The sequence below is a fragment of the Myxococcus sp. NMCA1 genome (assembly GCF_026810205.1).
Taxonomy (GTDB): Bacteria; Myxococcota; Myxococcia; order Myxococcales; family Myxococcaceae; genus Myxococcus; species Myxococcus xanthus_A.
Window position 1 is genome coordinate 2672985 of record NZ_CP113950.1, and the last position, 115343, is coordinate 2788327.

General features: G+C 69.8%; 95 protein-coding genes and 1 pseudogene (2 of these 96 cut by a window edge). 41 read left to right on the plus strand and 55 right to left on the minus strand.

What is annotated here, in order from left to right:
• The 6 genes from meaB to OZ403_RS11615 all read right to left on the minus strand — a co-directional run.
• Positions 1-827 carry the 5' portion of a methylmalonyl Co-A mutase-associated GTPase MeaB gene (gene meaB / locus OZ403_RS11590; RefSeq protein WP_268784226.1) on the minus strand. Its footprint begins 157 nt before the window's first position, so 827 of the gene's 984 nt are visible here — the first part of the coding sequence; the start codon lies at positions 825-827; its stop codon lies beyond the left edge, outside the window.
• The gene (gene scpA / locus OZ403_RS11595) at positions 824-3016 is read right to left on the minus strand and encodes a methylmalonyl-CoA mutase (protein WP_140789492.1); all 2193 of its coding nucleotides are present in this window, start codon (positions 3014-3016) and stop codon (positions 824-826) included. Before scpA ends, meaB begins: the two co-directional genes overlap by 4 nt.
• Positions 3016-4905: a methylmalonyl-CoA mutase subunit beta gene (locus OZ403_RS11600; RefSeq protein WP_268784227.1), complete on the minus strand. Its 1890-nt coding sequence runs from the start codon at positions 4903-4905 to the stop codon at positions 3016-3018. The genes scpA and OZ403_RS11600 overlap by 1 nt, the downstream gene beginning before the upstream one ends.
• Positions 4906-4985: 80 nt before the next feature.
• The gene (locus tag OZ403_RS11605; protein ID WP_268784228.1) at positions 4986-5753 is read right to left on the minus strand and encodes an RNase H family protein; all 768 of its coding nucleotides are present in this window, start codon (positions 5751-5753) and stop codon (positions 4986-4988) included.
• 55 nt (positions 5754-5808) lie between these two features.
• Positions 5809-6450, minus strand: coding sequence for a DsbA family oxidoreductase (locus OZ403_RS11610; RefSeq protein ID WP_268784229.1), 642 nt, complete (start codon positions 6448-6450; stop codon positions 5809-5811).
• Between the two features lie 251 nt (positions 6451-6701).
• Positions 6702-7775, minus strand: coding sequence for an NAD(P)H-dependent flavin oxidoreductase (locus OZ403_RS11615; RefSeq protein ID WP_268784230.1), 1074 nt, complete (start codon positions 7773-7775; stop codon positions 6702-6704).
• 194 nt (positions 7776-7969) lie between these two features.
• On the opposite strand from OZ403_RS11615, the gene OZ403_RS11620 reads away from it, so the two are divergent.
• The 3 genes from OZ403_RS11620 (at position 7970) to OZ403_RS11630 (ending at position 11826) form a co-directional block, all read left to right on the plus strand.
• Positions 7970-10405: an ABC transporter permease gene (locus OZ403_RS11620; RefSeq protein WP_268784231.1), complete on the plus strand. Its 2436-nt coding sequence runs from the start codon at positions 7970-7972 to the stop codon at positions 10403-10405.
• Between the two features lie 188 nt (positions 10406-10593).
• The gene (locus OZ403_RS11625) at positions 10594-11046 is read left to right on the plus strand and encodes a hypothetical protein (protein ID WP_140797837.1); all 453 of its coding nucleotides are present in this window, start codon (positions 10594-10596) and stop codon (positions 11044-11046) included.
• A gap of 114 nt (positions 11047-11160) precedes the next feature.
• Entirely contained in the window at positions 11161-11826 is a 666-nt protein-coding gene (locus OZ403_RS11630) for a Gfo/Idh/MocA family protein (protein WP_140797838.1), read from the plus strand.
• Here the strand turns inward: OZ403_RS11630 and OZ403_RS11635 are convergent.
• The 3 genes from OZ403_RS11635 to OZ403_RS11645 all read right to left on the minus strand — a co-directional run bounded on the left by OZ403_RS11635 (position 11823) and on the right by OZ403_RS11645 (position 15892).
• On the minus strand, positions 11823-12176 hold the full coding sequence (locus OZ403_RS11635) for a DUF488 domain-containing protein (RefSeq protein ID WP_268784232.1): 354 nt from the start codon (positions 12174-12176) through the stop codon (positions 11823-11825). The genes OZ403_RS11630 and OZ403_RS11635 overlap by 4 nt on opposite strands.
• An 882-nt stretch (positions 12177-13058) precedes the next feature.
• Positions 13059-15365, minus strand: coding sequence for a hypothetical protein (locus tag OZ403_RS11640; RefSeq protein ID WP_140789508.1), 2307 nt, complete (start codon positions 15363-15365; stop codon positions 13059-13061).
• A 56-nt stretch (positions 15366-15421) separates the two neighbouring features.
• Positions 15422-15892 carry an FBP domain-containing protein gene (locus tag OZ403_RS11645; protein ID WP_140789510.1) on the minus strand — a complete coding sequence of 157 codons (471 nt, stop codon included), beginning with the start codon at positions 15890-15892 and terminating at the stop codon, positions 15422-15424.
• A gap of 85 nt (positions 15893-15977) precedes the next feature.
• Here OZ403_RS11645 and OZ403_RS11650 point away from each other — a divergent pair, with 85 nt between their 5' ends.
• The 3 genes from OZ403_RS11650 (at position 15978) to OZ403_RS11660 (ending at position 18865) form a co-directional block, all read left to right on the plus strand.
• Positions 15978-16196, plus strand: a complete 219-nt coding sequence (locus OZ403_RS11650) for a hypothetical protein (protein ID WP_020477591.1) — start codon at positions 15978-15980, stop codon at positions 16194-16196.
• A gap of 101 nt (positions 16197-16297) precedes the next feature.
• On the plus strand, positions 16298-17383 hold the full coding sequence (gene rsgA / locus OZ403_RS11655) for a ribosome small subunit-dependent GTPase A (protein WP_140789514.1): 1086 nt from the start codon (positions 16298-16300) through the stop codon (positions 17381-17383).
• Between the two features lie 114 nt (positions 17384-17497).
• The gene (locus OZ403_RS11660; protein WP_268784233.1) at positions 17498-18865 is read left to right on the plus strand and encodes a TAXI family TRAP transporter solute-binding subunit; all 1368 of its coding nucleotides are present in this window, start codon (positions 17498-17500) and stop codon (positions 18863-18865) included.
• A 57-nt stretch (positions 18866-18922) separates the two neighbouring features.
• On the opposite strand, the gene OZ403_RS11665 is transcribed toward OZ403_RS11660, so the two are convergent.
• From OZ403_RS11665 to OZ403_RS11700, 8 genes are all read right to left on the minus strand, one after another.
• Positions 18923-21022: a spermidine synthase gene (locus tag OZ403_RS11665; RefSeq protein ID WP_140789518.1), complete on the minus strand. Its 2100-nt coding sequence runs from the start codon at positions 21020-21022 to the stop codon at positions 18923-18925.
• Positions 21023-21403: 381 nt separating this feature from the next.
• Positions 21404-21904: a hypothetical protein gene (locus tag OZ403_RS11670; protein WP_140797842.1), complete on the minus strand. Its 501-nt coding sequence runs from the start codon at positions 21902-21904 to the stop codon at positions 21404-21406.
• 13 nt (positions 21905-21917) lie between these two features.
• Positions 21918-23528: a hypothetical protein gene (locus OZ403_RS11675; protein ID WP_268784234.1), complete on the minus strand. Its 1611-nt coding sequence runs from the start codon at positions 23526-23528 to the stop codon at positions 21918-21920.
• 115 nt (positions 23529-23643) lie between these two features.
• Positions 23644-26103, minus strand: a complete 2460-nt coding sequence (thrA, locus tag OZ403_RS11680; protein ID WP_268784235.1) for a bifunctional aspartate kinase/homoserine dehydrogenase I — start codon at positions 26101-26103, stop codon at positions 23644-23646.
• Between the two features lie 159 nt (positions 26104-26262).
• Positions 26263-26397: a hypothetical protein gene (locus OZ403_RS11685; protein ID WP_268784236.1), complete on the minus strand. Its 135-nt coding sequence runs from the start codon at positions 26395-26397 to the stop codon at positions 26263-26265.
• A 108-nt stretch (positions 26398-26505) separates the two neighbouring features.
• The gene (locus OZ403_RS11690) at positions 26506-27531 is read right to left on the minus strand and encodes an inorganic phosphate transporter (protein ID WP_140789526.1); all 1026 of its coding nucleotides are present in this window, start codon (positions 27529-27531) and stop codon (positions 26506-26508) included.
• A complete protein-coding gene (locus tag OZ403_RS11695) occupies positions 27532-28158 on the minus strand; it encodes a DUF47 domain-containing protein (protein ID WP_140789528.1) in 627 nt (208 codons plus the stop codon). It lies immediately after the preceding gene.
• A gap of 214 nt (positions 28159-28372) precedes the next feature.
• Positions 28373-29383: a zinc-dependent alcohol dehydrogenase family protein gene (locus tag OZ403_RS11700; protein ID WP_268784237.1), complete on the minus strand. Its 1011-nt coding sequence runs from the start codon at positions 29381-29383 to the stop codon at positions 28373-28375.
• 230 nt (positions 29384-29613) lie between these two features.
• Between OZ403_RS11700 and dusA the strand changes: the two genes are divergently transcribed.
• Positions 29614-30612 (plus strand): tRNA dihydrouridine(20/20a) synthase DusA, encoded by a 999-nt coding sequence (dusA, locus tag OZ403_RS11705; protein ID WP_140797846.1) that lies wholly within the window; start codon positions 29614-29616, stop codon positions 30610-30612.
• A 316-nt stretch (positions 30613-30928) separates the two neighbouring features.
• Here dusA and OZ403_RS11710 read toward each other — a convergent pair whose 3' ends face one another.
• Together OZ403_RS11710 and OZ403_RS11715 are read right to left on the minus strand one after the other, a co-directional pair.
• The gene (locus tag OZ403_RS11710) at positions 30929-31645 is read right to left on the minus strand and encodes a tetratricopeptide repeat protein (protein ID WP_140800653.1); all 717 of its coding nucleotides are present in this window, start codon (positions 31643-31645) and stop codon (positions 30929-30931) included.
• Positions 31646-31655: 10 nt separating this feature from the next.
• Positions 31656-33185: an acetyl-CoA hydrolase/transferase C-terminal domain-containing protein gene (locus tag OZ403_RS11715; RefSeq protein WP_140789532.1), complete on the minus strand. Its 1530-nt coding sequence runs from the start codon at positions 33183-33185 to the stop codon at positions 31656-31658.
• A 211-nt stretch (positions 33186-33396) separates the two neighbouring features.
• Between OZ403_RS11715 and OZ403_RS11720 the strand changes: the two genes are divergently transcribed.
• Entirely contained in the window at positions 33397-35610 is a 2214-nt protein-coding gene (locus OZ403_RS11720) for a M3 family metallopeptidase (RefSeq protein ID WP_268784238.1), read from the plus strand.
• Between the two features lie 21 nt (positions 35611-35631).
• Here OZ403_RS11720 and thiD read toward each other — a convergent pair whose 3' ends face one another.
• Both thiD and OZ403_RS11730 read right to left on the minus strand, forming a co-directional pair.
• Positions 35632-36450, minus strand: coding sequence for a bifunctional hydroxymethylpyrimidine kinase/phosphomethylpyrimidine kinase (thiD, locus tag OZ403_RS11725; RefSeq protein WP_140853746.1), 819 nt, complete (start codon positions 36448-36450; stop codon positions 35632-35634).
• A 40-nt stretch (positions 36451-36490) separates the two neighbouring features.
• Complete coding sequence (locus OZ403_RS11730) at positions 36491-38281, minus strand: glycosyl hydrolase family 18 protein (RefSeq protein WP_268784239.1); 1791 nt, start codon at positions 38279-38281, stop codon at positions 36491-36493.
• Between the two features lie 190 nt (positions 38282-38471).
• Between OZ403_RS11730 and OZ403_RS11735 the strand changes: the two genes are divergently transcribed.
• The 3 genes from OZ403_RS11735 to OZ403_RS11745 all read left to right on the plus strand — a co-directional run bounded on the left by OZ403_RS11735 (position 38472) and on the right by OZ403_RS11745 (position 43532).
• A complete protein-coding gene (locus OZ403_RS11735) occupies positions 38472-39932 on the plus strand; it encodes a M20 family peptidase (RefSeq protein WP_174258720.1) in 1461 nt (486 codons plus the stop codon).
• A 244-nt stretch (positions 39933-40176) separates the two neighbouring features.
• A complete protein-coding gene (locus tag OZ403_RS11740; protein ID WP_140789541.1) occupies positions 40177-41931 on the plus strand; it encodes a DUF4215 domain-containing protein in 1755 nt (584 codons plus the stop codon).
• 254 nt (positions 41932-42185) lie between these two features.
• Entirely contained in the window at positions 42186-43532 is a 1347-nt protein-coding gene (locus OZ403_RS11745; RefSeq protein ID WP_268784240.1) for a hypothetical protein, read from the plus strand.
• Between the two features lie 55 nt (positions 43533-43587).
• Here OZ403_RS11745 and OZ403_RS11750 read toward each other — a convergent pair whose 3' ends face one another.
• From OZ403_RS11750 to OZ403_RS11760, 3 genes are all read right to left on the minus strand, one after another.
• Complete coding sequence (locus OZ403_RS11750) at positions 43588-44238, minus strand: hypothetical protein (RefSeq protein ID WP_237078226.1); 651 nt, start codon at positions 44236-44238, stop codon at positions 43588-43590.
• Positions 44239-44452: 214 nt separating this feature from the next.
• Positions 44453-45262 carry an SAM-dependent methyltransferase gene (locus tag OZ403_RS11755; RefSeq protein WP_268784241.1) on the minus strand — a complete coding sequence of 270 codons (810 nt, stop codon included), beginning with the start codon at positions 45260-45262 and terminating at the stop codon, positions 44453-44455.
• A 4-nt stretch (positions 45263-45266) separates the two neighbouring features.
• Positions 45267-46364, minus strand: coding sequence for a Kelch repeat-containing protein (locus OZ403_RS11760; protein ID WP_268784242.1), 1098 nt, complete (start codon positions 46362-46364; stop codon positions 45267-45269).
• Between the two features lie 101 nt (positions 46365-46465).
• Here OZ403_RS11760 and OZ403_RS11765 point away from each other — a divergent pair, with 101 nt between their 5' ends.
• A complete protein-coding gene (locus OZ403_RS11765) occupies positions 46466-48691 on the plus strand; it encodes a fused MFS/spermidine synthase (protein WP_268784243.1) in 2226 nt (741 codons plus the stop codon).
• A gap of 1 nt (position 48692) precedes the next feature.
• Here the strand turns inward: OZ403_RS11765 and OZ403_RS11770 are convergent, their stop codons facing one another.
• Both OZ403_RS11770 and OZ403_RS11775 read right to left on the minus strand, forming a co-directional pair.
• Positions 48693-49718 carry a methyltransferase gene (locus OZ403_RS11770; RefSeq protein WP_140797851.1) on the minus strand — a complete coding sequence of 342 codons (1026 nt, stop codon included), beginning with the start codon at positions 49716-49718 and terminating at the stop codon, positions 48693-48695.
• Positions 49719-49839: 121 nt separating this feature from the next.
• Positions 49840-50868 (minus strand): kinetoplast-associated protein, encoded by a 1029-nt coding sequence (locus tag OZ403_RS11775; protein WP_268784244.1) that lies wholly within the window; start codon positions 50866-50868, stop codon positions 49840-49842.
• A 283-nt stretch (positions 50869-51151) separates the two neighbouring features.
• Here OZ403_RS11775 and asnS point away from each other — a divergent pair, with 283 nt between their 5' ends.
• On the plus strand, positions 51152-52552 hold the full coding sequence (gene asnS, locus OZ403_RS11780) for an asparagine--tRNA ligase (RefSeq protein ID WP_140853750.1): 1401 nt from the start codon (positions 51152-51154) through the stop codon (positions 52550-52552).
• Between the two features lie 47 nt (positions 52553-52599).
• Here the strand turns inward: asnS and OZ403_RS11785 are convergent, their stop codons facing one another.
• The 5 genes and pseudogenes from OZ403_RS11785 to OZ403_RS11805 all read right to left on the minus strand — a co-directional run.
• Complete coding sequence (locus OZ403_RS11785) at positions 52600-54315, minus strand: CotH kinase family protein (protein ID WP_237081839.1); 1716 nt, start codon at positions 54313-54315, stop codon at positions 52600-52602.
• Between the two features lie 68 nt (positions 54316-54383).
• Positions 54384-54884 carry a heavy metal-responsive transcriptional regulator gene (locus tag OZ403_RS11790; RefSeq protein ID WP_237078228.1) on the minus strand — a complete coding sequence of 167 codons (501 nt, stop codon included), beginning with the start codon at positions 54882-54884 and terminating at the stop codon, positions 54384-54386.
• Positions 54853-55293 carry a hypothetical protein gene (locus OZ403_RS11795; RefSeq protein ID WP_140789557.1) on the minus strand — a complete coding sequence of 147 codons (441 nt, stop codon included), beginning with the start codon at positions 55291-55293 and terminating at the stop codon, positions 54853-54855. The genes OZ403_RS11790 and OZ403_RS11795 overlap by 32 nt, the downstream gene beginning before the upstream one ends.
• A 60-nt stretch (positions 55294-55353) precedes the next feature.
• Positions 55354-56064 (minus strand): abortive infection system antitoxin AbiGi family protein, encoded by a 711-nt coding sequence (locus tag OZ403_RS11800; protein WP_268784245.1) that lies wholly within the window; start codon positions 56062-56064, stop codon positions 55354-55356.
• A gap of 351 nt (positions 56065-56415) precedes the next feature.
• Positions 56416-56568, minus strand: a pseudogene (locus tag OZ403_RS11805) (tyrosine-type recombinase/integrase); the annotation flags it as partial.
• A 56-nt stretch (positions 56569-56624) separates the two neighbouring features.
• Here OZ403_RS11805 and OZ403_RS11810 point away from each other — a divergent pair.
• From OZ403_RS11810 to OZ403_RS11820, 3 genes are all read left to right on the plus strand, one after another.
• Complete coding sequence (locus tag OZ403_RS11810; RefSeq protein ID WP_268784246.1) at positions 56625-56885, plus strand: hypothetical protein; 261 nt, start codon at positions 56625-56627, stop codon at positions 56883-56885.
• Positions 56886-57066: 181 nt separating this feature from the next.
• Positions 57067-57690, plus strand: coding sequence for a hypothetical protein (locus OZ403_RS11815; protein ID WP_268784247.1), 624 nt, complete (start codon positions 57067-57069; stop codon positions 57688-57690).
• 307 nt (positions 57691-57997) lie between these two features.
• On the plus strand, positions 57998-58294 hold the full coding sequence (locus OZ403_RS11820; RefSeq protein WP_140789566.1) for a hypothetical protein: 297 nt from the start codon (positions 57998-58000) through the stop codon (positions 58292-58294).
• A gap of 3 nt (positions 58295-58297) precedes the next feature.
• Here the strand turns inward: OZ403_RS11820 and OZ403_RS11825 are convergent, their stop codons facing one another.
• Positions 58298-59674 carry a cytochrome P450 gene (locus tag OZ403_RS11825; protein ID WP_140789568.1) on the minus strand — a complete coding sequence of 459 codons (1377 nt, stop codon included), beginning with the start codon at positions 59672-59674 and terminating at the stop codon, positions 58298-58300.
• A gap of 149 nt (positions 59675-59823) precedes the next feature.
• Between OZ403_RS11825 and OZ403_RS11830 the strand changes: the two genes are divergently transcribed.
• The 4 genes from OZ403_RS11830 to OZ403_RS11845 all read left to right on the plus strand — a co-directional run bounded on the left by OZ403_RS11830 (position 59824) and on the right by OZ403_RS11845 (position 63860).
• Positions 59824-60237, plus strand: a complete 414-nt coding sequence (locus OZ403_RS11830; RefSeq protein WP_237080316.1) for an energy transducer TonB — start codon at positions 59824-59826, stop codon at positions 60235-60237.
• Positions 60238-60306: 69 nt separating this feature from the next.
• Positions 60307-61026: a purine-nucleoside phosphorylase gene (gene deoD, locus OZ403_RS11835; RefSeq protein ID WP_140789570.1), complete on the plus strand. Its 720-nt coding sequence runs from the start codon at positions 60307-60309 to the stop codon at positions 61024-61026.
• 260 nt (positions 61027-61286) lie between these two features.
• Complete coding sequence (locus OZ403_RS11840; RefSeq protein WP_268784248.1) at positions 61287-62882, plus strand: penicillin-insensitive murein endopeptidase; 1596 nt, start codon at positions 61287-61289, stop codon at positions 62880-62882.
• A gap of 96 nt (positions 62883-62978) precedes the next feature.
• A complete protein-coding gene (locus tag OZ403_RS11845; protein WP_268784249.1) occupies positions 62979-63860 on the plus strand; it encodes an alpha-ketoglutarate-dependent dioxygenase AlkB in 882 nt (293 codons plus the stop codon).
• Positions 63861-63878: 18 nt separating this feature from the next.
• Here OZ403_RS11845 and OZ403_RS11850 read toward each other — a convergent pair whose 3' ends face one another.
• A complete protein-coding gene (locus tag OZ403_RS11850) occupies positions 63879-65135 on the minus strand; it encodes a DEAD/DEAH box helicase (RefSeq protein WP_140797858.1) in 1257 nt (418 codons plus the stop codon).
• A gap of 82 nt (positions 65136-65217) precedes the next feature.
• Between OZ403_RS11850 and OZ403_RS11855 the strand changes: the two genes are divergently transcribed.
• Both OZ403_RS11855 and OZ403_RS11860 read left to right on the plus strand, forming a co-directional pair.
• Entirely contained in the window at positions 65218-65694 is a 477-nt protein-coding gene (locus OZ403_RS11855; protein ID WP_237080318.1) for a putative toxin-antitoxin system toxin component, PIN family, read from the plus strand.
• A 71-nt stretch (positions 65695-65765) separates the two neighbouring features.
• Positions 65766-66392, plus strand: a complete 627-nt coding sequence (locus OZ403_RS11860; protein ID WP_268784250.1) for a hypothetical protein — start codon at positions 65766-65768, stop codon at positions 66390-66392.
• 78 nt (positions 66393-66470) lie between these two features.
• Here OZ403_RS11860 and OZ403_RS11865 read toward each other — a convergent pair whose 3' ends face one another.
• Positions 66471-67997 carry an NADase-type glycan-binding domain-containing protein gene (locus OZ403_RS11865; protein WP_268784251.1) on the minus strand — a complete coding sequence of 509 codons (1527 nt, stop codon included), beginning with the start codon at positions 67995-67997 and terminating at the stop codon, positions 66471-66473.
• Entirely contained in the window at positions 67994-68998 is a 1005-nt protein-coding gene (locus OZ403_RS11870) for a multiheme c-type cytochrome (RefSeq protein ID WP_268784252.1), read from the minus strand. The genes OZ403_RS11865 and OZ403_RS11870 overlap by 4 nt, the downstream gene beginning before the upstream one ends.
• A gap of 54 nt (positions 68999-69052) precedes the next feature.
• On the opposite strand from OZ403_RS11870, the gene OZ403_RS11875 reads away from it, so the two are divergent.
• A complete protein-coding gene (locus tag OZ403_RS11875; protein WP_268784253.1) occupies positions 69053-70066 on the plus strand; it encodes a zinc-dependent alcohol dehydrogenase family protein in 1014 nt (337 codons plus the stop codon).
• Between the two features lie 133 nt (positions 70067-70199).
• Here OZ403_RS11875 and OZ403_RS11880 read toward each other — a convergent pair whose 3' ends face one another.
• A complete protein-coding gene (locus OZ403_RS11880; protein ID WP_268784254.1) occupies positions 70200-72290 on the minus strand; it encodes an RIO1 family regulatory kinase/ATPase domain-containing protein in 2091 nt (696 codons plus the stop codon).
• A 384-nt stretch (positions 72291-72674) separates the two neighbouring features.
• Between OZ403_RS11880 and OZ403_RS11885 the strand changes: the two genes are divergently transcribed.
• From OZ403_RS11885 to OZ403_RS11905, 5 genes are all read left to right on the plus strand, one after another.
• Complete coding sequence (locus tag OZ403_RS11885) at positions 72675-73238, plus strand: EF-hand domain-containing protein (protein WP_268784255.1); 564 nt, start codon at positions 72675-72677, stop codon at positions 73236-73238.
• 42 nt (positions 73239-73280) lie between these two features.
• Complete coding sequence (locus OZ403_RS11890; RefSeq protein WP_328285523.1) at positions 73281-76115, plus strand: response regulator; 2835 nt, start codon at positions 73281-73283, stop codon at positions 76113-76115.
• 123 nt (positions 76116-76238) lie between these two features.
• On the plus strand, positions 76239-77657 hold the full coding sequence (gor, locus tag OZ403_RS11895) for a glutathione-disulfide reductase (protein ID WP_268784257.1): 1419 nt from the start codon (positions 76239-76241) through the stop codon (positions 77655-77657).
• A gap of 78 nt (positions 77658-77735) precedes the next feature.
• On the plus strand, positions 77736-79031 hold the full coding sequence (locus tag OZ403_RS11900) for a DNA polymerase beta superfamily protein (RefSeq protein ID WP_268784258.1): 1296 nt from the start codon (positions 77736-77738) through the stop codon (positions 79029-79031).
• Entirely contained in the window at positions 79028-79816 is a 789-nt protein-coding gene (locus OZ403_RS11905) for a nucleotidyltransferase domain-containing protein (protein ID WP_174258723.1), read from the plus strand. Before OZ403_RS11900 ends, OZ403_RS11905 begins: the two co-directional genes overlap by 4 nt.
• An 8-nt stretch (positions 79817-79824) precedes the next feature.
• On the opposite strand, the gene OZ403_RS11910 is transcribed toward OZ403_RS11905, so the two are convergent.
• The 3 genes from OZ403_RS11910 to OZ403_RS11920 form a co-directional block, all read right to left on the minus strand.
• A complete protein-coding gene (locus tag OZ403_RS11910) occupies positions 79825-80331 on the minus strand; it encodes a hypothetical protein (RefSeq protein ID WP_268784259.1) in 507 nt (168 codons plus the stop codon).
• 35 nt (positions 80332-80366) lie between these two features.
• Positions 80367-80624: a DUF504 domain-containing protein gene (locus OZ403_RS11915; protein WP_171440814.1), complete on the minus strand. Its 258-nt coding sequence runs from the start codon at positions 80622-80624 to the stop codon at positions 80367-80369.
• 107 nt (positions 80625-80731) lie between these two features.
• Entirely contained in the window at positions 80732-82102 is a 1371-nt protein-coding gene (locus OZ403_RS11920) for a BamA/TamA family outer membrane protein (protein WP_140789597.1), read from the minus strand.
• Between the two features lie 117 nt (positions 82103-82219).
• On the opposite strand from OZ403_RS11920, the gene OZ403_RS11925 reads away from it, so the two are divergent.
• Both OZ403_RS11925 and coaA read left to right on the plus strand, forming a co-directional pair.
• Positions 82220-82951, plus strand: a complete 732-nt coding sequence (locus OZ403_RS11925; RefSeq protein ID WP_174258724.1) for a M90 family metallopeptidase — start codon at positions 82220-82222, stop codon at positions 82949-82951.
• A gap of 69 nt (positions 82952-83020) precedes the next feature.
• The gene (gene coaA, locus OZ403_RS11930; RefSeq protein ID WP_140789600.1) at positions 83021-83974 is read left to right on the plus strand and encodes a type I pantothenate kinase; all 954 of its coding nucleotides are present in this window, start codon (positions 83021-83023) and stop codon (positions 83972-83974) included.
• A gap of 7 nt (positions 83975-83981) precedes the next feature.
• Here the strand turns inward: coaA and OZ403_RS11935 are convergent, their stop codons facing one another.
• Both OZ403_RS11935 and OZ403_RS11940 read right to left on the minus strand, forming a co-directional pair.
• Positions 83982-85373, minus strand: a complete 1392-nt coding sequence (locus OZ403_RS11935) for an aldehyde dehydrogenase family protein (protein WP_140789602.1) — start codon at positions 85371-85373, stop codon at positions 83982-83984.
• A gap of 230 nt (positions 85374-85603) precedes the next feature.
• A complete protein-coding gene (locus tag OZ403_RS11940; protein WP_174258725.1) occupies positions 85604-86077 on the minus strand; it encodes a GNAT family N-acetyltransferase in 474 nt (157 codons plus the stop codon).
• Between the two features lie 89 nt (positions 86078-86166).
• Between OZ403_RS11940 and OZ403_RS11945 the strand changes: the two genes are divergently transcribed.
• Entirely contained in the window at positions 86167-87240 is a 1074-nt protein-coding gene (locus tag OZ403_RS11945) for an AbrB family transcriptional regulator (RefSeq protein WP_140797873.1), read from the plus strand.
• Between the two features lie 128 nt (positions 87241-87368).
• A complete protein-coding gene (locus OZ403_RS11950; RefSeq protein WP_140789608.1) occupies positions 87369-88232 on the plus strand; it encodes an NAD-dependent protein deacetylase in 864 nt (287 codons plus the stop codon).
• A 15-nt stretch (positions 88233-88247) separates the two neighbouring features.
• Here the strand turns inward: OZ403_RS11950 and gspC are convergent, their stop codons facing one another.
• Complete coding sequence (gene gspC / locus OZ403_RS39460; protein WP_328285524.1) at positions 88248-89231, minus strand: type II secretion system protein GspC; 984 nt, start codon at positions 89229-89231, stop codon at positions 88248-88250.
• A 263-nt stretch (positions 89232-89494) separates the two neighbouring features.
• Here gspC and OZ403_RS11960 point away from each other — a divergent pair, with 263 nt between their 5' ends.
• Positions 89495-91141 (plus strand): transglycosylase SLT domain-containing protein, encoded by a 1647-nt coding sequence (locus tag OZ403_RS11960; protein WP_268784261.1) that lies wholly within the window; start codon positions 89495-89497, stop codon positions 91139-91141.
• A gap of 69 nt (positions 91142-91210) precedes the next feature.
• On the opposite strand, the gene OZ403_RS11965 is transcribed toward OZ403_RS11960, so the two are convergent.
• Positions 91211-92314: a hypothetical protein gene (locus tag OZ403_RS11965; RefSeq protein ID WP_268784262.1), complete on the minus strand. Its 1104-nt coding sequence runs from the start codon at positions 92312-92314 to the stop codon at positions 91211-91213.
• 97 nt (positions 92315-92411) lie between these two features.
• Between OZ403_RS11965 and OZ403_RS11970 the strand changes: the two genes are divergently transcribed.
• Positions 92412-93374 (plus strand): class I SAM-dependent methyltransferase, encoded by a 963-nt coding sequence (locus OZ403_RS11970; protein ID WP_268784263.1) that lies wholly within the window; start codon positions 92412-92414, stop codon positions 93372-93374.
• A 42-nt stretch (positions 93375-93416) separates the two neighbouring features.
• Here the strand turns inward: OZ403_RS11970 and cysI are convergent, their stop codons facing one another.
• From cysI to OZ403_RS12005, 7 genes are read right to left on the minus strand one after another with little or no spacing between them, the layout of a single operon-like run.
• Entirely contained in the window at positions 93417-95105 is a 1689-nt protein-coding gene (gene cysI, locus OZ403_RS11975) for an assimilatory sulfite reductase (NADPH) hemoprotein subunit (protein ID WP_268784264.1), read from the minus strand.
• A gap of 24 nt (positions 95106-95129) precedes the next feature.
• Complete coding sequence (locus OZ403_RS11980; RefSeq protein WP_268784265.1) at positions 95130-96956, minus strand: assimilatory sulfite reductase (NADPH) flavoprotein subunit; 1827 nt, start codon at positions 96954-96956, stop codon at positions 95130-95132.
• A complete protein-coding gene (locus OZ403_RS11985) occupies positions 96953-98662 on the minus strand; it encodes a sulfate adenylyltransferase subunit 1 (protein WP_268784266.1) in 1710 nt (569 codons plus the stop codon). The genes OZ403_RS11980 and OZ403_RS11985 overlap by 4 nt, the downstream gene beginning before the upstream one ends.
• On the minus strand, positions 98662-99579 hold the full coding sequence (cysD, locus tag OZ403_RS11990; RefSeq protein ID WP_268784267.1) for a sulfate adenylyltransferase subunit CysD: 918 nt from the start codon (positions 99577-99579) through the stop codon (positions 98662-98664). Before cysD ends, OZ403_RS11985 begins: the two co-directional genes overlap by 1 nt.
• The gene (cobA, locus tag OZ403_RS11995; RefSeq protein WP_140853784.1) at positions 99572-100372 is read right to left on the minus strand and encodes a uroporphyrinogen-III C-methyltransferase; all 801 of its coding nucleotides are present in this window, start codon (positions 100370-100372) and stop codon (positions 99572-99574) included. The genes cysD and cobA overlap by 8 nt, the downstream gene beginning before the upstream one ends.
• Complete coding sequence (locus OZ403_RS12000; RefSeq protein ID WP_268784866.1) at positions 100369-101034, minus strand: precorrin-2 dehydrogenase/sirohydrochlorin ferrochelatase family protein; 666 nt, start codon at positions 101032-101034, stop codon at positions 100369-100371. The genes cobA and OZ403_RS12000 overlap by 4 nt, the downstream gene beginning before the upstream one ends.
• Positions 101031-101753: a phosphoadenylyl-sulfate reductase gene (locus OZ403_RS12005; protein WP_268784268.1), complete on the minus strand. Its 723-nt coding sequence runs from the start codon at positions 101751-101753 to the stop codon at positions 101031-101033. Before OZ403_RS12005 ends, OZ403_RS12000 begins: the two co-directional genes overlap by 4 nt.
• A gap of 687 nt (positions 101754-102440) precedes the next feature.
• Between OZ403_RS12005 and OZ403_RS12010 the strand changes: the two genes are divergently transcribed.
• Positions 102441-102878, plus strand: coding sequence for a DUF2383 domain-containing protein (locus tag OZ403_RS12010; protein ID WP_268784269.1), 438 nt, complete (start codon positions 102441-102443; stop codon positions 102876-102878).
• 290 nt (positions 102879-103168) lie between these two features.
• Entirely contained in the window at positions 103169-103870 is a 702-nt protein-coding gene (locus tag OZ403_RS12015) for a hypothetical protein (RefSeq protein WP_237078237.1), read from the plus strand.
• A gap of 13 nt (positions 103871-103883) precedes the next feature.
• Here OZ403_RS12015 and OZ403_RS12020 read toward each other — a convergent pair whose 3' ends face one another.
• On the minus strand, positions 103884-104978 hold the full coding sequence (locus tag OZ403_RS12020; RefSeq protein WP_140874229.1) for a hypothetical protein: 1095 nt from the start codon (positions 104976-104978) through the stop codon (positions 103884-103886).
• Positions 104979-105071: 93 nt separating this feature from the next.
• Positions 105072-105440: a hypothetical protein gene (locus tag OZ403_RS12025; RefSeq protein WP_237078238.1), complete on the minus strand. Its 369-nt coding sequence runs from the start codon at positions 105438-105440 to the stop codon at positions 105072-105074.
• A gap of 378 nt (positions 105441-105818) precedes the next feature.
• Here OZ403_RS12025 and OZ403_RS12030 point away from each other — a divergent pair, with 378 nt between their 5' ends.
• The 4 genes from OZ403_RS12030 (at position 105819) to purL (ending at position 112528) form a co-directional block, all read left to right on the plus strand.
• Positions 105819-107336 (plus strand): hypothetical protein, encoded by a 1518-nt coding sequence (locus tag OZ403_RS12030; protein ID WP_268784270.1) that lies wholly within the window; start codon positions 105819-105821, stop codon positions 107334-107336.
• A gap of 32 nt (positions 107337-107368) precedes the next feature.
• The gene (locus tag OZ403_RS12035) at positions 107369-108223 is read left to right on the plus strand and encodes a metal-dependent hydrolase (RefSeq protein WP_268784271.1); all 855 of its coding nucleotides are present in this window, start codon (positions 107369-107371) and stop codon (positions 108221-108223) included.
• A gap of 82 nt (positions 108224-108305) precedes the next feature.
• Entirely contained in the window at positions 108306-108437 is a 132-nt protein-coding gene (locus tag OZ403_RS12040) for a hypothetical protein (protein ID WP_257792140.1), read from the plus strand.
• Positions 108438-108619: 182 nt separating this feature from the next.
• Complete coding sequence (gene purL / locus OZ403_RS12045) at positions 108620-112528, plus strand: phosphoribosylformylglycinamidine synthase (protein WP_140853797.1); 3909 nt, start codon at positions 108620-108622, stop codon at positions 112526-112528.
• 72 nt (positions 112529-112600) lie between these two features.
• Here purL and msrB read toward each other — a convergent pair whose 3' ends face one another.
• The gene (gene msrB / locus OZ403_RS12050; protein WP_268784272.1) at positions 112601-113023 is read right to left on the minus strand and encodes a peptide-methionine (R)-S-oxide reductase MsrB; all 423 of its coding nucleotides are present in this window, start codon (positions 113021-113023) and stop codon (positions 112601-112603) included.
• Positions 113024-113211: 188 nt separating this feature from the next.
• Here msrB and OZ403_RS12055 point away from each other — a divergent pair, with 188 nt between their 5' ends.
• Positions 113212-113649: a CBS domain-containing protein gene (locus OZ403_RS12055; protein WP_237078240.1), complete on the plus strand. Its 438-nt coding sequence runs from the start codon at positions 113212-113214 to the stop codon at positions 113647-113649.
• 56 nt (positions 113650-113705) lie between these two features.
• On the opposite strand, the gene thrS is transcribed toward OZ403_RS12055, so the two are convergent.
• Both thrS and OZ403_RS12065 read right to left on the minus strand, forming a co-directional pair.
• Positions 113706-114908, minus strand: coding sequence for a threonine--tRNA ligase (gene thrS / locus OZ403_RS12060; RefSeq protein ID WP_268784273.1), 1203 nt, complete (start codon positions 114906-114908; stop codon positions 113706-113708).
• A gap of 249 nt (positions 114909-115157) precedes the next feature.
• Positions 115158-115343, minus strand: partial view of a hypothetical protein gene (locus tag OZ403_RS12065; protein ID WP_268784274.1) — the 3' portion only. The gene runs 216 nt beyond the window's last position; the window shows 186 of its 402 coding nt (coding positions 217-402); its start codon lies off the right edge, out of view — the gene reads right to left on this strand; its stop codon occupies positions 115158-115160.

Sequence of the window (115343 nt, forward strand, 5' to 3'; positions counted from 1 at the left end):
GTCCACATCCACTGCACCTGCTGCGCCTTGCGGCGGCGCTCCATCGCGCCGGAGGCCGCGCTCCGCCCGAGCTGCGTGTCGACGGACGTCCACAGCTTCTCGATGCCGCTGCCCTCCAGGGCACTGCAGGTGGTGATTTCCGGCTCGGCGCCTGGCCGCATCAGGTGCAACGCGGCGCGTAGCTCGGAGCGGGCCCTTTCGGCGCGCGGCTTGTTGTCGCCGTCCGCCTTGTTGATGGCGAGCATGTCCGCCACCTCGAGGATGCCGCGCTTGATGCCCTGCAGTTCGTCCCCGGCGCCCGCCAGCATGAGCACCAGGTAGAAGTCCACCAGGTCGGCCACCACCGTCTCCGACTGGCCCACGCCCACCGTCTCCACCAGCACCACGTCGAAGCCCGCCGCTTCGCACAGGAGCAGCGTCTCGCGCGTCTTGCGCGCCACGCCGCCCAGGGTGCCGCTGGACGGGCTGGGGCGGATGTATGCGGCTTCCTCGCGCGACAGCCGCGCCATGCGCGTCTTGTCACCCAGGATGCTGCCGCCGGACACGGTGCTGGACGGGTCGATGGCCAGCACCGCCACGCGCTTGCCGGCGTTCACCAGGTGCATGCCCAGCGCGTCGATGAAGGTGCTCTTGCCCACGCCCGGCACGCCGCTGATGCCCACGCGCCGGCTGCCACCCGTGGCGGGGAGCAGCCGCGTGAGGACTTCCTGGGCGAGCACCGCGTGGCGCGGCAGCTCGCTCTCCACCAGGGTGATGGTGCGCGCGAGTATGGCGCGGTCGCCCGCGCGCACGCCGTCCACATACGCGTCCGCGGACAGCAGCTTCACGCCTCTTCCTCCAATGAAGCAGCCAGCTTGTCGAGCAGCTCGATGGCCGCCTTGGAGATGACCGTGCCGGGGCCGAAGATGGCCGCGGCGCCCGCGGCGCGAAGCGCGTCGTAGTCCTGCGCGGGGATGACGCCGCCCACGACGACCATGATGTCCTCGCGGCCCAGCGCCTTGAGGGCCTGCTTGAGCTGCGGCACCAGCGTCAGGTGGCCGGCGGCGAGCGAGCTGGCACCCACGACGTGCACGTCGTTCTCCACGGCCTGCCGCGCGGACTCCTCGGGCGTCTGGAACAGGGGGCCGATGTCCACGTCGAAGCCCAGGTCGGCGAACGCGGTGGCGATGACCTTCTGGCCGCGGTCATGCCCGTCCTGCCCCATCTTCGCGATGAGGATGCGCGGCCGGCGGCCGAAGCGCGCGAGGAACGCGTCCGCCTTCGCGCGCGCGTCGATGATGCCCGTGGCGTCCTTGCCCGCTTCGCTGGAATACACACCCGTCACGCTGCGCACCGTGGCCTCGTAGCGCCCGAACACCTTCTCGAGCGCGTCGCTGATTTCGCCCACCGTCGCCTTGGCGCGAGCCGCGTCGATGGCCAGCGCCAGCAGGTTGCCCTCGCCGCGCCGGCCCGCCTCGGTGAGTGCGTCCAGCTTGCGGCGGACGTCCTCCGCGTTGCGCTCCGCGCGCAGCTCGCGCAGGCGTGCAATCTGCGCCTCGCGCACCGCCGAGTTGTCCACCTTGAGAATCTCGATGGAGTCCTCGCGCTCGGGCGGGTACTTGTTCACGCCGATGATGGCCTGGCGGCCGGAGTCGATGCGCGCCTGGGTGCGCGCCGCCGCCTCCTCGATGCGCAGCTTGGGCAGGCCGGCCTCGATGGCCTTCGTCATGCCGCCCAGCGCTTCGACCTCCTGGATGTGGGCCCACGCCTTGCGCGCCAGCTCGTGCGTGAGGCGCTCCACGTAGTAGCTGCCACCCCACGGGTCGATGACGCGCGTGGTGCCGCTCTCCAACTGGAGGTAGAGCTGGGTGTTGCGGGCGATGCGCGCGCTGAAGTCCGTGGGCAGCGCGATGGCTTCGTCCAGCGAGTTGGTGTGCAGGCTCTGCGTGTGACCCTGGGTGGCGGCCATGGCCTCCACGCAGGTGCGCACGACGTTGTTGAAGACGTCCTGTGCGGTGAGGCTCCAGCCGGACGTCTGGCTGTGGGTGCGCAGCGCCAGGCTCTTGTCCGTCTTCGGGGAGAAGCCCTTGATGAGCTTCGCCCAGAGCAGGCGGGCGGCGCGCATCTTGGCCACTTCCATGAAGAAGTTCATGCCAATGGCCCAGAAGAAGGACAGGCGCGGCGCGAAGGCGTCCACACCCAGTCCCGCCGCGAGCCCGGCGCGCACGTACTCCACGCCATCCGCCAGCGTGTAGCCCAGCTCCAGGTCCTGCGTCGCCCCGGCTTCCTGCATGTGGTAGCCGCTGATGCTGATGCTGTTGAAGCGCGGCATCTTCTCCGCCGTGAAGCGGAAGATGTCGCCGATGATGCGCATCGAGGGACCGGGCGGGTAGATGTACGTGTTGCGGACCATGAACTCCTTGAGGATGTCGTTCTGGATGGTCCCGCTGAGCTGCTCGGGGCGCACGCCCTGCTCCTCGGCGGCGACCACGTAGAGCGCCAGCACCGGGAGCACGGCCCCGTTCATCGTCATGGACACGCTCATCTGGTCGAGCGGAATCCGGTCGAACAGGATGCGCATGTCCTTGATGGAGTCGATGGCCACGCCCGCCATGCCAACGTCACCCGCCACGCGGGGATGGTCGCTGTCGTAGCCCCGGTGCGTCGCGAGGTCGAAGGCGATGGACAGGCCCTTCTGCCCCGCCGCGAGGTTGCGGCGGTAGAAGGCGTTGGAGGCCTCGGCCGTGGAGAAGCCGGCGTACTGCCGCACCGTCCACGGCTGCTGCACGTACATGGTGGAGTAGGGGCCGCGCACGAAGGGCGGCAGGCCCGGCAGCGAGCCCAAATGCTCCACGCCCTCCATGTCCTCGCGCGTGTACACCGGCTTGACGGGGATGCCCTCGGGCGTGTCCCAGCGCTCGGCGTTGCGCGTGGCCTCGCCGGCCTGACGCAGTTGCTGGTCGCGCGCGGGCGCGGCGGAGTGCGTTTCGGGGGCGTCGAAGTCGATGCCCGAGAAGTCCGGTACGTGGGGGCGCATCAGGCCACTCCGAGCTGCTGGTGCAGTGAGGACAGGAGCGAGAACAAATCCGCTCCCGCGTAGAAGAAGACGTCCACGCCGGCCGCGCGGAAGGCGGCCTCGTGGTCACCGGGACGGCCCGCCACCGCCACCGCGCGCGCGCCCTTCGCCTTCAGCGCCGCCGTCAGCGCGGGCACCCATTCCGGATACAGCGCGTCCGGCCCGGAGATGACGGCCAGCGTCGCGCCCGACGCCGCGAAGCGGGCCGCCGCGTCGGCGACGTCCGCGAAGCCGTGCGCGTCCGCCGGCTCGAGACCGCCCGCGGCCAGGACGTTGGCCGTCCACGTGGAGCGGGTGGTGTGCTCGGCGACCGTGCCCAGGCTGGCCAGGAAGGCCTTCGGGCGCGCACCGTGCGCGGCGAGGTAGCGGTCGCTCGCGTCGCGCAGCGTCTCGAAGGACTCGGCCACGCGCACCGGGCGCAGTGGAAGGGGCCCCGACGTATCGGGCGCCGCGGACGCCGTGGCGCGGGACTGCCGCTGGACGGGCGTTTCACCCAGGTGGGGGAACTCACTCACGCCGACAATGGGCAGGCGGCGGGTGCGCACGGCCTTGTCGCGCGCCGTGCGCGTCTCCGCGAGCACGCGGGCCACGTCGCCGCTCGTGAGCGCCTGCTCCATGCCGCCCAGCGCCTCGATGCGCCGCAGCTCGGTCCATGCCGCGCGAGCGATGTCCTGCGTGAGCTGCTCCAGGTAGTAGCTGCCGCCCGCGGGGTCGGCGACGCGGTTGAGGCTCGACTCGTCGCGCAGGATGAGCTGCGTGTTGCGCGCCAGCCGGCGAGCGGACGCGTCGGGCGTGCCCAGGGCTTCGTCGAAGGGCGAGGTGCTGACGCTGTCCGCGCCGCCGACGACGGCCGCGAAGGACTCCGCGGTGGCGCGGAGGATGTTCACCCACGGGTCCCGCTGCGTCTTCGTGGTGCTCGCGGTGCGCGCGTGCAGCACCATGGCCTGGGCCTCCGGCGAGCCGCCACACGCCGCCACGGCCTTGGACCACAAGAGCCTCGCCGCGCGCAGCCGGGCAATCTCCGGGAAGAACTGTCCACCCACGGACACCGCGAACTGGATGGAGCGCGCCGCGACGTCGGGGGAGACGCCCGCGCGCTCCAAGCCACGCAGGTACGCCACGCCCGTGGCGATGGCCCAGGCCAGCTCGTGCACCGACGTGGCGCCCGCGTCCGCGTAGGCGCGCGTGGACACGAGCAACACCCGGAGGCCGGGCGCGGCTTCACGCAGCGAGGTGACCAGGGGCGCGGCCTGGGCCAGCGTCGCGTCCAGTCCCGCGGGCAGCGAGCCGGTGCGAGCCAGGATGCCGAGCGGATCCACGCCGAGGCTGCCCTTCAGCGCGGCGCGGGACACCCCCGTCTGCTCCGCGACGTGGAGCAGGTGGTGGGCGGAGGCGAGCGGGTCGGACTCGGGCTCCAGGTGGACGGGCGTCGTGTCCAGCGGCGCATGGGCGAGCAGCCGCCGCAGCGCCTCGGCATCCGGTACGCGAACGCCGTGCGTGTCGCCCAGGTGGAGCCACACGCCCCAGCCGCCCCGGTCCAGGTCCGTGCGGATGGCCTCGGCGGCCTGCGTCACGTCCGGCTCGCTGTACTCCTGGCACACCACCCATCCACCCTCGGTGAGGCCCAGGGCCTGGGTGCCGCGCACGTAGGGGGCCACGCCGGGCGGCTCGGGCGGCGCGACGGCGGCGTCCTGCTGCGTGTACAGCGGCTGGAGCGACAGGCCGCCTTCCAGCTGCGATTGGAGCGCGGTGAAGGGCTTGCCCTTCAAATCTCTGTCCACGAGCCGGCGCCAGTCTTCCACCGACGGGGCCGGGAACTCCGAGGCGATATGGAGAGGCTCTTGAGCCATGCTGCGTCCTCGCGGGATGGGAGTGGCACCGACCCATAGGCGCAATGGACCGGCGGGGCAATGGGCTTGGAGGGGCTGCCTCAGTCTTCCGACGGGACGTCCTGCCCCTTGAAGCCCCAGTCCTCCAGCACTTGGGCTTCATCCACTGCGTTCTTTGTCTTCTTGAAGCGGGCGCCGGACACTCCTTTCACCCGGCGCTCGCACGCGGCCCAGGTGGCGTGGCGCTTCACGGAGCCGCCCACCTGGCTCAGGTAGGAGTACGCCTTGGCGGAGGCCTCGCGCTGCTCCTTGGGCTTCTCTGGTGGCAGGGACATGTCCTCCGGCAGGTCATGCACCGCCACGCCGTAGTCCTGGAGCGGACCGGTGTAGAGCCGCGCGTCGCGCCCCTTCGAATAGGCGACGGCGATGGCGTCCACGCGCTCGTTGCCGGGAACGCCCACGTGGCCCCGGATGTAGAACCACGCCACGGCGGCGGCCTCGGCGGCGTGGTTCTCCTTGCGCTGCGCCAGCAACGCCATCAGCCGCTTCCAATAGAGGGTGTTGGCGACCTCGCCGCCCTCGGCCGTCTTCCACCCGCGCCGGCTCCAGCCGAACGCCCACTTGGTGGCGCCCTGAATCACATACGTGGAGTCCGTGTGGATGTGGATGGGGCCCGGCGCGCGCTCCAGGTGGCGCAGGGCCTTGCCCACGGCCGTCAGCTCCATCCGGTTGTTGGTGGTCTCCGGCTCATGGCCGCCCAGCTCCGTCACCAGCCCGTCGGGCGTGATGATGATGCTCCCCCAGCCACCCGGGCCAGGGTTTCCTGAACAGGCGCCATCTGCGAAGACAAGGGTCGGGCGGTGCTCCATGCCGGCACCCTATTCGGCGCGAAGTGCTCCCGCCAGGACGGCGGTGGCCGCGCGCTCAATGCACGGCACTCAGGGAGGGGCCCGGCCGGACGCGCGCGAAGGCGGCGCGAACGGCTTCTTCTGGCTGGGCGCCGTTCAGCAGCAGCACGGGCCCCTTGCCCGCGAGCCGCATGGCCGGGACGCCGCGGATGCCCAGGCGTTGGGCCTCTTCTTCGTCGGCGAGCACGCGCGCGGTGTACCGGTTCGCCTCCAGCGCGCGTGTCATGGACTCGCGATCCAGGCCCACGTCCTCCGCCAGGTCCGCCAGCACGCGCAGGTCTCCAATGTCCCGGCCGTCCTCGAAGAAGGCGCGGAAGAGGGCCTCATGGAACGGAGAGAAAGCCCCGGCGTCCTTCGCGAACTCGGCGGCTTCGAGCGCCAGCCGGCTCCTCGGCTGCACCGGCGGGGGCTTCATCGTCAAGCCCCGCTGCTCGGCCATCGGGTAGACGGCGCGGGCCCAGGCCGACCGCGGTAGCTCGCTCACCGGGGCAAGCGGCCGCGCGGGCGTCGGACGCAGCTCGAACGCGCGCCAGTGGATGTCGAGCTCCGTGCCCAGCCTGGCATGCAACTGCTTGAGGATGGGGAGCTCGAGGTAGCAGAAGGGGCAGACGTAATCGCTCCAGACGTCGAGGCGGACCGGCATGTCCGTTTGGGCCATGGGCGAGGCTCCTTGAAGTCCCCGGCAAGGGACATCCCCTCACGTTGGCCATCCCCGTGCGGGCATGGGCCGCGGTGGCGCCGGTCAACCTGGGGGCCGGCCGGCCGGGCGTGCCCGCCGTGCGGGGCCCTCGACGCGATGCGGCAGGGCCGGCCCTTGATGCTCACGAAGCGACGGGGGCTCAGGGTGTGACGGAGATGGGCGCGCTTATGCAACTGGATGGTCTCTGTCCGGCTGGCGGGCACTCCGCTTCACGAGGCCACCAGTTCCTTGACAAGGGATTCCATCAGCGTCGGCACGGTCCGGTGCCGCAGGTTGGGCGTGGCCTGGCCTGCCCAGAGCGACACGAGGTCCGTGCGGCCCGCCTTGACCGCCGCGGGCTTGAGCTTCGACAGAAACCAGCTCTGGATGGGAAAGGGCGCAAGCGCTGCCTGCTGAGAGGTCATCTCCTCTGTCCACCGATTGCGCATGCCTCGCGCCAGCCGGCCCGTGAAGGCCCGCGTCAAGGTGGTGTGCTTCGCGCGGTCGCTGAAGAGCAGGTCGCGGTGGGCATCCGTCGCCCCTGATTCCTCGCAGGCGAGGAACGCCGTTCCCAGTTGCGCGGCCTGGGCCCCCAGCGTGAGCGCGGCGCGGATGCCCCGGCCATCCGCGATGCCACCTGCCGCGATGACGGGCGCCTTCACCCGGTCGGCGACGAGCGGCGTGAGGGCCAGCGTTCCCATCAGCGAGTCCTCGGCGCGCGCGAGGAAGGAAGGACGGTGTCCGCCCGCCTCGAAGCCCGCGGCCACGATGAGGTCGACACCGGCCGCGTCCAGGGCCTCGGCTTCGGCCAGCGTGGTGGCCGCGCCGGAGGTGAGGATGCCCCTGCGCCGGCACTCCGCCAGGATTGAAGCGGAGGGCACGCCGAATACGAAGCTGAAGACCGGCGGCCGAGCTTCGAGCAGCGCCTCCACCTGGTCCTCGAAGCGATAGTGGAAGCGCTCGGGCATGGCCGGCTTCTCCACGCCGAGTTCGCGGTAGTACGGCTCGAAGAGGCGGTACACTCGGTCGAACGCCTCCAGGCTGAGCGCGTCCCCGCCCGCGTCATGGTCGGAGACCCAGAGGTTGAGCGCGAAGGGCTTGTCCGTCAGCGCCCGAATCCGGTCCGCAACGCGGCCAAGCTCCTCCGGGGGGAGCTGATAGGCCCCATAGGAGCCCAGTCCTCCCAGGTTGGATACCGCCGCCGCGAGGCGTTCGGTGGAGAGCCCGCCTCCGAAGGGGCCCTGGATGATGGGGTGGTGGATGCCCAGCTTCTGGAGGGCTTCGTTCGGTCGCTGCGGGCTCATCGCGGCTCCTTCGGTCGGGAATGGCGGAGGGATAACCGCGGGCACTGGACGGGGTGGGAGAAATGACACGCGGAAGCGGCCGGGATGTCCGGATGCGGGACTCTGATTCCCACTCCCGCGCAACCGGGCTTCTCGCTTCGTCCAGATGGCCTGTACGCCGGGGATGGCACGCGGCATGCTCGGGCGTCCTGGACATGACGATGACCCTTGGCCAGGACCTTCGCTTCGCGCTGCGCCGGCTTCGTGGCAGTCCCACCTTCACGCTGGTCGCGGTGGCCACGCTCGCGCTTGGGATTGGCGCCAACGTCTCCATCTTCAGCGTGGTGAATGCCGTGCTGCTGCGGCCGCTGCCCATGCACGACGACGCGAGTCTGGTGCGCGTGTACAGCCAGCGGATGCAGGGGCCGGGGCCCACCTCCGTGCTGGACTTCATGGACCTGCGGGAGCAGAGCCGCACGCTGAAGGGCCTGTCCGCGGTGGCGCCCGTGGCGATGACGCTGGCGGCGGACAGCGCGGACACCTCGCCGGAGAAGGTGCAGGCGGGGATGGTGACGGGCGACTTCTTCTCGATGCTGGGCGCTCGCGTGCAGTTGGGGCGCGCGCTTCATCCCGATGACGTCCGGCCCGGCGCTCCGAAGGTGGCGGTGATTTCCCATGCGCTGTGGCAGCGGCGCTTTGGCGGGAGCGCCGCCGTGCTGGGGCGCTCGGTGGACCTGGGCGCTCCGGAGCCGTGGATGGTGGTGGGGGTGATGGCGCCGGGCTTCGACTTCCCCGCACGCTCTGAGCTGTGGAGCCCGCTGCTCTGGGAAGAGGGCATGACGAAACCCGAGGGGCGCGGGGCGCACTGGCTGGAGGTGTACGGCCGGCTGGGCCCGGACGTGGCGCTGGCGTCCGCGCGCACCGAGTTCTCCGCCATCGCCCACCGTCTGGCGGAGCAGTACCCCCAGACGAACGAAGGCAAGGACGCGCGCGTGGAGCCGCTGCGCGACGTGCTGGTGGGCAACGTCCGTCCGTCGCTCCTGTTGATGCTGGGCGCGGTGGGGGTGGTGCTGCTCATCGCGTGCGCGAACCTCACGCACCTGCTCCTGGCGCGCGCGGCCTCGCGTGAGGGGGAAGTCTCCGTGCGCATCGCCCTGGGCGCGAGCCGTGGCCGCATCGCCCGCGAGCTGTTGGTGGAATGCGGCGTGCTCGCGGGTCTGGGCGCGGCCGTGGGGCTGCTGGTGGCGATGTGGGCGCTGGATGCGCTGGCCACGTGGGGGCCTCGGGACATTCCCCGCATCGAAGAGGTGTCGCTGGATGGTCCGGTGCTGACCTTCACCGCGGGACTGGCCGTGCTGACCACACTGCTGTTCGGGCTGGTGCCCGCGCTCCAGGCAGGGCGGCTGGATTTGGTGCGTGGATTGAAGCGAGTGGTCGGCGGCGGAGGTGGGAGCGCCCAGGGACACCGCACGCGCTCCGTGCTTGTCGTGGCGGAGACGGCGCTGGCGGTGTTGCTGCTGGTGTGCGCGGGGTTGTTGCTGCGCAGCTTCGTGCACCTGCAACGGGCCGAACCCGGCTTCGACCCCGGGGGTGTGCTGACGGTGAAGGTGGACCTGCCGCCGCTGCACTATGGCTTTGGCACCGCCGCGCCCGCCGCCTTCTACGACACGTTGCTTGAGCGGCTGCGGGCGCTGCCCGGCGTGGAGCAGGTCGGCGCCGTGAATGGGCTTCCATTGGATGGGGCCCGGTGGACTGTTCCCGTGAAGGACCCGCTGCGGCCTGTTCCGGAGGGGACGGAACCCTGGCAGGCCAGCGTGCGCATCGTGACGCCCGGGGCGCTGGAGGCCTTGCGCGTGAAGGTGTTGCAGGGCCGCGGAATCTCGGCGGCGGACCAGGGCGCGGGTGGGCGCGCCGTGCTGGTCAACGCAGCGGCGGCGCGCCGCTTCTGGCCTGGCGAAGAGCCGATGGGGCGCACGCTGGACACCGACATGGACTGGGGCAGCGGTGCCATGGGCGGACGCGTGGTGGGCGTGGTGGACGACATGGCGCTGGAAGGGCTTGGCGCGCCGTCCCTGCCGGAGGTGTACGTGCCTTACGTGCAGGCGCGGACCACGAGCATGGTGCTGCTGCTGCGGACAAAGGGGGCGCCGCTCGACCAAGCCCCCGCGGCTCGCGCTGAGATTCGTGCGTTGGATGCGAACCTGGCGCCAGGCAGTGTCCGCACGCTGGCCTCGGTGGTTGACCGCACGGTAGCGCCGCTGCGCTTCTACTTGCTGCTGGCGGGGGCCTTCGCGGCGGTGGCGATGGTGCTGTCGGCGGTGGGGCTCTATGGCGTCGTGGCCTATGCGGTGCTGCAGCGCACCCGCGAGCTGGGCATCCGCATGGCGCTGGGCGCGCGTCAGGCGCAGGTACTGGGCCTGGTGCTCGGTCGCTACCTGGGGTTGACGGCCTGTGGGCTCGTCATCGGACTGGGGCTGGCGGTGGCCACCAGCCGCGGCATCACGCACCTGCTGAGCAGCGTTCAGCCCACGGACTCACTGACGTACGTGGCCGTGGCGGCGGTGCTGTTGGCGGTGGCCGTCCTGGCGGTGCTGCTGCCCGCGCGCCGGGCCGCGCGAGTCTCCCCCGCGGTGGCGCTCCGGGCGGACTGAGCAGGCGTCCGGGGCCGCTGCGTTTCAACGGGGCACGGCGGTCATCGTCCCGCGAGGAGGGACGGACGACCTTGGGGGCGCGTTCCAGGGGGTGGGTCGCACCGTGGCACCGGCTGGCAACGCCGCGGGGCGTGGTCACGGTTGGCTTCGGAGGCGAGGCGCGCCTTCCTGGACGAAAGGGGTCGGTCATGAAGCTCAAGGTGATTGGGATGATCGCGGGTCTGGCGTGGGGGGGCGCGGCTCTGGCGCAGGGCTCGCAGGATCCGGCGATGCCGCCGGAACCCTCGACGCCACGGGAGCCATCAATGCCGCAGGACCCATCGATGCAGCATCCACCCAGCAGCGGCTCGGAGATGTCCGGCGGCATGGGCGGCAGCCAGATGCAGGGCCAGCAGGAGCTGAGCGGCTCCGTGGTGGCCATGCGGAAGGACAAGCTCTACATCAAGGACGAGAACGGAGCGGTTGTGCCAGTCGGCGTGAACCACTCCACGCAAATCGATGGGAAGACCATCGAGAAGCACCGGGACATCCACAGCCACCTCCGGCGTGAAATCAAGGAGGGGGACCAGGTCCGGACCAAGTTCAACGTGGAGAAGACGACCGAGAACATGGCGTCCTCCATCGAGAAAATGAGCAAGTAGTCCACGCCGCACGCGGGCGGCCGCGGTCTGGAGCGTGACGGTGCAGGTTCACCGCCGCCCCGGCCGCGGCTTCCGCCGTTCCCGGATGCCTGTTGGAGGCGAGGTCCCGCGCCTATGCTGCCGCCGGTCGCGGAGCACGGGCTGGGAGCGCGCAAGCAGAAGATACGGGTGGGCATCATCGGGGCGAGCTCGACTGGCGGTTGGGCGCTGTTCGGACACCTGCCCGCGCTCAAGATGTTGCCGCAGTACGTGGTGACGGCGGTCTGCGCGACGAATCAGGAGCACGCGGACGAGGTGGCCCGCCGCCACGGTGTTCCCCATGCGTTCAACCGGCCCAAGGCCCTGGTGACCCATCCGGAGGTGGACCTGGTGGTCGTCTCCGTGAAGGCGCCCGAGCACGACGCGCTGGTGCGCGCGGCCATCGCCGCGCAGAAGGACGTGTTCTGCGAGTGGCCGCTGGGGACGTCGACGGCCCAGGCCGCCGCGCTCACGAAGCTGGCGGAAGCGGCGAAGGTCCGCACCGTCATTGGACTCCAGCGCCGGCTCTCGCCGGGCGTGCGCTACCTCAGGGATCTGTTGGATGAAGGCTATGTGGAAACCCTGCGCTCGGTGCCGCTGCATGCAGCCAGTCCGATGTATGCGGCGTTCGCGCGTGACGTGGTGGAAGGGACTCGGCTGGCGCCCGACTTCAGCGAGGCGCTGAAGCTGCATCGCCTGCTCGACGCGATTGAGAAGGCGACGGCGACGGGTCGGCGCCAGACGTGGACAGAGCCGCTCTAGTGCGTCCGGGCTGCTTCCACTTCGATGAGCCCGGCCAGAATCGTTCGGTGGCAGACCTGTTCGAGGATGCAGTCCTTTGAACAGAGGAGGGTCACCGTTTCGCCCTGCCGCACTCGATTGGCGAGCGCGGTGATGGCTTCTTGCTGCGACGCCATCTCCTGGAGGTACCGCTCGCGGTAGGCATCCAGGGTGATGGGCGTGCGGCCCTTTCCATAGAAGGCGTCGAAGAGCTCCGGGCTGGGCGCCAGGTTGCTTAGCCACGCGTCCCACGTCTCCTTGGCCTTGGGCAGACCTCGCGGCCGGTAACGGCAGACGAGGACGCGGAAGCCGTCATCTGGCTCGGAAGGCACACACCAACGTTTGGTTTTGAGCGGCATCGCTGGGCAACCCTGAACCGGAGGGACGGTATTCCATCCGCGGTGGACCGGATTTCTTACCGGGACGGAGAGGGCTCTGGCCCCGTTGGCCCGGGGTGATGTCTCCAAGTGCTTGGAAATGCTGGCCTTGGGCCTTGGAACGGCGGCGGCACGCGCCCTGCTATGGGGTGATGCAGCAGCGTGACGGGGCAGTCAGGGCGGCGGGTAGGACGGGCGGCGGGTAGGACGGGGCGGTACGGGCGGCGGGCAGGACGGGGCGGTACGGGCGGCGGGTAGGACGGGGCGGTACGGGCAGCGGGTAGGACGGGGCAGTACGGGCGGCGGGTAGGACGGGGCGGTACGGGCGGCGGGCAGGACGGGGCAGCACGGGCGGCGGGTAGGACGGGGCAGCACGGCAGGACGGGGCGGTACGGGCAACACGCAGCACGGGCGGCGGGTAGGACGGGGCGGTACGGGCAGTACGCAGCACAGGCAGCAGGTAGGACGCGTCGGTAAGGGCAGCACACAGGACGAAGCAGCACGCAACACCAGTCAACGCACGAACGGGCTGACCCAGGCATCACCTCTCAGCAGCCGGTCGCGCTGACACAGGCAGCAGAGCATCACCGGTCAGCAGTCAGTCACGCTGGCACAGGCAGCACAACATCACCGGTCACCGGTCAGTCGCACTGACACCGTCAGCACGCGATGACGCTGAAGAAGCATCGCAGGTCGGCGGGATGGTCGGGCGTGGCGTAGGAGAACGGGGCATTGCAGCCCGTTCAGTCGGACGGCTCGGGTGTGTGGGATGGGCGAGTGGGAGCCGGTCCTCAGCGGAAGAGTTCATTCGCGAGGACCGGTTCGACTCAACAGCGCTCAGAGATTGAAGCCGACGTTACCGACAGAGATGCTCGGCCCGAAGATGAAGGACCATTTACTCGACGGAACGACCGGGTCCAGCGAGGGGTCTCCTCCCGTACGGCGCCGGATGTCTCCGCGGAACTCGTAGGCCAGCCACGCCTGCGCACCCACGGCAGCGCCCGGTCCAATCGGAACGCGCAGACCCAGGCCCAAGACGACCGCGAGCGTCGGCGGGAATTGGATGTCACCCGACTGCGGCACGAGCCCCAGTCCCATCAAACCCGCTTCGATTCCCAGCAGCCGTTCCTGGCCTTCGTTGTTCAGCAAAGCCAGTCGCGACACGACACCGAAGTTGATGGCGAGCTGCCCGGTGGGCTCGGTGGCGCGGTAGAGGCCCGCGGGAATGGCGGCCGTCGTGTAGAGCCGGAAGAGGCCACCGGTGACGATGGCCGTCCACTGCGCGGAAGGCAGGCCCGTGCGGTCCGTCGTGCTCAATGCATAGCGGGACTCGTCCGCCACGTGGGAGACCTGGACGGTGATGCGGTCGTACTGCCCCAGGTTGCCCGGGACGGGGATGTCGCGCTGCTCTCCCTGCGGACGCAGGAACATCCGCTGCTCGACGCCGCTCTCCCCGCGCACCGAGCCATCCGGCTTCGTGACGCTGATGCGGAGCAGGACCTCCTGGTTCCCATCCTCCGGCTTCAATCGCTGACGGTGCACGATGACGCGACAGGTGTTGCGCATCTCGTAGGGAATCCGGTGGGGGCGGCTGGGCTCCAGTTGCTGGTCCTTGCCGTCCTTGTCCGCGCAGACGAACTCCACCAGGTTCTCGATGCGAGCGGGCACGCTGGCTTCGCGCACCACGCGTTGGAAGCGCTCATCCACCATCACCAGGTCGGTGGTGGCCAGCTCCGCGGGCAGCGTGGGAAGCCGGTAGCCGAAGCGCAGCGCCACGAAGGCGCCCGGCGCCGCCTCGCCCTGGATAAGGGTGACGGACTCCCGCGTCGTGACGCTGTAGGCGCCAGGCAAGGGCTCCAGCACGAAGCGCCCCAGGCCCGCGTTGGACGCCATGCTCACCACGGCGGGCCGGTTGGTCGGGATGAAATCGATGGAGCCATGCCCGGGCAGCGCCAGGCTGGCCCGGGGCACGGGCAGGGGCAGCGTCTTCGCCGTCTCCGAGGCCACCACCGTTCCATCCTGCCGCGACGTCAGCGCGGTGATGGTCACCTGCTGGTCGGACGTGCCGCCCGTGCGCAGCAGGACATAGGTGCCCTCCGCCAGCTTCACCACGCGCTCCACGCGGACTCGCAGGCCGTTGACGGTCCACACCAGGGTGCGCGGGTCATGGGCGCAGACTGGATCCAACCGGACCACGAGCGCGGAGTTCTCCGCGCCGCGCAGCACCGAGCCCTCCACTGCCGTGAGGGGACACGCCAGCACGGACAGCGTGGTGGTGATGACCTGGTCGAGCACATCGCCGCGCGAGAAGTAGACACGCGGCACCAGCCGCGCGCGCAGCGTCACCGTGGCATCCACGCCCGGGACGTTGCGCACGGAGATGAAGCCTTCGTCTGGCTCGCAGCGGGCGATGCCGCAGTCGGCGGTGGCAATCGCCTCGGAGTGGCTGACGGGGACGCTGCCCGGCCCCTTCGACACGTCGATGCCGTTGGAGAGCACCAGGGGCTCGGTGAGGATGGTGCGGCCGGGGCGGATGCGGAGCGATTCGGGGTCCACCAGGTTCCCGAGGGCGTCGTAGGTCTTCACGTCTGGCCCGATGCGGCCGTACGGCGGAATCCAGTACAGCGATGTGTCCGTGGGCAGGCCCTGCGGCACGGGCACCGCGCAGTCCGCGAGTCCCCGGGGCTTGGAGGGGGACAGACAGATGTCCTGCCCCTCCATGGCGGGGCGCTCCGGCTCGCCGCGCGGCTTGCCCGACCACGCGACGCCCACGTTCAACAGCCCCACGCCGCGCAGCTCCAGGCGGCCTTCGTCCGGATAGAAGGAGGTCCCTGAGAAGTCGATGCGCGGCAACGGCCCGGTGGCAATCACCGTGACAATTCGCTCACTGGTCGCGCACTGCGCCGGGGTGTCGGCGACCTTGAGGTCCTGCGTGCGCGTGTTGTCGTCCGGCCTGGCGGGCGGATGCACGGAGCGACCATCCGGGCCCAGGCTCCAGCCGTTGCGGACCGGCCCGCAGACGACACCCTGGGCCAGCACTTCCACGGGGCGGCCACCCTCCGGCACTTGCACGACGGGAGCGGCGGCGGCGAGCCCCGCGGCCAGCAGCGAGGCGAGAACGAGGAGGCGGACAGGGGGGGGCATCACTTCGCTAAAGAGCGAAGGATGCCGCCACGGTCAAGCTCGATTGCCCGGCGATATCAGGCGGCGGGCTGCGCCTCGATGCCCAACGCCTCATGCGCGAAACGAAACATTCGTTCATTGAGCTTTCCGAGAAATTCAAGCGGGTGCCGACCGGAGCGGTCCGCCGCGTCCTCCATTTTCTCCCTGCACCGCAGGTCGGCGCAGAGGTTCACCCCCACGCGACGCTTGTTGTCCACCGCTGTGGTGAGCAGGCACACCTCGTGAGCCGAGCCGTAGCTGTGGCACCACTCGCACATGCGGGTGACGGGCTCGCCGCCCAGGGAGTCCCGGCGGAAGATGATGCCAATGGGCTTGCGGCTGCCCGGCGCGGAGAAGATGAGGTACACGCGCGCGCCGGACGTCTCCGTCCAGGCGAGGTAGTCACGCACGAAGAGCGGGAAGGTGATGCCCGGGGGCATCTCGATGACGCGGCGGTCTCTGGGGCGGAAGGATTCGATGAGCGCCCGGTCGTTTTCGAATCGGAACACGGCTGCTCCTTGGAGAACATCTGCCCCTAACAGTGGGGTATGTCCGTTTCCACCGGAACCCACCAGCAAGGCGGGCGCTCGCCCGGTGCGGCATGTGCTCGGCGCGCTGCGCTACCTGGACGGCCGGGCGCTGGCGGCGGTTCTGCACACGTGGCCATTCCCCGCCGCCACGCGCCGGGATAGACATGCCGTGCCGGGCGGTGGTGGGCACCGCCCCTTGAAATCCTTTGGAGGCATCGTGAACTCGCCCCTTGTGCTCGACGCGGTGGAAGTCCTGTTCGCCTCGAGGGCGCAGGCCGCCTAGCCGGCCGCGAAGCTCTGTCACAGCGCGGCCGTGCGCTCCTCGGGGAGCCCTGAAGAACCAGGTGCGCCATTGGCACCGCTCTGTCCGGAGTCCTTCCAACCATGTCGCTTGAAACCCTCGGCTGGGGTCCAGCCTTCGAACACGCATTCTCCACGCTCGTCTCGCAGTCTCCGCTGTCCCTCGTCCCTGGCCGCGTCGTGCGCCAGCATCGAGGGTTGCTCACGGTCCAGACGGACACGCGCACCCTGTTGGCGCGCACCGCGGGCCGGCTTCTCCATCAAGCCCCCGGCGTCGAGTCCCTGCCCACCATCGGCGATTGGGTGGCGCTCCAGCTCCCCGATGGGGACGGCGAGGCGCTGCTCCACGCGGTGCTGCCTCGCGCCAGTGTGCTCGCCCGGCGCGAGGCGGGCAGTGAGCGCGACGGGCAGCTCATCGCCGCCAACCTGGATGTCGTGTTCCTCGTCGCGGGACTGGACGGCAACTTCAATCCCCGCCGCATCGAACGGGCATTGGCGCTGGCGTGGACCAGCGGCGCCGCGCCCGTGGTGGTGCTCACCAAGGCGGACCTGCGCCCGGACGCGGACTCACTCGTGGCCGAGGTGGAGGAGCTGGCTCCAGGCGTACCCGTGTTCGCGCTGAGCTCCTGGACGGGGGAGGGCATCGAGGCCCTTCGCGCGCAGCTTCAGGCCGGGAAGACGGGGGCGTTGCTCGGCTCCTCCGGTGTCGGCAAGTCCACGCTGGTCAACCGGCTCCTGGGCGAGGCGCGGCTGGTCACCCAGGCGGTCCGCGCCGAGGACGACAAGGGCCGTCACACCACCACGCACCGCGAGCTGTTCGTGCTCCCGGGCGGCGGACTGCTCATCGACGGACCCGGCATGCGCGAGCTGGGGCTGTGGGGCGAGGATGACGGCATCGGCCAGACGTTCACCGACATCCTCGAGCTGGCCGCCGGCTGCCGCTTCACGGACTGCCAGCACCAGCGAGAACCCGGGTGCGCGGTGCGCGCGGCCGTGTCGTCGGGGGCCCTGCCCGAGGCGCGGCTCGCCAGCTACGAGCGGCTGCGGCGCGAGCAGGCCTTCCAGGCCCGTCAGCGCACCGCGACCGCGGAGCACGACAACCGGCGCCACGAGCGCGGACGGGCCTTGATCGTCAGGGATGCCTTGCGCTCCAAGCGCCGGCGGGACTGAGGCGCCCGTCCCTGGGGGGGGCGGGTGGAGTGACCGCCTTCTGACTGCCCGGCCGCTTCACCGGCGGCCGGGCCCCGTGGCACGCGCGCGCCGTGTCTATACTCCGCGCCCATCATGAAGAAGGACTCGCTCAAGGCTCGCCTGCGTCGCACGTTGCGGTGGGACCTCTGGATGACGCTGGGCCCCGCGCTCGTCATCGTCAGCATCGCGTTCGCCGTCACGTTCTACTTCGTCAAACCCGCGCCGCCGAAGAAGCTCGTCATCGCCGCGGCCGGGGACGAGGGCGGCTTCCGGTACTTCGCGCGCAAGTATCAGGAGATTCTCGCGAAGCACGGCGTCACGGTGGAGATTCGTCCCACGGACGGCTCGCTCACCAGCATCAAACTGCTGGAGGACGAGCACTCGGGCGTGGACGTGGCTTTCGTCCAGAGCGGGACGTCCGACGCCACCAAGGCGCCGCGCGTCGTGTCCCTGGGAAGCCTGTCCTACGTGCCGTTGTGGGTCTTCTACCGGGGGCCCACCATCGACGACCTGAACGCCCTGCAGGGCAAGCGCATCGTCGTGGGCCCCGAGGAGAGTGGCACGCGCGCCCTGTCCATGAAGTTGCTGGAGGCCAACGGCGTGGGCGCCGCGCCCACGGAGCTCTTGAGCCTGGGGCGCGACGAGGCCATCGAGCAGCTCAAGCAGGGCAAGGTCGATGCTGTCTTCATCGTGTCCCCAGCGGAGTCACCGCCCGTCCAACGGCTCGCGCGGGTGCCGGACATCAATCTCCTCAGCTTCTCGCGGGGCGAGGCCTACGTGCGCCGCTACCCCTATCTGTCCCGGCACGTGCTGCCGCGAGGCGTGCTCGACCTGGCCGCGGACGTGCCGGACCATGACGTGGTGATGTTGGCGCCCACCGCGAACCTGGTCGCCACCGATGCGCTCCACCCGGCGCTGGCCTACCTCTTGATGCGCGCGGCCAGCGAGGTCCACGGCAAGGCCGGCATCCTGGACCGCACAGGCGAATTCCCGGCGGCGCTCGAGGCGGGCTTTCCGTTCAGCAGCGAGGCGCGCCGCTACTACGAGTCCGGCGTTCCGCTCCTGCACCGCTATCTGCCGTTCTGGGCCGCCAGCCTGGTGGACCGGCTCTGGGTGATGTTGGTGCCCTTCATCGCCGTCCTGGTGCCCCTGGGCCGGGTGGCGCCGGCGCTGTACCAGTGGCGCGTGCGCTCGCGCATCTTCCGCTGGTACGCGCGGCTGAAGGAAATCGAGCTCCAGCTCGAGGAGGGTCCTGGCCGGGAGATGCTGGAGGAGATGCTGCGGCGGCTCGACGAGGCCGAGCGCGAGGTGAACCGCATCCCCATGCCCCTGGCCTACGCGGAGAACCTCTACTTCTTCCGGGAGCACGTCGACGTCGTCCGCCGCCGCCTCACCCGGCGCATCGCCGAGTCCGGCGAGCCCTCGTCCGAGGTGCTCACGGCCCAGGAGAAGACCGCGTAGCCGCCGCGGCCACAGGGCGCTTCCGGGGCCCGCTCGGAAGCGCCACGAGGCCGTGTGTCAGTGCGCGAGCGCGTGCAGCAGGTTGACGTAGCTGTCGGACCAGACGCGCCGGTCCTTCAGCTCGGGTGGCGTGTCCACCGGCTGGAAGGGCAGCTCCTGGGTGAGGCGGGCCACGACGTCGCTGTTGGCGCTCATGGCGAACCAGACGCTGGGTGAGCGGCCCGACGCCAGCTCCTCGGCGGTGAGGCGCTCCGTCTGATTCACGAGCCCTTGGACCCGCAGCTCCGTGCTCAAGCGGGTCAGCACGGGGACCAGGTCGAAGAGCCGGCTGGAGACGTGGAACAGCAGGAGCCCCTCCGGCGCGAGCTTCCGGAGATAGAGGCTCAGCGCCTCCCGGGTCAGCAGGTGCGTGGGGACGAAGTCGCTGGAGAACGCATCGAGGACGATGACGTCGTACCCGTCGTCCTCGGCTTCCTCCATGCGAAGGCGCGCGTCCCCCGCGAGGACACGGAGCTCCGCCTGGCTGGAGCCGAGCATGCTGAAGTGCTGGCGCGCGAGCCGCTCCACCTCCGGGTCCAGTTCGTAGAAGTCCCAACGCTCGCCGGGGCGGCCATACGCGGCGAGGCTGCCGATGCCGAGCCCCACGACGGCCACGCGCTCACGCACAATCCGTTCCGAGGCCAGCACCCGGCCCACCGCGGAGCCGCGGTGGTAGTAGGAGAGGGGCTCTCCTCGCTCGTCCGGGTGGAGGTTCTCCACGCCGTGGACGGTGCTTCCGTGCTGGAACAGCCTCAGGCCCTCCGCGTCCTTGACCGTGTAGAGGCCGTAGAAGGTGCGCGAGCCTTCGATGCGCCCGCGCGCGAGCATCCACCCGGAGAGCACCAGGACCGCGACGACGAACAGGGCGGCTCCGCTCGATACGTAAGGCGCCAGCTTCGGGACGGGCAGCCCCTGGCCCCGGCGCATCATGTCCCGCGCCGCCAGTCCTCCCAGCAGGAGCAGGCCGGTGATGCCGTGGTCCAGGTACGGGAGCGCCAGCGAGCCCAGCGTCAGGGGAACGACCAGGGCCAGCAGCAACGTGCCCACCAGACCGCCCAGCGAGACGTGCAGATAGAACGAACCCAGCAGGCGCGGGTCCGACGGGCGGCACCACACGAGGTTGCCATGCATCAGCAGGCAGCCCACCCAAAGCACCGCGCTGTGCAGCACCAGGGACGGGAGCGACGTCTGCGCGCGTGCCAGCGCGAAGAGCGCCGCGCCCGCCGCGACGGCGAGGCTTCCCAGCGCGAGCCGGTTCAATCCGGTGGGCGTGGGGGGCCGCTTCGAGAAGCAGACGATGAGCGTGAGCAGGTACAGCGAGAGGGGGAGGATCCACAGCAGCGGGATGGAGGCATCCAGCGTGAGGACGTTGGTGACCGCGAGCAGCAGCGCATTGGCGCTCGCGGACAGCAGCAGCCAGGTGATGCGTGAGGCGCGCGGCGCGCGGGGCACCGGCTCGGTCCGGGCCGCTGGCTCGGACGTCGTGCTCCCACCGGCAAGCGCCGGCCGCACGCGTTGGATGCAGAGCAGCGCGAAGACGACGAACGCGCCGTAGCCCGCGTACCAGACAGCCAACTGCTCCTGGAGGTCGAGCGACGGCTCCACCAGGAAGGGGAAGGTGAGCAGCGCCGTGAGTGCGCCCGCGTTGGACGTCCCGTAGAGGAAGAACGGGTCACCCCGGGAGGGATGCTCCGTGCGGGTGAACCAGCCCTGGGCGACGACGCTCGTCGTCGAAAGGGCGAGGAACGGCAGCCCCAGCGACAGCGTCAGCGTGAGCAGGATGGCCGCCACGGGATGCAATTCGAAGAGGTGCAGCCGGAACGGGAAGACGACGACCGCCAGCAGCACGAAGCCCAGGTGGGCCCAGCGGTAGCGGCCCTGGTGCGCGGCCACCGCGACGCGGCTCGAGTAGAAGTAACCGAGCATCAGCACCGCCTGGTAGAACACCAGGCACGTCGTCCAGATGGCCGCGCTGCTTCCGTACGAGGGCAGCAGCAGCCGCGCGAGGATGAGCTCCACCTGGAAGAGCAGGAAGGAGCCGAGGAAGACCCAGAGGTGGAACAGCGTCCCTGTGAAGGCGTGGGTCGAGGGCTTCGGGGCGGGAAGGTCGGTCGTCATCCTGGGAGCAACTCGCGAAGGCCCATACGCAGCGTGTGTGTGTGGCCGTGTGGGCGGAGCATCGCTCCAGGCGGCCCGAAAAAAAACGCAGGGGTGGCCTCAAGGTTTTCGGCGCCGTGCGTTTTGAATTTCGAAGTGGGGATGGGGAGGAAGCAAGCCCGGGGGGGCTGTTGCTTCCAGAGGGGGAGGGCGCGCCGGAGTCGGGCCGCGCAGTCATTGGGAGCACGTCGAGGGGGCGTGCTCCCAATGTTTTTTCTGGAGCTCTCGTCTGAGTGGCTCACGCGGCGGGGAGTGCGTCGGGGGGCGCGCTCCCCGCTGTGTTTTTTCAGGGGACTGCTTCGGCCGGGCCCGGTTTCCCGGGCCTCGGCTGTGCCCACCGGACTACTCGGCGTTGGACGAGGGCATGACCTTGATGGGCTGCCCGTCGTCGCCCGTCACCGTCGTACCTTCGGTCTTCTGCTGCGCCGCCGTGGGCGTACCCACCGCGAAGCTGAACACCCTGGACAGGTGCGTGCCCCGGAAATCACCCGTGACGGTGACGACGAGGTGAGACTGCCCTTCACCTGGAGTGAAGCTCACGTCGAACTCGGACACGGCATCCTGGGTGAAGTTGCCACCCGACACGGGGGTGGTGGCGCTCTTCACTTCCAGGCCGTCCACGCCGGAGAGGCTGACCTTGACGTCGGTCGCCGGCGCATCGAAGCGCAGGGAGACGCGGGCCTGGTTCTCACCCAGCTTCGCGTCCACCTTCACCGGCGCGCCGACCTTCGTGGTGTCCGAGCTGTCGCTGGGCGTGGGGTTCGACTTCGACGGGGAGGTGCAGGCCATCTGCGCCGTGAGCGCGAGGAGGCTGGACAGGGCTGCGATTGCCTTGAGGTTCATGTGCGCTCCGGACTCACTGGCTGGTGATGGAGAGGGTGGGGAAGGGACGGTAGTTGCCGGCCGTCTCATTGAAGCCGTACACGACGACGACGTACCGCGCGTCCGCCTGGGTCGGGATGCTGACCGTCTCCGTACCGGTGTAGCCGATGTCGGACTCCGCCAGGCTCCGGCCCTGCCCGTAGACTTCGATGCCGACGTCCTCCGTCGCGTGGTTCGCGCTGATGGTCATGTTCCGGCCCGTGCCGGTGAAGACGTAGTACTGGTTCTGCTCGCGCTTGTTGTAGTCGCGCCCGCCCACCAGCGGCACTTCGGTGGTGTACGGGATGCCCGGCACGTTGGTGTAGATGGCGCGCAACTGCGTGTCCCCATCACCGAAGTCCGAGCTGATGGACCCGATGTTGTAGTGGGCCAGCAGCAGGTACACGTCCGCGGTGCTGACGCCGGGCTGGGCGATGAATCCGTTGATGAACGAGCCGACGGTGGTCAGCGCGGGCGTCGACTTCTGCGGGCCCACGAGCACGTCGTAGAAGATGCCCAGGTTGTACGACACCATGTCGTACGATTCGTTGGTGCCGGAGTCGAACAAGTCATAGAGCAGCCGGAAGACGCTCATCTCGGAGAAGGCGCCCTTCTTCGGGTCGTCGGGGCGGGCCGTGGGCTCGCTCTCCGCGTCGAAGCCGAAGGCGACCAGCGTCGAGGCGTCCCAGTATGTGTCGGCGTAGATGGGCTCCGGCAGCAAGATGCTGGCGAGCGCGTTGCCGTAGCCCTCGCCGAAGGCGAGGCGCGGGTCCAGGATGTCACCGCTGGAGTGCGGACCGCCCGGGCTATCCGCTCGCGACAGGTTGGCCTCGAAGTAGTGCCCCCACTCGTGGACGATGACGTGGGCGTCGAACTCGTCGGTGTCCACGCCGTCCCGGCCGAGCACGTAGATTTCGTTCTCCGTGAAGGAGAAGTGCGACGTGCCGATGCGGCCCTGCGGCTTGCTGCCCGGCTGGGGCATGTTGTTCGGGCTCCAGTTCACCTTCAGCAGCGGGAAGTTGACCGGTCGCACGTCCATGAAAGCCCGCGACGCGGTGTACATGCTGTCGAGGATGGCGAAGGGTGCCGCGGTGCGCCGGCTGGCCGTGTAGTTGGTGCCCGCCCAGCCGTGGCTCGCGTGCAAGTCCTTGGTCGTCACCGTCGCGGTGATGTTGTCACCCACCGCCCAGATGGCGTTGTTGTCGGTGTTGTCCTCAATCTGGATTTCCGGCTCGGTCGTCTTGGCGAGCGCGACCACCGACAGCGCCCCGCTGCCGGAAGGGGTGTACGTGAGCGTGTAGCGCCCCTGCTGGTCCGTCGTTCCATCGACGAGCACCCGCGTGCCCTGCCGCACCTGGACCACGGCGTTGCGCACGGGCCGCTTGGAGGACTGGGCGAAGTCCAGGGTCCCCCGCCGCGTGGAGGGCGAGTAGACGGCCGGGACGAAGTCGTACGTCACCGTGCCGCTCAGGGTGACGGGCTCTCCGGTGCCGCCGCCTCCATCACCGTCGTCATCACCGGGACACGCAGTTGTCAGCACCAGGGTGAATGCGAGCGCCAGCACCTTGTGGGTGAGGTCTCGGGTCGGCTTGCGAGTCACGTCCATTCCGTTCTCTCCCCCTTGCCTCTCGCGCATTCGAGGGCAGGCGGGGCATTGTCGACAAGTCCGCAGCCAACTTCAAACGTACATCGGCCGCGGACCTGTCGTACCGGGCGTCAACTCAGGGGAGCGGCCCGTCGACCAGGCGGAGCACGTCCGCCAGCACGCCAGCCGCTGTCACCGCCGCGCCCGCGCCGTAGCCGCGAATCACCAGCGGAGTGGGGCTGTAGCGCTCCGAAGTGAAGCTGAGCGCGTTCTCTCCGCCCTTCACCGCCGCCAGCGGGTGCGTCAGGGGCACCGGCACCAGCCCGACGAAGCAACCGTCCTCCGTGACGCTGCCCACGTAGCGTAGCACCTTGCCCTCCGTGCGGAGTGCCTCCACGCGGCGCTGGAAGGCGGCGTCCACCTGGGGGAGCCGGGCGAGGAAATCATCCAGCGGCCCGGTGGCGTCGAAGTCCGACGGCAGCAGGGAGTCCAGCGTCACCTGCTCCAACTCCACGTGGCGGCCCAGCTCGCGGGCGAGGATGAGCACCTTGCGCGCCACGTCGGTGCCGTGGAGGTCGTCGCGCGGGTCGGGTTCGGTGAAGCGCTTCTCCATGGCGGTGCCCACCGCCTGCGACAAGGGGACGCCTTCCTCCGTCAGGCCCAGGATGAATGACAGCGAGCCGGAGAGGATGCCTTCCACGCGCAGCACCCGGTCTCCCGTGCGCAGCATGTTCTTCAGCGTGTCGATGACGGGCAGCGCCGCGCCCACGTTCGTCTCGTAGAGGAAGCGGCGTTGGTGACGGGAGGCTGTCTCGCGCAGCTTGCGGTAGTGGCTCCACTGGCCTGCGTTGGCCTTCTTGTTGGCGGTGACGACGTGGAGCCCCGCCTCCATCAGCGACGGGTAGGCGAGCGCGATGTCCTCGCTGCTGGTGCAGTCCACGAAGACGGGCCGGCCCGGCCGCTTCGCGCGGGCCCAGTCGCGGAAGGCGTCCAGGGGCGCGCCGTCGCTGCTGGCCGACAGCCGCTGCTTCCAGTCCTCCAGGGGAAGTCCCTCGCTCGCCGTCACGACGCGCTGGCTGTTGGCGATGACGCAGACGCGCAGGTCCACGCCGTGGGCGCGCAGCTTGGGCGCCTGCTGGTGGATCTGCTTGAGCAGCTCGCCGCCCACGCTGCCCACGCCGGCCAGCAGCAGCTCCACGACTTCCGTGGTGCCGAAGCACCGACCGTGGACATGGGCCAGGGCGCGGGGGCCGTCCGTCTCCGCGATGACCGCGGAGATGCTGCGCTCGCTGGAACCCTGCGCGATGGCGGCGATGCTGCAACCCACGTCCGCCAGCGCGCTGAAGAAGGTGCCTGCCACGCCCACGCGGTGGCGCATGCCATCACCGACGATGCTGAGCACGGCGAGCCCGCGCTGCTGCTCGATGGTGTCCACCTTGCCCGCCGCGCGCTCCATCTCGAACGCGACTTCCAGGGACTGCACGGCGCGCTCCGCGTCCGCCTGCTGGACGCAGAAGCTGATGGAGCATTCGCTGGAGCCTTGGGTGATGAGCACCACGGAGATGTTGGCGTGGGCCATGGACTCGAAGACGCGGGCGGCGGTGCCCGGAACGCCCTTGAGTCCCGCGCCCGCCAGGTTCACCAGGGCGATGCCGGGAAGGAAGGAGAGGCCGCGCACCGGGTGCTCGGGCGGCGCGGCGTCGTCGGTGACGCGGGTGCCCGGGTGGTCGGGGCGAAAGCTGTTGCAGACGCGCACGGGGATGCCGCGCTCGCGCGCGGGCGCAATCGTCTTGGGGTGGAGCACCTTGGCGCCGAAGTAGGCCAGCTCCATGGCCTCCTCGAAGCTCACCTCGGGCAGCGGGAAGGCTTCTGGCACCAGCCGCGGGTCGGCGCTGAAGATGCCGTCCACGTCCGTCCAGATCTCCAGCAGCTCCGCGTCCAGCGCCGCCGCCGCCAGCGCCGCCGAATAATCCGAGCCACCCCGGCCCAGGCACATCGTCTTGCCCCGGGCGTCACCGCCGAAGAAGCCCGGCATCAGCATCAACCCGGGACCGCTGGCCTCGCGCAGCGGCGTGAAGCGCGCCCGGCTCTCCTCCTGGAGCGGTGTGGCCTGGAGTGGGTCCCCCGCGCAGAGGATGACGTCCCGTGGCTCCACGGCGTGCGGCGCCAGTCCGCGTGCGTGCATCAGCGCGCCCAGGATCAGGCACGAGGCGCGCTCGCCCAGGCCGGACAGGTGCGCGAGCACGGAGGGCGAACATTCCCGCAGCAGCCCCACGCCCTGCAGCAGCCCGCGCAGCTCCGAGGTCAGCGTGGAAAGTCCCTCATCCAGCGAGCGCAGCCGCGTCTCCCCCAGCTCCGCCGCCAGCTCGCGGATGATGCCGCGGTGGACGTCCTCGAAGCGGCCGTGGAGCGACTCCACCGGCTGGCCTTCCTGGGCCGCGCGGGCCGCGTCCACCAGGAGGTTGGTGATGCCGGAGACGGCCGAGGCGACCATCATCACCCGCGTCTCCTTGCGCGCCGCCGCGGCCAGGTCCGCCACGCCGCGCATCCGCTCGGCGTTGCCCACGCTCGTCCCCCCGAATTTCATCACCCTCATGAGCGCACCTCCGCGTGGAAGGCAGCGAGGCGGGACGGCGGGTTCGGCGGCGTCGACTGCGGGGAGGGCTGCATGTCGGGGCTCCTGCGGCATGTGAAAACAAAAAAGCCCCGCGCCGGAGAGCGCGGGGCCGAGCTGGAAACCAAGGTGGTTCCGTCGCTAGACCACCCGCGCCCGGCGGGGAGTCGTCGCGGTCGTCGTCGTGGTGGTGGTCAGCACGGTCGTCAGGACACACGCGCGGGCGAGGAACGTCGTTCCCTCGCGCTGCACGTGCTGGCCGTTGACGCCGTTCATGAAGGGAAGGCTGGCCGAACTTGCCGCGGTAAGTCAAGCAAGGGACCCGGCAGGTCCATGCATGACGGGGACGGGCTCGCGGAGGTCAACGCGAGCCCTCCCCGGCGTTCAGCTTGCCAGGCGCATGACCACCTGGGTGAGGCCGTAGACCACCACCGCGGTCAGCGCCGCGGCGGGGATGGTGAACACCCAGGCCCAGATGATGCGGCCGGCGACGCCCCACTTCACCGCGCGCCAGCCCCGGGTGGCGCCCACGCCGACGATGGCGCCGGTGATGGTGTGCGTGGTGGACACGGGGATGCCCAGGTGGGCCAGCGCGATGATGGTGACGCCGCCGCCCGTCTCCGCGGCGAAGCCGCCGATGGGCGCCAGCTTGGTGAGGCTGTGGCCCATGGTGCGGACGATGCGCCAGCCGCCGAAGAAGGTCCCCAGGGCGATGGCCGCGTGGCAGGAGATGATCATCCACCAGTCGATGTGGAACGGCCGGTCCTTCCAGATGGTGCCGAAGAGCACCACGGCGATGATGCCCATCACCTTCTGCGCGTCATTGGTGCCGTGGCTGTAGGAGAAGATGGCGGACGACACGAGCTGCAGCCGGCGGAACCACGAGTCCACCTTCAGCGGCGTCTGGCGGTGCACCGTCCACGTGCTCAACACCATCAGCCCGATGCCCAGCGTCATGCCGATGAGCGGCGACAGCACGATGAAGGCGGCGATCTTCGCGATGCCCGAGCCCACCAGGCCCGCGAAGCCGAGCACCGGCAGCGTGGCGCCAATCATGCCTCCGGCCAGCGCGTGCGACGACGAGGAGGGCAGGCCCCACCACCACGTCAGCAGGTTCCAGACGATGGCGCCCATGAGGGCGGAGAAGATGACGGCGAGCACCGCGCTGGGGCCCTGAGCCCGGAGCATCTCGAAGTTGATGATGCCCTTGCCCATGGTGTTGGCCACGTGGACGCCCCCGCCAAAGGCCGCCACGAAGTTGAAGAAGGCGGCCCAGGCCACGGCCAGGTTGGGGGAGAGCACTCGGGTGGAGACCACGGTGGCGATGGAGTTCGCCGCGTCGTGGAATCCATTGATGAAATCGAAGATGAGTGCGACCGCGACAATGAGGATGACGGCGGCGAGTAGCATTTAGCTGTGCTCCAGCACCACGCCTTCGATGACGTTCGCCACCGACTGGCACTTGTCGGTGGCGGTCTCAATGAAGTCGTAAATCTCCTTCCACTTGATGATGAGCAGCGTGTCCGCGCCGCTCTTGAAGAGCCGGCCGACACCCGCGCGCAGGGCCTCATCCGCCTGCGACTCCAGGCGCTTGATTTCCTTGCACCCGGCCAGGATCTGCTCCGGCTTCTTGATGAGCCGCAGCGCGGCCACCACCTCCTGCACCTTCTGCGTGGACAGCACCAGCAGGCGCGCCAGCTCCGTGGCGTCCGGAAGGCTGGCCGGGATCTCGTAGTAGTGCAGGCGGGCGGCGGCGGCGTTGGTCAAATCCAACACGTCGTCGATGCGGGAGAGCAGGGTGTGAATCTGCCCCCGGTCGAACGGGGTGATGAACTGCTGGTGCAGACGGTTGAAGGCGGTGTGGGTGACTTCGTCCCCACGGTGCTCCGCGTCCTTGAGCGCCTGGACCCGCGGTGCGACGTCGCGGTAGTCACTGAGCAACTCGTAGAGCATCTTCGCGCCTTCGACGGTGACGGCACATTGCGCATCGAAGTCGTCGAAGAACTCGTCCGACTTCGGCATCAGCTTCTCGAGCATCCGTCCCTCCAAGTCGCCTGGGGGCAGGCGACGCCGTTCTTGAGGGCGGTTGACATGTCTGTCACGCACCCTTGGCGCGCCCGTGACTACCCTATGTGGAGAGAATCTCCAGCCTTCCTTTCTGCTTGCCTGTGGCTCCCACCCTCGCTAGGGCGCGCCCGCTTGGGGCAGAGGGGGGAGCCAGGGCTTGCCAGCTTGCTCGTGACCCGGCCGCTCAGACGGCGATGACAATCTTCCCGAAATGGGCGCCGGACTTCATGTAGCGCAGGGCCTCGCGCGCCTGCTCAAAGGGGAAGCTCCGGTCGATGACGGGCTTGAGGCGGTGCTCGGTGAGGAGCCGGTTCATGTCCTCGAACATGGCGCGGCTGCCCACGTAAGTCCGCTGGACGTCGAGCTTCTTTGGCTCCACCAGGGCGGGGTCCGGCCTGGCGAAGCCGCCGCTGAGCATGCCGATGAGGGAGATGTGGCCCCCGGGCTTCGTGGCCCGGACGGAGCGGGGGAAGGTCTCCTCGCCGGCCACCTCCAGGACGTGGTCCACGCCCTGGCCGTCCGTGAGCGCCAGCGCCTGCTCCTCCCAGTCCGGGTGCTTCTTGTAGTTGATGGTGCCATCCGCACCCAGCCTCCGGGCGTGCTCCAGCTTCGCGTCCTGGCTGGAGGTGATGAGGACGCGCGCCCCCAGCGCCTTGGCCAACTGGAGCGCGAAGACGGACACGCCGCCGGTGCCCTGCGCCAGCACCGTCTGGCCCGGCTGGAGCCGCCCTTCGGCGACCAGCGCGTTCCAGGCGGTGACGGCGGCGCACGGGAGGGTGGCGCCTTCCTCGAAGGACAGGTGGTCAGGGAGGAGGACGAGCCCCTCCGCGTCCACGACGACGTACTCCGCGAGCACGCCATCCACGCTGCCACCCAGGGCGTTCCGTGTCTTCTCCGGGGAGGGCGGGCCGTCCGTCCACGTCTGAAAGAAGGTGGGGGCCACGCGGTCACCCGGCGTCACACATGAGACGCCGGGGCCCACGGCCACGACTTCTCCCGCGCCGTCCGACACGGGGATGAGGGAGGCAGGGCGCGGTCCGGGATAGCGGCCCAGGGCGATGTAGAGGTCCCGGTAGTTGAGGGACACCGCGCGGATCCGGACCAGCGCCTGGCCGTGGCCCGGCGTGGGCTCCGGCCGCTCCACCTGCACCCATGCGTCGGCGCTCCCTGTCTGCTGCAGTTCGTAGGCTTTCATGCGGGCATGACTATCCACGGACCGTCAGGGCGGCCAGACAACCATGCGGGAAGGGCTCGCTGGCTGGGTGGATTTGCCCGGAGTGAAATGGTTCGCCGTGGGCGCCTGCCCGGTGGCCAGGGAAGAGGGGCGGCAAAGGGGTGGGCAGGGGCGGAAAACCCGGCTACATGCTGGCGGCAGGGGAGCGGCCCGCCGAACGGGACGCTCCGGCTGCTGCCCCGGGTTCTCGCATGATGCCGACTCATCCCATGCCGCTGTCTGTCGCGCCGATGATGGACTGGACGGACCGCAACTGCCGGTACTTCCATCGCCAGCTCAGCCGCCACACGCTGCTGTACACGGAGATGGTCACCACGGGCGCCATCCTGCATGGCGACCGGGAGCGGCTGCTGGGCTACGACGCCGCGGAGCACCCGGTGGCGCTTCAGCTTGGCGGTTCGGAGCCGGCGGCGCTCGCCGAGTCGGCCCGCATTGGCGAGCAGTGGGGGTACGACGAAATCAACCTCAACGTGGGGTGCCCGAGCGACCGCGTCCAGTCGGGCCGCTTCGGCGCGTGCCTGATGGCGGAGCCGGACCTGGTGGCTCGGCTGGTGGGGGCGATGCGAGAGGCGGTGAGCATCCCGGTGACGGTGAAGTCGCGCATCGCCATTGACGAACTGGAGGAGTGGCCGACGCTGGAGGGCTTCATCCGGACCGTGTCGGCGGCGGGGTGCACCCGCTTCATCGTGCACGCGCGCAAGGCGTGGCTCCAGGGGCTGAGCCCCAAGGAGAACCGCGACGTGCCGCCGCTGCGCTACGACCTGGTCCACCGGCTCAAGGCGGAGTTCCCGCACCTGGACATCAGCATCAACGGCGGCATCAAGACGCTGGACGCCGCCGAGGAGCAGCTGCGCCATGTGGACGGGGTGATGATGGGCCGCGCTCCGTACGAGAACCCGTACCTGCTGGCCGAGGCCGACCGCCGTTTCTTCGGCGCCACCACGCCGGTGCCGCAGCGGCATGACGTCGTCGAGGCCATGCTGCCGTACATCGAGAAGGCCATGCTGCGCGGCGCTCCGCTGGGCGCCATCACCCGGCACATGCTGGGGCTCTTCCAGGGACTCCCGGGGGCGCGCGCGTGGCGCAGGCACCTGAGTGAGAATGCCCACAAGCAGGGCTCGGGGCCGGAGGTCGTCGTGGCGGCGCTGGCGAAGGTGCGGCGCGAACCCGAAGCCGACGTCGCGGCCTGACGGGGGAGCCTCACCCCGACACCAGAGGGAACCGCAGGCTCGAGCCGCTTCCTTTCGGCCCGGCATGCGATTCCCTCTGGCCCACCGCCGCGCTCGGCGTGGTCCGCTCCCTCGTGAAGCATCCCGCCACCACCGTGGTCCCCAAGCACCGCTCCAAGTCGGCGCTCTCACGGGGTGTCAGGCATTGCTTCGGCGCACGGCCCCACTTGCGAGCACCCCGCCCCTCCGGGTGCATCAGGCCCGGAATCAGCACCCGCGGCCGGAGCCGCGGTGTGCATGGCGATTCTTGTCGCATGCCGTGGCCGCGAAGGGCCCGTCATGGTTTGCGCATGGTTCCTTCACGAAGCGCGTCCAGCAGCGCGGGCGGGTCGCCCTCGCGGAAGGCGGAGAGTCCCGCCTCGAAGTCCGCGCGCGCACCGTCCACGTCACCTTGCCGCTCACGCAACACGCCGCGCGCGTGCAGCAGCTCCGGGTCCACCTCGTCGCCCGTCTGGGACGCGAGCGCCTCGGTGAGGTCTTTCGCCGCGTCGTCCAGCCGCCCCAAGCGGGCCCGAGCGGCGGCGCGTTGCTGGAGCAGCCACGGGTTGCCCGGGGCCTCCTCAATCGCGAGCGTCCAGTCCCGCTCCGCCGCTTCAACCCGGCCCAGCGCCTCCAATGCTTCGGCGCGCTTCATGTGCAGCACCAGGGCCTTGCGGTAGCCCGCCGCGACGAGCGCGTCGAAGTCCGCCACCGCGTCTTCATGGCGGCCCAGGCGCGACAGGCACAATGCACGGTGCAGCCGGCTGGTGAGGTGGCCGGGGGCCAGCGCCAGCACGCGCTCGTACCACTCCAGCGCCTCGGCGGGGACGCCGCCCCAGATGGCCAGCGTCTGCGCCAATTCCAGCAGCACGCGCGCCTGGCGGGGATGGGCCTCCGCCAACGCCCGTGCGAGCGCGAGGGCGGACGTGTACCGCCCGCTTCGTCGCAGGCGGTCCACCTCCCGCAGCTGGGCGGCCAGCTCCGGGGGACAGGCTTCGCGGCCGTTGCGCTCCACCGCCGGTGTCTCAGCCGTTCTGGGGGAAGGCACGCGTCGCCGCGTCGTAGTCCGCCCACCAGCCCTGGAGCACCTTCATGTCGGTGGCGCGCGGCTCGTCGCCGGGGCCCGCCATGTCCAGGTACGCGTGCAGCAGCGGCCGGAAGTAGGGGTGCGCGCAGCGGTCGATGATGTCCTGGGCGCGGCGCTTCGGCGAGCGGATGTCCATGTTGAGCGCGTAGCCCTGCTCGGTGACGACGCACTTGATGTCGTGCTCGGTGTGGTCGATGTGCCGCACGTACGGCATGACACAGCTCACCGTGCGGCCATCCCGCAGCTTTCGCGTGGACGGCGTGTGGACGATGCTCAGGTACGCATTGCGGAAGAAGTCACCCGAGCCGCCCAGTCCATTGACGATGCGCGAGCCGTCGATGTGCGTGGAATTGACGTGCCCGTAGATGTCCACCTCGATGGGGGTGTTCATCGCGATGACGAAGAGGCGGGAGATGATCTCGGGGCTGTTGGACAGCCACATGGGGCGCAGCACCAGCCGGTCCTTGCTCCGCTCGAACATGTCGAGGAAGCGCTGGCGGCCCTCGGAGGAGAAGGACACCGCGGTGGCGGACGCGTATTCGAACTTCGCGTCGTCCTCCACGTAGCGCAGCATTCCGTCCTGGAAGACCTCGGTCCAGAAGCGGATTTTCTGGAAGGGCGAGTCGTAGAGCTGGCCGATGATGGCGTTGGCCACGTTGCCCACGCCGGACTGGATGGGCGGCAGGCGCTTGCCCCATTGGTACTGCTCGCGGCAGCGCATCAGGAAGTCGATGACGTGCTCCGCGATGCGCTTGGCGGTGTCATCCGCCGCCTTGAAGGGCACCGGGTGGTCGGGCGTGCGGGACTCCACCACCGCCACCACCTTGCTCACGTCGAACTCCACGTAGGGGTTGCCGATGCGGTCCCTCACGTTCACCAGCGGCAGCGGCCAGCCCACGTGCGGATGGACGGCGGGCAGGACGATGTCGTGGAAACCCGTGTAGTCCGGCCCGGAGGTGTTGACCTCGAGCACGATCTTCTTCGCGCGTGCGAGCGCCTCCGCGCTGATTCCCACCGACGACGTGAGGACGACGCTGCCATTCTTCCGGATGCGCGACACCTCGACGATGGCCACGTCGATGTCGCCATAGAAGCCGTACATCAGGTTGCGCGCGAAGGCGGACAGGTGGACGTCCGTGAAGTCCATCTCCCCGGCGTGGATGCGGCGCCGCGAGGCAGGCGAGGACATGTACGGACCGCGCTTGGCGATGAAGGGCGCCATGGGGCCCTCCACGTCCTCGGACAGGGACGCGCCCGACAGCAGGGTGATGCGGGCGTCCGGTGCCGTCTGGGAGAAGTGCCAGGCAAGCGCCGGCAGGAACGTCTTCGGCTCACCCGACTTGGTGAAGCCACTGATGGCCACGGTGTTGCCGTGGACGACGTGCTTCACCGCCTCTTCGACGGGGACGACCTTCGCCAGCAACTCGGCGTTCTCGATGCGGTCCTTCAGCGTGCTCGTCACGGTCATTCCTGGAGGGTGAATGCTGTGGTGGGAGGGGCGCTCGCGCGCGCCACATGGGTGTAACACACCGCGTTTTTTCCCGTGGCCACGGTGTTGGCCGGGAACAGATGAGCAGGCATGCATGTTGGTGCGCCCGCGATTCCGTCCCCCGGTTCGCGGCGGGATACCGTTAGGCTCCGCCCCTCTTCAGCCCCTTTCGTCGGGAGACATCCTCTACATGCGTAAGCTCTTCTTCGCTGGCGCGGGCATGGCCGTACTCGTGTCCGCCGGCTGTGCGACGACCTCGCAGGAGTCCCAGAACATGGCCACCGCGCCTCAGACGACCGCCCCCGCCGCGCCGGCTGCTCCGGAGCAGGCCAACCCGCTGCTCGCGAAGTGGACGGGCGCCCATGGCGGCGTGCCGCCGTTCGACCAGGTGAAGGTGGAGCTCTTCAAGCCAGCGCTCGAGGCCGCGATGGAGCGGACGCGCGGCGAGCTGGCGGCCATCGCCAACGACACCTCGGCGCCCACGTTCGAGAACACCATCGTCGCGCTGGAGTCCGCCGGCAAGACGCAGGGTGACGTGGAGACGCTCTACGGCATCTGGAGCTCGTCCATGAGCGGGCCGGAGTTCCAGGCGCTGGAGCGGGAGATGGCGCCGAAGCTGGCCGCCTTCGACGACGAAATCTTCCAGAACGAGGCGCTCTTCCGCCGCATCGAGGCGGTGTACCAGTCGCCCGACAAGTCGAAGCTGACGCCCGAGCAGCAGCGGCTCACCTGGCTGCACTACACGCGCTTCGTCCGCTCCGGCGCGAAGCTGGACGCTGCGGCCAAGCAGAAGCTGGCGGCCATCAACCAGCGGCTGGCGTCGCTCTACACATCCTTCAGTCAGAACGTGCTCGCGGACGAGGAGGGCTACACCGTCGTCCTGGAGTCCGAGGCGGACCTGGCGGGCCTGCCGGACTCCGTGCGCGCGGGCGCCGCCGCCGCGGCCGAGTCGCGCGGTGAGAAGGGCAAGTGGATCATCACCAACACGCGCTCCTCCATGGAGCCGTTCCTGACGTACTCGTCGCGGCGCGACCTGCGCGAGAAGGTCTGGCGCAACTACGTCAACCGCGGTGACAACGGCGACGCGCGCGACAACAACGTCATCATCGCCGAAGTCCTGAAGCTGCGCGCCGAGCGCGCCACGCTGCTGGGCTACAAGACGCACGCGCACTGGCGGCTGGAGAACGCCATGGCCCGCACGCCCGAGCGCGCCATGGAGCTGATGGAGGCCGTCTGGAAGCCCGCGGTGGCCCGCGTCCACGAAGAGGTCGCGGACATGCAGCGCGTGGCCAACAAGGAGGGCGCGAAGCTCAAGATCGAGCCCTGGGACTACCGCTACTACGCGGAGAAGGTCCGCAAGGCGAAGTACGACCTGGACCAGAACGAGGTGAAGCCCTACCTCCAGATGGAGAAGCTGCGCGAGGGCATGTTCTGGGTGGCCGGCGAGCTGTTCGGCTTCTCCTTCACGCAGGTGAACGACGTGCCCGTGTTCCACCCCGACGTGCGCGTCTGGGAGGTGAAGGACCAGGCCAGCGGGCGTCACGTGGGCCTGTGGTACTTCGACCCATACGCGCGCAAGGGCAAGCGCTCCGGCGCGTGGATGAACGCGTACCGCAGCCAGGAGCGGTTCCGGGGTGAAGTCACCACCATCGTCTCCAACAACTCCAACTTCGTGAAGGGCCAACCCGGCGAGCCCGTCCTCATCAGCTGGGAGGATGCCTCCACGCTGTTCCACGAGTTCGGCCACGCGCTGCACGGCCTCAGCTCCAACGTGACGTATCCGTCGCTGGCCGGTACGGCGGTGGCGCGCGACTACGTGGAGTTCCCCTCGCAGCTGCTGGAGCACTGGCTGTCCACGCCCGAGGTGCTGAACACCTACGCGCTGCACTACCAGACGGGGAAGCCCATTCCCCAGGCGCTGGTGGACCGCATCGAGAAGGCCGCTACCTTCAACCAGGGCTTCGGGACGGTGGAGTACCTGTCCAGCGCGCTGGTGGACATGAAGCTGCACCTGGCGGGGTCAACGCCCATCGACGCGGACGCCTTCGAGCGCGACACGCTCAACGCGCTGGGCATGCCGAAGGAAATCGTCATGCGGCACCGCACGCCGCAGTTCGGCCACGTCTTCGCGGGTGACGGGTACTCGGCGGGCTACTACAGCTACCTGTGGTCGGACACGTTGACGGCGGACGCCTACGAGCGCTTCACCGAAGGCAAGGGCGCCTACGACAAGGACGTGGCCGCGCTCCTTCGCAAGCACGTCTTCTCCGTGGGCAACACGCTGGACCCGGCCGACGCGTACCGCGCCTTCCGGGGCCGTGAGGCGGGCATCCAGGCGCTGATGCGCAAGCGCGGCTTCCCCGTGCCCGCCGCGCAGGTCGCGCCGAAGAAGGCCGCGAAGTAGTCGCCCGGTGACGGGCCCGGGCTACCCCTCCAGCGGGAAGAAGTGGCTGAAGGGGCCCGGGCCCTTGCCCAGGGGCAGGGGGTGCTCCAGCGCGGCGGTGACGTAGTCCTTCGCGCGCCGGGTGGCCTCCAGCGGCGTCTGCCCCAGCGCCAGGTGCGCGGCGATGGCCGCCGACAGCGTGCAGCCGGTGCCGTGGGTGTTGCGCGTGTCCACCGCGCGCAGGTGCAGCGTCTCCATGCGCTCGCCGTCGAACCAGACGTCGGTGCCGCGCAGCGCGCCCGTCATGCCGCCGCCCTTCACCAGCACCGCCTGGGGGCCGAGCCGGTGGATGCGGCGCGCGGCCTCCTGCATGTCCTCCAGCGTCTCCAGCTTCATGCCGGCGAGCAGCTCCGCCTCGTGCCGGTTGGGCGTGGCCACCGTGGCCAGGGGCAGCAGCAGCTCCTTGAGCGCGCCCACGGCCGCGTCGTCGATGAGGCGCGCGCCGGCGCGGGACACCATGACGGGGTCCACCACCAGTGGGCCCAGGCCCAGCGCGCGCAGGCGCCGCGCCACCGTGGTGATGATGGCCGGATTGACGAGCATGCCCGTCTTCACCGCGCCCGCGCCGATGTCGGAGGCCACGGCGTCGATTTGCGCGGCGACGGCCTCGGGGGGCATCACGTCCACGCGGGTGACGCCCTGCGTGTTCTGCGCGGTGATGGCCGTCAGGGCGCTGGTGCCGTGAACGCGGTGGAAGGCGAAGGTGCTCAGGTCGGCCTGGATGCCGGCGCCGCCGCCGCTGTCGGAGCCGGCGATGGTGAGCGCGGTGGCCACGGACTTCGAAGTCTCCATGGCCGCCATGGTGCGGGAGCGGGCGCTCCGCCGCCAGTGCTTCCCGCGCTCACGGGTCCAGGAAGGCGTGTTTCACCGCGTCCAGCAGCGGGTCCCTGTGGCCGTTCGTCGGCTGAAGGAAGTGCCCCTGGCTGATGGTCCAGATGATGGCGCCGCCCAGGTTCTTCTCGCGCGCGTACTGGCCCTTGACGGCGATGGAGCGCGGGTCCTCGTAGGAGACGTAGTTGCAGAGCCCCGGGCCGTGGCCGGTGGGGAACGACAGGTAGGGAACCTTGGCCACGTCGTCCCAGCGGCTGGCGTCCGCACGGTAGTAGTGCGTCATGATGTTGGTGTAGCTCATGAAGTTGTCACTCTGGCCCTCGAAGACACCCTCACGGCCATCCAGGGGCGTGTTCGGCTCCGTCACGCCGCCCCAGCACGTCCCGAAGAAGCCGATGCCCACGCCCAGCCGTCCCGCGGGCACGCCCGCGTCCAGGTAGCCCTCCACGGAGTGCGAGACGGAGGTGGGGTGGAGCTGCGAGTGGCCGTAGAGCGGACTGGAGTGCCAGCTCTCCCAGCCGCCCCAGTGGCCGCTCATCTTGTAGGACATGATGTTGAGCTGGTCCACGCGCGACGCCAGCTGCTTCATGAAGTCAGCGCGATGACGGCTCATGTTGAAGTTGGAGTTCAGCCAGTCCACCGGCACCGTGAGGATGATGTTCGGCCGCGCGGCGCGCAGGCCCTCCAGCAGCGCGAGCAGGGGCTCTCCGTCATCGGGCGCCATGGGCGCGCCTTCCGGGATGTCCGCGGCCAGGATGATGGGCTCCCAGTCCACGTCGATGCCGTCGTAGCCCAGCTCGTCCATGAGCTGGATGATGTTGCGGATGAAGTGCGCACGCTGGGCCGGGGACGCCGCGCGCACGAAGTTCTCATGCTCGCCGAAGCCGCCGAGCATCAGCAGCGCCTTGCGCCCTTGCTGGTGCGCGCGCGTCGCCAGGGCCTTGGCCATGGCGCGGCCGTGGCTGTCGTCGATGTTGGCGTCGAAGTTCGCGTTGAGGGTGCCGTTGGGGTTCGGCTTGACGCGGCCCACGACGAGGTGGGTGATGCCCGCCAGGTCCACCGCGTCCACCGGCTGCATCCACAGCTGGTAGCCCACGAAGTAGCCCGTCACCCATTCGGTGGGCTCGCCCCCGGCGCGGGGCTGGATGGTGTTGGCGACCGCGAAGGGGCCTTCCCCCTTCTCGTTGGTGGCCGCCACGGTGATGCGGTACGGCACGCCGTTGACCAGCCCGGGGATGACGGCGCTCGCGGCCGGCGCGTCCACCGTCACGGAGACGCCCCCAGGCTCCGCCGTCAGCCGGTATTGGTGCAGCGGCCGGCCACCGTAGCTGGCCGGAGCCAGCCAGCTCACGAAGGCGTGGCCGTTGCCCGGCGTGGCCCGGGCGCCACGGGGCTGGCCCGGGACGGTGGGGTTGGAGATGGAGAGGCCGGGCTGCGGCGTCACCAGCTCCGACTGCACGGAGGCGGGACCTTCCCCGTTGATGTTCACCGCCGCGACCTTGAAGGTGTACGCGAAGCCGTTGTGGAGGCCGCGCACGGTGGCCTGGAACTCGTCCGACGTGACGATGGCGCCGCCACAGGCGGGCTCACATCGCACGATGTAGTACATGACCGGGTGGCCGCCGTCGCTCGTGGGCGGCAGCCACGTCACCAAGGCCTCGGAATCGGCCGCCTGGGCCGTGGCCGCACCCGGGGCCCCTGGAAGACCCGGGTCCTCCGCACCTCCACCGGTGCAGCCAGCCAGTGTCCCCAGCACCAGGCCAAGCCAGAGCTGTCTCCACACCGTGGACGGCTTCTTCACTGCACACCCCCTGCGACGATCCGCGTCATCTACACGACTTGTGTTTCGCGGTGAAGGTGGAAAATGGTTGCAATGCTGTAAATCTGTAATTCGTGGAGACGGGGCCTGCCGTGGGGCTCTGCCCTGGAGAAGCAGTGGGGTGGCGGGCCGCCTTTGCTAGCGTGAGGCGCCCCCACCGCGAGTCTTGCCGATGAAACGCATTCTCTTGTCGTTGTTGGTTGTCGTCGTTGCCCTCGCGGGGGTTCTCCTCACGAAGGCTTTTCGCTTCACCTCGCGGCAGGTCCAGCCGGAGGCGCCCGCGGAGTTCACCGTGGACGCCGATGCCGCCGCGGCCCGGCTGGGTGGTGCGCTGCGGCTCAAGACGCTGGCGGCGGCGGAGGGGCAGCCCGCGGAGGATGCAGCCTTCGCCGCGCTCCACGACTACATGCGGGAGCAATACCCCCGGCTCCACCAGGTGCTGAAGCGCGAGCCCGTGGGGGCGCACTCGGTGCTGTACACCTGGACGGGGACGGACGCGTCGCTGCGCCCGGCGCTGCTGCTGGGGCACCTGGACGTGGTGCCCGTTGCGCCCGGCACGGAGGCGTCCTGGACTCACCCGCCCTACAGCGGGCTGGTGGCGGACGGCTATGTCTGGGGCCGGGGCGCGCTGGACGACAAGGGGAGCGTGTTCGGCATCCTGGAGTCGGTGGAGGCCCTGCTCGCGGCGGGCTTCCAGCCCAAGCGCACGGTGCTGCTCGCATTCGGTGGGGATGAAGAGGTGGGTGGGCGCGAGGGCGCGGAGGCGATGGCGAAGCTGCTCCGCGAGCGGGGCGTGACGCTGGAATCCGTACTGGACGAGGGCGGGATGATTGTGTCCGGCACCGTGCCCGGCGTGGCCTCACCGGTGGCCCTGGTCGGCGTGTCGGAGAAGGGCTTCGCCAGCGCGGAGTTGGTGGCGGATGGCGAAGGCGGCCATTCGTCCATGCCGCCGCCCCAGACGGCCGTGGGCGTGCTGAGCCGCGCCATCTCCCGGTTGGAGGATGCGCCCATGCCCGCGAAGCTGCGCGGTGGCAGCCGGGCCCTGTTCGAGTTCGCGGGGCCGGAGATGGGCTTCGGGATGCGCACGCTCTTCGCCAACCTGTGGCTGTTCGAGCCGCTGGTGCTGCGCCAGCTCACCGCGAAGGCCACCACCAACGCGGCGGTGCGCACCACCACCGCGGCCACCATGTTCGAGGGCAGCGAGCGCGACAACGTGCTGCCAGCCCGCGCCCGCGCGGTGGTGAACTTCCGCATCCTCCCGGGAGACTCCGTGGCGGGCGTGCTGGAGCACGTGCGGCGCGTGGTGGATGACCCGCGGGTGAAGGTGAGCACCCTGGGCTTCATCAGTGAACCGTCGCCCGTGTCGCGCATGGACTCCGAGGCGTGGGCGCAGCTCCAGCGCAGCGTGCGCCAGGTGTTCCCCGACGTCGTCGTGGCCCCGTACCTCATGCTGGGCGCGACGGATTCGCGGTACTTCACCGGGCTGAGTGAGAACGTCTACCGCTTCATGCCGCTGCGCCTGGACGGCGCCGACCTGTCACGCCTCCACGGCAAGGACGAGCGCGTGTCGGTGAAGGGCTACGCGGACGCGGTGCGCTTCTATGCGCAGTACGTCCGCAACGTGGCCCAGTGACGCCGGTGGGAACGGGTTGAATGGCCCGCACGAGACGTGTGAGCCCTGTGACTCACGCCGCTTCCGGCTTTCTACGAAAGTGATGTTTCGGGCGTTGTTATCGTGAATGTAAATGTGCGCAGGAGACGGGGAGCACATGGAAAGTCCGTTCTGCCTGCACATCTGTGCGCCGTCTGCACCTCGCATCCGTCGACTTGCCGTGACGCGTTGACAGCGGTGCGAAGCACTTTCAGCATTTGTTCCCATGGTGAACCCCCATCGCAGATCTCGGCTGGCGAGCGCGTTGCTCGCATCTCTTCTCTTCACATTGGTGGCCTGTAACGGCGGGGGAGGTTCGGCGAAGCCCGATGCCGGCACCGGCCCGAACATCCCGGACGGGTCGACGCCGGATGCTGGCGACGACTGTGGTGACGGCCAGCGCCAGTCCGGCGAGGCCTGTGACGACGGCAACAGGGTGGACGGCGACGGCTGTAACGCGACGTGCACCACGGTGGAGGGCGGGTTCATCTGCGAGGTGCCGGGAGCGCCGTGCGTTCGCTTGATGAACTGCGGAGACGGCCGCGTCGAGGACGGCGAGGAGTGCGACGACCGGAACCTGGTCAGCGGTGATGGTTGCAACGGGAGCTGTCGGATCGAGAGTGGCTGGGCGTGCCCTGCCCAGGGTGGCCGCTGCCGCGCCAAGGAGTGCGGTGACAACATCATCGCCGGTGATGAGGAGTGCGAGGACGGCAACACTACTCCGGGCGACGGCTGCAGCGACGTCTGCCGGCTCGAGGACGGCTGGAAGTGCCCGCCGGGTCAGCCGTGCAGCCGCACCACCTGTGGTGACGGCATCACCGAGGGCACCGAGCAGTGCGACGACGGCAACACCGTGATGGGTGACGGCTGCTCGCCGCTGTGCACCAAGGAGCCCCGCTGCTCGGATGGCAACTGCGAGGAGACGTGCGGCGACGGGCTCATCCTCCCCAACAGCGCCGTGGAGGAGTGCGACGACGGCAACACGCGCGCCAATGACGGCTGCTCGCCGGACTGCAAGCTGGAGGATGGCTTCGCGTGTGTGCTCGTCACGCAGGAGCCGCCGGCGCAGGTGTCCATCCCCGTCGTCTACCGTGACTTCCGCGGGTACGACCTGCCGGCCACCGGCGACCTGCCGCGTGGACACATCGACTTCCAGAACAAGAATGCGGGCCGTGAGGACGGCATCCTGGAGAACCGCCTCGACGCGAACGGCCGCCCCGTCTACGCGAAGGAAGGCCAGCCGTCGAACAACACCAACGGCCGGGCCGCGTTCGACCAGTGGTACAAGGCCGTGGACAAGGTCAACAAGACCATCGTCGGCAGCTTCGTGCTCGACCGCCAGCAGAACGGCTCCTACGTGTTCGACAACGAGTACTTCTTCCCGCTCGATGACGAGCCGCTCTACAGCGGCGGCTGGGTGGCCGCGGGCTTCGAGTCGACGCGCGAGGACACCATCGGCCAGCAGCGCAACTTCCACTTCACCAGCGAGGCCCGGTACTGGTTCGCGTACAAGGGCACCGAGGTGCTGACCTTCCGCGGTGACGACGACGTGTGGGTCTTCGTCAATGGCCGGCTGGCGCTGGACCTGGGTGGCGTGCACGGCCCGGCGTCGGGCACCATCAACATGTCGAGCCAGGCGAGCTCGCTGGGCCTGCGGCTGGGTGGCATCTACGAGGTCGTCGTGCTCCAGGCTGAGCGTCACACCCACGGTTCTTCGTACCGCCTCACGCTCAACAACTTCCTCACCGCCCGCACCGAGTGCACCGCCACCTGCGGTGACGCCGTGGTGGACGAGGAGGCCGGCGAGGAGTGCGACGACGGCGTCAACGCAGGTGGCTACGGTGAGTGCGGCCGTGGCTGCCTCTGGGGCCCTCGATGCGGCGACGGCGAAACCCAGGAGGACGAGGGCGAGGAGTGCGACGACGGCAACACCGTCAGCCGCGACGGTTGCAGCTCGACGTGCCGGCTGGAGATTGGCTGAGCCCGTCGTCCTGAGGTGAAGGTCGAGGCGCCGCTCCGGAAGGTTCGTCCTTCCGGAGCGGGGCTTCCCTGAAATCGCTGAGTTCGTGCTGCCAAGGGAGCAGGCAGCCTCCGCTGGACGGGCGTCTGCTATCGTCCGCGCGCCCCATGGCCTCCCGTTCGTTCGCGCTTCCGCTGTGCCTCGCGTTGCTCGTGCTCGCCGCTCCGGCACGGGGGGCGGTTGTGCGCCCGGGGTTGCCTCCGCCCGAAGAGGTCATGGCGACGCTGCGCCAACTGGAGACGGCCCGGGCGCGCGGCCGCGCCAGTGCGATGGACAGCGAGTTGGAGGCGCAGTCACGGGCGCGGCCCGGGGATTTGATGCCGCGGATGTACCGGGCGTGGCTCACCTTTCCCTCGGACGCGTGCTGGAACGAGCTGAAGGCGCTCTCCACCCTGGACCCGGAGAATCCGTGGCCCTTCGTGGGCATGGGGCTCATCTACGTGCGCTGGGGGCTGCTGGCGGAGGCGCGGCCGCCCATCGCCGCCGCCCTGAAGCAGGCCCCTGGCTTCGCGCCGGCGCTGTGGGCGCAGGGCGTGTTGCTCCAGGCGGAGGGCAAGCCCGCGGAGGCGGAAGTCCGGCTGCGTGAGGCGCTCGCCCAGTTGGATGCGCCGCAGATTCGGACGTCCCTGGCGATGTTGCTGGCGGGGATTCCCGAGCGGGAAGCGGACGCGCGCGCGGAGCTGACTCGGACGGTGGAGGCCTGGCCCGAGCAGCCCGAGGCGCTGCGGAAGCTGGCGCAGCTGGCCCGGGCTGCCAACGACGTGCGCGCCGCGGCGACCGCGGGCGAGAAGTTGGTGGCCCTCAAGCCCCGGGACAAAGAAGCGCACCGGCTCCAGGCCGACCTGTGGCTGGCCGCCTCGGAGAAGGAGAAGGCGGCCGGGTCGCTGGAGCGCTACGCGGAGCTGGGCGGTGTGGAGCCTGCGTCCCTGGGGTTGCTGGCGCGGTTGTACCGGGAGCTGGGCCGCGCGGAAGCGGAGGACAAGGCCCTGGTCCGGCTCGTCGCCGCCGCGCCAGAAGACCCGGAGCCGCTGCTTCGCCTGGCCGAGCTGGCCGAAGCTCGCGGAGATTCCAAGGCGGCCGAAATCCACCTGGTGAAGGCTTCCGAGCGAGCGCCCGCCCGCGCCGACATCCATGTGCTGCGGGCCCGGTTGGTGTTGAAGCAGGAGCGTCACCAGGATGCCCTGGCCGCCTACCGTGCGGCGCTGGCGGCCCCCGAGCGTCAGGTCGCCGAGGCCGAGAGCGAGGCCGCCGCGCTGGTGCGTCACTTCCGGTTGCCGTCGCAGCCCGCCCGGGGGACCCAGGACCAGATCTACAACCGGGTGTCACTGGGCCTGGTCGCGCTCTACATGAACCGGCTTCAGCAGACGCCGGGCATCAAGGGCAACCTCAAGGTTCAAGTCCAGGTGGACGCGTCTGGCCGGGCCACCGGCGTGACGGTGCTCTACGACAGCCTCAACGAGGCGGTCATCACCGGCCACGCCCACTTCGCCTTCATGGACGCGCAGTACCCGCCGGGGCCCGACACGCCCGTGTTCCAGTACGTCTTCCGTCCGCCGAAGTGAGCCACGGACCCGGCCGTGCCTGTTCTGGCTCGGCCGGGCCGGTGGTCGCGGTGACTTACGGGTTGCGCTGCTCGGTGCCGCTGCCGCCGTAGCCCTGCACCTGATTGCGCATCCGCTCCCAGGTGGCGCGAGCCTGCCGCTCCTGCTGCTGCTGCGACTGGAGCTTGCGCTGGGACTCCTCCACCTTGCGCTGGGCGTCCGCCGTAGCGGAGGAGAAGTCGGCCTCGGACAGGTTCTGGGCGCGCACGTCCTGGTTCGCCTTCAGGGCCTTGTATTCGGCCTGGCTGAGCTTCGCGTCAGCCACCGCCAGCTCGTTCTCACGCAGCTCCTTCTGGGCCTCCAGCGTCTTGATGGCGTGCTCGCGGTACCTCACCTGGGCCTGGGCCGCGCTCATGCTGGAGTCCGCGCTTTTCAGCTCGGCCTGTGCCTGGGTGATGTTGCTGCTCTGTCCGGTGGCTTTGGCGGCCTTCAGCGCTTCGTTATGCGCTTCCCGGCGGGCTTTGGCCGCGTCCTCGTTGCGCTTGGCCACCTCCAGCTCCCGGCGCGCATCATTGAGGGCCACGTCGGAGCGGGTCACCTCCTCCTGGGCCATGCGCAGCTGTGTCTGGGCCTCGCGGACGTCGCCCAGCTGGTCCTCCGGTACCCGGGCCAGCCACGACTCGTCCACCTTCGCTGAGCGCGTCGAGCTGCAGCCAACGCTTGCCACCGACAGGGCCGCTCCCATCATCACGCCCGCAAAGACCCGACGCCTTCTCGATTGAAACATGCTCCGTCTCCTCTCCGTGTGCGCGTGTTGCCTGCAAAGACGGTAGTCACGCGCCGCTGGGGAGGCAGACGGCAGGGAGGCGTGTCGTGGCGCTGCCCCGGCGGGGATGGGCGCGAGCGCCTGCCAGCACGCTCGCTCCACCCGGTGGGGACGGTCAGCGCTTCTCCAGGACGACGGCGTAGAACTCGATGCCTACGCCCTCACGGTCTTCGTCGGTGATGTGCTCCGGGGGCAGCCCGAGGAACTCGCGCACGGGCAGCACGCCGGTGGCATCCCGGGCCCAGGGGCCACACAGGTCCAGGTACTCGGGCAGGGAGTAGAGCTGGAAGGACTCGCCCATCTGCCGGAACATGCCGACGAATTGCTCCCACTTCGGGGTGCTGAGGTCCGGTGACTTCGTCTCGAAGGTGGTGAACAGCTTCGAGCCCGGGGCTGCCCAGTCGTACAGGTCGCGGAAGAACTGGCGGTTCTCCTCGGCGGACAGGAACACGGTGATGCCATTGGCGCCGAAAGCGACGCGGCGCTCTCCCCCCAGGAAGGCATGCACGTCCGGCCGCCGCAGGAAGGCGCCCGCCTGGCGGATGTCGCATTCCATGTAGCGGACGCGAGGCGTGTCCCCCAGCAGATGGTGGGCGGTGGTGATGGTGAGCGGATTGACGTCGCTGTAGAGCACGCGGGCGTCTGGCAGCACGGCGTGGACGTGGTCGCCGGTGGGCAGCCCCGACGCGAAGTCCACCCAGTGGTGGAAGCCGTCGGCCGCCAGGCGCTGCGCGGCGGTGCGCAGGCAGGCGCGCAGCATGCGCACCCACTTCCGGGTGGAGGGCACCAGCGAGAACATGTACTCCGCCGCCTGCCGGTCGGCTTCGAAGTGATGCGTGCCCCCCAGCGTGTAGTCGTAGATGCGGGCGGCGTTGGGGACGTTCGGATTGACGCCCGGGATTCGGGCGAACGCTTCGGTATCCATGCGGTCAGGGCCTCCAGTGTATCGACGTGGTCTGCGGCATTCCTTCGGGGCCGGTGCGGATGAGGCCCACCAGCAGGAAGGCGCCGTCCTCCAGGGCGGCGACGTGGTGGTCCGAGAGGGGCGCCGCCAGGCGCGGCCCGGGAGTCCATGCACCCGTCTGGGGCGCCCAGAGGTCGACGGCGGCGGACGCCGCGGCATCGTTCTGCCCGAGCCCGCCGAAGGCCGCCGCCCGCCCATCCGGCAGCGCGGCCAGCTTGAAGCTGGAGCGGGGGTGGGCCAGCGCGCCGGTGGGCGTCCACTGTTCGCTCGCCGGGTCCCACACCTCCGCGGAGCCGAGCAGCTCGCCCTTCCTCCATCCGCCCATGACGAGGATGCGCCCGTCCGACAGCGTCACGCCCTGGTGGCCGTCTCGGGATTCGGTGAGGGGGTGGCTCGTCTTCCATTCGCGCGTGTCGCGCTGCCAGACCTCCGTGCACTGGTCGAGCGGCGGGGCGAAGTGGACGCCGTCGACCACGGCGAAGCCGAAGCCGTTGTCCCTTCCGCCCGCGATGATGACGCGCTCGCCGCTCACGCACACCGGACCGGGGTGGAACAGGCGCACCGTCTGGCCCGCGAGCTCCCACGCGTCCGCGCCGGGACGGAGCAGCTCCGCCCGCGTTCCCCGTTCCATGTCCTCATCGAAGTCGGAGCCCAGGACGAGCACCGCGCCATCCGGCAGGGCCACCGCGACGGGCCTGGCTCTCGCCGCGAGCAGGGGCGGACCGTCCCGGAAGCGGCGCGTGTCGGGCTCCCATACCAGCGTGCTCGCCAGCTCCAACTCGGTGGTGTTCCTCCCGCCGATGATGAGCACCCGCCCGTCGGGCAGCGCCACCGCGGCATGGCCCTGGCGCGGTTGGGGCATGGGGGCAAGCACCTCCCAGGCATCGGTAGCCGCGTCCCACCGCATCGCGCTCGTCACCGTCATGGGGGTGCTGCCGCCCCCTTGGGCATGCCATTCCTGCCCGCCGACAACGAGCGCGCCGCCGGCGACGCCCGTGAGGGTGAAGCTGTCGAGCCAGAGGCCCTGGTAGGGGAGGCGCTGGAGGTCGGGGCGTGCGGACATGGCGCCATCGTATGCGCCGGGCGCGATTTCCCGCACCTCGGGTGGTTCCCGCCAGCACGGATGGGCGCACCGGACGGGGATGGTACAGTCGCCGCCACCGCATGGCTCTTCTCCCCGCGTCTCGTCTGGATGTGCTTCGCGCTGCCCTCCTCGTGTTGGTGACGAGCTGCGCCACCCTGGTGCTGGAGCTGGCCGCCGCCAGGTTGCTGGCGCCCTTCATCGGGGCCTCGCTCCACACGTGGACGAGCATCATCGGCGTGGTGCTCGCGGGCATCAGCCTGGGCAGCTACGCCGGAGGCCGGCTGTCGGAGCGGGGCGCGTCGTTCCGGTGGCTGGCGGGCCTCACCGCGCTGGGGGCGGTGCTCGCGCTCCTGCCGCTGGGGTGGGTGGCCGTGCTGGGGGATGGCGCCGCGCTGCGCCCCATCCCCGTGCTGCCGCGCACCTTCCTGCTCACCTTCCTGGGCTTCTTCCCCGTCAGCTTCGTGCTGGCCATGGTGACGCCGCTGGCGCTCCGGCTGCTGCTGCCGGACCTGGGGCGCGCGGGGCGCATCGTGGGCCTGCTGTACGCGCTGGGCACGCTAGGGAGCCTCGCCGGCAACTTCCTCACGGGCTTCGTGCTGGTGGCGTGGTTCCCCGTGCCCACCATCGTCCTCACCGTGTCGGGCGCGCTGCTGCTGTGCGCGCTGCTGGCGCTGCCCAAGGCCTCCGTGTCCGCGCCCCCCGTCGAACCGGTGGCCCCCGCGCCCGCCGGCGCCGTGGCGGCAGCGGACGCCGCGCCGTCCTCGACGGGCGTGGACCTTCGCGCCCGGCCCGTGCTGGCGTGCTTCCTGGTGGCCAGCGCGAGCTTCTGCACGCTCGCCATCGAACTGGCGGCCAGCCGCATCCTGGCGCCCACCGTGGGCGTCTCCCTGCTGAGCTGGACCGGCATCATCGGCGTGGTGCTGACGGGCATGGCGCTGGGCAACTTCGTGGGCGGCCACCTGGCGGACCGGTGGCCCCGGCAGGAGGTGCTCGCCGGCTCCATGCTGCTGGCGGCGGCCAGCTGCCTGCTGATTCCTCCCATCCACCAGTGGCTGGTGCTGAAGGGCCACTTCGACGGCCTGGGCCTGCAGGCGCGCATCGTCGCGTACACGGCGGCGGTGTTCCTGCTGCCGGTGACGGCCCTGGGCACGCTCTCCCCGCAGGTGCTCCGGCTGGCGCTGGCGGACGTGGAGCGGGCGGGGCGCACCGTGGGCCGGCTGTACGCGTGGAGCACCGCGGGCGCGCTGCTGGGCTCGTTCCTCACCGGCTGGTGGCTCATCGCGAAGGTGGGCGTCTACCCGCTGGTGATGGGGGCCAGTCTGGGCCTGGTGGCGCTGGCGGCCTTCGTGGGGCAGGTGTGGCGGCGGCCCCGCTTCGTCGGCGCCACCGCGGGCACGCTCGCGCTGGCGGGGACGTTCGGCGCGCTGGGCCTGTTCGCGTCTCCGTGCACGGAGGAGACGGACTACTTCTGCATCAAGGTCAACCAGGTGGAGCATGACGGCCGGCGGTTGCTGGCCATGCAACTGGACCACCTGACGCACACCATGGTGGACCTGGAGGACCCGTCGTACCTGGGCTACCCGCACGGGTACATCCACTCGGAGGTGGTGCGCCACGTGGCCGCGCGCACCGCGGAGCCCCGGGTGCTGGTGATTGGCGGCGGCGGCTACGTGGTGCCGCGCTGGGTGGAGACCTACGTCCCGCAGGTCCGGATGGAGGTGGTGGAGATAGACCCGGCCGTGACGCGCATCGCGCTGGAGCGCTTCGGCGTGAAGCCGGACACGCGCATCACCTCGTTCAGCCTGGACGGGCGGCAGTTCCTCCAGGAGATGGCGGAGCGCGGCGCGTACGACTTGATTGTCCAGGACGCGGTGAACGACTTGTCGGTGCCCTACCACCTGATGACGCGCGAGTACGACATGCTGGTGCACTCGCTGCTCAAGCCGGACGGCCTCTACCTGCTGACCGTCATCGACGAGATTCCCCGGGGCTCCTTCCTGCGCTCGGCCCTCCGGACGATGCAGGACGTCTTCCCCCACGTGGAGCTGCTCCACGATGCACGCAGTGGCTCCAAGGGGCAGGGCGTCTACATCGTCGCGGGCTCGGCACGGCCCATGGAGCTGGAGCGCCTGCCGGAGCTGCTTCGCGGCCTGGGCATCGAACAGCCGCGCACGGGCCGGGTGCCTCGCACGGAGATTGACGCCTATCTGGCCGCGGGCCCCGCGTTGCTGCTCACGGATGACTTCGCTCCCGTGGACAACCTGCTCGCGGAGCTCTTCCTCCTCCGCGAGCAGGTGGCGCCGTAGCTCAGCGCTTCACGGCTTCGATGATGCACGTGCCGGCCTGGGTGGGGCGGATGCCCACCAGCTCCCAGGAGGTCCGGGCCAGCAGCGCCTGGAATTCGTTGGCCGTGCGCTCCCGTCCGTCCACCAGCACCATCATGTTGAGGTCCAGCAGGGGCACGGGGGAGGGCGTCTGGTTGTCGGGCATCACCAGCTCCAGCACGAAGAGCCGGGCTCCCGCGGGCGCCGCGGCATGGAGGTTCCGCAGGATGGCGGTGGCGGACTCCTCGTCCCAGTCGTGGAGGATGTGCTTGAGCAGGTAGGCCTCGGCGGAGGGGAGGCCCGGCTCGAAGAAGCTGCCGCCCACCAGCTCCACCCGTCCCTGGAGGCCCTGGGCCTCCAGCGGGGCCTTCGCGCCTTCGAGCACGTGCGGCAGGTCGAAAAGAATGCCCCGGCAGGAGGGGTTGGCGCGCAGCACCTGCGCCAGCAGCGCTCCCTGGCTGCCGCCAATGTCCGCCACATGGGCGAAGGGGGAGAAGTCGACCTGTTGCGTCAGCTCGTGGGCCACCAGGGCCGACAGGTTGCCCATGGCCCGGGCGAAATGCTCCGCTTCTTCCGGGTGACGCGCGAAGTGCTCCCAGATGTCGGTCCCCAGGGCGGCGCGCACGGTGGACTTCCCGGTGCGAACGGCCTCGATGAGCTGCCCCCACGGCAGCCAGTGGGCGCGGTCACTCTGCGCGATGGCCACGTCCCGCAGCGAGCCGGGGATGTCCGAGCGGAGCCCTTCGCCCATGGGCGTCAGGGCAAAGGTCCGCTCACCGACCTCCTGGAAGATGCCCGCGGGGATGCCGCCTCGCAGCAGCCGGTACAGGCCGTCCGCGCTGATGCCGAGCTCGTCCGCCAGCGCGTCACTGCTCCGCGGGCCCTTGGAGAGCAGGTCCGCGATTCCCAGACGGGCCGCCGCGCCGATGACCTGGGTGAGCCAATAGCCGCCGATTCGCTCATAGAGTAGCTGCGTGGGAAACGGAGTCCCGCCGGGCGTCTTGTCCATGCTTGGAGTCTAACAGCGCTCAAAGCCTGTCATCATCGGGGATGTAGGCAATAAGCCGTAATTCGAGACTCCCCGGCGGCGCCACGACAGGGCGCGGCGCCAGGGAGCCCACCGCGCCGGCCTACTTGCCCTTGCTGTAGTCGCGGCTGGCGATGACGCCCTGGACCTCGGCCAGCGCGCGGGCGCCGGACGCGGACTCGAGCGCCTTCTCGGCGATGGCCTGGACCTGGCGCTTGGCCTCGGCCAGCTCGGTCTGGAGCATCTGGAGCGCCTGGGCCTGCTTGGTGGCGGTCTCCTTGAGCGAGGAAATCTCCATGGCGGCGACGCGCTGCGCCGTCTCTGCGTCCTTGGTGGCGAGCGTGAGCTTCAGCTCCCACTCGGACTTCACCCGGTTGCCAGTGATGGCCGCGGCGGTGTCCGTCTCCTTCTTGAGCACCAGCGGGAAGTCCGCCACCTGCTTGCGCAGGTCCTCCAGCTCCTTCTCACGCAGCTTCAGGGCGTCCTCGCGGGTGGCCCAGTCCTTCTCCAGCTTCTCCTTGCGGTCGCGCTCGGTGGCGGCCTGCTGGCGCAGCGATTCGGCGAAGGCGTCCTGCTCCTTCTTGCGCTGGAGCTGGGTGTCATAGGTGTACTCCTCCTCGGTGCGCTTGCGAGCCACCTCGGTGGCCTGCCGCTCGGCGGACTGGTCCGCGGCGGCCTTCGCGCGGGTGTCCTCGATGTCCTTCTGGAGCCGCTCCATCTCCGCCTCGAGCTCGGCCTTCTTCTTGTCGTACTCGGCCACGAGCACGTCGATGGCGCTGGCGGCCACGTCCTTGCCGTGCAGCCCGTTCAGCTCCTCCGTCTTGAGCTGGATGGCCTCGTCGAGCTGCTTCAGCTCCTCCACCAGCGAGATGACCTGCTCGTTGATGCCGGCCAGCGTCTTGTTGATGGTGAGGCCCGCCTCGGTGACTTTCTTCACGGCGGATTCGGCGGTGAGGTTGGACACGTCCGCGAGGACGTTCTTCGCGTGGGCCTCCTGCGCGTCCTGCTCCTTGGTGGAGACGATGGGCTTGTTGCGCGCCTTGCGAGCGAGCTCCTCGAAGGCGGCCTTGGTGGCCTCGGTGGAGCGGTTGCGGGCGACGACGTTGCGCTTGGACGTCTTGCGAGTAGCCATGTGACTCTCCAGGTAGGGCACGGCCAGGGCAGGCCGTGAGGCCCGCGAGGGACGTGAGGGTTTCGTGGAATCGCTGGCCCCCTTTTCGGGCGACCATGGGAGAAAGATACCTGGGGGGTCTGACACGGTTGGCCGGGTTTCAGGCGGCCTGGCGGGGTGCTTGGAGCCCCCAGAAGCGCCTCTGGGCGGCCTGGGTGGCGACGCTTGGGGAACAGCGCCCTTGTCCTCGGGGCCGGGGCCCGGCTAACTCGCAGTCCCCGAAACGGCTCAAGGGAGAGCGTCAATGCAGGTCGTCAGTGTGAAGAAGGCCCTCGCGGGAGGGGTGGAGGAGGGGACGAAGGTGGAGGTCCGCGGCTGGGTGCGCACGCGCCGCGACTCCAAGGCGGGCATCAGCTTCGTCAACGTCAGCGACGGGTCGACGTTCGACCCCATCCAGGTCGTCGCTCCGAATTCGCTGCCCAACTACGAGAAGGAAATCCTGCACCTCACCGCGGGCTGCTCGGTCATCAGCCGAGGCACGCTGGTGAAGTCCCAGGGCAAGGGGCAGGCCTACGAAGTCCAGGCGGATGAAGTCCAGGTGCTGGGCTTCGTGGATGACCCGGACACGTACCCCATCCAGCCCAAGCAGCACACGCTGGAGTTCCTCCGCGACGTGGCCCACCTGCGCGTGCGCACGAACACGTTCAGCGCGATTACGCGCGTGCGTCACCGCGCGGCCATGGCCGTCCACCGCTTCTTCGACGAGGAGGGCTTCTTCTGGGTGAACACGCCCATCATCACCGCGAGCGACGCGGAGGGCGCCGGGCAGATGTTCCGCGTCTCCACGCTGGACGCGGTGAATCCGCCGCGCACGCCGGACGGAAAGATTGACTGGCACAAGGACTTCTTCGGCAAGGAGGCGTACTTGACGGTCTCCGGCCAGCTCAACGTGGAGGCCTACGCCCTGGCCATGTCCAAGGTGTACACGTTCGGCCCCACGTTCCGGGCGGAGAACTCCAACACCACGCGGCACCTGGCCGAGTTCTGGATGATCGAACCGGAGATTGCCTTCGCGGACCTCAACGACGACGCGAACCTGGCCGAGCGCTTCCTCAAGTATGTCTTCAAGGCCGTGCTCGCCGACTGTGCGCCGGACCTGAAGTTCTTCGAGGAGCGGGTTCAGAAGGGCGTCACCGAGCGCATGGAGAAGTTCATCAACTCCAGCTTCGAGCGTATCGACTACACCGAGGCCGTCGAAATCCTGAAGAAGGCCAAGAAGAAGTTCGAGTACGCGCCCGAGTGGGGCAAGGACCTCCAGACGGAGCACGAGCGCTACCTCACCGAGGAGCACGTGGGGCGGCCGGTGGTGGTGATGAACTACCCGGAGGCCATCAAGTCCTTCTACATGCGCGCCAACGACGACGGGAAGACGGTCGCCGCCATGGACGTGCTCGCCCCCGGCATTGGCGAAATCATCGGAGGCAGCCAGCGCGAGGAGCGCCTGGACGTGCTGGACCAGCGCATCCAGAAGTTCGGCCTGAAGCCGGAGGGATACCAGTGGTACCGCGACCTGCGGCGCTACGGCACCGTGCCGCACGCGGGCTTCGGGCTCGGCTTCGAGCGGCTCATCGTCTACATGTGCGGTCTGCAGAACATCCGGGACGCGATTCCCTACCCGCGCGTGCCGGGCTCCGCGGCGTTCTAAATCGCCGTCCGAGTGTCCCCTCCTTGATGGAGGGGACACCCACCCATTCAGGGCAGCTGGCTCTCCAGCGCGCCCCAGCGGGTCCGAATCCACTGGCGCACGTACTCGACTTCCTCCTCGTAGGAGTTGAAGTCCTGGCGCGTGTGCCAGTGGGGGAAGTTGCCGTGGCCGCCCCACGGGTCATTCGGGTCGCCGAAGTTGCGGTGCTTCTCACCCCACTTCGCCCAGTCTCGCCGCGCGGAAGGCGCCGTCTCCTGGACGTAGCCGTCGATGAGGGCCCGCATGACCTCCACGTTCAGCGTGTCGCGCAGCAGCGCCCGGTAGCGCTCGCGCATGGGCCCGGCGATGGTGGGGTCGGCCAGCATGCGCTGGAAGAGCAGGTTGTCCTCGCGGAACGTGGGGCGCGCCGTGGGTGAGGTCCGGGTGGTGTCGTAGGACTGCCCGAAGCTCGCGTCCAAGTCCCAGGGGATGAAGCGCCAGGGGCCGCCGGTGGCCGGGTCGTAGGCGTGGTAGGCATTCTTCGCCTGCGAGTCCACGCCCAGGATGAGCGTGTTGAAGATCCACCAGTCCTCGTAGTCCCGCGCATTCATCCGCTGCGGGAAGCCGGCGCGGAAGGCGTCCGCGTCCGAGTCCGCGATGAAGGCGGTGAGCGCTTCCAGGGGCGCGAAGGCGCCAGGCTCGCCTTCCTCGGGAGCGCCCTCCGCCTTCTCGAAGCCTTCGTGGAGGCTGCTCTTGGGCGTGCCGTCCTTGCGCAGCCGCGAGAAGTTGGCGCGGTTGTCCACGGCCTTGAAGGCGTCCGCGTCCTTGTCGATGCCGTGCGCGGCCATCAGGCGCTTGTTGACGTGGTCCGCCACCGTGTAGAGGCCGACGTATTTGTTGTTGGCGTAGAGCACCGCGCTGTATGTGCGCAGGTGGATGTGGCCCGGGCTCATCCGGCTCCACACGTCGAAGGCGAGCCGCGAGCGCATATAGGAGTTGTCATTGAACGTGGTGATGAGCACCACGCGCTTGCGGTCCTCGAAGCCGTTTCCGAAGACAGGCTCGGTGAAGAGGTCCTCGTCCGGGAACTTCAGCGTGAGGCTGCGCTTGGGGAACACGCTGGAGGTGGCGCCCCGGTACTTCGCCTCCAGGTCGAAGCGCTGGCTCCGGTAGACGAGTTGCACCGGCCGGTAGCCGCCCGCCGTCAAGCCGCCCTCGTAGGAGAGGTGGAACACCGGCAGGCCGAACTCCTCCGTGTAGGCCGCCGGGTCGACGATGGGGACGTTGCCGGGCGCGGACTCGTTCTCCGCCACGCCGACCTTGAGCGTGCCCGTCTCGCCGGTGCGCTCTTCCCGGAGCGTGAGGTGCCACACGGCGGCCTGGTCCTTGCCGGGCGTCCAGCTCAAGGTGCCCGTGGCCACATCGAACCGGGCGCCGGGCGGCAGGTTGTCCACGACGAAGCGCGTGTCCGGCGCTGCGTGGCCGGTGGTGCACGTCACGGTGGCGGAGACGGGCTCGCCCTCGAGCACCCAGCGTGGCTCGCCCGCGGTGGGGGCGCAGAGGTTGGACTGCGGCGGTGGGCCGCCATCGGGCTCGCCGCCGTCCGGAGTGCCTGGGCCGGTTCCCGAATCGGGTGTCGTCCCTCCGTCCGTGCCATCGGGAGGCAGGCCCGCGTCGGGACGCGTCCCGTTGTCAGGGGCCTCGCTGGAGGGGGCCGGAACGCCACGGCTTCCGGTGTTGCCACCGCATGCCACCAGCAGCCCCGCGACTCCGGCCAGAAACATCCTTGGAAAGCGTTCCCCTCCCACCTGGTCCCTCCCCCTCGAACAACGCCACGTCACGGTTCGCAGGATTAACCATTCCGTGACGTGCCTGGCACCCCCCTCGGTGTCGGCCGTTGTCGGCTCGTGGACGCCGCCGGAGGGAGGGCGCCCAGTGAGGCAATGACGGGGCATGCGGTGTCGGGTGGGCAACCTCCCTGCGCCAGCAGCTTCTGGATGGCGCGCTTCATCCGCTGGAGGTCCTTCACGCGCGCGTCGATGGCCTGGAGCTTCGCCGCTGCGAAGGTCTCCACCTCGGAGGGCGAGGGGATGCGCCCGTCCGACATCGCGAGGAAGGCGGCGACCTCCCGCAGCGTGAATCCCAGCTCCTGCGAGCGCCGGATGAAGCGCACGCGCGTCACGTCCCCGGGGGTGTACTCGCGGTAGCCGCTCTGCGTCCGGCGGGGTGGGGGCAGCAGCTTGCGCCGCTCGTAGAACCGGAGCGTGGGAATGCCCACGCCCGCGGCCCGGGCCAGCTCGCTGATGCGGAGGGGGGCGGCGTCAGGCCGTCTGGGAGCGGGGCGCGTGGGCATGGTGGTTCCTCCACCACTGGAGGATGGCACCCCCCTGGACGAAGAACCACGTCAGTTCCAGCGCGAGCATGACCGCGAGGATGCCCGTCTGACCCGATGCGAACGCCACGCCCATCCACAGCGAGAAGCCGGCGCGGCCCAGGGTGTCCGCGGCGCCCAGGGCGGGCTCCGGCTTCCACAGGCGCAGCAGGGACCACACGGTGACGATGGTGCCCATCAGGCTCACGAAGAAGAGGTGCATGGGGCCGAACTCCGGCGGAGAGGCGCCGGGCAGGCCAAGGGCGACATGGAGGTGGTGCAGCTTTTCCAGGAGCCAGCCCGCTGTCCACGGGGTGGCGAACGGGGCGGTGACGACGAGGTCGTAGAGGGCGCTGGCCTGGATGATGCGAGTGGGTTCGTTCCGGTTCATGCGCGGAACGTTACGGTCTGCACCAAGGTGCAGGGTCAAGCGCCCTTGTCTAGCAGGGCGCTATCCAGCCTTGAGGCGCACGGAATCAGAGGCGTGCTTCGCGAGCGCCTCGGCGATCTGGTCCGACTTCCACAGCGGGTCCAGGCAGGGGCAGAAGTAGCCGGGCCCCGCCTTCTCGCGCACGGCCCAGGCGAAGAATTCGCGGGCGGTGTCGTGGAGCTCCTCGGGGAGGAAGAGGGCGGCGACGTCGTACTCGGTGAAGCGGAGCAGGCCCGGCACGCGCCACTCGCGCTCCCAGTCGAAGCGGTAGCTGTAGGGCGCGTTGTGGTGGTCGCCCTGGATGTCCACGAAGGGCGTCATGGACCAGATGGGCTCTTGCTGGGGCGAAGTCGCCGCGAGCGCGCGCTCCACCTGATGCTTCAGGGCGAGGTGCGCGGGGGAGGCGTACTGGACGTACCAGACGGGGCCGCCGCCCTGGGAGAGGATGTAGCTCTTGCTGAAGCCAATGCCATACAGGCTGCGGCGCTGGACGAGCCGGGCGAGCTGGTCCAGGGGAATCTCGCTGAAGCACACGGAGCGGTGGCGCTCGGCGACGGCGGGCTCCCGGCGGGCGAGGCCGAAGCCCTCGGCGCCGGGGATGAGCGTCCGGGCGCCGAGGATGCTCATCATGTTCTGGTAGGCGTCAAGATAGGGCGGTCCCGGCTTCGTGAAGTGAACCACGAAGTCAGACATGTCTCGCCACTGTGGATTCGTCTGGTAGCCGAGCATCATCCCTACTCCGCAGGCAATGTCCCGGACAGCGCGGGTGGATGCAACTCGAACGACGCGTGGCTCGCCGTGCCTGCCTGTCTGGCATTCGGGGGGACGGCGCCGTGTCCTCGCCTACCTCGCCCTGCGGTCAGGCAGGTGCTGGAGCGCTTGAAACTGCCCGTGGACGTGACGCCTCTTGCACCGGCACGAGGGCCGCCGCCGCCAGGCTTCTGGCCGTAAGGGCCTCACCCCTCAGCCCCCCAGCCTTCGGCGCCGCGCTCTCCCGCCCCACGCTCGGCAGCGGTGTGTCCATTCACGTGCCGCAGGGGCCCCGCCCTCTCTGGACGGACCACGCGAAGGGGCGCTCTTGTCCGTCCGCTCGCGTCCGCCCTTCGGTGAGCCCGTTCTCCCGCGCCAGATGGTGCGCCGCACGTGCAGCTTGCCGCGCTGAAAGTCTACGCCGCTCCACTGGAGCCCGAGCAGCTCGCCCTGCTGCAGCCCCGTCTTGAGGGGCACCAGCAGCAGCCGGGCGCTCAGAACTCGCCTGAACATCCGGCGGCTGCCGCGCCTTGGCATGGTCCATGCCGGCCACGCTGACCCGTTGCGGGGAACGGACCGGCCTTATGGACCTGCCCGCCGGCGCGGCCGCTCGCAACCGTGTCGGCCTTGTCTGTTCATTCGCGGCCGGGCGGCGCGCCGGCGTCGTCGCCGTGGCCGAACGACGCATCTGGGCTGCGCCGAACATCCCCCGGCCGTTGTGCCGCTCGGCGGGAAGGCGCTGGCGGCGGGCCGGCATTGCGCGGGAAGTGCGCGACCTGGGCCGGGCGCGCATTTCCCGCTGATTTTTTTCACATCGCCTGCGAGAGTGAAAAGTGCGCCATTTCAGGTTGTCGAATTTTTGGATTTTGCGGCCATGGCCCACCTGCGGGCGGCGTCAAAGGCGCGGCTCGCGACGCGCCCGGCGAACCCATGGCCTTACCTTGCCACAATGCTTGACGCGCGATGGAATGGATGAGGTCGAACATGTCTGGAAAGTCGGTGCTGGCAGCGTCGCTTGTCGCCTTGGCCTGCGCGCCGGCGACCGCGCAGACGGGGCAGTGGTCGCAGCCGACGAAGACCGAGCAATGGTCGCAACCGCCGCAACAGCAGCCGCAGGCCCAGCAGCGCCCGCAGGCGCAATCGCCCGCCCCGACGTCGTCCGCGCCGGGCGAGGGTGGGCCCGGCCAGTCCCAGCCGGGCCTCTGGTCCAGCCCCACCACCACCCAGCAGGTCGATCCCCGGGCGATGGACAATCCGGAGGTCGTCCAGCCGCAGGGCAAGGTCCCGGCCGGCATGGTGGGGCGCTGGAATCTGTGGGTGCCGGGCGGCATCTGGTACAGCGCCGACGGCAGCCGCATCTATCGCAACTATACGCAAGGCGCCGCCATGAACAGCCTGACCATCCGCGCCAACGGCACCTACAGCTGGGGCGGGACGACGGGCCAGCTGACGGAGATCCGCCCCTGGTTTGCGCAACCCGGCGAGCGCTATTTCGCCGTCCAGCTCGATGCCAACCTCAAATACATGGCGCGCCACGATGCGGGGAAGGGCAAGATCGACCTGTTATTCTGGGGGGTGGGCGGCCACGCGGCGACCGGCACGCGCTGAGGCGTGCGGCGGCGCCTCAGCGGCCTCCGCGCCCGACCCGCGCGCTGCGATGCCGCGGCCGCTGCGGGGGCGCGGCATCGCCTGCGTTCGCGGCTCGGCTGCGGCGCCCATGCCGGCCCCGTCGCATCATCCCCCGAGCACTGCGTCAGCAGCGCCGCAGGACTCTCGTAACGCGTGGCCCGAAGAACGGGGGCAGATCACTCCCTCAATCTGGGCGTGCACCCGTCTCCTGAAGCGCGGGGATGGCGGTGATTCCTGTGTATGCTCCCGTGCTTTCCACCGCAGTGAGTACAGGGAGGTCTGGCACATGAAGCTGCACAACGTGTTGCTTGGAGTCGTGGCAGCGGGGCTGATGATGGGGTGCGGCGGCGCCGCTCCCGAGGACATGCCCGAGACGGAGGCGCAGGAGTCGGCGCTGTCGACGTGCGGCTACGTCCAGGGGCCGGAGTCCTATGTCTCGTCGGAGGAGGCCTGTGAGATGGCGCTCCACTTCGCGCCGCAGTTCTGTTCGGGGCTCGGCGGGGTGCGGTCCATCACCAACCGCTGCCTCATCACGGACGGGCCGCCGTATCTGGGCTCCTACCGCGTCTGCTGCAACCAGTAATCCTCAGGGCCGCGAGGCCGTGACCCAGACGCCGGGCCTGGGGCGCAGGGTGATGGCGGGCGTGGGGTGGATGACCTGACCCGGCGTCAGGTTGAGCCGGACGCGTTGGAACAGGGTGGCCAGCACCAACACCAGCTCCATCAGCGCGAATTGGTTGCCAATGCACTGGCGCGGCCCTCCGCCGAACGGGAACCAAGCGAAGCGTGGACGCGCCTGCTCCTGTTCGGGGAGGAAGCGGTCCGGGTCGAAGCCTTCTGGATTGTCCCAGATGCGCGGGTGCCGGTGCGTCACCCAGGGCGCGAGCATCAGATGGGCGCCTTCGGGAATCCGGAATCCGCACACGAGGTCCTCCTCGGTGGCGATCCGGGAGAGGGTCCATGCCGGCGGATAGAGCCGCATGGATTCGTCCACCACTCGGCGGGTGAGTTCCAGCCGGGGCAGGTCCTCGTGCGTGGGGTTGCGGCCTCCCAGTTCACGTGCCAGCTCTGACTCCATGTCCCTGCGCACGCCCGGGTGCTGGGACAACAGCATGATGGTCCATGCCAGCGCGCTCGCCGTCGTTTCATGGCCGGCGATCAGCACGGTCAGGACCTCGTCGCGGAGCTGCGTGTCGCTCATCCGCTCGCCCGTGTCGTCGTCGTGTGCCTCCATCATCATCTGCAGCAGGTCGTGGTGCTCACTCCCCTCGCGCCGTCGCTTCGCGATGATGCCGTGCACCACGCGGTCCAGGCTGCCGACGTCGCGCTCGAATTGCCGATGGGCGGGAAGCGGTAGGCGCAAGGGAATCGGCACGGGTTGCGTGAGCCGCTTGTAGACAAACACTTGCATCCGGCTCAGCACCTTCGCGATGTCACGCGCGGCGCTGCTGACGTCGGCGCCGAACAACGTCGTGCTGGCGATACGAAGCGTCAGGCGGGTGAAGTCCTCGGCCACATTGAACGCGGCGCCCGTGTCGGCGCGGGTCTCCAGCGTGGCGGCGAGGTCCTCAGCCGCGTCCACCATGGTGCTCGCGAAGCCCGCGACGCGTTGGCGATGGAAAGCGGGTTGCGCGAGCCGGCGCTGCCGCAGCCAATGGTCACCCTCGCTGGTGAGCAGGCCGTGGCCCAGCAGTTCTCGAAGCACCATGAATCCGCGTGACTGTTTGCTGTAGTTGCGCGCATGGTCTTGAAGGACGTGGCGCACGCCATCCGGGTGCGCCACCAGGATGAGGCAGGCGGGCCCCATGGGGAGGCGCACCACGTCGCCGTATTCCCGCACCTGGGCTTGCAGGAAGTGGAGCGGGTCCTTTCTCAGGGCACGGAGATGTCCGAGCAGCGGGGCTCCTGGTGACATGGGCGGAAGGGGCGCCGCGGTCGACGCACCCGCTGGATGGATGGACATGGCCGCGAGCTTCCTTCCTGGCAATGAAGCCTCATGCTGGGCATGGGGTGTTCATCCCCGGCGGGAAGCGCATCCGGGCCCGGCTCCGGCCCGTTGGAGGGCGCACGCTGGCGGACTAACATTGGCCTCTTCTTGACGAGGGAACGCTCTTGGAAACCCTGTTCCGAAATGGTCGCCTGGCGCTCGCCGCCGTGCTCGTCCTGGCCCTGTCGCCCATGGCCCTGGCCGCCGCGGGCAGTCCGCAGCTCCAGGCCTTCTTCCAGCAGGATCTGACCAGCGCCGACTACCAGCAGAAGGTCTACTCGCGCGTCGCGGGGAAGTGGCGGCAACCCGGCGCCAAGGGCACGCCCGGGTTGGGAAAGAAGACGGTGGTCCGGGCCGTGATTGGCCGGGACGGCAAGCTCCTCTCCGCCGACGTGTCCACGGAGTCCGGTTCGAAGACGTGGGATGCCGCCGCGCTGTCGGCCGTGAAGAAGGCCGCGCCCTTCCCGCCGCTGCCGGCGAGCTTCCCCGGCGCCACGTTGGATGCCCACTTCCACGTGGCCTGGGTGGCCGGGCCCTGAACTCGGGCGACGCACTGCGGTTGATTGGGGAGGGCGCTCCCGGGCGGGCACGCGGTATATGGTGCGCCCATGGCGACTCCTCATATCTCCGCTGCCCCTGGTGACTTCGCTGACGTGGTCCTCATGCCCGGCGACCCGCTCCGGGCTCGTTACATCTCCGACCGCTTCCTGGAAGGTGCCCGCGAGGTCACCTCCGTGCGCAACATGCTCGGCTTCACCGGGACCTTCCGGGGCCGGCGCGTGTCGGTGATGGGGCACGGCATGGGCGTTCCCTCCATCTCCATCTACGCCACCGAGCTCATCAAGACGTATGGGGTGCGCGTGCTCATCCGCGTGGGCAGCTGCGGCGCGCTGAGCACCGACGTGAAGGTCCGGGAGGTCATCGTCGCGACGGGGGCCGGCACGGACTCCAACGTGAATCGGATGCGGCTGATGGGGCATGACTTCGCCGCGGTGGCGGACTTCACGCTCGCGCGCCGGGCCATGGAGGCGGCGGAGCGGCGCAACAAGCCTGTGCGCGCCGGCCCCGTCTTCACCTCCGACCTCTTCTACCACCCGCAGGAGCAGCTCAATGCCACCCTGGCGCGGATGGGTGTCCTGGCCGTCGAGATGGAGGTCGCCGGCCTCTACGGCGTGGCCGCGGAGTCGGGCGCCCGCGCGCTGGGGCTGCTCACGGTGTCGGACCACATCATCACCGGGGAGAGTCTCACGCCGCAGGAGCGGCAGACGACGTTCGACGAGATGATTGAGCTCGCCCTGGACGTCGCACACGCCGAACCCACGCCGTAGCGCCTTGTCGGAGGGCAGGCGGGCAGGGTGCCTGTCCGCTCTGAAGGTACGAGAGGGCCGCTCTCGGAGCGCTTTCCAGCGCCGGGGGCGGTCAGATTTCCCGGACGGTGCTTTGTGCCCAGCGGGATTCCGGGCCATCCTCCGGCCCGGTGCGTTACCCAATCTGGCTCCTCCTCGTTTGCGCCGGCTGTGCCGCGCGTATCTCCCCCCATGCTGGCACTGCGCCGGCCGCCGCCGTGCGTGCCCAGGACTCCGTCCCCGTGGCCGCCGCCGAGCCGCCACCAGAGGCTCCGCCGCTGGCGTCCGCTCCCGCCGCCGAGCCGGTGGCAGAGGCTGCTTCCGAGCCCACGTCCACCACGGATGGCTGCGCGCTGAGCGCGGAGGACCTGGAGTCCGAGGAGGAGGAGCTGGCCGAGGGCGAGGGCGACGACGGCGAGAAGGAGACGCCGGACGCCGTGGCCGCGGGCGCCGCTTCGACAGGGCCGCTCTACACGGCTGACATCTCCGATGCGGAGCTGGCGCGGCGGTGGAAGGACGAGATTGCCTCGCTGGGCTCCATGGCCGTGGGCTTCGCGCACAGCGGCCGGCTGGTGAACGCCAGGCAGTTCCCCCAGGGGGACGATTGGATCGTGGTCACTCCCGCGGGCGCCTGGGCCACCGAGGAGACCGTCAACTACCTGGCCGAGGCCATCCGCGACGTGCGCGCCCGCTTCCCGAATGCGCCTCCGCTGCGGGTCAATGGGATGAGCCACAAGGAGGGCGGCTACATGCGCCCTCACAAGAGCCACCAGAACGGCCGTGACGTGGACGTGGGCTTCTACTACCCGACGGTGGACCCCATCCGGACCCGCGCGCGCGAGCACGTCATCGACGTGGGCATGAACTGGGAGTTCATCCGCTCGGTGCTCGTGAAGACGGACGTGCAGATGATTCTCGTCGACCGTCGCGTGCGGAAGGTCATCTACGACCACGCCGTGCGCGCGGGCGAGGACAAGGCGTGGTTGGACTCGATTTTCAATGACGGCCCCACGGGCGTCGTCCGGCACGCCCGCGGCCACCGCGACCACTTCCACATCCGCTTCCACAATCCGCGTGCCCAGGAGCTGGGCCGTCGGGTGCAGCCGTTCCTGGCGCTCCAGCCGGAGCACAATGTGACGACGCACCGCATCCGGAACGGTGACACGCTGGGCGGCATCGCGCTCAAGTACGGGTCGTCGGTGGCGATGATCAAGAAGGCCAACCGGATGAAGAACAACTTCCTGCGCGCCGGGAATCGGCTGTCCGTGCCCCTTCGCGGGCCCTGTACGAACTGTCCCGTGCCGCCGCCGTTCGTGCTGCCCACCCGGCGCCTGCCGCCGGACGCGGTGGCTCCGGCGATGGTCGCCGCCGCTCCCTCGGCGAAGGCGGAGAACGGTTGTGCGCGGCCGGAGGGGGCTGTTGCGCGGGAGGCGGCCACGGTCGTTCCCGTGGTGGGCGCGGCCTCCGTCGAGGCGGCTTCGACCGTGTTGTCCTCCGCTCCCGCTGGGGCGTCGGCTCCGGTGGTGAGGTCGGCTGTGGGGACCTCCGTGGACGTGGCTGCGGTGAAGCCTGCTGCAGGGACGTCCGTCAATGTGGCTTCGACGGTGAAGCCCGCGAACGCCGTCAACGTGGCGTCGACGGTGGTTCCCGCCGCGGCGGAAGGGGCCTCGGCGACGACGCCCGCCGCCACGGATACCGCAGTGGCGCATCCCGCTTCCGCCAAGCCGGCTCCGGCGGAGCAGGCCGCTGCGTCCAGCCCGGCTCCGGCGGCGAAGCCCACCGTCGTACCGACGCGCGAGAAGGGCGAGGGCGCCGCGGGCATCACTCACGGCCGCTGACCTGTCCTCCACCGGCCATGCAGGCTTGGGCCCCGTGTCTCCCATGTGGTGACACGGGGCTCGTTCGTTCCGGAGTGTGGTAGGCACGGGCCGTCCATGGCGTTTTCACCGCACAAGGGCCGCTCGCTGGCCCACAAGGCCCGTCAGCGCTCCCCCGGCCACCACTACAACGCGAGCTTCATGTCCGCCGCCGACCGCGCGGAGGCCCTGCGCTGGCTCGCGACGCTCCACCCGCTGTGGGAAGAGCGCTACTCCAAGCACTTCCCCCCGCCACCGGGGCAGTCCCAGCGGCGGCTGCTGCGGCCGGTGTACTGGCTCGGCAACTGGCAGTTCGCGTGCCTCGACTACTACCACCCGCCCAAGGGCATCCTGAACCGGTGCGTCCAGGCCGAGCCCTTTCCGGCGGTGCTCCAGCGCCAGGTGACGAAAATCGAGGAGCTGGCGCGGCGGATGTACCGCGGGCCGGACATGCCTCCCCGCTGGCACCTCAACACCTGCCTGGTGAACTTCTACGGGAGCCGGTTGGAGGACGGGCGCTGGGTGGACACCGCCCGCGTGGGCGAGCACAAGGACTTCGAGCCGGGCCCCGTGGCCTCGCTGTCCTTCGGTGAGCGTGCCCTCATCCAGTTCGTCACCTCCACCCGCCCGGGCGAGCGCGACGCGGTGGTGCTGGAGCAGTGGCTGGATGACGGCTCGCTCCAGCTCTTCGGTGGCGCGCGCTGGAAGGACCAGACGTTCCACCGCGTGCAGCGGGTGGACACGCGCACGGGCAAGACGCTGGCCCCGGAGCTGCCGGACTTCCACACCCGCCGCATCAACCTGACGTTCCGCTACGTGCCGGACGAACACGTCATTCCGTTCGCCGCGCTCTCCCCCGAGGCGCGCGAGGACGTGCGGCCCTACATGGCGCAGCTCGCCCAGGGCAGCGCCTTCTTCCGCGATGCCCTGGCGCGCGAGGCGCCGGGCACGCCGGCCTGACGCAAGGCAGCCCCGCGCCTACGAGCGGCGCTTGCCATGCGAGCGCGCGTGCCGTCCCGGTGCCTGGTCCGGCGTGCGCTTCGACTGTCCGTGGTCCTTCTGCGGAGGGCCCGGGTCCTTCTGCGCGGCGAGGAAGCTCTCCCACGCCTCCTTGAAGACGGGGTCCTCGCGCGGCACCTGGACGCGGGGAATCTCCGAGCGCATCAGCTGCTCGATGCGCGTGATGACCTGCCCTTCGCGCGTGGTGGCGAAGGTCGAGGCGACGCCGCTGGCGGCGGCCCGGGCTGTGCGGCCGATGCGGTGCACGTAGTCCTCGGGCGCATGGGGCAGGTCGTAGTTGATGACGTGGCCCACGTCCTCCACGTCCAGCCCGCGCGCCGCGATGTCGGTGGCCACGAGGCAGCGGTAGGTGCCGTTCCGGAATCCCTCCATGGCCTGCTTGCGCTGGTTCTGCGTGCGGTCCGCGTGCAGCACCGCGGTCCGGTGTCCCGCGCGCTGGAGCGCCCGCTGGACCTTGTCCACGCGCTCCTTCGCCCGGGTGAACACCAGCGCCGTCGCAGAGTCCTGGGCCAGCAGGGTGAGCAGCAGCGGCGTCTTCTCCTCGGGCCGGAGGAAGTACAGCCGTTGCTCGGCGCGCTCGGCGGGCGTGCCGCTGCGGGTGACCTCCAGGCGCACGGGCTTGTACAGCCGGCTCTTGGCGAAGCGGGTGACGTCGGGCCCGAGCGTCGCGGAGAACAGCAGCGTCTGCCGGCGGCGAGGCAGGTGGGCGACGATGCGTTCGAGCTGCGGCAGGAAGCCCATGTCGAGCATCCGGTCCGCTTCGTCGAGGACGAGCGCTTCCAGGTGCGGGAAACGGATGTCGGTGTTCTCCATCAGGTCCACCAGCCGCCCGGGCGTGGCGATGACGAAGGAGGGCAGCGTCTTCAGGGCATTGACCTGCGCGCCCATGTCCTCGCCGCCAATGACGGTGGCGTGCGTGAGGCGGCGGGGCTCCGCGAAGAAGCGCACCGGCTCAGCGATCTGCTGGACCAGCTCACGCGTGGGGGCCAGCACCAGCGCGAGCGTGCCCTTCTTGCCCGCGAGCCGTTCCACCAGCGGGAGGACATACGCGGCCGTCTTGCCCGTTCCGGTGGCCGCGCAGCCGATGACATCCCTGCCGTCGAGTGCTGGAGGAATGGCCTGCTGCTGGATGGGGGTGGGCTGCGTGAAACGCGCGCGGCGCAGGGCGCCCAGCGTCTCCCGCGAGAGGCCCAGTTGTTCGAAGGAGTCGCTCACGGCTTGGGGGTACCACGTCGCGAGGCCTCGTGGGAAAGGGCCTCGCGGGTCAGGCGCCGTGATTCCCGCCCGCCAGGAGGGCATGATGGCCGGATTGGAACATCTGATGCCCTTCACTCCGCTGCCGGTGGTCCTGGATACCAACGTGGTCCTGGACCTCTTCGTGTTCGATGACCCCTACACACGCCCGCTGGCCGAGGCCCTTGCTGCGGGGACGCTGACCGCCTGGACGGACGCGGACACGCTGGCGGAGCTGGGCTACGTGCTGGCGTCGCGCAACTTTCAACCCGGCTTGGGAGCGCCCCAGCGGACCGCTGCGTTCGAGCGCTACCGGGCCCAGGTCCATCTGGCTCCGTCCGCCGAGTCCGTGCCCACGCCGTCATTGCCCCGCTGCCGGGACCGGGACGACCAGAAGTTCCTGAGCCTGGCCGCGCGAGCCGGAGCGGCGTGGCTGGTGAGCAAGGACAAGCGGGTGCTGTCCATGGCGGACCGTGCGGGCTTGTCTTTCGCCATCCTCACGCCCCGGCAGGCCGTGGCCCGCCTACCACCCAGGGGGTAGATACACGCCGCCCGCTCCGGAACATCGTTCGCGTCGAGCTGCACCTGCACTCGATTCCCAAGCGAGAGAACATGTTTCGGATTGCGATGGTCGTGGCGCTGACCCTGTCCACCCTCGTTGGCTGTGGTGGCGATGACGACAACCCTGGCGGCACGCCGCAGAAGGTGCAGTGTGATGCCTCGAGCTGCGCGGGCTGCTGCTTCAACAATGTCTGCCAGACGGGGACGTCGACCTCCGCGTGTGGCAAGGCAGGGGCTACGTGTCGGGCGTGTGGCACCGCGCAGGTGTGCAAGGCGGACCAGACCTGCGGCGTGGACCCGGAGGGGGTCTGGCGCGTGCAGCCCGTCTCCGCCCAGATTGCCACCAGCAACAATGGCTCGGCGTGGGACGCTGACAGCTCTCCGCCGGACGTGTTCGTCGAGATGGCCTGCCCGGGAGGCACGTCCGTGTTCATTTCGGACGTGGTGCAGAGCTACACGCCCGCGTGGACCACGGGCGGCTGTACGGCGCGAGCGAGCCAGTTGATGGCGGAGCCGTGGACCTTCCGCCTTTGGGACGAGGACTTGACGTCCGATGACACCATCACCGATGTCCTGGTCACGCGCTTCACCGAGCAGCACTTCGCCGCGGGCACCGTCACGGTTGGTGCTTCCGGCGGCATGACGTCGCTGACGGTGCAACTCCAGAAGCAGCCCTGAGCACGGGGGCTGAAGCGCACACGGCGGACCCGGACAGGGTTTCCGGGTCCGCCGAGGGCGTCGATACGCTGAGGCGGCTCAGGCCCGAGGCGCCGGGCGGTAGCGCAGCACCTGGACCCGGGTCTCGGAGACGAGGAAGCTGGTGATGGCCGTCGGGCTCGCCTTGCCGTTCGTCTCACCCCAGTCGATGACATGGATGCGCAGGGAGACGGTGCCCTCCATCATGATGTCCGTGTGGTCGTTCGTGAGAACGACATCCGCCTTCTCGCCCGCGTAGGTGACGAGCGTCTGGCGGAAGGCGTACCAGGACTCACGGCTCCCGGAGAGCTCGGACTTGCCCCGCAGGAATGCCGTGGGGCGGGCGAGTGAGCCCAGGAGGAAGTCGCCGCCGGTGAGCTGGTGTTTGAGCTTCTCTGCCGCGGGGAGGTTGGGGTCGCCGCAGCCCGTGCACTCGCCCGCGCAGGAGCAGTCGTAGCTGTCCTCGCTGGTCGCCGCGCGGCGCTTCTCGCACTTGCTGATGCAGGCCTTGGTCTGCTGGGCCTCCTTCTTGTCCAACTTCTCGATGCTCGCCAGCATCTGCGCCTGGCTGGCATCCGCCTCGAAGAAGGACGCGTCTCCCAGGTGGAGCAGCCCCGCGATGCGCACGATGCCGTCGCTCTCCATGGCGGACAGGGCCGTGCGCGCCGAGGCCGTCTGGGCCTTGAGCTGCGCCGGCTTGACGCGTGTCCACTTCGCGCGCGCCTCGGAGTCCTGACCTTCGTAGTCGAGGCTCGCGCGGTCGAAGAGCTCGGCCACCTTCTTCGCGCGCTCCAGCGCCGACTTGTAGCTGTCCTTCACCGGAACCGTGGAGAGCAGTCCGACGGCGTAGGTATTGCCCCGCGGAGGTTCACCTTCCTCGTAGGAGCGCTCCAGCGTGAGCAGTGTCTCCAGTTCGTAGCGGGGCGCCCACTCCATCTTGGATGCGCTACCGCTGCGGGTGGCGGCCTGCTTCCGCTCGAGCGCGAAGGCGCGGACCTGCTCGAAGGCCGCGGCCTCGGCCTCCGGCTTGTAGGGGTCTTCCCCCTCCACGTACACGCGGAAGTCACTGAGGCAGGTGTCGTCGTAGGACGTCCCGGGATAGGTGGAGACGAGCGTGAGCCGCACGCCGTGGACCTTGTTCGGGACGGGCAGGCGGACTTCCTGCCAGCCGAGGATGTCCTTCAGCTCCGTCTCCAGCACGGTGCCCGTCACCTGGGGACCCGTCTCCCCCTGGACCAGCGGCTCCAGCTTCACCTTGCGAGGCCGGGCGTTGGCGCGGAAGAGCTTGTCGGACTTCTGGAAGCCATTGCGAAGGAACAGGCGGTACGTCTTCGCGCGCGACAGCGCTGGTCCCCACCACTCGATGGCCTCGCCCTCGCCGCGGCCCTTGGCGCCTTCCACCCAGGCAGTGGCCGGGTCGTCATCCGCGATGTAGAGCGGCAGGTAGTTCTGCGCGTGCTTGTTCCAGCCGTTCTCCAGGAAGGAGGAGGCCGTCACACGGCGGGGATGCAGCCGGTTCGCCGACCCCGCATCGGGCTCGAGCATGACGGGCGGTGTCGCGGCAAGGAGGAGCGACAGGAGAATCATGGCGTGCGTTCCTTCGGGGTGTGGGGCGGCGGAAAGGGTTGGAGGGGCGATGCCCAGAGCACGAGCTGGGACAGGCCTGGCGGATAGAGCCCCGAGTCTTCCTGCTCGCGGGACACGAGGTGGTAGACGACGCGCGCGTACCGAGCCCCCGCGGGGACCGGCACTTTGCGTGTCTCTCCTGGCAGAAGGCGTGTGTCCTCCACCGCGCCCAGGTGGGGCAGGGGCTCGTGGGGCCACTCCCGGACCTCCAGGCTGCGGCCGAACGTGGCCACGGTGCGGGAGGATTCGAAGAGTGGGTCCTCGGACACGTCCACGCTCACCCAGCGCATGACGTCACCCGAGGGGAATGCATGGCCCACCTCGCGTGTGGAGACGCGGAGTGATGCGCCCGCCTGTTCCACCCGAAGCGCGGCCTTGAGAGACTCGGTGCGCCGCGTGCCGCCGAAGCCGTGATTCCCCTGGGGCATGTGGCAGGACGTGCAATGGCGCGTGTCGCCGCTCTGGGTCTGCCAGCGGCGCCACTCTCCCACCGTGTCCTGTTGAAGCTGCGTGGAGGACAGCCGCACCCGCTGCCCCGCGCTCGTCACCACGGGGAAGCCGAACTGGTGACAGCCCGCGCAGGGCATTCCGGGCGCCTGGCCTTCGTTGCCCGTGGGCGCATGGCAGCCGGCGCAGGTGACACCGTGTTCCTCGGGAGGACTGTCCTTGGGAAGCGGGCCCCGCTCCAGGTTCCGGGCGAGCGGCGCGTGACATTGCACACACCAGCCGGGCCGGTCCTCGGTCAACGCGACCTGAAAGACGTCATCCGTGCGGGCCGTGGCGTGCCCGCTGTGTCGCCAGGAGTCCACCTGGACGGTGTGGCATTCCGCGCAGCGCTGGACATTCCAGTCCGGCAGGCCATGCGGCGCGGGTCCCACTTCCATTCGCGCGGTGCCCTTGGGAAAACGTGGCGTGGGCGCTGTGGCCAGCAGCGAACAGGTGAAGAGGACGAGCACGGACACGGTGGCCCCGCACTGTAGGCGTGATTGGGAGGTGCGCGGTACAACTCCTCACCCATGAAAGCCTATGAAATCCAAGCGGGGTTCGGGTTGGACAAGCTGGTTCAGGTCGAGCGGCCGGACCCGACGCCCGGCCCCATGCAGGTACGGGTGCGTGTGAAGGCCACGAGCCTCAACTCGCGCGACTTGATGATGGTGGAGGGGCGTTACAACCCCCGGCAGAAGCTGCCACTCATTCCCAACTCGGACGCGGCGGGCGTGGTGGATGCGGTGGGCCCGGGTGTGACGCGGGTGAAGCCCGGTGACCGGGTGATGAGCCTCTTTTCCCAGGCCTGGAGCGCCGGAGAGCCCACGCGGGCGGCGCAGGTGAGCACGCTGGGCGGACCGTTGGACGGTGCCCTCGCGGACACGGTGCTGCTGCACGAGGACGGCGCAGTGCCCACGCCCGCCTATCTCTCCGATGAAGAGGCTGCGACGCTGCCGTGCGCGGCCGTGACGGCGTGGAGCGCGCTGGTCACCCATGGGGCGCTCAAGGCGGGAGACTCCGTCTTGCTTCAGGGCACCGGGGGCGTGTCCATCTTCGCGTTGCAGATTGCCAAGCTGCTGGGCGCGCGAATCATCATCACCTCCAGCAGTGACGCCAAGCTGGCGCGAGCCCGGACGCTCGGCGCGCATGAAGGCATCAACTACGGGACGACGCCGGACTGGGACAAGGCGGCGCGCGCGCTGACGGGCGGCGTGGGCGTGGACCACGTGGTGGAAGTGGGTGGGGCGGGGACCTTCGAGAAGTCGCTGCGCGCGGTTCGGCCCGGCGGCACGGTGTCTGTGATTGGCGTGCTCAGCGGCGGCGCCGGTGCGATGCCGCTGACGCCCATTCTCATGCAGAACCTGCGGGTGCAGGGCATCTTCGTGGGCCACCGGCAGAGCTTCGACGCGCTCAACCGGGCCTTCGCGCTGCACACCGTGCGCCCGGTGGTGGACCGCGTCTTCGAGTTCTCCGAGGCACGCGCTGCCTTCGAGCACCTCAAGAGTGGGGCGCACTTCGGGAAGGTGGTCGTCCGGGTGGGGTGAGGCAGTCCCCATCGCCAGACGTGCGCATCCGTGACGCCGCTTCGTCCAGGCACCGGCATTTTTCCGCCGGTGCCAGGGACGAGGTCATCGAAGTCGGGCCCCGGAGTTCGCTCCGGGAGCCCTCGATGACGGCTCAGGAACCCGCTTCGTGCGAGCCAGGGTCGGACGAGGAGGCCGGGCGGGCCACGTAGGAGACCTGGGGCCCGCCAGGTCGCGGTGAACGCGGACCTCCGCGGCCCTGGGACTGGCGCGGCTGTCGAGGGCTACCCTCGTTGCCGCTGTTGCCCGGACGGGATTCCCGGACCGTGTTCTGCGCGGGAGCGCCTGGCATGGACCGAGTCTCGACGACAGGCTCCGGCCTGCCATTGCCGCGCCGCTCGTTCCGGTCGGAGCGAGCCCCGCCGCCGCGAGGACCCCTCTGGTTCATCGGTGAGGCGAAGGTGTCGCCGCGAGGCTCGTTCCGTGACGGACGGCCGTTGTCGAACGCACGTTGCTCAGTCGTGGGCGCGCCCGGATTGCCACCGCGCGGGTTGGAGCGGGGCGGCCGGCCATTGCGTTGTTCGTTCTGGCGGGGGCCTCCTGAGGGCGCGCTGTCCGCGAACTGCTCATTCGGCTGGGAGGCGCCCATGCCTCTGCCGTTCGCACGCGACTCATTCTGGCGCCAGCCTCCTGGCTGGCCTCCATTTTCACGCCGTCCGGACGGACGCGAGCCTTCTGCATTGGCTCCGTCCGCGCGCTGCTCATTCTGGCGCGGGCCGTTCTGGAACCTGCCGTTCGCGCGAGGCTCATTTGAGCGCGGGCTGCCCTGGTAACCGCCGGTTGCTGTACGCGGTTCGTTCGCGCGCGCGCTGCCTTGTGAGTTACCAGTCGCACGAGGCTCGTTCGAGTGAGCGCCACCTTGGTGACCACCGTTCGCGGCACGCGACTCGTTTGAGCGCGCACTGCCCTGGGGGCCACCATTTGCACGAGGCTCGTTCGAGCGTGGACCGCCCTGGAGCCCGCCGTATCCGGCACGCGGTTCACTCGAGCGCGGACCGCCCTGCGCACCACCACTCGCACGCGGTTCATTCGAGCGCGGGCCGCCCTGCGCACCGCCACTCGCACGCGGCTCGTTCGAGCCCGAGCGCCCAGGCGCACCGCCGCCCGTCCGCTGCCCAGTCTGCGGCGGCCGTGCGCCGTTGCCTCCACCCCTCGGCGGGGGGCGGCCTCCGGCAAAACCCCGATTGCGCCCGCCCCGAGGCGGAGGTGCCGCCACCGCGGGCTTGCCACGCTCACCACCACCCTGCCTGAGCACCAGCGCCTCCAACTCCCGAAGCTCTGCCTCGGCGGCCTCTTCGGGCGTCATGTCGCGCTGGGGGGCGGCGGCTTGCTCGACCGGCGCGGGCGGCGGCGGACGGAACCCGCCTCTGCGCTCGTCACCCTGGGGCTGGAACCCCTGGTTCCGAGGCCCTCCGCGACCGTTCTGGCGAGGCCCCTCCCGGAAGTTGCCCGACGGCACGAAGTCCTGGGTGAGCTCCCGGCGCACGTAGGCATTCCAGATTTCGCTCGTGTCGCCCGCGGCGCCATGCAGCCAGGGCGCGGTGCTCGCGAGGAAGTTGCGGACGTTGTCCAGGTCGCGCCGGAAATAGAACTCCGCGCGGTTGTTGCGAGCAGCCGCCACTGTCTGCGGGAAGTCGATGATGACCGGCCCCGCATAGCTCATGAGGATGTTGTACGGGGACAGGTCGCCGTGGATGAGGTCGGCGCACAGCATGTTGACGACCTGCGCCCGCAGGTCCACGTAGAGGGCGTGCGCGTCCTCGGGGGTGGCGGGAGGGGCTTCCACCATGCGCGGGGCGGGGTGGCCCTCTGGATCCAGCACCACCTCCATGAGGAGGATGCCCTCGTAGAACAGCACCGGCGTGGGCACGCGCACACCTTGGGCGTGCAGCTTGTAGAGCGAGTCAGACTCCGCGCTCTTCCAGGCGTCCTCGGCGGCGTTCTGGCCGAAGCGGCTGCCCTTCTCCATGGCGCGGCGCGTGCGCGAGTTGCGCACCTCGCGGCCTTCCCGGTAGCCCACGTTGTTGCGGAAGCTGCGCTCGTGGCGCTCCTTATACAGCTTGGCCGCGACCACCTGGCCTGCGTGCTGGACCAGCCATACCTCGGCCTCCTTGCCCGTCTTCAACTGGCCGATGATGGCTTCGATGATGCCATCGGCCAGGAGGGTCTCTAGCGAGTCATTCATTCCGACGCGGGGTTCCAGTGGGGGCCGGGCAGGATTAGCGGTGCAGTAGCAAGCGTGCGGGCGGCCCTGTTCGCGGCGCACGGCGGCATGTGAACATCTCGCGGGCCCTTCTTGCTACCAACACGGTGCGGCAAGCAGCCAGGAAGGCTGGCGGACGGCCTGCTAGCAGTTTGTCTCCCGGGGTTCCAGGGTAGCCAGGGCTTTGAAGGCGCTGGGTGGGTCATCTTGGACCATGTTTTGGGCTTGATTCCAGGCCGTCCCCACCGTCCGCGTTCGCCAGGGGACGGAGGCCGCACACCGTAACGGGTGGGTTGGGGCGCGTGCTGATGCTTGGACCCGAGCGAGGGAGCGCTACGATGCGCGCCGTCCAGGGAGGGGTTCATCATGGCGACGAAGTCACGCAAGACGGCTGTTGCGAAGAAGTCATCCCGGCGTAGCGCGACAGCGAAGAAGACCACGGCGAAGAAGGCAGCGGCGAAGAAGACCACGGCCAAGAAGGCGGCGGCGAAGAAGACCACGGCCAAGAAGGCGGCGGCGAAGAAGACCACGGCGAAGAAGGCGGCGGCGAAGAAGGCCCCCGCGAAGAAGGCCCCCGCGCGAAAGGCAGCGACGCGGCGGACCTCCGAGTCTCGGCGTGAGCGGCCCACGACAGGGTCACCCTTCGTCGAGCAGGTGGAGACGACGTCCGCGGGGCTCCAGCCCCTGGCTCCCGTCCACGCCGCGGTGGACGAGTTCACCAGCTCCGGCAACGAGGTGCTCGACATCTTCCAGCGGTATGACCGCGACCGGACCGGCACCATCGACCGTGCAGAGTTCGCGCGCTTGTTGGAGGCGCTGGGGCAGAACATCTCCGACGAGGAATTGGAAATCGCCGTCGACATCGTCGACACGGACCGCACCGGGAAGATTTCCTGGAACGAGTTCAAGGCCTGGTGGAACAGCCGCTGACGGTTCGTTGCAACACCGTCCTGGTCCGCGCGCGCGTCTGGCATGATGCGGTCCGAGCGGGCCTTCATTCTCGTGGCAGGGGGAAGGGTGGCTGACCTGGCGTCAAGCGCACATGCAGCGGTTTTCGAGCACTCGCGGGATGGGGTGCTCGTGCTGGATGCTGGGCAGCGCATCGTGGAGGTCAACCGCGCCGCGGAACGCATCTTCGGGCCGCGTGCTGGACTCGTGGGGCAGCCGGTGGGGCTGCTCCTGCCCGGCTGGCGTCCTCCCGAGCCCCGCGCTCCCGCCGATGCCGCCCTGCGCGAGACGGAGCTGGCCGGACAGCGCCCAGGCGGCTCCGGCCCCGCGCACTACCTGCGGGTGGTGACGCTGCCCCTGTCCGGAGAAGGGGACGGGGGCTGGGTCTTGCAGCTCCATGACATGACGGCCCGCCTGGAGGTGGAAGCCTCGCTCCGGCAGCAGAAGGAGTTCTTCGAGGCGGTGGTCATCAACAGCCCGGTGGCCATCATCACCATCACCCGCCAGTTCCGCGTGCTGTCGTGGAACCCCGAGGCCACGCGCCTGTTCGGGTATTCGCCGGCGGAAGCGCTCGGCAAGCACATCTTCGAACTGGTCGCCACCGAGCCCACCGTCCTCCCGGAAGCGGAGCAGGCGTCGCGCGAGGTCGTGCAGCGTGGGCGGCTGCGCTCCGTCACCCGGCGGGTCCGCAAGGATGGCAGTGTGGTGGACGTGGAGCTGCGGGCGCTGCCGGTGTCGGTGGGCGGGCGGCAGCTCGGCTTCATCGCCATCTACCACGACATCTCCGACCTCGAACGGGCACGGAAGGCAGCGGAGGCGGCCAACCAGGCCAAGAGCTTGTTCCTGGCCACCATGAGCCACGAAATCCGCACGCCGATGAACGCCATCATCGGCATGACGGGTCTACTCCTGGACCGAGCGCTGACGGAAGAGCAGCGCGACTTCGTCGCCACCATCCGGCAGAGCAGCGAGGCGCTGCTGACGTTGCTCAACGACGTGCTGGACTTCTCCAAGATCGAGGCCGGTCGCTTCGAGGCGGAGCTGCGGCCTTTCGACCTGCGCCAGTGCGTGGAATCCGTCCTGGACCTGATGGCCGTGCGCGCCAGCGAGAAGGGGCTGGACCTGGGGTGTGACCTCGCGCCGCAGCTGCCGCAGATGCTGGTGGGCGATGCGTCGCGCCTCCGTCAGGTGCTGCTCAACCTGGTGGGCAACGCGCTCAAGTTCACCGAGCACGGCGGCGCGGTGGTGTGCGTGGAGGGCTCGGCCCTGGGCAGCGCGGAGGGCGCGGCGGACTGGGAGCTGACCTTCAGCGTGCAGGACACCGGCCCCGGCATTCCCGAGGACCGGCGCACGGGGCTGTTCCAGCCGTTCAACCAGTTGGATGCCTCCGTGTCGCGGCGCTTCGGTGGCACGGGGCTGGGGTTGGCCATCTCCAAGCGGCTGGTGGAGGCCATGGGCGGCACCATCTGGGTGGAGAGTGAGGGCGTGCCCGGACAAGGCACCACCTTCCGTTTCACCCTGCGCGCCCAGGCTGCGCCACAGGCCTACGCGGTGCAGCCGCGCCAGGAGCAGGGGCTGTTGCAGGGCCGGCGCGTGCTCATCGTGGACGACAACGCCCTGTTCCGAAGGTTGCTGGGCCGGCAGCTCCAGGCGTGGGGCCTGGTGCCCGTGGAGTTCGCGTCGGGGATGGAGGCGCTCGCCCAACTCGAGGCGGGGGCTTCGTTCGACGCGGTGCTCATCGACCACCACATGCCGGGGCTGGATGGCACCACGCTGGCCGAGCGCATCCGGCGGCGCGAGGAGACGCGGGCACTTCCCCTGGTGCTGGTGTCGACGCCGGGCCGGCGGGGCAATCCCCCCGAGGGCCTGTTCGCGGGCGTGTTGTCGCGTCCGGTGAAGGGCTCGCAACTCTACGACGCGCTGGTGTCGTGCTTCTCGCAGCACCTTCCCCAGCTCCCGGAGCCCCGGCAGACGCGGCCCTCGCGAGCAGGGCCCTTTCCGGGGGAGCGGCCGGGGGACACCGTACCGCTGGACATCCTCCTGGTGGAGGACAACGCCACCAATCAGAAGCTGGCGCTGCTGGTGCTGGAGCGGCTCGGCTACCGCGCTGACGTGGCGCTGAACGGACGCCAGGCGCTGCAGGCGTTGTCCCAGAAGCGCTACGACGCGGTCCTCATGGACCTGCAGATGCCGGAGATGGACGGCCTGGAGGCCACGCGCCGCATCCGCCAGGAGCTGCCGCCCAAGGCGCAGCCCTGGGTCATCGCGATGACGGCCAACGCCATGGACTCCGACCGGGAGCAGTGCTTCTCGGCGGGCATGGACGACTTCCTGGGCAAGCCCATCCGCGTGGAGGCGCTGACGGCGGCGCTGCTGCGCTGCCAGCCCCGGCGTTCGGAGGTGGCACCGGAGCGGCGGGTCGCGAGCGGCGCGGTCGCGCTGACGCCGCTGCAAACCGTCATGGAAGGCCTGCCGGACGCGGCGCGCATCCCGGGCCTGGAGTCAGCCGCGCTCGCCCGGCTGTGGGCGGAGCTGGGGGCACAGGCGGCGCAGATTCTCCCCGAGCTCATCGACACCGCGCTGCACAGCATGCCGGCGCTCCTGGAGGACGCGTACTCGGCCTTGGTGCGTGGGCACGCGGACGACCTGGGCCGGGCGGCGCATACGCTCAAGTCGAACGCGGCCTGGTTCGGCGCCAGCGCGCTGGAGTCGCAGGCCCGCGACATCGAAGTGCAGGCGGACTCCGGGCTGCTGGAGGACATGCCCGAGCGGCTCGAGCGGTGCCGGACGGAGCTGGAAGTGACGCGGCTGCTGCTGGGCCGCCTGCGTGACAGCGTCCTGGCCCTGTCCGGCGCCTGACACGCGGCGCATGGGGCGGCCCGGATTACGCGACGGAGGCGCACGTCGACGGTGCGCGACGCCCCATCCGAGCGCTATCTCTTCAGGTTCATTCGCGAATGCCACCGAGGAGATTCAAAGCGCATGGCCCGATACGACTTCGACCTGTTCACCATTGGCGGCGGCTCTGGCGGTGTGGCGGCAAGCCGCCGGGCCGGGGCACACGGGGCCCGGGTGGCGGTGTGTGAGGACCGCGACGTGGGCGGCACGTGTGTCCACCGTGGCTGCGTGCCCAAGAAGCTCCTGGTGTACGGCGCGCACTTCCGGGAGGAGTTCCAGGACGCGGAGGGCTACGGCTGGACGGTCCAGGAGCCGCTGTTCACCTGGAGCAAGCTGCTGGCCGCCAAGGACAAGGAGTTGGACCGGCTGCGTGGCGTGTATGCGCGCCTGCTGCGCGACTCGGGTGTGACGCTGATGGAGGGGCGCGGGCGCGTGGTGGACCCGCACACGGTGGAGGTGGCCGGAAAGCTGTACACGGCCGAGCGCATCCTGATTGCCACGGGCTCGCGGCCCTACCTTCCGCCCGACATCACCGGTATCGAGCACGCCGTCACCTCCGATGAGGCGCTGTCCTTCCCAGAGCTGCCTCGGCGGCTGGCCGTCGTCGGGGCCGGGTACATCGGCGTGGAGCTGGCGGGCGTCTTCCACGGGCTGGGCTCCCAGGTGACGATGCTGATTCGCGGCGCCAGCGTGCTGGGCGGGTTCGATGACGACGTGCGCTCCTTCCTCACGGAGGAGATGCGCAAGAAGGGCATCGAGCTGATGACGGACACCTTCATCCGGGACATCGAGAAGCGCGCCGAGGGCGGGGTCAGCCTGCTGACGGGCGGGGGCGAGACGGTGGAGGCGGACGCGGTGCTGTTCGCCACCGGGCGCGTTCCCAACTCGGGGGGACTGGGGCTGGAGGAAGTGGGGGTGGTGCTGGACGCACGGGGCGCGGTGGTGGTGGACGAGTGGTCCCGCACCTCGGTGGAGAGCATCTACGCGGTGGGCGACATCACCGACCGCATCAACCTCACGCCGGTGGCCATCTCGGAAGGGCGCGCCCTGGCGGAGACGCTCTTCAACAACAACCCGATGCAGATGGACCACACCAACGTGCCGTCGGCTGTGTTCAGTCAGCCGCCCGTGGCCTCGGTGGGACTGACGGAGCAGGAGGCGCGGGAGCGTCATGGGAAGCTGGACATCTATGTCACCAGCTTCCGCCCCATGAAGCACACCCTGAGCGGGCGCAACGAGCGCACCATGATGAAGGTGGTCGTGGAGCGCGAGTCCAACCGCGTGCTCGGCTGTCACATGGTGGGGACGGACGCGCCGGAAATCATCCAGGGACTGGCGGTGGCGGTGAAGTGTGGCGTCACAAAGAAGCAGCTCGATGCCACCGTGGGCATCCACCCCACCGCGGCCGAGGAGTTCGTCACCCTGCGCGACAAGCGGCCGGACCCCGACGAGCGCATGGCGGCGGAGTTGGGCCATGATGCGGCGGCGTCCACCCGGCGTTGAGGCCCGCCTCGGGTCAGGGCGGCGCTCGTCCCGCCGTCCCTGGGCGGCTTTCGCACCGATTCGAGAGGTGACGACCCCATGAGTGATTCATCGACGGAGGCTCCCTCCCCAGGCGGCGCGCGCATCCGGGGCCTGGAGCAGGTGGACCGGTTGTCGGTGCCGCTGCCCCACGGCACCGAGGTGACGACGCGCGTGGAGCGCCTGGCTTCCGGAGGCCGTCGCATCCCGCAGGGCGTGGTGGGCCGCGTGGTCCGCGCGCATGACGGCGGCTTCGACGTGCAGATTGTCGGCGTGGGGGAGGTGTGGTTCGCGCGGGACGAGCTGGTGCCCCGGCGTCCGGGACAGGTGCAGTTCGCCCAGCGTCGCGAGGCGGCCTGGAGCGCGCTGACGCCGTGTGTGGTGCTGGAGACGCGCGTGGGCAGCCATGCATGGGGGCTGGCCGACGAGCGCTCGGACGTGGATGTGCGCGGCGTGTTCGCCTTGCCGCTCCCCTGGCGGTTTGGACTGGTCGACGCGCCCAGGGACTTGGTGAGCGCGGATGGCAGCACCACGTACTGGGAAGTCCACAAGGCGGTGGAGCAGGCGCTCCGCGCGGACCCGAACACGCTGGAGACGCTCTTCGTTCCGGGCGTGAAGGCGTTGGACCCGGTGGGCGAGTGGCTCCTGGCGGAGCGCGACGCCTTCGTGTCCAAGGCCCTGTTCGGCAGCTTCGGGCGGTATGCCATGAGCCAGCTCGACAAGCTCACGCGCAGCCAGCGGCTGGCGGAGCATCGGGACTTGCTGCTCGAGTGGCTGTGCGAGGAGCCCGCGCCGGACCTGGACGAGGTGGCGCGCCGGCTGTCGGCCGTGTCGCCCCGCGAGGCGCCGTCGGCGCAGGATGCGCTGCTGGCGGCGAAGACGTACGTGAAGCAGCTCTACCGCTCGCTCTGGGACCAGGGGCTGTTGGCGGCCAATGATTTCAAGGCGCTCACCGCCTATGCGCGAAGCGGCGGTCAGCGGCCTCCCTCCGCGCGCGAGCTGCGCCCGAAGAACGCCTACAACCTGCTGCGGCTGGTGGCCACGGCGACGGGGTGGCTGCGCGAGGGCGCGCCCGTCTTCGAGGCCTCTGGCGCACTGAAGGCGCGGCTGCTGGACATCAAGGCGGGCCGCGTGCCGCTGGAGGACGTGCTGCGGGACGCGGAGGCGCTGGCGCCGGACCTGGAGGCCGCGCACCGGGAGAGCCGTCTGCCGGAGCATCCGGACTACGAACGCGCGGACCGGTTGCTGCGGCGCGTGGGCGAGGAGTTGGCGCGGCGCTGGGTGCTGAAGGAACCCGGGCCACTGGGACGTGACGCGCCGGAGGCCCCGGCCATGGCGTGGAGGGATTCGGAATGAAGGGCACCTTGACGGAACATCAACGCGCGATGGCGGACCGGGTGCTGGACGAGGAGTCCCGGCACCGCTCGCATCTGGTCGTCTCCCTGTCCGGAGCGCACGCCTATGGCTTCCCCTCGCCGGACAGCGACCTGGACCTGAAGTGCATCCACGTCGCGCATACCGCGGCGTTGTTGACGCTGCAGCCCGTGCACGTCCCCACGGAGCGACTGGAGGTGCTGGAGGGCGTGGAGGTGGACTACTCGTCCAACGAGCTGCTGCCTGTGCTCCAGGGCATCCTGCAAGGCAATGGGAACTACCTGGAGCGGGTGCTGGGGGCCATCCCCCTGCGCGTGTCTCCGGAGCTGGAGTCGCTGCGTCCGCTGGTGCGCGCGGTGTTGTCGCGCAAGATGTACCGGCACTACAACGGCTTTGCCCAGGGACAGCTGCGCGAGTGGGAGAAGAGCGGCTTCCGGTCGGCGAAGCGGCTGCTCTACGTGCTGCGCACCACGCTGACGGGGACCCATGCGCTGCGGACCGGCGTGGTGGAGACGGACGTCACGGAGCTGCTGTCTCAGTACGGCTTCGCGGATGCCCATGCCCTGGTGGAGCAGAAGCTGCGCGGGGAGAAGAGCGAGCTTCCGGAGGCCCTGAGCGAGCGGTGGCGCGGCGAGGTGTCGCGTGCGTTCGAGGTGCTTGAAGCCGCGCGGGCGGACTCGGTGCTGCCCGAGTCGCCGCCCGACGAGGCCGTGGCCGCGCTGGAGGCGTGGATGCTGGACCTGCGGCGGAGGCGCTTCGACGGATAGCCGCTGGTTCAGGGCGCCAGCGCCGCCCGGATGAGGGGCCTCACCTCCGTGGAGAGGCGCATCGCGAAGCTGACGACGCCCGCGCCCGGGTCATCCCGCTGCAGGTGCATCCCGAGGACGGCGTAGTCGCCCGCGTCCCGGTCCACCCAGGGCGTCCATCCGAACTCGAAGCGTGTCCCGGGAGCCGCCACGGCCACCCGCCGGTCCGGCGCGAAGTCCCCGACGATGTGCTCGTACACCTTCCGGTCCTGCGCGTCGTACACCGCGAGGCCCAGTCCCGGGACGGAGGCACCCGCCTCTGCGACGCGTGCCTCCAGCACGGCGGTCACCGTGACCCACGGTGAGCCGGCGTCCGGCTCCGGGGTTCCGGCATCGTCAGGCGGGTTCCCCGCGTCGGGCTGGGGAACTCCCGCGTCCGGGGCGGGTGGGGACGCTCCACCATCCGGGGGGGGCGCGTCCGATTCACCACAGACAGCCAGGACGACTCCAAGTACGACCAGCAGGGGTCGCGACATGCTCGTGATTTTCGCCTCTGTTCCCCTTCAACCCGCTACCCGGGCGGAGGTTGCGGCGAATCCAGCAGGTCCAAGCGCTGCTCGCGGTCCCAGACCACCTGGTGGCCTCGCTTGAAGTACCAGACGCGGTGCCAGGGAATCTCGCCGTCCGGAACGAAGGCCGCGAACGGCATCTCCTCGCGCGTCTCTCCATGGGCGTCGTAGCCGATGGTGAACTCGCGGGGGTCGAACCGCGGGTCCCATTGGATGCGGTGGTAGACCTCGCGGCTGGTCGTGAAGCGTTCGTCGGACATGGCGGGCTCGCGTGAAGCGGGGAGGGGAGACGCGCCTGCCCTCATGACATGGAGGCATGGCGCGCCGCACCCGACGCCCCACCACGGGGCCGCCTGACGTGTCGTCCCTAGGACGGATTCACCCCCGCCACCAGATAGAAGCGGAACTCGCCCGAGTTGACGCTGTAGGCCGCGTCCACGCCCACCAGGGGCAGCACGATGTTGCGCAGGTACAGCCGCAGGCCGGCGCCCACGCCCTGGGCCACCGTGGCGTTCCCCAGCCCGTCTTCCGCGTCGGGCAGGTAGCTGCGCACCACGCGCCCATTGACGTCCCTCAGCTCCCGGTCACCGGGCAGCTTGCGCCACATCATCATCCCCGTGTCGGAGAAGGCGACGCCGCGGAAGGACAGCGGGTTCACCGTGAAGAGGGGGAAGTGGTACTCGGCGGTGAAGGACAGTCGCGTGTCGCCCCGGAACTGGCGGTAGACGAAGCCGCGCAATGAATTGCCGCCCATCACGAACTCCTGATGGAACGGCAGGTCCACCCCCGCCACGGCCTCGCCGCGCAGCACCAGGTTGTGTTCACCCACCAGCCGCAGGCCATGGCGGTACAGCAGTCCGAAGCGCTCGTAGCGGAAGTCACTGCCGACGCCGGGGTTGGAGAGCTCGTAGGATGCCTCAAGGTTGAGGCCCTCCATGACCGCGTGCAGGTTCTGCCGCGTGTCGATGCCCACCATCAGCCGCAGCGACGCATCCTGTTGCGACGGGCCCAGGGAGAACGCGGGCGTCGTCACCTCCTCGGAGGTGTCGGGGGACTTCGCGTCGATGGACATCAGCCGGTACTTGGCCGCCGCGCGTACGCGCTCGAACAGCAGGAAGCCCAGCTCTCCGGCGATGGACGCGGAGTTCATCCGCGTCCGTCGCACCACCTCTGGGCGCCGCTGGCCGGAGCCGGCCTGGTACTCGTCTACCCGGTCGCTGCGAAGCTGGCCTTCCAGGCTGAAGCGGAGCTGGGGCAGCCCGAAGAGGTTCGGGTCCAGGAAGCCCGCGAAGATGCCGCTCTCCGCCGTGCTCACCTGGGCCGCTGTCGCGAACTTCTTGCTGCGGCCCCAGAGGTTGTTCTCCGCGTACAGCACGCCGCCGCCGACGTTGTCGGATTGCAGCACGAAGGTGGGCGCCACCACCCAGGATGCCTTGTCCTCCACCTCCAGAATCAGCCGCACCCGGCCCGGCCCGGAAGGCTCGTAGCTGACCTTCACCTCCTGGAAGAGGCCCGTGGCGACCAGCCGCCGCTCGACCTTGGCCAGGTCCTCGAGCGCGAGCGGGTCTCCTTCCCCCACACGCGCATAGGCGCGCACCGTGTCCGGCTGGGTTTTCTCCGGGCCGCGGACCACCACTTCCTCGACGACCGGGTCTGACTCCGTGATTTGCGCCGGTGCCTGGGACGCCAGGAGGCTCAGCCCCAGCGCCGCGCATCGAACCCACACGCGTCTGCTCATCGCTCGTTGCACGTCCGTGAAAGGGGCTGCCGGCCAGCGCCCGCGAGGCGCAATCTACCTCCAGTTTCGTCCCGGGAGGTGCTCCTCGCGCCGTGCCCCTCTGCTATGCCAGGGCGCATGCTCTCCTTCATTCGCCAGTTCCGGCGTCGGCGACTGCTTCGCCGCCCCTTTCCGGAGGCCTGGCTGGGCTACCTCGACGCGCGCGTGCCCTTCTTCCGCAGCCTCTCCCCGGAGCTGCGGCAGCCCTTCCTGGACAAGCTCAAGGTGTTCGCGTGGGAGAAGGAGTTCATCGGCGCCGGCGGCCTGGAGGTCACCGACGAGATTCGCGTGGTGATATCCGCCACCGCGGTGCAGCTCGTGGTGCACCTGGGCCTGTCGTATTACGACCGGCTGCGGGAGGTCATCGTCTATCCCGGCGCCTTCCGAATCCCGGACCGCACGGGCGGGGTGCTGGGCGAGGCGAAGAACTGGGGCTCCGTCATCCTCTCGTGGGAGTCGGTGCTCGCGGGGCTGCGCAACCCGGACGATGGTCACGACACCGCCACGCATGAGTTCGCCCACGTGTTGGACCGGGCCGACGGCGCCTTCGATGGCACGCCCAACCTGCGCGCGTATTCGCATTACCGGGTCTGGAGCGCGGTGATGAGCGAGCACTTCCACAAGCTTCAGCAGGGCCAGCGGCGAGAACGACAGGTCCTGGATGACTATGGCGGCCTCAACGAGGCCGAGTTCTTCGCGGTGGCCACCGAATCATTTTTCGAGAAACCCCGGCAAATGCAGGAGAAGACGCCGGATCTCTATGAGGAGCTGAAGCGCTTCTACGGGTGGGATCCCGCGGCTGGCGCCTGAACGTCCGAGCGCGAACGTCCCGGCTGTGCTACGCGGCGGCCTGGATGTTCATCTCCTGGAGTGGAATCCATGGCCTCAGCCACCAGTCCGTCCGCCTCCATGTTCATCGACCTGGAACGGGAGGCCTGGCGGGCGCTGCGTGCCGCCACGCCTCTGCCGCTGGGGTCCGAGGAGATTGATGGACTGCGGGGCCTGGGAGAGCACCTCGACCTGGACGAGGTGGTGGACGTCTACCTGCCTTTGTCCCGGTTGCTGAACCTGCAGGTGGCCGCGGCGCAGCGGCTCTGGGCGGAGCAGCAAGCCTTCCTGGGAGGTTCGGCGCAGAAGGTGCCGTACATCATCGCCATCGCCGGGAGCGTGGCGGTGGGCAAGAGCACGACGGCGCGCATCCTCCAGGCGTTGCTGAAGCGGTGGCCGGACCACCCGCGCGTGGAGTTGGTGACGACGGACGGGTTCCTCTTCCCCAACGGTGTCCTCACCGAGCGCGACTTGATGAAGCGCAAGGGCTTCCCGGAGAGCTACGACCGGCGCGCCCTGGTGCGCTTCCTGGCGGAGCTGAAGGCCGGGCGCGCGGAGGTGGCGGCGCCGGTGTATTCGCACCTCGTCTACGACGTGGTGCCCGGTGAGTCGCAGGTCGTCCGGCAGCCCGACATCCTCATCCTGGAAGGACTCAACGTCCTCCAGGCAGGGGCCCAGGAGGGGAAGCAGATGCCGGCGACGTTCCTCTCCGACTTCTTCGACTTCTCCATCTACGTGGACGCCCACGAGCACGACATCCGCCGCTGGTATGTGGACCGTTTCCTCAAGCTTCAGCAGACGGCGTTCCGCGACGACCGCAGCTACTTCCGCCGCTTCTCCGAGCTGAACCACGAGCAGGCGATTCAGCTCGCCGAGTCGGTGTGGGGCGAAATCAACGGGCCCAACCTGGCGCAGAACATCGCGCCCACCCGTTCGCGCGCGCGCCTCATCCTCCTCAAGGGCCCCGACCACAAGGTGAAGCGGGTGAGGCTGCGCAAGCTGTAGCCGCGCTTCAGAAGCGCAGGCGGTAGTGGAGCGCCTTGGGCCGCGTCAGGGCGTCGAAGCCCAGCGCGCTCAGCGTCACGCCGCGTCCGGAGTTCTTCACGCCGCTCCAGGGCAGCGCGGGGTCCAGCGCGTCGCAGCGGTTCATGTAGACGGTGCCCGCTTCCAGTTGCCGCGCCAGCCGGTCCGCGCGCTCCCGGTCGGACGTCCACACGCTCGCGGTGAGGCCCAGCCGCGAGGCATTCATCAGCGCCAGGGCCTCCTCATCCGAGTCCACAGGCGCGATGGGCAGCAGCGGCCCGAAGGACTCTTCACGCATCAGTCGCGCCTGGGGGCTCACGTCGCGGAGCAGGGTGGGCTCGAAGAACCGGCCCCGTCCCTCCACTTGTGTCGCGCGGCCACCGGTGACGAGCCGTGCGCCCAGGCTCGTGGCGTCCTGGACGAAGGACTGCAGCTCGGCGGGGTGCCAGGGCTGGGCGATGGGGCCCATCGTTGTCTGCTCGGACTCCGGGTCGCCCAGCACGTAGGCGCGCACGAGTGGCTCCGCGGCGGCGACGAAGCGCTCGTACAGCGAGCGGTGCACGTACACCCGCTCCACGGCGCAGCAGCTCTGCCCCGCGTTGTACATGGCACCATCGACGATGTTCTCCACCGTCTTGTCGAAGTCACAGTCCGGCGCGACGTAGGCCGGGTCGTTGCCTCCCAGCTCCAGGCCAATGTGGAGGAAGCGCTCACGCGCGGCCGTCTGCATCTTGTGGCCGCCGAGCACCGAGCCCGTGAAGAGGACGTGGTCCACACGCGCGTCACCGACGAGCTGCTCCGTCCCTGGGTAGTCCAGGAAGATGGCCTGCACCGCGCCGTCGGGCGCGCCTGCTTCGGCGAAGGCGCGCGCGAAGTGGCCACCGCACAGGGGCGTGCGCGGCGAGTGCTTGACGATGACCGCGTTGCCCGCGAGCACGGCGGGCGCGATGGCATTCACCGCGGTGAGGAGTGGGTAGTTCCAGGCAGGCAGGTCCAGCACCACGCCCAGCGGCTCCTTCGCGATTCTCCGCTCGAAGCCGTCCTTGGGCGGCAGGACGATGTCCGCGAGGGATTCCTCGGCGATGGCGGCCATGTGGCGCAGGCGTCCCGCCATGCCGCCCACCTCACCCCGGGACTGGGACAGCGGCTTGCCCATCTGCCGGGTGATGTCCCGTGCGATGGCGTCGGCGTTCTTCTCCATCGCCTCGCACGCGCGCAGCACCAGCTTCACTCGCTCCGCCACGCTCAGGGCGCGCAGCGCGCGCGACGCGGCGCGGGCTCGCTCCAGCACGGTGTCCAGCTTCGCGGGCGAGGTGGGCTCGACCGAAGCGGCGACGTCGCCGGTGAAGGGATTGTCGACGATGTGAGTGCTCTGGCTCATGGCCTCGCAGGAAAGCCATGGACGTGCATCGCGTCATGGGCCCGCGAAGTTGCCGGCCGCCTGGGTCCCCCGGCACGTGCGGTACGCGACAGATGGTGTCCGGGAAGTGTTGTCGTCCCATCGCCAGCCTCCGTGCCTCAGGCGTCGGGGGGCGGGGGCGTGCCGCAGCGCCATGCCCAGCAGTAGCCAGGCCTCGGTCTCGTCCCCCATCGCGAGGCCGTGGCCCGGCGTCAGCGCGTCCCGCCCGCTGGCCGCACCATGTCGATGTGGGGAATGCCGTCCTCGTCGTAGACGTCGCCCTGCGTCTGGAAGCCGAAGCCTTCGTAGAAGCGCTGGAGGTAGTGCTGGGCCCCGATGTGGATGGCGGCCTGTGGGTACAGGCTGTCCAGCCGGGCAATGCCACGCGCCACCAGCTCGCGCCCCAGCCCCAGGGCCCGTGCGCGGGGCGACGTCACCACGCGGCCCAGGCTGCTCTCCTGGGGATACTTCACACCGGGAGGCAGCACCCTCAAGTACGCGGCGAGCAGCCGGGTACCCTGCGACTCCGTGTGGAGCAGCAGGTGTTCCGCGCTCCGGTCGAAACCGTCCACGTCCTGGTAGATGGAGCGCTGCTCCACCACGAAGACTTCCTGTCGCAGGGCGAGCACGTCGTACAACTCGTCGAGGGACAGCGCCTGGAAGGACTTCCATTGCCAGCGTCGCATGAGGAGGGCGTCTAGCACGGGTAAGCGTGCGGGGCCCTCTTCGGCGGATACCCGGCGCGTGTCTCATCCTTCATTGTACGCTCGGCACCGTGATGACGAATGACTCCGCGCCTGGACGCCGCTCACGCCGCGTGGTGGCCGTCACCGTGGCGACGCTGCTCGCCGCTGGACTCGCGGAGCTCGCCCACCTGCCTGCCGGGGCGTTGCTGGGGGCGATGGTGGTGTCGATCGCCGCGTCGCTGACGCTGTCCGTGCACGTCCCGGTGCCGCGCCGGGGGCTGCTGGTGGCGCATTCGGTGCTGGGGGGCGCGCTGTGTTCGTCCTTCTCTCCGGAGGCCTGGAGCGCGCTCGCGGACAGCTGGGCCGTGTCACTGGGCGCCGTGGTGGGCGTCGTGGCCGTGGCGCAGGGCGTGGCGTTGGTGTGCGCGAAGCTGGGCTACCTGGACCCGCGCACCGCCACCTTGGGGCTGATGCCGGGGGGCGCGTCCGCGATGGTGGCGCTGAGCGACGAGCTGGGCGCGGACGCGCGGCTGGTGACGCTCTTCCAGTTCATGCGCCTGTGCATCGTGATTCTCGTGGCCGTGGTGGTGGGGCGGTGGGCGGGGGACACGCCGGACGTGGCGGTGGCCCGCGCGGCGGACCTGCCGGGCTCGCCGCCACCGCTGTGGGCATGGCTGACGACGGCGGCGGTGTCCGCCGTGGGCAGTGTCCTGGGGCTGCGCTTGAAGTTGCCGGCCGGTGCCTTCCTGGGGCCCGTGTTGCTGGGCATCCCCCTCACGGCGCTGGGCCTGCCGGTGGGCGCGTGGCCTCCGGGCCTCCTCCCGTTGGGCTTGTGGGTGCTGGGCGTGCGCGTGGGCAGCCAGTTCGATTCCTCGGCGGTGCAGGAGCTGAAGCGCGTCGCCCACGTCGCACTGGCGGCCTCGGTGGCGATGGTGGTGGGGTGTCTGCTGCTGGCGTGGGGCTGGTCCGCCGCCACGGGCGTGGACCTGCTCACCACCTACTTCGCGACGTCTCCAGGCGGCGCCGACTCCGTGCTGGCCATCGCGCTGGGCACGCGTGCCACTTTGTCCGTCGTGCTGGCGGTCCAGGTGGGACGGCTGCTCTTGATCTTCCTCGTCGCGCCGACGTTCCTGCGCAGGCTGTCTCCCGCCCGGCACGCGTGAGCACCCCGCTGGCCAGGCTGGCAGGCGTGCGTGCCTGAGCGAGCGGGGGCAGGTGTGCGTCCGGCGGGGCCCAGGCGAGGGCGGACGTCCGGCGCGGCCAGGGACGCGCGGTTAGTATGTAGGCCGCGATGACTGCCCCGCACGATGCCCTGTATGTCCCCAGCCTCGCTCCGAGCGTGGAGGCGCTGGCCTCATTGCTCACGCGCCGCAGTACGGTGGTGCTCACCGGGGCGGGATGCAGCACCGAGTCAGGCATCCCCGACTACCGGGGGCCAGGGACGCGGGCACGGGCGCGCAACCCCATCCAACATCGCGAGTTCCTCACGCGTCCCGAGGTCCGGGCGCGCTACTGGGCGCGAAGCCTGATGGGCTGGCCGCGCTTCTCCTCGGCCCGGCCGAACGCGGCGCACGCTGCGCTGGCGGAGCTGGAGCAGGCGGGCCACGTCCGAGGCCTCATCACCCAGAACGTGGACGGGCTGCACCATGCCGCTGGCAGCTCACGGGTGATTGAGCTGCATGGCGCGCTGGCCCAGGTCCGCTGCCTGGCGTGCGGCGCGCAGGAGGCGCGCGAGGCGTTGCAGGCGCGGCTGCTGTCGCTCAACCCTGGCTTCTCCCACGAGGTGCTGGAGCTGCGTCCGGACGGTGACGCGGACCTGACCTCCGAGCAGCTGTCGTCCTTCCAGGTGCCGGCGTGCCTGGTGTGTGGCGGCACGCTCAAGCCGGACGTCGTCTTCTTCGGCGACAACGTGCCGGTTCCCACCGTGGCGTCGGCGTTCGCCCTGTTGGAGGAGGGCGACGCGCTGCTGGTGGTGGGCTCTTCGCTGGCCATCTTCTCCGGCTACCGCTTCCTGGTGCGCGCGTCCGAGCGCCGGATGCCCATCGCCATCCTCAACCTGGGGGAGTGCCGGGGCGTGGAGCTCGCGGACGTGCACCTGGAGGCCCGGGCGGGAGATGCGCTCCCCCGGCTCGCGGCGGCACTGGTCCGGGGCTGACGGGCCACGCGGCGCTCACTTCACGTCGTAGACCTTGCGGACCGGACTCCCTCCTCGCTCGATGTCGAGCTCGAGGTGCGGAGCGTCCCGCAGCAGCATGAAGGCCTCCAGGGCTCTGTCGGGCGCGTCGAGCGAGACGCCATTGATGCGCCGGAGCACGTCACCAGACTGAATGCCGAGCTGCTCGTAGAGGGAGCCCTTCTTGATGGAGAAGACCTTGAATCCCTGGGGCTTGCCGTCGCGGAAGGCCGGCACCACACGGGCCTGGGTGAGCAGGCCGTCCATATTGGCAAGCGCGTCTTCGACAGCGCGGCGGGACACCTCATAGGTGTGCTCACCCACCGCGCGGACGCCCGTCTGCACGGGCCCGACGTTCGCCAGGGCCGGGGAGGGAGAGACGCCGCCATGGCGGTCGGCGCGGATGAACTCCTCCCGGCCGTCCACCAGGAAGGTGATGCGCTCGCGCTCGATGGAGACGACGCGAGCGCCCTGCAGGTCGTCACCGGTCATCACGCTGCGGATGCGCCTCGCGTCGAGGTCCTCGATTGAGGCGAGCGACCACTGCGAATCATGCGCCACCAGGGTGCCGAGCAGCTTCAGCCGCAGGGACGTGTTCATGGCCGTGCCGCCACCAGAGGGCGGCGCCTGCTCCGGCGATTTGTCGAGTGTCAGTCCTGTGTGCTTTGCCAGAAGACTGCCTTCCAATGCCGCGCGGGGGCGTGAGGCAGCCTCTGTCGGTAATGATTGCTCATCCCACATGTTTGAGATGCGTGGAGTGAGTGCGAACTCCAGGAGCAGGTTGGTCGTGCTCGCCAGGAGCAGCATGGCGAGTGCGATGAATGTCGTGGTGACGAGCCAGAAGTACTTCCGGAGTGGGTTGGCCATGGCCGAGTGCCTTTGCGTTCGGGAGTGACACGCGGCCCTTGAGCAATCACGAGGCCAGGGCCTGGGCGGGGCCGCGCGCACTCTGATGGCGTTGCCCGCACGGGACTCACCCATCCCTCCCTGTCACGGAGGGGCGACGTGTGGGTGACAGGCTGTCACGGCGCTCTTTGACAGAAGTGTCACGCGTTGCGCGGTGCGTCGCGCGTTGTTGGGTGTTTATGAAAATGAACAGAAATGACGGACAGATGTGTCCTGTCAGATTTGACAATTTCGATATCGGTGTTTGTCTGGGGATGAGGCAACTTCGTTTCGTCACGGGCGAGAATCGTGAATATCCCCCGCCCCAACGCCGCATCGGGTGACGAAAGGTATTGGCCTTGAAGACCCATTCCGTTCGCAGTGGCGACACCCTGAACGCGCTGGCCCGCAAGTACAACACGTCCGTCTCCGCGTTGGCCCAGGCCAACAACATCACTGACCCGAACAAGATTCGTGCGGGCCAGAAGCTGACCATTCCGGACACGTTCGAGAGCGCGCCCACGCGGGGTGGTGACACGACGGGATCCGGCACGGCCAACCGTCCGGCGGGCGGCGACAACTTCACCCCCGCGGCGACGACGACGCGCGCCGCCAACGGTCAGGTTCGCGACGACGACGGCCGGCAGTTCCCCACGTCCCGTGACGGCACGCCGCTCTACAAGCAGGGCGATGCGCAGTGGGGCTCGCGGCGGCTGGGGACCGGTTCGAGCCTGTCCGCGGCGGGTTGTGCCATGACGGCCACCGCCATGGCGGTGAGCAAGATCACCGGGAAGACCATCAACCCAGGGGAGATGGACACGTACCTGGACCGCAACAACGGCTACTCGGGCAACGCGCTCAAGTGGGGCTCGGCGGCGGCCATGGGCGGCCTGGGCGCCGCGAAGCAGGCGTGGAACCTGGACACCATCAACCGGCAGGTCGACGCGGGCCGGCCGGTGGTCGTGGGCGTGGACTACAAGGCGGGCAGCGGTGGTGGCGCGAACGGCACCGACCACTGGATCACCATCACCGGCCGTGGCACGCAGAATGGCAAGCCCGTCTACTACGCGAACGACCCGGCCACGGGGAAGGAGATCACCCTCAACGTCCAGGGCAACCGTCTGTCGGGCGGCCCCCAGGGCTACAAGACGACGGGTGAGCTGGTGACCTTCTCGGGCGGCAACCCGCGTCCGGGCAACACGAACGGTGGTGGTGGCACGGGCGGCGTGGGCTCCCAGCCGCCGCCGACCTCGGGCGGCTCGGTGAAGGGCATGAAGCTGCCCGCGGGTGACCTGGAGAAGGGCGCGCGCGGTCCCGCCGTGGAGCAGCTCCAGCAGGCGCTGGTGAAGGGCGGCTACATGACCCAGGCCGAGATGAACACGGGCCCGGGCGTCTTCGGTCCTCGCACGGAGTCGGCGCTCAAGGAGTTCCAGGCCGCCAACAACGTGAAGAACACGGGCTACTACGGTCCGCTGACGCGCGCGGCGTTCTCGAAGCTGGGCGCCTCCGTGGCCAGCGGTGCCGGCGCCACCAACGGCACGGGTGGAACGGGCGGTACGCAGGGCACGGGCAACGCGGGCCCCGCGAAGGGCAACAACGACCTGAGCGGCTTCTCGTCGAACAAGTACGACAACCTCATCAACGAGATGTCGCAGAAGTACAACGTGCCCGCGCGCCTCATCAAGGCGGTCATCCAGCAGGAGTCCACCTTCAACCCGAACGCGAAGTCGGGCGCGGGCGCGGTGGGCCTGATGCAGCTCATGCCGGCCACCGCGCGTGAGCTGGGCGTCACCAACCGCACGGACCCGCGCCAGAGCATCGAGGGTGGCACGAAGTACCTCTCGCAGCAGCTCAAGCGCTTCAACGGTGACGTGCGGCTGGCGCTCGCCGCCTACAACGCGGGCGCGGGCAACGTGAACAAGTACGGCGGCGTGCCTCCGTTCAAGGAGACGCAGGACTACGTGCGGAAGATCACCGGCTGGTACAACGGCGCCGGCCCCGCGTAGCGCACCGCGACGTGCCGCGACTTCGGCCCGGCTCCCTACGTGGGCGCCGGGCCGTCGTCTTTCCGGCGCTCAGGGCGTGGGCCAGAAGGCGGGCGCGTAGACGTCCGGCACGGACACCACGCGCTGCTGCGTCTTCGGGTCCCAGACGGTGGCCGCCGCATAACCTCCGTAGGAGGTGACCAGCAGGAGTCCCCGGTCGAACTGGAAGCCCAGGTACGCGTCCGGCTCCGTGAGGTCCTTCAAGGACAGGCGCTGGTCTCCACGGGCCCAGAGCAGGGGCTGTCCAAGCACGAGCATGGGGCCCTCCTGGCGTGCCCGGTAGTAGAGCGTGCCGTCCGGGCCGGGCAGCTCCATCCACCAGCCCGCTCCCTCGCTCCCCGACTCCTGCGCATTCAGTTCCTTCGCCATCGTCGGCGCGGCCTTGCTGCCAGGAATCCGGGTGGGCAGTGAGGCCGTCCATGTCGGCGTGAGGGTCGCCTCCGCTTCGAGCACGCCGTACTCGGAAGGCGAGTCCTCCTGGAAGCGGGCCGCCTTGATCTCGATGCGCTTCCAGCCGCCGTCCTCCAGGCGATAGGCCATGGCCAGTCCCGGCACGCCCTTGCCCTTCGGAACGGGGAATCTCTCGCCATCGAAGGTGATGGGCCCCTTCGATTCAGAGGCCAGGACGACGATCGCCACCGGTCGGCCCTGCGCGTCGAAGCCGACGCGCAACACAGAGGGCTCGTTGGGGTTTCCGGCGCTGTTTCCTCCGGGCAGGGACTTCAGGTCCAGTGGCTGCCCGGACTTCGCGGCGACGTCCACGCGCCAGGCACGCGGGACCTCCCCTTCGCCCGAGGGCCACGTGAAGAGGAGTCCCTGCTTGCCATCCGGACTCCATGACACCGAGGACCTGTCGCAATAGGCGTCGAAGCGGAAGACGCGGGTGGCCGTGCCCTTCAAGGGCTGGCGCATCCATTCGCAGTGTTCGGCGTCCTCGGTGGGTTTGAGGTAGCCGAGCTCCGTCTGTGCCTCGGCGGGAGGCGGAGCGGGCTTGGGCGGAGGTGCGGGCACGGCCTCCGCGCTGGGCGCTGCGGCGGGGGCAGGGGGCGCGGCCGGCTTGTCCTCCTTGTTGGACTGACAGCCCAGGAGGGCGACGGCGGCGAGCAGGGCGGAAGGGGTGCGAAACCGATGCATGGAATACCTCGGCGGTGCGGGCCTTCGAATGGGGGAGATTGTGCACGGCGCGGAAGCCACGGAACAGGACAGATGCCGCGATAGGCTCCGCGGCATCATGCCGAGCCCCACCGAGTCCGCCTCGCACCCTCGCCGCTTCCATGCCGAGTCCCTGATCCACATCCAGCGGCACTTGCTGGCGTTGCTCGGTGCGGGGCCCGTCACCATCGAGGTGCCAGACCCGGACCTGGGCAGGGGGTGCTACCCTGGCGAGCGTGTGGGCCCGTCCGGCGCGCTGCTCCATCGGCCCCTGCGCAGTTGGTGCGACCTGGCGGAGGGGCTCGCGTGCCGGCTGCTCACGCCCCGGGCGGTGGATGTGACGCACATCGCGCTGACCTTCGAGCGACTGGGGCCCGAGGCGCCCTGGCACGCGGGGGGCCTGGCGGACGAAGCGGTGTCACCGCAAGAACGCTACGGCGCGGCCTCCGCGTTCGCGCGTCTGCGCAAGCTGGAGGACGCGGGCTTCCTGTTGCCCTGGCTCGAAGCGCTTGGGCGCATCCGGTTGCCGGCGTCCGCTCGCGTGCTCGACCTGGGCGTCAATCGCGGGGATGAACTGGCGGCGTTCTCGTGGCTCGAGGAAAGCCCCGACGTGCGCTTCGTGGGGGTGGACCACAGCGCCAGCGCCATCGAAGAGGCGCGCGCTCGCTTCCCCGATGCTCGGCATCGCTTCGTCGTCGCCGACCTCAATGCGTTGCCGGAGGACCTGGGACGCTTCCACCTGGTGGTGTCCGTGGGCACGCTGCAGAGCCCCGGTGTGGATGACCATGCGCTGCTGCGCAAGCTCGTGCAGGAGCACCTGGAGCCGAGCTCGGCGCTGCTGCTGGGCTTTCCCAACTCCCGCTTCCGGGATGGCGAGGTCGTCTACGGCGCGCGGGTGCGGAACCTGCGCGAGCCTGACCTGTCGCTGCTGGTGAAGGACCTGTCCTTCTACCGTCGCTATCTGCACCAGCACGGCTTCCGCACGTTCCTGGGCGGCAAGTACGACCTGCTCCTCACGGCGGTGCGGGGCGCGGGCGGCTGACCACGGCTTGCGCCGCCCGCGTTCCGATTGAGGCGCGTCGACTCAGGACGGTCGAGGCTGAACGGCTGGGCTGGGGACGTGCCCAGCGCGCACCACGAAGTCGCCAAAGCCTTCACCGGGCTGTCGCTCGCGTGCGTAGCCCTCGAACAGTGGCTCCAGCGCGGCGAGGATGGCGTCCTCGTCGATGTTCTCCCGGTAGAGGCGGTTGAGGCGCTGGCCTCGCGCATCTCCGCCCAGGTGCAGGTTGTAGCGGCCCGGCGCCTTGCCCACGAGTCCCACCTCCGCCAGGTACGGCCTCGCGCAGCCGTTGGGGCACCCGGTGATGCGGAGCAGCAGGTTTGCGTCCTGCAGTCCATGCGCCCGCAGCCGGTCCTCCAGCCGTCCCACGAAAGCGGGCAGGTAGCGCTCCGCCTCCGCCATGGCGAGCCCGCACGTCGGCAGCGCCACGCAGGCCAGCGCGTTGCGGCGCACGGGGCTGGCGCTGCGGAAGCTGTCCAGCACGTGCGCCGTCACCAGTGCGTCGATGGCGTCGCGGGCCTCGGGCGTCACACCAGCGATGACGAGGTTCTGGTTCGCCGTGAGACGGAAGTCCCCGGTGTGGATGCGCGCGATCTCCCGCAGGCCCGTCAAGTGCGCGGCGCCGGGCCGGTCCGCCACGCGGCCGCTGTCCAGGTGCAGCGTCAGATGCCACCGGCCGTCATGGCCTTCCGTCCACCCGAAGCGGTCTCCGTTGTGCTCGAAGGCGAAGGGGCGCGCCAACTGGAGCGCGAAGCCGAGCCGCTTCTCCAACTCCGCCGTGAACCAGGGGACGCCGCGCTCCTCCAGGACGTACTTCAGGCGCGCGTGCTTGCGGTTGGTGCGGTCCCCGAAGTCGCGGTGAATCTTCACCACCTCCTCGGCGACGGCGAGCGTCTGCTCCGGCGGGATGAAGCCGACGACGTCCGCCAGCCGGGGATAGGTGGCCGCGTCACCGTGCGTGGCGCCCATGCCGCCGCCCACGGCGACGTTGAAGCCCACGAGCGCGTCGCCCTCGATGATGGCGATGAAGCCCAGGTCCTGCGCGAAGACATCCACGTCGTTGAGGGGCGGCACCGCCACGGCGGCCTTGAACTTCCGGGGCAGGTACGTGGAGCCGTAGATGGGCTCGTCCTCACCGCCGGCCACCTTCTCCTTCCCCAGCCAGATTTCGAAGTAGGCGCGCGTCTTCGGTAGCAGGTGCTCGGAGATGCGCACCGCCCACTGGTACACAGTCTCGTGGACGCGCGAGTCCACCGGATTGGGGTTGCACAGCACGTTGCGGTTCACGTCGCCGCAGGCGGCCAGCGTGTCCATCATCGCTTCGTTGATGCGGGCGATGGTGGGCCGGAGGTCGTCCTTGATGATGCCGTGAAGTTGGAAAGCCTGCCGCGTGGTGATGCGCAGCGTGTGGTTGGCGTGCTCGCGCGCCAGGGCGTCCATCGCCAGCCACTGGGCCGGTGTGCAGACGCCGCCGGGCAGGCGGGTGCGGAGCATGAAGCTGTAGTCGGGCTCCAGCTTCTGCTGACGCCGCTCCTCGCGCAGGTCGCGGTCGTCCTGCTGATAGCTGCCGTGGAACTTGATGAGGCTGGTGTCCGGCGTGGCGAGGCTGCCCGTCACCGGGTCCTTCAGGCTCTCCGCCAGACTTCCCCGGAGCAGGCGGCTCTGGGTCTTGATGTGCTCCACTTCGGAGAGCGGCTTGGGCTGGTGGCTCATGTCGTTGCTCGCAATCGGAATGGGTCAGTAGACGTCGCGCAGGTAGCGCCGCTGCTCGCGCAGGGACTCGAGCCAGGCGTGCGCGTCCTCGCGGCTCTTGCCGCCGTGGGTGGAGACGATGTCCACCAGTGCCTCATGGACATCGGGGGCCATTCGCTGGGCGTCGCCGCACACGTAGAGGTGGGCGCCGCCTTCGAGCCATTCGTAGACGTCACGTCCGGACTCGCGCAGCCGGTGCTGCACGTAGACCTTCTGCGCGCGGTCCCGCGAGAAGGCGAGCGACAGCCGGTGCAGCGTCTGCTTCTTCAGGGCCTCCTGCCACTCCGTCTGGTAGAGGAACTGGGTGCGGAAGTGCTGCTCACCAAAGAAGAGCCAGTTGCGGCCCTTCGCTCCGGTCTCCGCGCGCTCCTGGACGAAGGCCCGGAAGGGCGCCACGCCGGTGCCAGGGCCAATCATCAGCACGTCCTTGTCGCCGTCCTCCGGCAGCCGGAAGCGTTCGTTCGGCTCGATGAAGACGCGGACCGTGTCGGTGCCGGCCGTGCGCGTGGCCAGGTGGTACGACGCCGCGCCGAAGTGCCGCAAGTCGAAGGCCGTGTAGTCCACCACCGCCACCGTGAGGTGCGCCTCTTCACCCACGCGCTTGGAGCTGGAGGCAATCGAGTACAACCGGGGCGTCAGCCGGCGCAGGGCCTGGACCAGCTCCGTGGCGTCCCAGGTGGCCTTGTGGGCGCGGAGCACGTCGATGACCTGATGCCCCGCCAGCAGCGCGCGGAAGGACTCGGCGCGGCCCGGTTCGAGCACTTCGCGCAGCGCCGCGCTGCCGGACAGCCTGGCGTGCTGCTCCAGGAAGGGGCGGTTGAGCTTGGTGATTTCCAACTCGTCGCTGAGCCAGCGCGCCAGCGGGAGCGTGCGGCCCTCACGGGTGACGGCCGCTTCGCCGTCGAGGCGCAGCTCGGACAGGAAGGACGCCACCAGCTCCGGCGGATTGTGGGGCCACACCCCCAGCGCGTCGCCAGGGGCGTATTCCTGCCCGGAGCCCGCGAGCGACAGCTCCAGGTGCCGCACGTCCTTGAGCGCGCCGCGCGCAGTGATGCGCTGGTTGAGCAGCACCTCCGCGGTGTAGGGCGCTTCCTTGGTGACCGCGGGCGCGGCGTGCGGCTCCCGCAGCGGCACGACGGTGGCCGTCACCGTCGCCAGCGGAGTCAGTGCTTCGCGCGCCAGGGTGAATGCCTGGTCGAGCCAACCCTTGGCCACGGGCTCGAAGTCCACGTCGCAATCGGCGCGCTCCAACAGCCGGCTGGCGCCCAGCTCCGCGAAGCGGACGTCGAGCAGCCGGCCCACTTCGCAGAAGCGCGGGTAGCTGGAGTCTCCCAGCCCCAGCACGGCGTAGCGCAGCCCCTCCACCCGAGGCGCGCGCTTGCCGAGGATGAACTCACAGAAACCGCGTGCGTCGTCCGGCGGGTCGCCATCTCCCTGGGTGCTGATGACCACGCAGAGCAGCTTCTCCTTGGCCAGCTCTCGCACCGGATAGTCACTGGCCCGGAACAGCCGCGCGGCGAGTCCGGCGGACTCTACCTGGTGCTTGAGGCGCTCGGCCAGGAGGCGGCTGTTACCTGTCTGCGTCCCGTAGATGATGGTGAAGGGAACGGCGGGCGAGGCCACGGGCACGGGCGTCACCGGGACGACGGTGGCCTGGGGCGCACGGACGGCCAGTCCCGCCGTGTAGCCGCTCAGCCAGTTCAAGGCGGAGGTGTCCAGCCCCTCCACGAGCTTGAGCAGCAGGGCGCTCTTGTCCTCACCCAGCAGCGCATTGATGAACGGGGACGCGTGGGTGGCAGGGGATGCGCTCATCGTGCGGCCTCCCGGAGGGTGAGGATTTGGTCGAGGTGTTGCTCCAGGTCTTCGCTGGCTTCCAGCTCCAGCCACGCGGCGCCGGCATCGCGGGCGTCCGCACGCAGGGCCCGGCGTGTCTGGGGCGTGTCGGAGTGGACCAGGGCCACCAGTCCCGCCGCCGCGAGCGCCAGCGCCACCTCCACGTCACCAGGGGCGGTGGCGACATGCCAGCCCAGGTCGAACAGCCGGCGCTCCAGCTGGAATGCGCGTGAGCTGGCGTCCGGCGTGGCGGGCAGCAGGACGATGGCGCCGGGCTGGCCCAGCCGCCCCCGCCGCTCGGGCTGCGTGACGAGCGAAGAGGCCACCTCGCCCTTCGCCGAGTCCTCCACCGGCCCCAGAACCATGCCCGCGCCCACCGTGTCGTGGGTGAGCGCGTCGATGATGATGAAGGCGCCCGTGCGGCGGTTGTCGCGGTACGGGTCGGTCAGCAGCGGCCGACGGCACACCACCCGCACCCGGCCGATGTCGTTGAGTGACAGGGACTCGGCGGGTTGCTCGGACAGGTCCGCCAGTTCCTTGCGCCACAGCACCCGCTCGATGTGCGCGGGCGCGGTCCGCGAGGCCTGCTTCACCAGGTAGCGGCGGGAGCAGTCCAGCGGCTGTTCTCCGAACCACACGAGCATCGCGTCGAGATGGTGGAGCGACAGCGGAGGCTGGTCCACATGGGCCAGCACGTCGCCTCGGCTGGCGTCCACTTCGTCCGCGAGTCGCAGCGTGACGGACGCGGGGGACGCGGCCTCCTCCAGCGGTCCGTCGAAGGTGTCGATGCCCGCCACGCGCGTGCGCCGCCCGGAGGGATGGACCTGGATTTCATCCCCGACGCGGACGGTGCCGGAGGCAATCTGTCCCGCCAGCCCTCGGTAGTCCTGGTGGGGCCGGAGCACGTACTGGACGGGGAAGCGGAAGGGCGCGTCGTCCTGCCGGCGCTGGTGGGGCAGGGACTCCAGCCACGCGAGCAGGGTGCCGCCTTCATGCCAGGGCGTGCGGGCGCTGGGCCGGGTGATGTTGTCCCCCCGGCTGGCGCTGACGGGGAAGAGCCGCACGCCCTCGAAGCCGAGCGCGTGGGCGAAGTCCACCAGCTCGGTGCCGATGCGCTCGAAGGTGTCCCGGTCGAAGCCCGTGAGGTCCATCTTGTTCACGGCCACGGCGAGGTAGGGAATGCCCAGCAGCGAGGCGATGTACGCGTGGCGGCGCGTCTGCGGCAGCACGCCCAGTCGCGCGTCCACCAGGATGACCGCCGCGTCCGCCGTGGAGGCGCCGGTGGCCATGTTGCGCGTGTACTGGATGTGGCCCGGCGTGTCCGCGACGATGACCTTGCGCCGCGCGGTGCTGAGGTAGCGGTAGGCAACGTCGATGGTGATGCCCTGCTCACGCTCGGCGCGCAGGCCGTCGGTGAAGAGGGAGAAGTCCAGCTCCTCCTCGTCCGCGCCGGCCGCGGCCTTCAGGCCCTGGACCAGCACCTCGGAGGGCACGGACACGGCGGCGGCCCGCTTCGCGCTGGCCTTCCGCACGGCGGAAATCTGGTCCTCGAAGAGCCCGTCGCACTCGTAGAGGAGCCTGCCGATGAGGGTGGACTTCCCGTCATCCACGGAGCCCACCACGACGAGCCGGAGCAGCTCCCGGGCGGCATGCTGGTCGAGCAGTTGCTGCAAGCCGGTGTCCATTAGAAGTAGCCCTCGCGCTTCTTGAGCTCCATGGAGCCCTCTTCGTCGTGGTCGATGAGCCGGCCCTGCCGCTCGGACTGGCGGGCGTTCACCATCTCGTGGATGACGGTCTCCACCGTGGTGGCGGAGGACTCGATGGCGCCGCTGAGCGGGTAGCAGCCCAGGGTACGGAAGCGCACGCGCCGGAGTTCGGGCTTCTCCCCGGGTCGCAGCCGCATGCGCTCGTCATCCACCATGAGCAGCGTGCCGCCCCGGTCAATGATAGGACGCTCCGCCGCGAAGTAGAGCGGCACCACGGGGATGCGCTCGCGCAACACGTAGTGCCACACGTCCAGCTCCGTCCAGTTGGACAGCGGGAAGACGCGCATGCTCTCGCCCGCGTCGACGCGGCCGTTGAAGAGGTTCCACAGCTCCGGACGCTGGCGGCGCGGGTCCCACTGTCCGTGCCGGTCCCGGAAGGAGAACACCCGCTCCTTGGCGCGGGACTTCTCCTCGTCGCGCCGCGCGCCGCCGAAGGCCGCGTCGAAGCCATGCTTCGCCAGCGCCTCCAGCAGCGCCTGCGTCTTCATCGCGTGCGTGTACTTCTGGCTGCCGTGGTCGAAGGGGTTGATGCCCTCGGCCAGCGCGCGCTGGTTCTGGTGGATGATGAGGCGCAGTCCGTGGCGCGCCACGAAGGCGTCCCGGAACGCATACATGTCCCGGAACTTCCAGGTGGTGTCCACGTGGAGCAGCGGGAAGGGCAGGGGCGCGGGGTGGAAGGCCTTGCGCGCCAGGTGCAGCAGGACCTGGGAGTCCTTGCCGATGCTGTAGAGCATCACCGGGTTGGCGAACTCGGCCACCGTCTCCCGGAGGATGTGGATGCTCTCCGCTTCCAGCTCCGACAGGTGGGACGCCCGCGCGAACGTGTGCTCACTCATGACCGCCCTCCGCCACGCGCGCTGGCGCGTGTCCATGCTCCGAGGTTCCCTGCGCCACCAGCGACGGCAGGCGCGCGCGCAGCGAGACGACCTCGCCCACGATGAGGAGCGACGGCGAGCCGAGCGCGTCACGCGTCACCGCCTGGGCGATGTGGCTCAGCGGAGCCTCCACCACCCGTTGATGCTCCCACGTGCCCGCCTCCACCACGGCGGCCGGCGTGGACGCGGAACGCCCCGCGCCGACCAGCGCGCGCACCGTCTCCTCCAACCGGCTGCCCGCCATGTAGAGGACCAGCGTCTGGGCCTTCGCCAGGAAGTCCCAGTCCGGCGCGCTGCCGCCTCGGTATGCGGTGGCGAACGTCACCGCGCCGGAGACACCCCGGTGCGTGACGGGAATGGCCGCCGCCGCGGGCACGGCTGTCCCTGCGGTGAGGCCAGGCACGACTTCATAGGGGATGCCCGCCTCCTCCAGCGCGAGCGCTTCCTCGCCGCCGCGGCCGAAGACGAAAGGGTCACCGCCCTTGAGCCGCACCACGCGGCGCCCCAGCAGCGCCTGGGCGATGAGGGTGACGTGAATCTCCTCCTGGCTCACGGAGTCGCCGCCGCCCTCCTTTCCGACGTAGATGAGCCGGGCGTGGGGCCGCGCATGCTCGAGCACACCAGGGTGGACCAACCGGTCATGAACGACGGTGTCCGCCTCCCGGAGCACGCGCGCGGCGCGCAAGGTCAACAGCTCCGGGTCTCCCGGACCCGCGCCGACCAGGAACACTCGGCCTCTCGTCTGCTCTCTCATCGTGTCTCTCCAGGAAGCTTCCAGTGCTCCAACTCCGCGCGGAGCCGAGCCCAGGCGGCCTTGCGCTCGCCTCGCTCCAGCAGCGCGCCGATGTCTCCCACCGCCACCTGCTTCAGCAGTCGCTGGCGCGCTTCGCCTCGGGGCAGGTGCTCGCGGAGCCAGCTGCTGAGTCGCGCCAGCCAGATGTGATGTCGCGTCACCTGGGCGGTGAGCGTCTTGCGCAGGTGGCTGGCGAGCGCGGGGGCCCGCCCCGCCGAGGACACGGCGACGGTGATGGGGCCGCGCCTGCCGACGGAGGGCAGGGTGAAGTCACACAGCGCCGGTTCGTCCGCGGTGTTGACCCACAGGCCCAGGTCTCGGGCTTCGGTGGCCACCTGCCGGCCCACGGCCACGTCATCCGTCGCCGCGAGCACCAGGTGATGGCCTCGCACGTCACCGGCCTCGTAGGAGCGGGGCTGCCATTCCAGGCGCCCAGCGGCTGCGAGCCGCCGCAGCGTGGCGGTGGCCTCCGGCGCGATGACACGCAGTCGCGCGCCGGCGTCGAGCACCGCGAGGGCACGGCCCTCCGCGATGGCGCCGCCGCCCACCAGCAGGACGGAGCGTCCCTCGAGTCGAAGGCACACGGGATAATCCAGGGCGTGTGAAGGCATGGCGCGCTTCATCGGACCGGGTGGAGGCCGCACTCGCGGTTCTCCGCGGACTCCCACCACCAGCGGCCCGCGCGCTCGTCCTCGTAGGGCTTCACCGCGCGCGTGCAGGGCGCACAGCCGATGGATGGGTAGCCACGGTCATGGAGCGCGTTGTAGGGCACGCTCTTCGCACGGACGTAGGCCCAGATGTCCCGGCTGCTCCACCTGGCCAGCGGGTTGAGCTTGAGCAGCCCATGCGCGCCGTCCACCTCCAGCGTCGCCACGTCGGTGCGGGTGACGGACTGCTCACGGCGCAGTCCCGTCACCCACGCCTGTTGGCCCGCGAGCGCGCGCGACAGGGGCTCCACCTTGCGGATGGCGCAGCATTCCTTGCGCGCCTCCAGGCTGTGGCGAAAGGAGAAGTAGCCCTTCGTGGACTCCAGCGCCTCCACGCGCGCGCGCTCCGGGAAGTACGTCTCCACGGTGACGCCGTAGCGCTTGCGCACCACCTCCATGAGCTCGTACGTCTCCGGGGGCAGGCGTCCGGTGTCGAGCGTGAAGAGGCGCAAGCTGGGCGCATGCTGGCGCGCCAGGTCGATGAGGACCATGTCCTCCACGCCGAAGCTGGAGGCGATGGCCGCGCGCGCGCCGAAGCGGCGCTCGGCCCAGGCGAGGAGGTCCTGCGCGGGGGCGTCCTTCACTTCGGCGGCTTCGGCGAGCAGGGCCGAGGCATGGGACTGCGGGGGCGACATGGTGACTCCAGGAAAAGAAAAGGCCCGCCTCTTTCGAGGGCGGGCCGCACGAGCAAGAAGGTTCGAGAAGGACGCGCTACACGCTTCTCGATGCTCGGCACCCGCCTGCGGGGGGACACTCGGGACACGCACGGCACAGACAGCACGCACCACCCGTGGCACAGGCGTCATCACCCCCGGCGGGGAGCACGGGAGAACGGGGGACACGGGCGTCGGCGGTGAAGGTCATGGGCGAGCGGTGCAGGGCTGGGTAAGGAAACGAAAACGGCCCGGTTCCTGGGACAGGAGACCGGGCCGGGAAGAGCGCGAGGAGGGATGCTTGGAAGGGCTTCCCCTATGCGCGTCAACAACCCAGGTCCGGCTGACGACAACACGTACACGACGGACAGCAGCGGCTGGCAAACGGCGCGGCGGTCGGTGTGTGGGAGTGCGTCATCGCGAAGACCTACGCTAGCGGCTGTTTCAGGCGCGCGTCAACCGGTCGGCCTCGATGTGGCATGCGGGGCTGGGACGGCCCGAGGGGACGTCCGCTCGTCCGCCCGCCTGGGGGGCGGGACACGGCGCCAGCGGGTGAACGTCCGCGCAGACCTTGGAAGGAGGCGGGGAGGCGAGCCCTCGTTGCCCATGCGGCAGCGGGCATCACCTTTGCGGCGAGCCGGATTCACCCGTCACCCATGGAGGCCATCGATGGCGAGCACCAACAAGGACGTCGAGACGCTCAATTCGTTCCTGCGCGGCGAAATCTCCGCCGTGGAGACCTATCGTCAGGCGATCGGGCACGTCTCTGACGGACTGGCCCGTGACGCGCTGGAGTATTGCCAGCACGACCACGAGCACCGGGTCGAGGAGATTCGCGAGCGCATCCTGAGGATGGGCGGTGAGCCCGTGGAGAGCTCTGGCATGTGGGGCACCTTCGCCAAGCTGGTCCAAGGCGGCGCGGACGTCCTGGGCGAGAAGGCCGCCATCCAGGCGCTGGAGGAGGGCGAGGACCATGGCCTCGCCGACTACCAGCGCGACGCGGACCAGGTGCATGGCGAGAATCGACGCTTCGTGCGGATGGAATTGATTCCCGCGCAGAAGCGGACGCATGAGCGGCTCAGCCGTCTCAAGCGCACCCTTCATTAAGCGCGTGCCGCGCGGATGCGCGCCGGCCGGGTGTCTCGTTCCGGGCGCCCGGCCGGATTTTTCTCAACCCGTGCGACACGACACTGGCTTGAATCTCCGGGCATCCCGCCCGTCTCAGGCCACGCGCGGCGCCCTGAACCCTCCCCAGACGGGGTGTTGGAGCTTGTGCGCATGGCATGCGATACCTGGGGGGCTCGTCGCGTTTAGGGAGGCGGAGCATGTCGCCGGACCGCGGTTCATCGGAACGGGATCCACGCCCGCAGCAGGTCTCAGGCGAGGAAGCCCGGACCGTGCCCGCGACCTCCACCTCGCTGATGGACGCCAGCCATGCGGGGACGCTGAGCGCGGGTTGTGAAGCCCTCTTCCGCTCCACCGAGACGACGCTCCAGTGGGCCTGGCGGGTGCTGAAGTGCGCGAAGGCGGGCCCGGGCGCGGGCCCCCTGGCCATGTCCGCCCGTCAGTGCGCGCTCGAGTTCCTGGACCGCGTCCCGCCCCATGTGCGCCGCGGCGTAGCGGAGCTCCTGGGGTACAGCAGCCTGTGGCAGGCGGTGTGTACGCGGCTGGGACGCCCGGTGGCGCGCTCCAACGAGGAGCTGCTGCATGAGCTGGGCGAGGACCTCCAGGTCCTGCTCCACGGCGCCCAGGCGCGTTTGGGGACCGCCGCCGCGCTGGAGCAGGGGCTCCTGGTCCACCTGGGCCGGCTGCGCGATTCTCGCCGGGGGGAGCCGGGCGCGCCGCTGGAGCTGCGCGCGGCCCTGGACGCCTTCACCCACTCCCTGTCCGAACTGATGACCGCGGCCAGCGCCTACCGCCGCGCGTGGGAAGCCGCCGAGACGGAGCTGTCCGAGTCCGCCGCGTGGCTGGGCGCCGGAGACCCGGGTTTCTGCTCGTGGATGGCGGACCACCTGTCAGAGACGGTCTTCGCGTGGCGCAACGCCCAGGCCTCCGTCCGCATGCTGCGCGAGCTGGGCGAGCTGTCCCAGCAGCCGTAGCCGGACGCCTGCCTCACGCGTCCACGAGGATGCGGTGCCGGTAAAGCTCCAGCAGGACGTCCTCGGACAGGTCCGCCTGCTTGTTCTCGCGCAGGTGCTGGCGCACGGCGTCCACGGGCTCGCGTCCGGTGAAGTCGACGAGCAGGCCATAGGCTTCACCGGGCAGGGCCACGGCGTCGTATTCGCTGTAGGCGCCCAGGGCCACGCTGCCGTCCTGCATCCACTGCACGGTGGCATCGGGGTTGAGCTTGAGCGTGCGCGGCAGCTGGGGCGCCACGGCGGTGTGGTGGAGCTTCTCCAGCGTCTTCAGCTCGATGGTGCCATCCAGGCCCAGCAGCTTCTCCACGCCGTCCGGGGGCAGCGCCTTCACCAGGCGGTAGCACTCCCGGAAGTAGTCGAGCTCGAGTCCTTCGTAACCCTTCCACAGCGCCGCGTAGGCCTTGGCGGGCGGCGCGGTGTCATCCAGGTCCTCCACGGTGAGCGGCCCGGGCTGCGTCTCCGCGCGGTCCCTGCCGGACAGCACGTAGTCGGGGAGGAGCTGGAGCGCCGTCCAGCGTGACAGCTGGATTTCGGCCAGCGTCAGGTACGTCTTGAGGGACATCCAGAACTTGCGGCCGTCCGCGCCCGCCACGTACTTGCAGAAGAAGGTGGAGCAGACGGCTTCGCGGTAGGGCCAGATGGTGCAGCCGCCGCTGTCCGCGGAGAAGTAGCCGCAGCGCAGGGACGCGGCCCGGCCGAAGAACTGGTGGCCGTTCTTGTAGAGGAGCTGGAACTTGGCGGGCGGCTTCACCCACTGCGGCGTGACGCCCACGCGGCTGGCGACCTTCGCCTCCATGCGGCGCCGGCCCTCCGCCAGCTCGGGGCGGTCATCGGACAGCAGCGCGCCCACCAGGTAGTTGGGCAGGCGCGGTGAGTACGTGCAGCACTTGGTGTCCGGCCGGAACATGCGGCTCACGCCGTCCACGGAGTCGACGGCGCCCTGCGCGGAGTCCTGGCACATGGCGCAGTTCGAACAGGTGGCCTTGCTCTCCTCGGGAACGTCCTGCCGGAAGAAGTCAGGAAGGAGGTCGCGGTAGAGAAGGGGAAGGCTGTCGAGCAGGCGTGGCATTGCGACTCCGGGAAGGTGTCCACCGACGCGCCGGACTCACCGGCGCGGGCTTTCTTCCCGGAGCCTGACGAGCGGAACGACGCGTCGAGCGGCCTAGAAGTAGCAGATGGAGTCGAAGCCGCAGTAGCCCTGACGGTCTCCGCACTGACAGTGGTAGTCATCCGCACAGAGCATCGTCGGGCAGAAGGGGCCACCCGGGCCGCCGGTGCCGCCGCCCGTTCGATAGGTGTACTCGCACACGGAGTTCACGCAGGTGGCCGTCTGCGCGCTGGGACACGCGTTCGCGCACTGCCAGTCCTCGTCACAGAAGGATTGGAAGCAGATGGCCAGCGAGGACTCCGTGCTCGCGCTGTTTTCACAGAGTTCCTCGGGCTCGGAGCTGATGGGGTCGGCCGCCGCGACGGTCGCGAACGTCAGCAGCAGGGCGGCACTCCAGGCGAAGGGACGGCGGATGAGAGACATGGATGCTCCTGCGCCGACACCCCGGGCGGGAGTGCATGGGAATGTCGGGCTGTCAAAGAATACCAGGAGGCATCTGGGGTGAATGCAGGCGTGCTTGCTCGCTTGCATTCAATGGCAGACATTTTTGCCGGCCGACGTGGCACGTCGCGCGAAGATTCCGTCCCGGCTGATGCGCTGTGTGTCACGCCCACTGCGTGAGCTTCCCATGCGCTCCGTGAGGGGTCGCCTTCGTGAGTCGTGTTTCACCCGCGCAGGCAGGTCAAAAAGCGTGGCTGTAAGTGAAATGGCGCAATGACCTGACGGTACAGGTGGCGTGTCCGGTAGGCTACGCAGCCAATGCCGTGGGTCATCCCCCCGTTGACCACTCGGAGGTGTGCCATGGACGGATCCGGTCCCCTCCCGTTTCCGGATGAAGCCCAGGACGTTGACGTCATCGGACGCGTGCATGCGGCGTTGACGCATCAGTTTCCACACCTGCATCCCGTGGCGCGTCATGCCATCAGCGGGCTCGTGCGTTTCTGCGACGGGTGGCGGCGGCTGTTTCCGGCGCGGCGGCCGACCCAGGTGGTGCCCGCGCTGACGACGTGGGAGCAGTTCCTGACGACCGAGCCCCGCTCGCGCCGCATCATGGTGACGGTGCAGCCGTTGGGCGTGGAAACGGACGGCGGGACGTGGGCACCGGTGCTGCTGGCGCGTGTGGCGCGCTGGTACCGCGACAGCCGCGGCGTGCGCCGGCAGAACCAGCCCCTGGACGTCTGGGTGGCGCGCCTGGGCCGTGAAGGCTCCGATGCACGCCAACGCGCCCAGGACGCGGACGTCCTCACCGCCGCCATCACGTGCGAGGACGGTGGGCTCCAGGTGGTGCGTTTGTCCCTGGACGACGCGGCGCTGACGCCTGATGCGGTGGCGGCGTTGCTGGCACGCACGCCCAGCCGCTCGCTGGCCGAGGCACGCCGGGATGGCTTGTTCCCGCAGGTGCTGGTGGACCGCGCCTCGCGAGGCGACAGCGCCTGGACGTCCCACCTGCTGACGTCGAGCGCCTGGTTCGGTGCGAGAGTGGACGTGGCGACGGGCGCCCTGGAGCTGAGCTTCGACCACCTGGTGATGGATGGCACCGCGATGGCCGAGCTCTCGCTGGCGGCCTCGGAGGGGTTGCCGCGCAGGGCGGGGCGCGCGGCGCCGGGCGAATGGCTCACCGGTCCCGAGGAGCCGTCGCCGCTGCTGCGAGTGGAGCTGCCGGAGGGGCTCGACTTCCGGAACCTCACCTGCGCGATGCTCCAGGCGGTGCAGCGGGCCGGCGAGGGCGTGTTCCCCGTCGACAATCCCACGCTGCTGGTGCCGGTGCTGCCCGCGTCGCCGCACACCGTGGCGCGGAAGTGGCGGCGCATTGGTATCGCGGTGGTGCCCTCGCGGACGCGCACAGGGCCGATGACGCCCTCTCACGTCGCGCACCTGCTGGAGCAGACGCGGCGGGGCGGCGGCGTGCTGGAGGACATCTTCACCACGTTGTACTCACCGACGCTGCCGTGGTGGATGCCCTCCCTCACCACGCACGGCTTCGCCTTCACACCCTTGCTGCGGCAGGTGCCCGCCGCCCTGGGAGGCAATGCCCTGCTGTCCAAAATCACCTTGGAGGTCGACGATGATGAAGCGCTGGCGCGGCATTCCCCGCTCTTCTTCAACACGATGCGGCCGCTGTGTGCCGTGGGGGGCGGCGTGGCCCTCTGCGTGACGGAGGTCCTCCACGCGACGCCCTCGGGCGTGCGCAAGCGCTTCTTCGCGGCGCTCGCGGGCAGTGGTGCCCTGGGCACGCGCGAGAAGCTGCTGGCCTTCCGGGATGTGCTCGTCGCGGAGGCCGTCAGCAGGGCCCGGCCGCGACGTCCGGCACTCCCTTGAACCTTCCTGGTCTTCCGTCACGAGAGCTCTCCATGGTCTCCCCCCACGACCCCGGACGCATCCGGCCGCGACCGCACCTCCAGTTCCCCTTCGACGCGAGCTTCCCGCGCATCTGGCACCGCAACGGCCCTGGCACCACGCACCTGTGGAACGGGCTCAACATGCTCTTCCCCCAGGGCGAGCGGTTCTTCGTGCGCAGCGTCAACCACTACATGCGGCAGCTGGCGGACACGCCCGCGCTGCGCGCGCAGGTGAAGGCCTTCTTCGCGCAGGAAGGCAAGCACGCGCGCGAGCACCAGGACTACATCGAGCTGCTGGAGTCCCAGGGCTACGACATCCGCCGCTTCATGCAGCGGTACGAGTCATTCCTCTGGGGCGTCATCGACGCGAAGCTTCCACCGTCGCTGAGGCTGTCCATCACCGCCGCGCTGGAGCACTACACGGCGCTGATGGGCGAGAACACGCTGACGCTGGGCGTGTTCGCGGACGGCCACCCGGCGATGCGCAACCTCATCGAATGGCACGCCGCCGAGGAGATTGAGCACAAGGCGGTGGCCTTCGACGTGCTGCGGAAGGTGGCACCGGGCTATGGGCTGCGCGTGTTGGGCATGGTGCTGGCCGTGTTGTCGCTCTTCGCCCTGTGGTTCGCCGCCACGGTGACGCTGCTGCGCCAGGAGCGTGGGCTGGGGTGGATGGGGCTGCTGCGCGAGCTGTGGCGCGCTCACCGGAAGGACCCGGTGCTGTTCCAGGTGCTGGGACGGGGCTTGCGGCAGTACCTGCGCCCCTCCTTCCACCCGCTGGACAATGACAACCTGGGGTTGGCCAGGGCCCACCTGGCGACACTGGAGGCGCCGCCTCCGGAGGTCCCGGAGCGAGAAGCGGCATAGCGGCGCGAAAGCACGCCTGGTGAGGGGCATCCCGCACGGTGGTTGCTCACTGGTGGAACGTGAAGGAGGCCGCGAAGGTTGCTTGCTCCCGCGGGGCGCGAACTTCGTCGCCAGCACGGAGGTGCTCTACCAAGGCCTGCGTCACCCCGGCGTGACGTGGGCGCATGGGTTCTCCTGGAGCCTGGGGCTCGGGGTGGCCCTGGGGGACCGGTAAGTCTGTTGGCGGTGCTTCCCGCTTTGTCACGAGCGCTGCGCAGGCTCTGACGTGCGGCTGACACCTACCGTGGCTCCTGCCCGCATGTCCGGCAGGCGTCCCGGCGTGAACTCTTCACGCGCCGGGCCGACGCACGGTGATAAGGACGGCCCCGCTGTTACCCAGAGCCACGATCTCGACCCATGTCCAGCATGCACACCCTGCGTGGGGCTCCGGCCCTTTCTGACTTCAGGCTCGCCAAGCTCCTGGCCCAGTGCCGCGAGCGGGTGCCCTCCGTTTCATCCGTCTATGCGGAGTTCGTGCACCTCATCGACGCTCCGGCGCCCCTCTCCGAGGCGGACCTGGCCACCCTGGGCCGCCTGCTCGACTACGGGCCCCGCGTGGCCACGGGGGCGCGCGCCGGCAGCCTGCTGCTCGTGCTGCCTCGGCCGGGCACCATCTCCCCCTGGTCCTCCAAGGCCACGGACATTGCCCACAACTGCGGGCTGGGCGAGCGGGTGCGGCGCATGGAGCGCGGCACCGCCTTCTTCATCGCGGGCCCCAACGGGCAGGCGTTGCAGGACGCGGATCTGGAGCGCCTGAGGCCGGTGCTGCATGACCGGATGACGCAGACGGTGGTGGGGCGTCTGGAGGACGCGGCCATCCTGTTCGCCGGGCACACGCCTCGGCCCTTCACGACGGTGGACGTGCTGGGCGGAGGCCGCGCGGCATTGGTGACCGCCAACCGCGAGCTGGGCCTGGCCCTGGCCGACGACGAGATGGACTACCTGGTGGCGCGCTTCACCGAGCTGAAGCGCAACCCCACCGACGTCGAGCTGATGATGTTCGCGCAGGCCAACAGCGAGCACTGCCGGCACAAGATCTTCAACGCGAGCTGGACCATCGACGGCAAGCCGCAGGAGCGCTCGCTCTTCCAGGCCATCAAGAACACCTACGTCCAGCACAAGGAAGGCGTGCTCGGCGCGTACAAGGACAACGCGGCTGTCATCGAAGGCTTCGAGGTGGACCGCTTCTTCCCGTCCCCCGAATCTCGTGAGTGGGGCTCCGTGCGCGAGCCGGCCCACATCATGATCAAGGTGGAGACGCACAACCACCCGACGGCCATCTCCCCGTACCCGGGCGCCGCCACCGGCGCGGGCGGCGAGATTCGCGATGAGGGGGCCACCGGCCGTGGCGCCCGGCCCAAGGCGGGCCTCACCGGCTTCAGCGTGAGCCACCTGCGCATTCCGGGCTTCGAGCAGCCCTGGGAGCAGCCCTACGGCAAGCCGGACCGCATCGTCTCCGCGCTGGACATCATGGTGGACGGCCCACTGGGCGGCGCGGCCTTCAACAACGAGTTTGGCCGGCCGAACCTCACGGGCTACTTCCGCAGCTACGAGGTGCAGGTCCCCACGCCCGGTGGCGTGGAGGTGCGCGGCTACCACAAGCCCATCATGATTGCCGGTGGCCTGGGCAACATCCGCGCGCCGCACGTGCAGAAGGGGCGCCTGCAGCCGGGTGACAAGCTCATCGTCCTGGGCGGGCCCGCGATGCTCATCGGCCTGGGCGGTGGCGCGGCGTCCTCCATGGCGCAGGGCGCGAGCGCGGCGGACCTCGACTTCGCCTCCGTGCAGCGGGACAACGCGGAGATGGAGCGTCGCTGCCAGGAGGTCATCGACAGCTGCTGGGCGCTGGGCGACAAGAACCCCATCCGCTCCATCCACGACGTGGGCGCCGGTGGTCTGTCCAACGCGGTGCCGGAGCTGGCCCACGACAACGACCTGGGCGGACGCCTGGAGCTGCGCGCGGTGCCCAACGCCGAGCCGGGCATGTCGCCGGTGGAGATCTGGTGCAACGAGGCGCAGGAGCGCTACGTGCTGGGCGTGGCGCCGGAGGACCTGGCCAGCTTCGCCGCACTGTGCGAGCGGGAGCGCGCGCCCTTCTCCGTGCTGGGTGACGCCACCGCCGAGCAGACCCTGAAGCTGGGGGACACGCAGTTCGGCAACGCGCCCATCGACCTGCCCATGGACGTGCTGTTCGGCAAGGCGCCGCGCATGCACCGCGACGTGACGTCGCGCCCGGTGTCGTTCGCGCCGCTGACGCTGGATGGCTCACTGGCGGTGCTGGCGGAGCGCGTGTTGAGCCACCCCACGGTGGCGGACAAGAGCTTCCTCATCACCATTGGCGACCGCACCGTGTCCGGGCTCAGCAACCGGGACCAGATGGTGGGCCCCTGGCAGGTGCCGGTGGCGGACTGCGCGGTGACGCTGTCCACCGTGACGAGCACCACCGGTGAGGCCATGGCCATGGGCGAGCGCACGCCGCTGGCCCTCATCGACGCGGCGGCCTCGGCGCGCATGGCGGTGGGCGAGGCGCTCACCAACATCGCCGCGGCCCGCATCGGCAAGCTGTCCGACGTGAAGCTGTCCGCCAACTGGATGGCCGCGGCGGGCAGCCCGGGCGAGGACGCCAGCCTCTACGCCGCTGTCCACGCGGTGGGCATGGAGCTGTGCCCCGCGCTGGGCCTCACCATCCCCGTGGGCAAGGACTCCATGTCCATGCGGACCGTCTGGGAGGAGGGCGGTGCCCGCAAGGCAGTGACGGCGCCGGTGTCGCTCATCATCTCCGCGTTCGCGCCGGTGCTGGACGTGCGCAAGTCCCTGACGCCGCAGCTGGTGGACGTGGCGGACGACACGCGGCTGCTCTTCATCGACCTGGCGCGCGGGAAGCAGCGGCTGGGCGGCTCCGTGGTGGCCCACGTCAACGGGCAGGTGGGGCCGGAGAGCCCGGACGTGGAGGACCCCGCGCTGCTGCGTGGCTTCTTCGCCGCGGTGCAGGCGCTCAGCGAAAGCGGCTCGCTGTTGGCGTACCACGACCGCTCCGACGGCGGCCTGTGGGCCACGCTGTGTGAGATGGTCTTCGCGGGCCGTTGCGGCCTGGACGTGGACCTGGCGCCGCTGGGTGGCGACGTGACGGCGGCCCTCTTCAATGAGGAACTGGGCGCGGTGGTGCAGGTGCGCGCATCGGACGTGGCGCGCGTGCGCGAGGTGCTGGCGCAGCACAGCCTGTCACGGGACGTCCACGAGCTGGGCCGCCCGGTGACGGCGCTCCAGGTGAGTGTGCGCCACGGCGGCGACACGTTGCTGTCTGCGGACACGTTGGCCCTGCGCCGCACGTGGTCCCGCGTCAGCCACGAGATGCAGAAGCTGCGCGACAACCCGACCTGTGCGGACCAGGAGTCCGCCGCGAGGAGTGACGCGTCGGACCCGGGCCTGTCGCCGAAGCTGACCTTTGACCCGGCCCAGGACGTGGCCGCGCCCTTCATCGCGAAGGGGGCCCGTCCTCGCGTGGCCGTGCTGCGGGAGCAGGGCGTCAACAGCCAGCAGGAGATGGCCGCGGCCTTCACGCGGGCGGGCTTCGCCGCGGTGGATGTCCACATGAGCGACATCCTGTCGGGGCGGGTGTCGCTCGAAGGCTTCAAGGGCGTGCTGGCGTGCGGCGGCTTCTCCTACGGCGACGTGCTGGGCGCGGGCGGCGGGTGGGCGAAGTCCATCCTCTTCAACCCGCGAGCGCGGGACGCCTTCGCCGCCTTCTTCGCGCGGCCGGACAGCTTTGGCCTGGGCGTGTGCAACGGTTGCCAGATGATGTCGCAGCTCAAGGACATCATCCCGGGCGCGGAGCACTTCCCCCGCTTCGTGCGCAACGCCTCCGAGCAGTACGAGGCGCGCCTGTCCCTGGTGGAGGTGTCGAAGACGCCGTCGCTCTTCTACCAGGGCATGGAAGGCAGCCGAATGCTCATCGTCACCTCGCACGGCGAGGGCCGCGCGGAGTTCCCCAGCGCGGAGGACGCCGCCCGCGTCAACGGGCTGGGGCTGGTGACGACGCGCTGGGTGGACAACCACGGGCGGGTGGCGGAGACGTATCCCGCCAACCCCAATGGCTCGCCCCACGGCATCGCCGGTCTGACGACGCGGGATGGGCGCTTCACCATCACCATGCCGCATCCGGAGCGGGTGCACCGCTCCGTGCAGCACTCGTGGCGGCCTCGCGAGTGGAGCGACGACGGCCCCTGGATGCGCATGTTCCGCAACGCCCGCGTCTGGTTGGGCTGAGCGCCGCGGGTTCGCTGGGCGGGGAGCAGGGCCGGGACAGCATCCGGCCCGCTCACCCGTTCCGTGAGGAGGCTACGCCTTGACCAGCTCCAGCGGCTGGCCTTCGGGGACGTGCTTCATGGATACCGAGTTCATGCAGTAGCGCCAGCCGGTGGGCGGTGGGCCGTCGGGGAAGACGTGTCCCAGGTGCCCGTCGCAGCGCGCACAGCGGACCTCGGTGCGAATCATGCCGTGCGAAACGTCCTGGATTTCCGTCACCGCGTCGGACGCCACCGGCTGCGTGAAGGACGGCCATCCCGTGCCGGACTCGAACTTCGTGCCCGCCTTGAACAGGGGATTGCCGCAGCCCGCGCACACGTAGGTGCCGGGCGTCTTCGTGCCCAGGAAGCACCCGGAGCCAGGCCGCTCGGTGCCGTGGCGGCGGAGGACTTCATACTCCTGGGGGCTCAAGCGCTTGCGCCATTCGTCGTCGCTGAGGGTGAGCTTGTCGACCATGCCTTCCTGCTCCTTGTCCGGGCCCGGACCGGGGCCCACGCGCACATCAGATGCGCATCCTGCCCCAGCGTCGCGCCTGGTGGGCAGCAAGGTGTGAGGGAGCTTGTCTGGCTCCTCGCTTCAGGGCCAGGCGCAATCCGGGAGGCGACGGCGGGGCGCCGGGGTTCAACGGGAGTGGGAGGGGCGTCATGCAAAGCGAGGAGCGTGCAATGCGGATTGGCGAGCTGATGACCAAGAACCTGGAGACCATCGAAGCGGGCGAGCCCATCCGGGCCGCGGCGCTGAGGATGCGCACGTGCAACATCGGCTCCTTGCCGGTGCTGGAGGGTGGGCAACTGGTGGGCATGCTGACGGACCGGGACATCGCGGTGCGGTCCGCGGCGCTGGGGCAGGACCCGAACACCACGCGCGTGCGCGAGGTGATGACGGCCACGGTCATCACCTGCGACGTGGACGCGACGCTCGAGGTGGCGGAAAAGGTGATGGAGGAGAAGATGGTGCGTCGCCTCGTGGTGGTGGACGGTGAGCGGCGGCCAGTGGGGCTCTTGAGCCTGGACGACCTGGCCACGGTGCCAGAGGAAGTCCTGCACGCGGGCGAGGTGCTAGAGCGGCTCCAGCAGGTCTGAAGCGACGGGGCGCGAGCGGTGCGGCGTTTCTCACCGCCCGCGCCCTGGTGTCACCCTCAGGCGTCCGAGGCCGGACGGCACGACGCGACGAGTTCCGCCGCGGCGTCCTCCCACGGGACGTCCCGCTGCGCGCCGTCCCGCTGCCGCAGGCGGACGTTGCCCGCGGCCACCTCCCGTGTGCCCGCCACCACCAGCCACGGGACGCCCGCCGCGTGGGCATCCAGGACCTTGCGGGACAGGGATTCACCCCGCCGGTCCACGCTGGCGCGGCAGCCCGCCTCCTGGAGCTTCGCGGCGAAGCGCTCGGCGTAGTCGCCCGCGCCTTCACCCACGGCAGCCACCACCACCTGCTGCGGCGCCAGCCAGGGCGGCAGCGCGCCGCCGTGGTGCTCCAGCAGGACGCCGATGAAGCGCTCCAGGCTGCCGAGCAGCGCGCGGTGAAGCATCACCGGACGGACGCGGGCCCCGGAGGCGTCGACGTAGTGGAGGTCGAAGCGCTCCGGCAGCACGAGGTCCAGTTGGATGGTGCCGCACTGCCACGCGCGCCCCAGCAGGTCCTTCAGGACGAACTCCAGCTTGGGCCCGTAGAAGGCGCCCTCGCCCGGCTGCATGTGGCAGTGGAGCCCCGCTTCCTTCGCGGCCAGGAGGAGCCAGGACTCGGCCTTGTCCCAGAGCTCATCGCGGCCCGCGCGCGACGCGGGCCGGCCGGAGAAGGCCACCTGGACGTCGTCGAAGCCGAAGCCCGCGTAGAACTCCTTCAGCGAGCGGGCGAAGCGGACGACCTCCGGAACCACCTGCGGCTCGGCGCAGAAGATGTGGCCGTCATCCTGGGTGAACTGCCGCAGGCGGAACAGGCCGTGGAGCGCGCCGCCGGGCTCCGCGCGGTGCACCAGGCCGAACTCGCCCAGGCGCAGCGGCAGGTCGCGGTAGCTGGGCGCCATGCGCTGCACCAACTCGATGTGGCCTGGGCAGCTCACCGGCTTCACGCCCAGGTGCCGCGCGCCATCCTCCACCAGGAACATGTTCTCCCGGAAGTTGTCCCAGTGGCCGCTGCGCTCCCACAAGGGCTGTGCGTAGAGCTGTGGGGTTCGGACTTCCTGGTAGCCCTCGCGCCGCATGCGCTGGCGGACGTGCTCCTCCAGCAGCCGGTACAGCAGCAGTCCGCGCGGGTGCCAGAACACCATGCCGGGTGCCTCTTCCTGCAGGTGGAAGAGGTCCAGGCGCTGGCCCAGCGCGCGGTGGTCGTGTTCGTCGAGCATTGCTTCGTCTCCGATTCGGAAGGGTGAAACGCCATCCGGACGGAGCGCTGAGCGAGCGCACGGTTGCCCCGGCCGGAGAAGGCGGGGCAGGGAACCGTGCGTTCGTCAGCTCACCACGTGACGCGCACGGTTCCACGCCCGCCGAAGCGAGTCGTGGTGCCGGTGGTCGTGGTGGTGATGATGACGAAGCTCACGGCGAAGAAGATGCGAGGGGCGCGGAGAATTGTCAACTCGGCCCCGGACGCCGCTTCAGTTCAAGCACAGCCACCTGCGGGGGGATGTGGAAATGCCAAAGCACGCACAGGTGGTGATGGAGTCCACCCTGCAGCACTGCGTCTCGATGCCGGACCGAGGGCAGGTCGCGCCTTCGATGTCATCGCAGGCGGGCAGATTGCCGGGACAGTTGTTGGGAACCGGCGGACAGGCGGTGAACAT

Coding starts and splice junctions, on each gene's coding strand:
- scpA (WP_140789492.1), bottom strand. CDS start 3,016: ATGCGCCCCCACGTACCGGACTTCTCGGGCATCGACTTCGACGCCCCC.
- OZ403_RS11600 (WP_268784227.1), bottom strand. CDS start 4,905: ATGGCTCAAGAGCCTCTCCATATCGCCTCGGAGTTCCCGGCCCCGTCG.
- OZ403_RS11605 (WP_268784228.1), bottom strand. CDS start 5,753: ATGGAGCACCGCCCGACCCTTGTCTTCGCAGATGGCGCCTGTTCAGGA.
- OZ403_RS11610 (WP_268784229.1), bottom strand. CDS start 6,450: ATGGCCCAAACGGACATGCCGGTCCGCCTCGACGTCTGGAGCGATTAC.
- OZ403_RS11615 (WP_268784230.1), bottom strand. CDS start 7,775: ATGAGCCCGCAGCGACCGAACGAAGCCCTCCAGAAGCTGGGCATCCAC.
- OZ403_RS11620 (WP_268784231.1), top strand. CDS start 7,970: ATGACGATGACCCTTGGCCAGGACCTTCGCTTCGCGCTGCGCCGGCTT.
- OZ403_RS11625 (WP_140797837.1), top strand. CDS start 10,594: ATGAAGCTCAAGGTGATTGGGATGATCGCGGGTCTGGCGTGGGGGGGC.
- OZ403_RS11630 (WP_140797838.1), top strand. CDS start 11,161: ATGCTGCCGCCGGTCGCGGAGCACGGGCTGGGAGCGCGCAAGCAGAAG.
- OZ403_RS11640 (WP_140789508.1), bottom strand. CDS start 15,365: ATGCCCCCCCCTGTCCGCCTCCTCGTTCTCGCCTCGCTGCTGGCCGCG.
- rsgA (WP_140789514.1), top strand. CDS start 16,298: ATGTCGCTTGAAACCCTCGGCTGGGGTCCAGCCTTCGAACACGCATTC.
- OZ403_RS11660 (WP_268784233.1), top strand. CDS start 17,498: ATGAAGAAGGACTCGCTCAAGGCTCGCCTGCGTCGCACGTTGCGGTGG.
- OZ403_RS11665 (WP_140789518.1), bottom strand. CDS start 21,022: ATGACGACCGACCTTCCCGCCCCGAAGCCCTCGACCCACGCCTTCACA.
- OZ403_RS11670 (WP_140797842.1), bottom strand. CDS start 21,904: ATGAACCTCAAGGCAATCGCAGCCCTGTCCAGCCTCCTCGCGCTCACG.
- OZ403_RS11675 (WP_268784234.1), bottom strand. CDS start 23,528: ATGGACGTGACTCGCAAGCCGACCCGAGACCTCACCCACAAGGTGCTG.
- thrA (WP_268784235.1), bottom strand. CDS start 26,103: ATGAGGGTGATGAAATTCGGGGGGACGAGCGTGGGCAACGCCGAGCGG.
- OZ403_RS11685 (WP_268784236.1), bottom strand. CDS start 26,397: ATGAACGGCGTCAACGGCCAGCACGTGCAGCGCGAGGGAACGACGTTC.
- OZ403_RS11690 (WP_140789526.1), bottom strand. CDS start 27,531: ATGCTACTCGCCGCCGTCATCCTCATTGTCGCGGTCGCACTCATCTTC.
- OZ403_RS11695 (WP_140789528.1), bottom strand. CDS start 28,158: ATGCTCGAGAAGCTGATGCCGAAGTCGGACGAGTTCTTCGACGACTTC.
- OZ403_RS11700 (WP_268784237.1), bottom strand. CDS start 29,383: ATGAAAGCCTACGAACTGCAGCAGACAGGGAGCGCCGACGCATGGGTG.
- dusA (WP_140797846.1), top strand. CDS start 29,614: ATGATGCCGACTCATCCCATGCCGCTGTCTGTCGCGCCGATGATGGAC.
- OZ403_RS11715 (WP_140789532.1), bottom strand. CDS start 33,185: ATGACCGTGACGAGCACGCTGAAGGACCGCATCGAGAACGCCGAGTTG.
- OZ403_RS11720 (WP_268784238.1), top strand. CDS start 33,397: ATGCGTAAGCTCTTCTTCGCTGGCGCGGGCATGGCCGTACTCGTGTCC.
- thiD (WP_140853746.1), bottom strand. CDS start 36,450: ATGGCGGCCATGGAGACTTCGAAGTCCGTGGCCACCGCGCTCACCATC.
- OZ403_RS11735 (WP_174258720.1), top strand. CDS start 38,472: ATGAAACGCATTCTCTTGTCGTTGTTGGTTGTCGTCGTTGCCCTCGCG.
- OZ403_RS11740 (WP_140789541.1), top strand. CDS start 40,177: ATGGTGAACCCCCATCGCAGATCTCGGCTGGCGAGCGCGTTGCTCGCA.
- OZ403_RS11745 (WP_268784240.1), top strand. CDS start 42,186: ATGGCGACGCTGCGCCAACTGGAGACGGCCCGGGCGCGCGGCCGCGCC.
- OZ403_RS11755 (WP_268784241.1), bottom strand. CDS start 45,262: ATGGATACCGAAGCGTTCGCCCGAATCCCGGGCGTCAATCCGAACGTC.
- OZ403_RS11760 (WP_268784242.1), bottom strand. CDS start 46,364: ATGTCCGCACGCCCCGACCTCCAGCGCCTCCCCTACCAGGGCCTCTGG.
- OZ403_RS11765 (WP_268784243.1), top strand. CDS start 46,466: ATGGCTCTTCTCCCCGCGTCTCGTCTGGATGTGCTTCGCGCTGCCCTC.
- OZ403_RS11770 (WP_140797851.1), bottom strand. CDS start 49,718: ATGGACAAGACGCCCGGCGGGACTCCGTTTCCCACGCAGCTACTCTAT.
- OZ403_RS11775 (WP_268784244.1), bottom strand. CDS start 50,868: ATGGCTACTCGCAAGACGTCCAAGCGCAACGTCGTCGCCCGCAACCGC.
- asnS (WP_140853750.1), top strand. CDS start 51,152: ATGCAGGTCGTCAGTGTGAAGAAGGCCCTCGCGGGAGGGGTGGAGGAG.
- OZ403_RS11785 (WP_237081839.1), bottom strand. CDS start 54,315: ATGTTTCTGGCCGGAGTCGCGGGGCTGCTGGTGGCATGCGGTGGCAAC.
- OZ403_RS11790 (WP_237078228.1), bottom strand. CDS start 54,884: ATGCCCACGCGCCCCGCTCCCAGACGGCCTGACGCCGCCCCCCTCCGC.
- OZ403_RS11795 (WP_140789557.1), bottom strand. CDS start 55,293: ATGAACCGGAACGAACCCACTCGCATCATCCAGGCCAGCGCCCTCTAC.
- OZ403_RS11800 (WP_268784245.1), bottom strand. CDS start 56,064: ATGATGCTCGGCTACCAGACGAATCCACAGTGGCGAGACATGTCTGAC.
- OZ403_RS11810 (WP_268784246.1), top strand. CDS start 56,625: ATGCCGGCCACGCTGACCCGTTGCGGGGAACGGACCGGCCTTATGGAC.
- OZ403_RS11815 (WP_268784247.1), top strand. CDS start 57,067: ATGTCTGGAAAGTCGGTGCTGGCAGCGTCGCTTGTCGCCTTGGCCTGC.
- OZ403_RS11820 (WP_140789566.1), top strand. CDS start 57,998: ATGAAGCTGCACAACGTGTTGCTTGGAGTCGTGGCAGCGGGGCTGATG.
- OZ403_RS11825 (WP_140789568.1), bottom strand. CDS start 59,674: ATGTCCATCCATCCAGCGGGTGCGTCGACCGCGGCGCCCCTTCCGCCC.
- deoD (WP_140789570.1), top strand. CDS start 60,307: ATGGCGACTCCTCATATCTCCGCTGCCCCTGGTGACTTCGCTGACGTG.
- OZ403_RS11845 (WP_268784249.1), top strand. CDS start 62,979: ATGGCGTTTTCACCGCACAAGGGCCGCTCGCTGGCCCACAAGGCCCGT.
- OZ403_RS11855 (WP_237080318.1), top strand. CDS start 65,218: ATGATGGCCGGATTGGAACATCTGATGCCCTTCACTCCGCTGCCGGTG.
- OZ403_RS11860 (WP_268784250.1), top strand. CDS start 65,766: ATGTTTCGGATTGCGATGGTCGTGGCGCTGACCCTGTCCACCCTCGTT.
- OZ403_RS11865 (WP_268784251.1), bottom strand. CDS start 67,997: ATGATTCTCCTGTCGCTCCTCCTTGCCGCGACACCGCCCGTCATGCTC.
- OZ403_RS11875 (WP_268784253.1), top strand. CDS start 69,053: ATGAAAGCCTATGAAATCCAAGCGGGGTTCGGGTTGGACAAGCTGGTT.
- OZ403_RS11880 (WP_268784254.1), bottom strand. CDS start 72,290: ATGAATGACTCGCTAGAGACCCTCCTGGCCGATGGCATCATCGAAGCC.
- OZ403_RS11885 (WP_268784255.1), top strand. CDS start 72,675: ATGGCGACGAAGTCACGCAAGACGGCTGTTGCGAAGAAGTCATCCCGG.
- OZ403_RS11890 (WP_328285523.1), top strand. CDS start 73,281: ATGATGCGGTCCGAGCGGGCCTTCATTCTCGTGGCAGGGGGAAGGGTG.
- gor (WP_268784257.1), top strand. CDS start 76,239: ATGGCCCGATACGACTTCGACCTGTTCACCATTGGCGGCGGCTCTGGC.
- OZ403_RS11900 (WP_268784258.1), top strand. CDS start 77,736: ATGAGTGATTCATCGACGGAGGCTCCCTCCCCAGGCGGCGCGCGCATC.
- OZ403_RS11905 (WP_174258723.1), top strand. CDS start 79,028: ATGAAGGGCACCTTGACGGAACATCAACGCGCGATGGCGGACCGGGTG.
- OZ403_RS11910 (WP_268784259.1), bottom strand. CDS start 80,331: ATGTCGCGACCCCTGCTGGTCGTACTTGGAGTCGTCCTGGCTGTCTGT.
- OZ403_RS11915 (WP_171440814.1), bottom strand. CDS start 80,624: ATGTCCGACGAACGCTTCACGACCAGCCGCGAGGTCTACCACCGCATC.
- OZ403_RS11920 (WP_140789597.1), bottom strand. CDS start 82,102: ATGAGCAGACGCGTGTGGGTTCGATGCGCGGCGCTGGGGCTGAGCCTC.
- OZ403_RS11925 (WP_174258724.1), top strand. CDS start 82,220: ATGCTCTCCTTCATTCGCCAGTTCCGGCGTCGGCGACTGCTTCGCCGC.
- coaA (WP_140789600.1), top strand. CDS start 83,021: ATGGCCTCAGCCACCAGTCCGTCCGCCTCCATGTTCATCGACCTGGAA.
- OZ403_RS11935 (WP_140789602.1), bottom strand. CDS start 85,373: ATGAGCCAGAGCACTCACATCGTCGACAATCCCTTCACCGGCGACGTC.
- OZ403_RS11940 (WP_174258725.1), bottom strand. CDS start 86,077: ATGCGACGCTGGCAATGGAAGTCCTTCCAGGCGCTGTCCCTCGACGAG.
- OZ403_RS11950 (WP_140789608.1), top strand. CDS start 87,369: ATGACTGCCCCGCACGATGCCCTGTATGTCCCCAGCCTCGCTCCGAGC.
- gspC (WP_328285524.1), bottom strand. CDS start 89,231: ATGGGTGAGTCCCGTGCGGGCAACGCCATCAGAGTGCGCGCGGCCCCG.
- OZ403_RS11965 (WP_268784262.1), bottom strand. CDS start 92,314: ATGCATCGGTTTCGCACCCCTTCCGCCCTGCTCGCCGCCGTCGCCCTC.
- OZ403_RS11970 (WP_268784263.1), top strand. CDS start 92,412: ATGCCGAGCCCCACCGAGTCCGCCTCGCACCCTCGCCGCTTCCATGCC.
- cysI (WP_268784264.1), bottom strand. CDS start 95,105: ATGAGCCACCAGCCCAAGCCGCTCTCCGAAGTGGAGCACATCAAGACC.
- OZ403_RS11980 (WP_268784265.1), bottom strand. CDS start 96,956: ATGAGCGCATCCCCTGCCACCCACGCGTCCCCGTTCATCAATGCGCTG.
- OZ403_RS11985 (WP_268784266.1), bottom strand. CDS start 98,662: ATGGACACCGGCTTGCAGCAACTGCTCGACCAGCATGCCGCCCGGGAG.
- cysD (WP_268784267.1), bottom strand. CDS start 99,579: ATGAGTGAGCACACGTTCGCGCGGGCGTCCCACCTGTCGGAGCTGGAA.
- cobA (WP_140853784.1), bottom strand. CDS start 100,372: ATGAGAGAGCAGACGAGAGGCCGAGTGTTCCTGGTCGGCGCGGGTCCG.
- OZ403_RS12000 (WP_268784866.1), bottom strand. CDS start 101,034: ATGAAGCGCGCCATGCCTTCACACGCCCTGGATTATCCCGTGTGCCTT.
- OZ403_RS12005 (WP_268784268.1), bottom strand. CDS start 101,753: ATGTCGCCCCCGCAGTCCCATGCCTCGGCCCTGCTCGCCGAAGCCGCC.
- OZ403_RS12010 (WP_268784269.1), top strand. CDS start 102,441: ATGGCGAGCACCAACAAGGACGTCGAGACGCTCAATTCGTTCCTGCGC.
- OZ403_RS12020 (WP_140874229.1), bottom strand. CDS start 104,978: ATGCCACGCCTGCTCGACAGCCTTCCCCTTCTCTACCGCGACCTCCTT.
- OZ403_RS12025 (WP_237078238.1), bottom strand. CDS start 105,440: ATGTCTCTCATCCGCCGTCCCTTCGCCTGGAGTGCCGCCCTGCTGCTG.
- OZ403_RS12030 (WP_268784270.1), top strand. CDS start 105,819: ATGGACGGATCCGGTCCCCTCCCGTTTCCGGATGAAGCCCAGGACGTT.
- OZ403_RS12035 (WP_268784271.1), top strand. CDS start 107,369: ATGGTCTCCCCCCACGACCCCGGACGCATCCGGCCGCGACCGCACCTC.
- purL (WP_140853797.1), top strand. CDS start 108,620: ATGTCCAGCATGCACACCCTGCGTGGGGCTCCGGCCCTTTCTGACTTC.
- msrB (WP_268784272.1), bottom strand. CDS start 113,023: ATGGTCGACAAGCTCACCCTCAGCGACGACGAATGGCGCAAGCGCTTG.
- OZ403_RS12055 (WP_237078240.1), top strand. CDS start 113,212: ATGCAAAGCGAGGAGCGTGCAATGCGGATTGGCGAGCTGATGACCAAG.
- thrS (WP_268784273.1), bottom strand. CDS start 114,908: ATGCTCGACGAACACGACCACCGCGCGCTGGGCCAGCGCCTGGACCTC.